Here is a 115,343-nt window from a genome sequence, read left to right as displayed (position 1 = left end):
GCGCCCCCGGCCCCAACGCCTGGACGATCATTCCCGCTGACTTCGTCACCACCGAGGACGGCACCGGCCTGGTCCACATGGCCTCCGCCTTTGGTGAAGATGACATGATCGCCTGTCTGGCCGCCGGCATCCGCACCGTCGTCCCCGTCGACGAGGGCGGCTGCTTCACCTCTGAGGTGCATGACTACGCGGGCATGCAGGTCTTTGAATCCAACCGCTACATTGTCGCTGACCTGCGTGACGGCACGGGCCCCATGGCCCGCCGTGACGAGGCTGTGCGCGCTGTCCTCGTGCGCCAGGCCTCCTACGCCCACTCCTACCCGCACTGCTGGCGCTGCCGTCAGCCCCTTATCTACAAGGCCGTGTCCTCCTGGTTCGTGAAGGTCTCGGAATTCCGCGATCGCATGGTCGAACTCAACCAGCAGATCACCTGGGTGCCCGCCCACACCAAGGACGGCATCTTCGGCAACTGGCTGGCCAACGCCCGCGACTGGTCGATCTCCCGAAACCGCTTCTGGGGCGCACCCATCCCCGTGTGGGTCTCGGATAACCCCGACTACCCGCGCATCGACGTCTACGGCTCCATTGCTGAGCTGGAAGCTGACTTCGGCGTGCCCGTCACCGACCTGCACCGCCCCTTCATCGACACGCTCGTGCGTCCCAACCCCGACGACCCCACCGGCGAGTCGATGATGCGTCGTATTCCCGACGTCCTGGACTGCTGGTTCGAGTCGGGCTCCATGCCTTTCGCTCAGGTGCACTACCCCTTCGAGAACCGCGACTGGTTCGAGAACCACTACCCGGGTGACTTCATCGTCGAATACATTGGTCAGACCCGCGGCTGGTTCTACACCCTGCACGTCCTGGCCACAGCCCTCTTTGACCGTCCCGCCTTCACCAACTGTGTCTCTCACGGCATCGTGCTGGGCGATGACGGGCGCAAGATGTCTAAGTCGCTACGCAACTACCCCGACGTGTCGAAGGTGTTCGCCTCGCATGGCTCGGACGCCATGCGCTGGTTCCTTATGAGTTCCCCGGTGGTGCGCGGCGGTAACCTCGTGGTCGCTGAAGAAGGCATCCGGGACACGGTGCGTCAGACTCTGCTGCCCCTGTGGAACACCTACTACTTCTTCACCCTTTACGCGGGCGCTGCCAATAAGGGCGAGGGCTTCGAGGCCACTCGCGTGCCCCTGAACGATCCGGCCGCCGTGGCGCAGTTGGGTGTCATGGACCGCTACCTGCTGGCCCACACCGCCACCCTGGCTGAGCAGGTCCGTGAGGATCTGGACGCTTACGACATTGTCTCCGCGTCCGAACGCATCCGCGCCTACCTGGATGTGCTGACCAACTGGTATGTGCGCACTCAGCGCCAGCGTTTCTGGGATGAGGACGCCGCTGCCTTCAACACTCTCTACACCGCGCTGGTGACCCTCAGTGAGGTCGCTGCACCCCTGCTGCCCCTGCTCACTGAGGAAATCTGGCGTGGCCTGACCGGTGGCGAGTCCGTGCACCTGGTTGATTGGCCTACCGTTGACCTGGCCGTGGTGGATGCCGAACTGGTGGCCGCCATGGACGAGGTGCGTGACGTGGTCTCTGCCGCTCACGCCCTGCGTAAGACGAACTCCCTGCGCGTGCGCCAGCCGCTGGCCTCCATGCGCGTGGTGTCGGAGCAGGCGGCCGGACTGGCACCCTTTGCTGAGCTGGTGGGCTCTGAGGTGAACGTTAAGGACGTTATCGTGCAGGTCCCGGCTGAGTGCGGCCTGGAGGTCAACACGGTCCTCAACCTCAACCCGCGTGCGTTCTCCCCTGAGATTCGTAAGGTCACCTCCGGCCTCTTTGCCGCCCAGAAGGCGGGCGCGTGGGAGCTCGTTGACGAGGGCGCCGCCGTCGTCTTCCCCGGCGTTGAGGTCGAGGGTGCCCCGGTGCGCCTAGAGGGTGAGCAATTCTCCGTGACCACCTCGGTCAATGCCGCTGAAGGTCAGGTTGCGACGGTCTTGGGTAACGGTACCTTCGTCGTGCTTGACACCGAGCTGACCGATGAACTGGTCGCTGAAGGTTACGCGCGTGACCTCATTCGCGCCATCCAGGATGAGCGTAAGAACGCGGGCCTGCACATCGCCGACCGCATCAACCTCAGCCTCACCGTCCCCGCCGAGCGCGTCGCCGACGTGGAGGCGTGGCGTGACATGATCGCCCATGAGACTCTGGCTGTGTCTGTGGCGGTCAACGCCGGTGAGGGCAAGATCCAGATCACCTGCGAAAAGGCCTGATTGATTCCCTGAATCTAACAATGGGGGCGCTCCCAGTAGGGGAGCGCCCCCATTGCATGACGCGCCTCGATCATTCCCACGCCGCGTGCGTGCAGAATCGTCCACAAGCGAACACACCAGGCGCGCGAGGGCACGGGCGCCCACCCCTTCCTATACTTAAGAGCCGTGGGCGCACGCCCACACCACCCCAAGCGCTCGCGGGCACTGCTTGAATGGCCCGCTGAGATGCTCCCCGTTTTACCTATGGAGGTCACTGTCGTGGGCAACGATCATGCAGCATTCTTCGGTGAAGACACTGAAGAACCGCGCGGTATCCCCGCTGACCTCCTGCCCTACCTTGAAGCTGCCGACGAGGTTGACGCTGACACCCTCACCACCGAGGTCGCCCTCGCCGATGAGGAAGAAGCCGCAGAAGAGGAACGCGCAGCCGCCCTGCGCGCACTCATTGAGAACTCCTTACTGCTGGGCCCTGACCCTGCGGTTCTCGCTGAGCTCGGCCTCGACGAGGACGACGACTACTGGGAGGAAGAGGACACTGCGGGCGAGCCCACATCCTCGGCTGGCTCCCACGAAGAGGCCCTCGATGCCGCAGAACACGATGTGCGCGAACGGAACGCCGTCGAAGCGATCTACCAGAGCATCATCGCCCGCGCCCCCGAACACAAGATTCAGCCCTCCTTGGAGCGTGTGCGGGCCGTCCTCGACATTCTGGGCGACCCGCAGAACACCTACCCCAGCGTGCATATCACCGGCACCAACGGCAAGACCTCAACCGCTCGCATGACTGACGCGCTGCTGACCGCGATGGGCATGAGGGTTGGCCGTTTCACCTCGCCCCACCTGAGCGACGTGCGTGAACGCATCAGCCTCGAAGGTGAGCCCATCTCCCGCGCGGGATTCATCGCCGCGTGGGAAGACATCGCCCCCTACGTGCAGATGGTCGATGAACGCTCAACCAGCGAGGGCGGCCCCGTCCTGTCCTTCTTCGAGGTATTCACCGTGATGGCTCTGGCAGCCTTTGCTGACTACCCCGTCGATGCCGCTGTCGTCGAGGTGGGTCTGGGTGGCCAGTGGGACGCCACCAATGTGCTCAACGGTGACGTTGCCATTATTACCCCCATTGGTATGGACCATACGAAGTGGCTGGGCTCCACGCTGGAGGATATCGCTCGGGAAAAGGCCGGCATTATTAAGCCGCGTCAGACGGTCGTCATTGCCAAGCAACCCACGGCCGAGGTCCTCGACATTCTTGTTGAGCGCGCCCGCGAATGCGACGCCACCGTGCGTGTTGAGGGCCGCGATTGGGAGGTTCTCTCCACGCAATTAGCGGTCGGTGGTCAGATGATCACCGTGCGAACCCCAGCGGCTGTGTATGAGGATCTGTTCATCCCCCTGCACGGTGAACACCAGGCACACAACGCTGCTGCTGCCCTCGTCGCCGCAGAAGCCTTCATTGGTGGGCGCGCTGTGGATGGGCAGATTGTGGAGCGTGGCTTGATGTCTGCCTCGTCGCCGGGGCGCCTGGAGGTCGTGCGCACCTCTCCAACAATCATTGTTGATGCTGCACATAATCCCGCAGGCGCGCGGGTCCTCGCTGACGCTGTCGAAGCCAGCTTCGACTTCACCCGCCTTGTCGGCGTCTTTTCAGCCATGGGCGACAAGGACGTTGAGTCCATCCTCGCCGAGGTCGAACCCCGCATTGAACACCTCGTCATCACCGAGATGGACGGCGAGCGCGCAATGCCCCTTGACCAGCTACAAGAGCTTGCCCACGATGTCTTTGGTGAGGATCGGGTGACGGTTGCCGACACCCTCCCTCAGGCCATCGAAGCAGCCGTTCACGACGCGGAGGCGACACCTGACCCTGCAACCTCCACCGGCGTCATCATCTTCGGATCAGTAGTCCTTGCCGGCATGGCTCGAGAACTCCTACGCCCGACCCCAATGTGACAAAAACTCTCGCAAACATGGGGGAGCAATGGCACCATTGAAGCGGGGATAGATTCCACTCCGGATCACTTCAACTCCCATGATGCAAGGAGGCACCATGAAAAAGCTGGTCAATGACGTCCATTCCGTTGTCCGTGAATCCCTCGAAGGCTTTGCCCTCGCTCACTCTGACCTGATCGAAGTCCATTTCGACCCCGACTACGTCACCCGCCGCACCCCCAAGGCGCACGGCAAGGTCGGCATCATCTCCGGCGGCGGTTCAGGCCACGAGCCCCTCCACGCTGGCTACGTCGGTGAAGGCATGCTCGACGCGGCAGTGCCCGGAGCCGTTTTCACCTCACCTACCCCCGATCCGATCCTTGAAGCCACCAAGGCTGCCGACCACGGCGCGGGCGTTGTGCACATCGTCAAGAACTACACAGGTGACGTGCTCAACTTCGAGACAGCCGCTGAGATGGCCGAAATGGAAGACATTGAGGTCACGACAGTCCTCATCAACGATGACGTTGCTGTGGAAGACTCCCTCTACACCGCAGGCCGACGCGGCGTGGCCGGCACCGTCCTCGTTGAAAAGATTGCTGGCGCAGCGGCAGAACGAGGCGACGACCTGGCCACCGTCACTGCTATCGCCACCAAGGTCAATGAGCAGATGCGTTCCATGGGTCTGGCCCTTGGCCCCTGCACCGTCCCTCACGCCGGAAAGCCCTCCTTCGATCTGGGAGACAATGAGATTGAGCTGGGCATTGGTATTCACGGCGAACCCGGTTACCGACGCGGCGCTATGGAAACGGCAGACGCCCTCGTTGAGGAGCTCTACCTCAAGGTTCGTGATGATCTTGACCTGGCTGCCGGCGAGCGCGTGATCACCCTGGTCAACGGTATGGGAGGCACCCCCTCTGTTGAGCTCTACATCTGCCACCGCCGTCTAGCTCAGCTCCTTGAAGCTGACGGTGTTGACATTGCTCGAAGCATGGTGGGCAACTATGTCACCAGCTTGGAAATGCCTGGCGTTTCCGTGACTCTGCTTCGAGTCGACGACGCACTGCTGGAACTCTTCGACGCCCCAGCGTGCACACCTGCATGGAAGTGAGAGAACACAATGACTTGTGATGTTGCATGGGCACTGGCGTGGATGAAATCGGCGCGCCAGGTCATTGCTGACAACCGCGAACTGCTCATTGATCTGGATCGCCAGATCGGTGACGGTGACCACGGTGAGAATATGGACCGAGGCTTCGCCGCTGTTGTTGATGCCCTTGCAGGTCAAGAGTGTGCCACCGTCGCCGACGTCCTCAAGAGTGTCGCAAAGACCCTCATGTCGACCGTCGGCGGTGCCGCTGGCCCCCTCTATGGCACGGCCTTCCTACGCGCTGCAAAAGCTGCCCCATCGGCAGAACTCAGCAGCACTGAGGTCGTCGCCCTCATTGCCGGGGCGCTGGAGGGAATTCAGGCTCGCGGCAAGGCTGACCGAGGCGAAAAGACCATGGTCGACGCCTGGGGGCCGGCCCTGGATGCCGCCCAGGCGGCCTGCGACGCTGGGGCGGATGCCGCTGCCGTCTACGAGGCCGCTGTCGCCGCCGCCTACGAGGGTGCCCTCGCTACCGAACCGATGCAGGCAACGAAAGGTCGCGCCTCCTACCTGGGGGAGCGTTCCATTGGTCATATTGACCCTGGCGCACTGTCCTCAGCGTTGATTCTCAAGGCTGGCCTTGACGTCATGGGAGAGGAGCGTTAATGCCAGAAGTTGCTTTTGTCATCGTCTCCCATTCCGAAGGCCTGGCTCAAGGGATCTGCGAACTCGCCGCTCAAATGGCGCCGGAGGTGCACTTTGAGGCAGCTGGGGGTTTGGATGTTGTCGCCGGAGAAACCCAGGCGGGCCTGGGCACCTCGTATGACAAGGTCGAGGCCGCCCTGAAACGAGCACTGGAGGTATCCCCTGGGGTCCTGATGCTCAGCGATTTGGGGTCGGCGACAATGACGATCGAATCGGTGCTGGAGTTCGCTGACGAGCCTGAACGGGTGCGTTTCGTGGATGCCCCGCTGGTTGAGGGTGCTGTTGCTGCCGCAGTGAAGGCGCAACTTGGTGAGGGGCTCGATAGTGTTGCACAAGCGGCGATTGAGGCCGGATGCCGCTACGCCCTCATCCACGCTGAATCCAGCTCGGGAGCTCCAAGTACCGTAGAAGAAGCTCTGCCTGAAAAGGCGATTCGTGTGAAGGGGACAGCCACGGTCGCTGACCCGGTTGGTCTCCACGCCCGTCCGGCTGCGGTCTTGGCTCGAATCGCGTCCCGTTTCGAGTCCGAGGTGACGGTGGACGGGGCTGATGCGATTTCTGTCCTTGACCTCATGTCCCTGGGGGTTACTCAGGGTCAGGATGTGACGGTGATTGCTGAAGGGCCCGATGCTGTGGAAGCTCTTGCAGCGGTGATTGCCACCCTGGAGGACCCTCAGCCCACAGCCTGATGCCCGTGAGGGCACAGGAGTGTCGAGGCAGCCAGATATCTTCGTCCTGTTCATAGGGTGAACGGGTGGGAGATCTGGCTGCCTCAACGCCTAATGTGGTGAAATCTAGGCCTTAGGGCCTATTATTGAGATCGCATGTATGAGTCAAATCCGCAACAGCGGATGGTGATGCCAACGAAGGATTACCTATGCCCAGTCCCGAACTGCTCAACCCTAACAAGCAACACACCCTCGTCCTCATTAAGCCTGACGGCTACACCCGCGGCCTCACAGGCGAGGTCCTGCGCCGCATCGAAGCGAAAGGCTACAAGCTGGTTGGCCTGAAGATTAAGAAGGCCTCCCCCGAACTCCTCGCTGAGCATTACGTTGAGCACCAGGGCAAGCACTTCTTCAAGGATCTTGTGGCCGTCATGTCTGCCGCGCCCCTCGTCGCCGTTGTCGTCGAAGGAGACCGCGTCATTGAAGGCGTGCGCACCATGATGGGTGCCACCAACCCCACCCTCGCAGCCCCCGGCACCATCCGCGGTGACCTCGGCCGCGACTGGGATACCCCGGCAGTTCAGAACATCGTCCACGGTTCCGACTCGCCCACCTCCGCCGACCGCGAGATCGCACTCTGGTTCCCTGAACTGGTCTTCCACGACTGAGGAACAACGACCTGAATCAGCGGGTTCTCCCCTGAATCGATAGGTCACAACAGCTCCGACGGGCCGCAGGCGCTACGAAAGCGCCTGCGGCCCGTATATTCTTAAAGCGTGCACCTGAAAACCCTGACTCTCCGAGGCTTCAAGTCTTTCGCGAGCGCAACCACGCTCAGCCTTGAGCCAGGGATCACCTGTGTCGTCGGCCCAAATGGTTCAGGCAAGTCCAACGTTGTTGACGCCCTCGCGTGGGTCATGGGAGAGCAAGGAGCGAAGAACCTACGCGGCGGGCAAATGGCCGACGTCATCTTTGCTGGCACCACCGGCCGCGCAGCCCTTGGGCGCGCTCAAGTGGATCTGACCATTGATAACACTGATGGCGCCCTGCCAATTGACTATTCCGAGGTGACGATCAGCCGCACCCTCTTCCGCGGAGGAGGCTCCGAATACTCCATTAATGGCGCGCCCGCCCGCCTTCTGGACGTTCAAGAACTCCTATCTGACACGGGTATGGGCCGCCAAATGCACGTCATCGTCGGCCAAGGCCAGCTTGACGCCATCCTCTCGTCCACACCAGAAGAACGCCGTGGATTCATCGAAGAAGCAGCTGGCGTGCTCAAACATCGCAGGCGCAAAGAACGGGCCCTGAAGAAACTCTCAGACATGGACGCCAACCTCGTGCGCGTCCTCGACCTGACCAACGAGCTCCACCGCCAACTCAAACCCCTCGCCCGCCAAGCGAAGGCCGCACGAAAAGCAGGCCTCATTCAAGCACGTGTCCGCGACGCCCAGGCGCGGCTCCTCGCAGATGACCTCGTGCGCGCCAAGGAACGCCTGGCCGCACAGAGCGACAATGACGAGGCCCTCACCAGGCGCAAGGCCGCCCTCGAAGAACAGATCGCCCACCTTCGCACCCACATTGCCACGCTGGAAAGCGAACACACAGCGGACTCTCCTCGCGTTGAAGCAGCAGCGCAGGCATGGCGAGAAACCACGGCCATTACCGAACGGCTCCGCGCAACCCTCATGACAGCGCAGGACCGTGCCGCAAGTTACGCCCAGCCTTCCTTGCCTCCCACGGGAGAAGACCCTGATGAGCTGGAACGCCGTGCTCAGGAAGCCACCGCCGAGGACGCGGAACTCCTCAAAGAAGTAGAGGAAGCTCACCGTCGGCTCAATGAACTCATTGAGGTGAAACGTCAGGCAGAGGAAGAGGACACACAGGCGAGTAAAGAACTTGCCCGCGTGAACCGCCTGCTCGCGGATTATCGTGAAAAGACCGCACGCCTCAGCGGCGATGTCGGCTCGGCCCGGTCCCGCCTCGAGGCCGCCCGCAATGAAGAACAGCGCGCCGCCCAAGCAGTTATCGCAGCTGACACCCGCGCCGAAGAAGCCGCCCGCGCCTACAAGCAGGCAGTGGGGGAGAGTGCACTGCCTGAGCGCGCAGAGGAAAACCCCGCCGCAATTGCCCACACCCAGGCGGTGGCCGCCCGCGACGCCGCCCGCGCCACCCTTGATGAACTCCTCCGGGCCGAGAGTGAAGCGCAAGCAGAACGTGCCCGCTGGGAGGCACGCCGCGACACCCTCGCCGAACATCTCACACCCGATGACGCAACCGGTACCCTGGCCGACAAACCCGGTTTCCTCTCTACGGTTCCCGAACTTCTTCACGCCGAGGAGGGCTGGGAGGACGCGCTGGCAGCCCTGCTCACGCCTTTTGCTGACGCGGCAGTCGTTGATTCAGTGGGGGCGGCAGTTGACCTGGTGCGTGAGGCGCGAGCGACGAACGCTGGGCGGATTCGTATGCTCCTAGCGGACTCCAGCGCCGATCTCCACCTCGCTGAGAGGAACACGCCCGAGGGGAACGTCCTGCCCGTCGGCACCCGCTGGGCCCTCGACAGTGTCACCATCGCCCCCGAACTGGAACGCACCGCGCGGGTTGTGCTGCACGGCTGCGTCCTCGCCGACACCCTTGAGGCAGCCACCGATGCCCTGACGCTCCCCGGCGTGCGCCTCGTCGCCACCCGCGAGGGCGATCTACTCAGCCCCGCCGCGCTCATCAGCGCCGGGCACGCCCACTCATCCGTGCTCACCCTGCACGCCCAATATGAGAGGGCTATCGCCGCAGCCCGCAACGCCGAAGAACGCGAAGAGCAGGCACGCGACCAACTCGCCGAAGCGACCGCCGCCCTTGACCTTGCCATCAAATCCGCCAATGAAGCCCTCAAAGCCCTACGTGAACAAGACGCCGAACATGCCCGCATCGCCCAGGAGCACGCTCGCCTGAGTTCAGCAGCTCAGGCCGCTGTCGCTGAAGCAGAACGCACCCGAAGCGTCGCCCAACGCGCTCAGGAGCAGACCGCTTGGGCTAGCGAACATCTGGCTCAAGTCGAAGCCCGGCTCGAGGAAAACAGCGGGGAAGCTCCCGAAGAAAACCTTGAGGCCACGCAGAAAACCGCCGATCAGGCGGCCAGCAATGCCCGCGAGGCCCGCGAAGCCGAAACGGCAGCACGCCTGGAGCTTCGGGCACTGGAAGAACGCGCCCGCCAAGCCCAAGCTCGCGCCCGCACCCTGCGCCAAAATGCTGCGCGTGAGCGTGAGGAACGTCAGCGCTACCTGCGCGCTGAGGAAGGCCGCAAACAGCGCTACGCCATTGCCAGCGCCGTCGTCGTCCAATGCGAACACGCCCTCGAAGCAGCAAGACGCGTCCTTGACAGGGTTGACGCTGAACGCCAGGCCGCTGAGGCAGCTCGCCTGGAACATCTTGAGGCAACCTCCCAGGCACGCAGAAACGTCGATGCCCTCACCCAAGAACTTGGTGAGGTCACCAGCGCTGTTCACCGTGACGAGGTTGCCCGCGCGGAAATGACCCTGCGCTACGAACAGCTGCGTGAGAAGGCCCTAGCGGAGGTCAAACTGGAAGAAGAGCAGCTCATCCAGGAATACGGGCCCCACAATCTTGTTCCTGAACTTCCCACGGAGCTTCCTGCTGATTTCCTTGACGATAACAGTGCAGAAGACGCCGGGCAGGGCAAAGCGGCGGGCACTTCCCAGAGTGATGACGGCGCGGAGGAATCCGTGCAGGCGCGTCCCTACGTGCGATCAGAACAGGAACAGGCTCTTGCCCAAGCCCAGCGTGAACTTGAACGCCTGGGTCGCGTGAACCCTTTGGCGTTGGAAGAACACGCCGCCCTCGCCTCCCGCCACGAATTCTTGGTCACCCAGGTGCAGGACCTGAAGAAGTCTAAGGCGGATCTGCTGACGATTATCGACGATGTTGATGCGCTGGTGGAGGCGGCTTTTACTTCGGCCTTTGAGGACACTGCCGAGCAATTCGCCCACACCTTCGAGGTCCTCTTCCCAGGCGGTGAAGGCAAATTGGTGCTCACTGACCCTGATGACATGCTGACGACCGGCATAGAGATCGAGGCGCGCCCGGCTGGCAAGAAAGTCAAGCGCCTGTCGTTGCTTTCAGGTGGCGAACGGTCGTTGGCGGCGGTGGCATTCCTCGTGGCGATCTTTAAGGCGCGCCCCTCGCCTTTCTATGTCATGGATGAGGTGGAGGCGGCCCTGGATGATGTCAACCTTTCGCGCTTGTTGACGATCTTCTCGGAGCTTCGCGAGTCGAGTCAGCTCATTATCATTACTCATCAGAAGCGGACGATGGAGATTGCGGATGCCCTGTATGGGGTGACGATGCGCGATGGTGTGACGCGAGTAATTTCCCAGCGTCTTCAGGAGTCAAGGAGGGCCTGAAAGGGCCTGTGACGTGCGTGACTGTGCGTTCAGAACGTGGACGTGTCGTGTCTTTCACTGAGCGAAGCTGTGGTGAGAGTGCGACCCTAGAAGCATGGTTTCTGTGCTTGTGACGATGATCCTGACCGGTGTGTTAGTAGTCGCTGTGGCTATTGCGGTAGTCGTGATTCTTGCGGTGAGTCGACGCTCGGCGTCGGACTGGCAGCAGCACATTAAAGAGCAGACTCAGCAGATGACCGAACCCACTCCGGAAGGGCCACGAGAGCAGGCGATTGAGCCTCAGACGGTGTCTTTGCAGACGATTATTGATGAGGGCAGTGAGGCGGGGAATGCCTACTTCGACCCGCAGGTGTTGCCGGGTTATCAGCGGCTCGAAGAGGCCACTGAACGTATTGAGGATCGTTTTAAGGGATGATTGATCCTATGGATGCGATTATGAACTTCTTATCCACCACTGAGGGCATTGTTACTGCCCTGGTGATTGTGGTGGCTGTTATCGCCATGATTGGCGTTGCGATCGGACGCCGTAGCCGCGGTTCCTCTGCTACTCCGACCACTTCGGATGCGGGGATGGAACCCACTGTCCTTGAGGACGATTCGACGATCCCCAGTGTGGAAACGCACCCGCAGGAGGGGGCAGGACCGCCCGCCCTCGCCGACGAGGCCGTCGCTGATGCGAAGGACGTCGAAGAGCCTGCAGGGGAGCTTCTCGCCCCTGTTGACGAGGCTCCCGCCCTCGACGTTCCCGAATCTGTTCCTTCGCGCATGGAGCGTCTGCGTTCGCGCCTGGCTCGGTCGGGCAGTATTGGTGCCGCATTGTTGTCGGTGCTTAGCCGCGGGGATCTTTCAGCAGCTGACTGGGAGGAAATGGAAGACTCCCTGCTGATGGCTGACCTTGGTTTGGAGGCTACGGAAGAGCTCATGGCGGCCCTGCGCACCCGCGTGAAGGTGACGGGCACTCAGGATCCGCAGCAGGTCAAGGGATACCTTGCTGAAGAACTTCTGGCCCTCGTGGGTCCTGATATGGATCGGCGCCTGAATCTTGCGCGACCCGCAGCTGAGGATGGTTCGGCTCTGCCCGCCAGCGTCCTGATGGTTGGCGTGAATGGTACGGGCAAGACCACGACTGTGGGTAAGCTGGCGCGAATTCTTGTTGCCGAGGATAAGAGCGTCCTGCTGGGTGCTGCGGATACCTTCCGTGCGGCCGCAGCTGATCAGTTGGCCACCTGGGGTGAGCGCGTGGGTGTTGACGTTGTCCGCTCTGACCGTGAGGGCGCTGACCCCGCTTCGGTTGCTTTTGACGCTGTTCGCGAGGGCGTGTCTCGTGGGGTTGATGTTGTGCTGGTTGATACTGCTGGCCGCTTGCAGAATAAGTCCACGCTGATGGATGAGCTTGGCAAGGTTAAGCGTGTGATGGAGCGTCAGGCTCCTGTCAATGAGGTCCTCCTCGTGCTTGATGCCACGACCGGGCAAAACGGTATGCGTCAGGCACAGGTTTTTGCCGAGGCCGTCGGGGTGACGGGCATCGTGTTGACTAAGCTTGATGGCTCAGCGAAGGGTGGCATCGTTGTCTCGGTTCAGCGTGAGCTGGGTGTGCCCGTGAAGTTTGTGGGCCTGGGTGAAGGTGTTGATGACCTAGCGCCCTTTGACCCGGCAGCTTTTGTTGACGCCATCGTCAACGCCTGAAGGTTGATACTGCTACGGCAGTGTTCATTCTGATGGTGGAATGACCCCTGAGGGCCCGCACCTCCCACGTGGAGGTGCGGGCCCTTTTCCGCCTGTGCGGGCAGGGTGCGGTAACCTAGAAGCCTGTAGTTTGCCGTCGGTAGTGGCGGCACTGACGGTAAGCACCATTGAGGAAGTGGGCACGCGTGTTCGGTAACCTTTCAGATCGTCTGAGTGAGTCTTTTAAGCAGCTTCGCGGCCGGGGCGTCCTGACCGAGGCCGACGTCGATCAGACTATTGGCGAGATCCGCCGAGCACTCTTGGACGCTGACGTCGCCCTACCTGTCGTTCGTGAGTTCACTTCGAAGGTGCGTGAGAAGGCCTATGGCGCGACCCGCACGAAGGGCCTGAACCCCGGCCAGCAGGTTGTGCGCATCGTTCACGACGAACTGGTGGAGATCCTTGGTGGTGAAACTCGTGAGCTGAACTTCGCTCAGCGCGGCCCCACAGTGTTCATGCTCGCTGGCCTGCAGGGTGCTGGTAAGACCACCCTGGCCGGTAAGCTTGGTCGTTGGCTGCGTGAGGAGGGCAAGTCTGTCCTCCTCGTTGCCTCCGACCTTCAGCGCCCCAACGCCGTTCAGCAGCTTCAGGTTGTCGGTGAGCGAGCTGGCGTGCAGGTATGGGCGCCTGAACCGGGCAATGGTGTGGGCGACCCGGTGCAGGTTGCTCGCTCTGGCCTTGACCACGCGATCACTAACGGCATTAACGTCGTCATCGTTGACACCGCAGGCCGCCTGGGTGTTGACGAGGAGATGATGGATCAGGCGATCGCGATCCGTCAGGCCGTTAACCCCCACGAAGTGATGTTCGTCCTGGACGCCATGATTGGTCAGGATGCGGTCCATACGGCTACCGCGTTCCGTGACGGTGTGGGCTTCACAGGTGTGGTCTTGTCCAAGCTGGACGGCGATGCCCGCGGCGGCGCGGCACTGTCCGTGCGTGGCGTGACTGGCGCGCCGATCCTCTTTGCGTCTACAGGCGAGGGCTTGGACGACTTTGAGCGTTTCCACGCTGACCGTATGGCGGGCCGCATCCTCGATATGGGCGACATCCTCACCCTGATCGAGCAGGCTGAAAAGCGCATGGACCAGGAGGAAGCCGCTAAGGTCGCCCAGCGCGCCATGACGGGCGAGCTGACTCTGGATGACTTCCTTTCCCAACTGCAGCAGATCCGTAAGCTCGGCTCCATGAAGAAGGTTCTGGGCATGATCCCAGGCATGGGCCAGATGAAGGATCAGCTGGCGAACTTCGACGAGCGTGAGGTGAACCGCGTCGAGGCTATTGTGCGCTCGATGACTCCCGCTGAGCGCGCTGATGTGTCCATCCTCAACGGATCGCGCCGCGCGCGTATCGCCAAGGGTTCTGGCACTACTGTCGCCGAGGTGAACTCGCTGGTGAAGCGTTTTGAGGGCGCGAAGGCCATGATGAGTCAGATGGGCCAAATGGGTGGCGGAATGCCGGGCCTTGGCGGCATGCCTGCTATGGGCGGAAAGGCCAAGCAGAAGGCAAACGCCCGCGCTGAGGCGCAACGTAAGGCGCGCATTAAGAAGAAGGCCCGTTCGGGTAACCCCGCGAAGCGTCGCCAGCAGGAACTTGAAGCGATGCTGCCTCGTGAGCAACGCGGTGGCGGCGCGGCGGCAGCCGGCTCAGCTTTTGGCGTGCCCAACGCTGCGGCGGATATGCCTCGCCCGACGATGGATGATCTGCCTGAGGATATTCGTCGGATGCTTTCGGGGATGTGATGACCCATGCTGGTGCGCGGTGACCTTCTGTGGCGGAACGCTCCTGACCAGCCAGCCCGCTGGACGAAGGGGGAGTGGCTGATTGGTGGCGAAAAGATTTATGCCACCGAAGAGACATCCTGCGCACCGCAGTGGGAGGGTTTCATTATTCCCGGCATGGTGGACGTTCACTGTCACCTTGCTATCGGGCCTGAGGGCCCTGTGGACGAGGACGAACAGTTGGGCTTTGCTCAGGCCACCAGGGACAGTGGTGTGCTCCTGGTCCGCGATTGTGGAGCCCCTCGCTCGCAGGAGTGGATCACGCGCCGCTCTGATCTGCCTCGTCTTATTCGCTGTGGTCAGCATATTGCCCGTCCGAAGCGCTACATTCGCGGCCTGCCTGTCGACGTGGAGGACGTGGCTTCGTTGCCTGAGGTTGTTGCCGAGCAGGCGGCTGTCGGGGATGGCTGGGTGAAGCTCGTGGGTGACTGGATTGACCGGTCTAAGGGAGCGGATGCGGACCTGGATCCGTTGTGGCCGCTTGAGGTGCTGGTTGATGCTGTGGCGGCCGCTCATGAGGCGGGTGCGCTCGTTGCCGTCCACGCTTTTTCCCATAAGGTGATTGATGATCTGCTCGAGGCGGGCGTTGACGATATCGAGCATGGTTCAGGTATGGATGCGGATCAGCTTGCTCAGGCTCGCGCTCAGGGTACTGTCGTCACCCCCACCTTCTTGCAGGTGGAGCTCTTCCACGAGTTCGCCGCCCAAGCGGGGGCTAAGTATCCCGTGTATGCGGCAACTATGCAGTCCATGTATGACAAGCGTCGGGAGCACGCCGAACTCATTATTGATTCGGGTGTTCAATTGCTTCCGGGTACTGACGCTGGCGGCTACCAGGAGCATGGCTGCCTGGTGGCTGAACTGGAGCTGTGGGAGCGTGCGGGCATGTCCTTGCCCGACATTATTGACACCGTTACCTGGAAGGCGCGCGCCTTCCTTGGTGCGCCCTCGCTTTACGAGGGCGCCCCGGCAGACTTCGTTGTGTACGAGGAGGACCCGCGCAAGGACTTGTCGGTTCTTGCTCGTCCCAGTGCTGTTGTCCTGGGTGGAGTCGCCGTATAACGCTGTTGGCCTAATCCAGGGCGAATTGCTGGGCTGCTTCCAAGGTAAGGGTGTAGGTGAGGGGCCTCTTTCGGGTGATTTCTAGGAAACCTCGATTGACGAGTTCAGCGCAGTGAGAGGAAAGCGCGCGGCGATTGATCGAGAGTTCTTCGTTTTCTCCGAGTTCGTTAAGAGTCAGTCCGAGTTCGGAGCCGAAGGCGTAGTCTTGCCCGATCTCGAGCAGAATCGCTGTGAGGATGTGGGGTTTGTACCCCTGCGGCTGGGAGTCAAATCCCAGGCCGTTGAGATTCTTTTGCAGATGTTGGATGCGCTGCGATGACTGTTTGAGATCGCTCAGCAGCGCGTTCTGAGCTGAACGGATGAAGGTCATCATCGTGATAATGAAGTGAGTGAGTTCGCCGTGGTTACGACGATCCAGTGCGTCCTTGAGGGCGTTGTAGTAGAGCCGTTTCGATTCCGAGATTGCTTGAGAGAGCGAGAGGATTGATGAAGAGGCCAAGATATCGCGCAGGTGGTAACCCAGAAGAACTCGACCGGTCCTGCCATTTCCGTCATAGAAAGGGTGGACGGTCTCGAACATGAAGTGGCCCAGAATTGCCGCGATAAGCTTGGTAGTTGAGGGAAGCTTCGCTTCGTCGAGCATGTCTTGCAAGCCTCGATGGATCTTGTCCTCCGGTTGGAAACCCGTATGGAGTATCCTTTGCGACTCCGAATACACGTAGACAGGACCCTTACGGAAGAGTTCTCCGTCAAGCTTATCCTCCGCACGTACTTCGCCCCGTGTGACCCGGTCGTACAGTGCGCGGATGTCTTCCACGCGTTCGATAGTGAATGTGCCTCGGTCGAACACATATTCCTTGAGAACAGTCGTGAACTCGGCGAAGCGCTTCTGTCGGGAGCTTTTGGGCGCTTTCAATAGTTCTTCGACTTCTCGGCGAGAGGAGCGGATGCCCTCGATTTCGTGGGTTGCCATGACCTCACGGATGAACAGAGTAGACAGCCCGGCTGCAGCTCACGATGTGGAAGTGCTGCGATGACACTTCCGATCATCCTCTCCGCTTCGTGGATTGCTTCGCCAAGCTTTGCGATCTCAGGGACGAGTACGTAAAAGTACTGTTGATCATCGAAGCGCAGCTGAACAGACGCGGGGCATTGGCGTCGCCGGTTGAGTTCGTCGGCAAGCTCCCGGGGGCGCACCTCAGGCATGTAGGAGAGTTCCCGCAAGGGCATGTACTCCACGTCTTATCTCCTGTCACGCGGGTCTCTTCAGTGCTTCTGGCATAGCGCTAAGTGTCGAAAATGGCCGAAAATGACAATTAGCATGATCCGTGCTGTGCAAATGTGTCGATACTGGCTTATTTTGACACTAATTCCTCTGTGGATGGTGGTGTTATTGCCGCATAGGGCACATGGTGACATTTCTGCGTGCCAGAGCACAGTGTCAGAGGCGCTGATAACGTCGATCCGATTGCTTAATGCTGGAGTAGCGCCTCTGAGCGGGCACCCTCGAAAACCGCGAAATATTGCGGATGCAACCGGCGGTTGCGGGATTATCAAGCACACTTGCTAGCATGCAACTAGCCTCCTGCCTAGCGTCGTAGGTGACATCATCACTACGGAATGGAAGGACAGTGTCATGATCCTCGCCGACAAGATTTTGAACCTACGTAAGAAGAACGGCTGGTCTCAAGAAGAGCTCGCCCAGCAGCTGGGCGTCTCACGCCAGTCCGTCTCCAAGTGGGAGGGCGCTCAAGCTATCCCCGACATTGAGCGCATCATTGACCTGAGCCACCTGTTTGGAGTATCCACAGACTTCCTGATCAGGGATGAGCTGGAGTTTGAGGAGCCCGCCATGACGGATGCAGCGCAGCTACCCGTCGAGACCGGCCGCCCGCTGCGTCACGTCACGATGGAAGAAGCCAATGAGTTTCTTTCCATGAAAGCTCGCGCTGCGGGGCGGGTGGCTGGGGGCGTTTCCCTCTGTATTCTTTCTGCAGCTCTTCTTCTTGTGATTCTCGGACTCAACTCCGCTTTCCCCTCAGCCACCCCTGTGTTCACGGAAGAGGCTGCAATTGCCATTGGTATGACGACACTGCTGCTGATGGTCGCGGCTGGAGTTGCCGCGATCCTCGTGGCGACCATGCCTCTGAAGCGCTTCGAGTTCCTTGAAACGGAGCAGATTGAGACCGAATACGGTGTTCATGGGATGGTACGAGCACGCTCCGAGCAGTACCAAGAGACGCACACGCGCAATATCGTGCTGGGTGTGGGGTTGTGTATCGTCTCCGCAGTGCCAATCATCGTTTTATCAGTGAACTGGGCTGAAAGCGCCGGTGGAGCGATCAGTGTTTTCGCCACGGCATTGACTCTCGTTCTTGTTGCACTTGGCGTGAATCTGCTTGTCCGCACCAGTATCATCAACGGATCCTTCCAGCAGCTTCTCGAGGAGGGGGACTACACGCCTGAGCAGAAGGCAAAAAGGCCGTTCATGTCTCAGATCAGTGGCATCTACTGGCTGCTCGTCGTTGCAGGCTACCTGGCCTACTCCTTCGGGTGGAATTCCTGGGACACGTCGTGGATTATCTGGCCGGTGGCGGCGGTCATCTACGGCGCTTTTGTGGGCTTAGCGTCACTGGTTGTCAGGGGTGGCAAATAGGCTCCGGAGAGTACCAGCATCAGGGCAGCAGGTGTGCGACCCTAGAGTATGGGCAGACCACAGACTCGCAGTGAACTTCTCTCCGCAGCCGCATTCAGTTTCGCGCGACTGAGGGATCTCATTGATGCGATGGACGAGGACGAGCGCCGTGCAACCTTTCCCCATAGCGTTCGACTCACGGGACGGGAGGCCCATTGGGCGCGCGACCTGAACCTGCGCGACGTCCTCGTCCATCTGCATGAATGGCACCAACTCCTACTTGCTTGGGTGGAAGCAAACCAGGCAGGTCAGGATCAGCCCTTCCTACCCGCCCCATATAACTGGCGGAACTACGGCGCTCTCAACGAGGAATTCTGGCGCCGACACCAGCAGACCTCCTACGAGGAGGCATGGAATCTCCTTGATGAGAGTCACCGGCAAGTGCTGGCTCTGATCTACTCCTTCTCAGATGATGAGTTGTCAATCAAGGCCTACTTTCCGTGGACTGGCACGACTTCACTAGGGTCCTACTGCGTGTCCGCAACCTCCAGTCACTATGAGTGGGCCCTGAAGAAGGTCAAGGCGTACTCCAAGGCTTTGGGGAAGGAGTAACCGCAGTTTTGTGCTGTGCAATGGGAAGCTCTACACAAATGAGGGGTGAGGTTTTTAAACTACCAGAAGGAAGAACCGCCAATCGCTTTTATCGGTGTCGAAGGAGCCCCCATGTCAGTCGTGACGCGCGCATACGAGCTCAGTGAGCTCCACGAGGCTTCGCGGGCTTTACAGCTGCTGCGCTCGCGCTCACTGGTCGCCACTGTGGCGATACTTGGGGAGTACTTCTCCACCCAGAAGCGACAGATTCTAGTAGAAGACATGCATTCGCGTCTTGAGGGCGATCTGGAAGATTTAGCAGAACGCGACTTTATTGGAACAACCAATCCCGCCACACAGTGCACGGCTTGGGTCAACAAAGGAATCCTCGCGCGCAGGCAGGACCGCCAGAATCGACAGGAGTACTACGAGCTCACGGCAGCGGGGCAGAATGTGCTTGCTTTCGTATCGGGTCTAGAGTCTCCGCGAGCAAAGGCCATCCAATCCCGCCTATCAGCATTAACACAGATGCTTGCTGAACTTGATGCGCAAACGAATCCAGACCGAAGTGCCCGCCTCGCTCACCTGTACGCTCAACGGGACGCGCTCAACGAACACATCCAAGCCGTTGAGCGCGGTCGCGTAGAGGTTATTCCGCATGTGCGTGCTCTGGAAAGCTTGCGTGACCTAGTCTCCCTCGCTCGCGAGATTCCCGAGGATTTTTACCGTGTGCGCGATGAATTCGACGCAGTCAATCGCCAGCTTCGCAAAGACCTTCTTGAAGGGACAGCCTCCCAAGCCATCACTCTCGAAGAGGTTTTCTTAGGGATCGACAGAGTGGAAGGCTCCGAAGCGGGTCAAAGTTTCTCCGCCTTCTTTGATCTCCTTGTCGACGAGAAACAGCGCCTGCTTTTTGATGAAGCGGTAGCTTCATTGGATGACCGAGGGCTCATCGATCAGCTGGCCAGCCGGGATGCGGATCTCTTACGTACTTACACCTCGTCCCTACGCCGAAGTGCTCTACCTGTGCGTGAAACAATGACAACCTTGTCGCGTAACCTCCGCCAGTTTGTGCAAAGCCGCCAGTTCCAGCAATTCCGTGCCATGTCTGAGAAACTCGACCAGATCCAACGCCTTGGCTTACAAGCAATGGAACATATCGGCCACGACTGGAGGGTTCCCGTTGAGTACGAAGAACGCACCTTTCAGAGCCTGTCGGTGAGTCGCCTCAAAGTGCGTGTTCCCGATGAGGAACGTTTTGACGGGGTGGTAGAAGAGCTTCCCCTCCATGTGTTGGACTTTGAACAGCTGCGGACTAACGTTCGTGAATCCGAGATTGACTTTGAGGAGCTCTGCGAAGCTGTAAATGAGCGTCTTCACGACGGACCCGCCACAATTGGACAGGTCCTTGAAGAACATCCCGCCACCCAAGGCCTTGCTTCCATTGTGGGACTGGTGCTCCTTGGCATGAAACATGGTATTGCTGACGAAGGGCATGAGATTCTGAGCTGGGAGGGGCAATTCGACGGCGTTCAACGGTGCGGCCCCGTACAAAGAATCCGTTTTGAGGAGGAAATCAGTGGACTTTCATGACCGTCACGAGACTCCCGTCCACGTTGGTCCCAGATTTGACGGCCTCCCGGCATGGCCAGGAGACACAGGGGAGCTTGGTTTGGAAGTGCGCAAACTCCTTGTGCGTTTGATGAAAGATGCCTATATTACAGCCACAGAAAAACGCTACCTATGGGCGCTTTTACTTGAACATGAGGAGATAGTGCGGTCTAGGCTTAATGATATCCTGCTGGAGTTGGTCATCGATCGGGAACTGGGGATCGCTTTTGCCCGCAATGCTCATGTGAGTGAGACAGTGGATATTCCCAAGGTCATGAGTGCGAAGGCACTGACCCATGCGGCCACAATGCTCCTTGTCTACCTACGCCAGCAGCATATGCGTGCTCAAGCATCAGGTGACATTGCGTTCATCACCGATGAAGAAATCTTTGACTACCTTCGTTCCTATGTTGAAAACGTTGACAAACAGAATGAAGTAGAGGCACGTAAACGCTCAAAGCGTGCTTCAGAAAACCTTGTTCAACATTCCGTTCTAAAAGTAACTGGGGAAGAAGGACGCTACCAGATTGGTGACATTGTCACCCTCATCGTCGATGTCGACACTGCAACCGAACTGATACGTCAATACGAGGCGCTTATTGAACGCTACCGTCAGCCGTCCTCGGATCGTGATGACACAAGAGATGGAAGCAGGCACACATGAATGACTTCTTGTGGGACATTGAGCCCGACGTCGAGAAATTATGCCCGGGGCAATGGCGCCTGAGCTTCATTCAAATACAAAACTGGGGAACCATTGATGGTCTTGTTCGCTTTAAGGTCCCCCGAAAAGGCCTACTGCTCACAGGCGAATCAGGTTCAGGTAAATCAACAATTCTGGATGCCATATCAGCTGTTCTCAGTCATGATAGTGCCGCTCAATACAACGCAGCAGCTTCGGGAGGAAGCGGCGGCGATCAGGCGCGATCGCGCCTGTCCTACGTCAGGGGCGCAGTCGGACGCTCTGTTGATGATGACACGAATGAGGCGCGCACACGATTCCTCCGCCAAGGACCTGTCGTGTCAGGCATTGCCCTGACATTTACTGACGGTCAGGGGCACGCCTGGACAGGCATACGAGTTTTCTTCGCCCCGCGCGGAGCTACCCAGAGCGGGCAGTTGACTTCCCACTTTTTTGGATTCGATGGGGAGCAAGACCTCAATGAGGTCCTATTAGGGATTCACGAACCGCAATTTGTGCGCTCCCTCAAGCAGGCCTTCCCCAAAGCGAAGCATGCAGACAGCTCAAGCTCTTTCCAAACAATCTTGGCAAAGAAGATTGGCATAGAATCCGCAACCGCTGCGGCACTCTTGCATAAGACTATTGCTGCGAAAAACGTGACGAGTCTTGACCGACTGATGCGTGAGTACATGCTCGACAAACCCGACACTGAACGCAGCGCCGACCTTGCTGTCCAGCAGTTCCAGAACCTGCGTGCGGCACACGATGATGTGGTCAGCGCTCGCGAACAGATTGAGCTGTTAGCACCTCTCCATGAATTGCACAAAGAATATCTTCAGGCCCTCCATGGCAGGGAGGAGACAAATCGCCTAGAAGATCTCCTGCCCAAATTTCGTGCCCTTTTACAAGCAGACCGTGCTCTGCATGCGATTAACGAGGCCGAGGGGGACGCCGTTCGCTTAAAAGCATCGATTCAGGCCCAAGAAGAAGAACTAAATCGACGTACAGGGGAAAGAGATTCCCTCATCGGGCAACGTTTGGCTCAAGGCGGAGCGGAACTGACCGAGCTTGAAACGCGTATCGCTTACGTGGCTGAGCGGATTAAAACGGTCGAAAAAGCTCGGGAACGGTTCACCGCATGCGTGGCCGCGTTGAATACATCTGTGCCGAACAATGCCGAGGCATACGCTGAGGTCATTGAACGAGTGCGAAGTGAACTAACGAATATCGATGATTCTCGTCAAGGCATTAACGCTGATCGTGATGAAAAACTGCGCCACCTCGCTCCCCTCGAAGATGATCGCACTCAGGTACTAGCCGAGCTTAGATCTCTTATGGGTCGAGCTACTTCAGTACCACGTTACCTGGTGGACATTCGGCAAGACCTAGCTGACGGCCTCGGCATCGACAGCTCAGCTTTTCCTTTTGTCGCTGAACTTATTGACGTAACCGATGAGCGCTGGCGCGGCGCCATTGAGAGGCTTTTGAGTAGTTTTGCCAAGACTATGTTGGTACGAAGCGAACACGCTGATGCTGTCGCCAAATGGGTTAACGGTCGGCGCCTCATGGATCACCGAGGGCTGGGGATTCGATTGGAATATCAGCGGATCTCGCTGGGCAAGTCTACGGTGGAAGGACAGCTTCCTGAACACTCAGTAATCCGAAAGATGCGTATAGCTGAGCACGTCTTTAAACCGTGGTTGGCTCAGCGTCTCTTGAATCGCTTTGACTATGTATGCGTCGATGATGTGTCCGAGCTTTCACGACATGATCGTGCAATTACGATTCAAGGCCTTATTCGTGACCGAAGTAGGCACGTCAAGGACGACCGTTATAGCATTACGGATCGTTCGCGGTGGATTTTAGGAACCACCAACGAAGCTCGTGTTGAAGCATTGCGTGAGAAGAAACGAGAAATAGACGATCAGATACGTAGCCTTAACCAGGAAGCCGAGCATCTTCTTCAACAGCTGACGGACCTTAACGAAGCGCAGACTCACCTCAAGCAGGTGACAACCTTTGAATGGCCTGAGCTTGATTTGCCTTCTCATCGTGCCAACCACCAACGTCTGATGGAGCGCAAGAATCAGATTCTGGCAGAGGGCTCATCTTTGGTTGACCTTGAGCGTCAAATCGCCAGTTTGGATGAACTTATTGCTCAGATTCGCAAACAGATCCAGGAATATGCGGGAGACTACCGCTCAGCTCAGGAGAAGGTTGAGCGCAATGGAGTGGTATTGAGCGCTGCTCGCGAAGAATTAGGCGACTACAAGTTTGCGGATTCTGACCAAGAGGCATTGGATGCATTATGTCGAAGACAGAGGCGCTCGATCACTTCTCTAGATCCTCAGGAAGCGATTGATGCTGGTCGTCAAGAACTACGCGAGCGGAGAGAAAAATTTCAAAGAGTTATTAGCTCCTCGCGTGAACGGATCATTACCGTGCAGCAGCGGTACAAGGATCAATGGAGTTCCTATGCCACCAATCTTGTGCCAGAGATTGAGGGAATCAACGATTTCTTGGAGCGTTTGTCGGAGTTGGAAGGACACAATCTTCCTCGATTTGAGCAGCGATTCCGCGAATTGTTGGCGGATCAGACTCAAAAAGAGATCTCTGTGCTCGCTGAGGAGATTCGTTCCTATCCCAACTCGGTGCGTGAGAGAATCCGCCCAGTGAATGCTTCCTTGAGTGAGACTCCTTATGATCGGTCTCGGGGTCATTTCTTGTCAATCCAAGCGATGAATAATCAGAGCTCAACGGTGAAGGACTTTCTTGCCGACCTGAAGGCAATCACTCAGAATCTTGTGAATGTTTCGCATGAGACGACAGAACAAATGGAGAAACGTTTCCTCCTGATTGCGCGAGTGATGGGTCAACTGTCCTCGCAGGAGCGTGAGTGGCAGAACTGGCGTCGTGAGGTGCTTGATACGCGCCGTCATGTCCGTTTCCGCGCGTATGAACGTGATGGGCAGGGCCAGGAGGTGGATGTGTACGAGGGATCGGCAGGGCGTTCTGGCGGTCAGAGCCAAAAGCTGGTGACCTTCGCTTTAGCGGCCGCTTTACGGTATCAGTTGGCCGATCCGGGGAGTTACGTGCCTCGCTACGGCACAGTAATCGTTGATGAAGCCTTCGACAAAACTGATCCACAGTTTACGCGCGACTCCTTGGAGCTTTTCCGCTCCTTCGGATTCCAGATGTTGCTGGCTTCTCCGCTGAAGATGATTCAAGTGGTCGAACCCTACATCGGGGGCGTGGTAGAGGCTGTCCGTGACGGTGATGATCGTACTCGTCTGGCTGCGATATCGATTGAGGAATACCACCGCGAAGGGCGCAGGTAGGAAGATGAAAAGCCCACAGGACGTAAACGTAGCTATTCAACGCCAGCTGCGCGCTGCTGTTGCCAGCGCTTTGCTCGCACCCGATGAGTTCATTTACGAGGTTCCCCTTGGCGTCCCCTCGGAGAAGAAAGCTGGGGAGCATATGGCTGAGGTTTCCGCCTGGGTGAGGCAGTGGCATCAGGCATCCTCTCAGGACGAGTACGAGGTGGAGTGGGTGGATAGGCGCTGGGGAATTCGAGGGAAGCAGACTCTGCCTGCTCGCGTTCGCGTCCAGGGGGCGCAGGCGTGCGCGCAGGTGAGTGGGATGGCGCGCGAGTGGGCCTCTCTGACAAGGTCCTTTGAGGAGGCATGCGTCTTAAGCGACAGTTTATGCTCTACTCAAGGTCTTAGTGCTCGGGCGGACTATGGGGCTGTGGCGGCAGCGGTGGCAAGCATGAAAACGCGCCTTTCCCAGCTTCCGTCTGAACAGTGGCGCAGGGTACTAGCGGTTGTGGAATGGCTGGCGCGCCATCCCGATTCGGGGATGCTCATTCGCTCCTTGCCAATCGCAGGGATGGACACAAAATGGTTGGGCAACCATCAAGGTCTGGTCAAGACCTTCCTTGAGGCGGTTCGTGAACAATGTGGACTAGCAGGGGGATCGGAACTGGGATTGCACTCAGGCCATGATGCAAGCTTCTTGACGTTCTGGGCTGAGCCCGCTGCACGCTGGCAGGGCATTGATCTTCTTGATATTCCAGTCTCACGGCTTTCAAGGATTGACATCCAGTCGTTGGGTATACGCGCAGTTTTGATCTGTGAAAATAAACAGTCGGTTTTGGCGATGCCTGAGATGTTAGGGGCGTTGGTGATTCATGGAGGAGGGGATCGTAGTCGGGAGCTTGCTCGCGTCACATGGCTGCGCTCGCTACCGGTGTTCTACTGGGGAGATCTTGATTCCCATGGTTTTGGCATTTTGTCGCGACTGAGGGCGGCAGGCCTGAACATGACATCCATCATGATGGATGAGGAGACGCTGAGACTTTTTGACGATATGGCGGTCAGTGAGGCAAGAGAGGCGGTGCATGTTCTGGAAGAGTGCCTCACCGACTCTGAGGTTCGGACCTGGAAGAGGCTGTCAGGTAGGCGTATCGAGCAGGAACGGATTGCCTGGGATTATGTGCTTGAGCGTCTGTCGGTTGCGGGTTTTTCATTAGCCCTCTGAAAAATCTCTTCATATACAGGCTATTCACATGAATGAGAGAGCGGTTCATCAGGCATGCTCCTCTACGCGCGCACCGCACAAGAGCTTCAACCTGACTGCGCATTCCAGATGGGTGGAAACAGGATCAGCGTCCAAACCCTTAAACTGAATCAAGAATTTTCGGCAATCGCCGACGCCCTTGACCTAATTGCCTGGAAGCATTTTCAGCAGATCAGAGCCGGAGGCGAGGGCAACGGTAGCACGACTGCATATTGATCCGATCAAGCTCTCAGGAAAAATCAAGGACAGCCTCCTGTGAAACCTCTAGGCTGGTGAGCATGATGAACTACCGTGGTGCTTTTGTCGTCCTGACCCTTGCCGTAGCCACTGTGCTCACAGGCTGCTCGTTCTTTGCGAGCTCTTCCGAATCAGCCAGCGGCCAATCTGAGGCTGCTCCCACCGGCTGGTCCCAAAAGATTAAGGACCAGTTCATGACAACCTGCAGTGCGCAAACCCATGGCCAGGATGCACTGTGCGAGTGCGGTATGGGAATTCTGGAAGAGAAATACACCGCTGAGGAGATCCTCAAAGAGGAAGAGAGCCTCAAGAACGGCACCTCACAGATCTTAACCGAGATTCAGCCCGAGCTCATTCTTAACTGCGCTGACAAACTGAAGTAAAGAGCACTGACGGAATACGGAGCTTAAGATCAGCAGGTTAATGCCTCACCCAAAGCGCTTTCCTTCGATCCAGTAAAACTGGCTGTAGTACTGCGTTTTGGCAAGGCCTAGATCCCCTCGCACAACCTCGCGAATCCTCTTGACGAGGCCTTTTTCGCCAGCCGCCCAGAGAAAAAGATCGGTGCCGCCCGCAACTTTTGATACTGCCTGCGACAAGGCTTGTCCGCGAGAGCCATCTGGGGTGAGCCAGTGCCATTGAGCACCAGGGTGACGCACCTGAGGCAAGAGGTGAATGTCCGAATGCTCATCCTCGAGGAAGATATCAATCGTCATGGAGTCAGGCAGTGCCAGAAGCCAGGAGTTAATCGCCGGTAAGGCAGTGAGATCACCAGCAAGAACAAGGTGGGTAACCTGAGGGGGAAGCTTCACTTCTTTAGGCGTGAGGGAGACTTCGCAGATATCTCCAACTGCAACCTGTCGAACCCAATCCATCGCTGGGCCTTCGGTGTCATGTATAACAAGCTCGAGTGCAAATGTGCCCGCCTCACTGTTGACCCCAGTGAAGGTATAGCCACGTTGGACTAACGCGCCTCCGCGCGCGGCGTCCTCAACCCACAGGCGTAGCCAGTGGGTTGGAAAGAAAGAGGTGCAGGCGATCAGCTCGGGTGCTAAGAAGGTGACTCTTCTGTAGTACGGGGTGATGTCTTCAATGCCGCAGACTGTTACCTTGTGGGAGGGTATGCGAAGTGCGCGCATGATGCCACGTTGCCATTGAGGCATTATTCTTCTCCGATCACTGGTGTTACGGTTTTGAGCGCGAGAATGACGCCAATTCCTGATATGAGGACAGCGACGAGGATGACAGTTTGGAAGCCAAATTGACCGGCTGCCGCCATTGCGCTTCCGGCGGCGATGACCATCATGATGGATGTGACGGTTGTGATGAGCGTGAAGTCACTACCGGGGGTCTCGTGACGTGTCAGGTCCATGGAGAGAGTGAAGATTACTGCTGAGAGTGCGGCGAATCCCGCGTTTCCGACTGCCACAGCCGCAAAGACCACCCATTCTTGGGTGTAGCCCAAAGCCAGGGGAATAATGCAGGCGGTTGCCAATACCTGAAGTATGCCCAGCCACGCGATGGCTCGACGCCGCCCAATCCGACTGATCAGCGCTCCTGCGGCGACTCCGCCGAGGATTCCCAATGCGCTGCCGGCGATGACGACGTAGAGACCAATCTTTGTTTCATCCCACCCCGCCTCTACGAGTAGGGGGCGCACAAGGTTATAGGCGATGGTGAAGCCCAGAGCATAGGAGGGCGTGACGATAAAACACCAGCGGCGTACCTTCGGAGAACGGAAGAGGCCGAAGACCTCTTTGGGGCCGATATGTGCTCGTTGTGCGTCTCCCCCTCGAGGGGGTTCGTTCCAGGCCAGGATGAATGGCAGGGCGATAAGACTGAAGGCTGCAAGTGTGAGTGCGGCCATACTCCAGCCAGCGTAACCGTAAACGATCAGGATGAGTCCACCGCCGACGAGTTGCGATACGGCTGCCCCCGCAGATTGGAAGCCATTGCCGATGCCTCGTTCCTCAGGGGTGAGGATCAGTGTGACCGCAGCGTCCGCAGCCACATCCTGGGTTGCGGCGAGAGTGAAGAGGAGAGCGAAGAACGCCAGCAGAGTGGTGAAATCCTTTGCCGGATCGAAGAGAACGAGTGAGGCTGAAACCAGGGCGAGGCCGCTTTGCGTGACCAGGAGCCAGCCGCGGTAGTGTCCCACGCGGGCGTTGCTGAAGTGATCGACCAGGGGAGCCCACAAGAATTTGAGGGTGAGGATGAGCGCTAAGCCCGCAGCAGCCCCAATAAGCTCCAATGAGACGCCTCGAGCTTGTGCGATGGTGAGGAAAGCAAACATGAAGAAGCCGAGGCTGAGGTTCTGCGTCGAGTACAGAGCCGCGACAAACCCCATTTTGCGCCAGGGCAGAGAACGTGATGCGGAAAGCACACGGTCGCGAGAAACCGCAGTTTGAGGCATGCCATCAGTCAGTGTCATGGGAACCCTTTCAAAGGAGGGGGTGATCTCAGTCGCCGTCAACGGCGAGGCCTTGAGCGACAGCGAGTTGGTGGTAGGTGGGGCTGGAATGAAGGAGCTTGGTATGGATGCCATGATCTTCAATGCGCCCCTGATTGAGAACGATGATCTGATCGGCAGCTGCGATCGTCTTCAGACGGTGGGCGATGACAAAAACGGTCTTTCCTGACGCAAGAGCCGATATCGCCTGTTGGATACGATCTTCCGTGGCGGGATCAACTGCGGCAACGGCCTCATCGAGGATGATGATTGGAGAATTCTTCAACAGTGCGCGTGCAATGGACATTCGTTGTCGTTGACCGCCGGAGAGATTCGTACCGCCGTCATTGATCACGGTGTCAAGCCCGTTGGGAAGGTGGGTGATCACGTCGTCGCATTGAGCGGCTCTCAGGGCTTGCCACATTTCCTCGTCAGAAGCTGTCGGGCAGGCGAGGGCGAGGTTCGCCCGCACCGTGTCATTGAAAAGATAGGCTCCTGGGGAACCACGGTAAGCGCTTCAAAGAGGTTGTCCTGTCCGAGGTCACGGATGTCCTTGCCGCCTATCACAACGGAACCTGCATCAACGTCCCACATGCGTGCACTCAGGTGTGCGAGGGTGCTTTTGCCTGCGCCCGATGCTCCAACGATGGCCGTGACCTGTCCTGGGAGGGCTCTGAAGGACACTTCAGACAGGACTGGATTCTTCTCGTAGGCGAAGCTCACGTGTCTAAATTCAATAGAGGTGCCCTCGGGTATTACCGGCTCACTGGGCTCAGAGAGAGTGGCCACATCCCATACTTGGCTGAGTTTGGCGGCGATCTGCTGTTGGTTTCTGCGGTACGCCGCGAGGGAGCTGAGCTCTTGCATCGGCTGATAGAGGACAAGTGAGAGCAGGAGGAAGAGGAGCAGTGTCGTTGATGACACGCCTCCCTGGTTGTGAAGGATGCTCCCGAGGATGATGATGAGAACGAGGCCCACCTCCACCGCAGTAGCGCCGATAGCTGAGGAAGGAATTGCCCGGGTTGCCATGTCAACACTTGTGCGACGGAGGGCCTCTACTGCTTTTTCGTAGCGTTGAGTGATAGTTGATGGGGGGTGCCCCTATGTTGTTTGTCAAGCGGCGGTGGCGAGTTTTTCTGATGGGTGTGGGTCGTAGAGGGTGGCGTCGCGGAGCATGGCGTACAGGGTGAGGATGTGGCGGTGTGCGAGGGCGAGGATGGCTTGGTTGTGTCGTTTTCCTTGCTCGCGTTTCTTGTCGTAGTAGGCCCGGGAGATGGGGTCTGTGCGTAGTGCGGCGAAGGCTGAGAGGAACATGGCGCGTTTGAGGCGTTTATTGCCTGTTCGTGAAACGTGTTCACCTCGAATAGACGTGCCTGATCTTCGGGTGACTGGTGTGAGGCCAGCATAGGAGGCAAGGTGTGCTCCGGAGGCGAATTCTTTGCCGAGGGTTTCTGCCAAGAAGATCGCTGCTGTCCGAGGCCGATGCCGGGCATTGAGGTCAGGACTGGGTAAAGAGGGTGGGCCTGCACTAGGGCTTCGACTTGTTGGGCTACGTCTTTGCGTTGGGCGTGGAAGGCAAGGAGTTGGCGAGCCAAGTGGGGTAGGACTAAGGCTGCTGCGTCTGTGCCTGCAACAGTGACTGTTTGCTGGCTGAGTGCCTCCATGATGTCGTGAGCCCAGGCAAGGTGGCGGCGTGAGCCGTGTGCTTTGAGTGTGTTGGCAATACGTTTGAGGCCCGCCTTTTTTAGTGCCGCTGGGGTTGGCCATGAGGCGATGACCTCCAAGACGCAGTCATGTTCCAGGCGTGGGCCAAGGACTGCTTCAAGGGCGGGGTGAATCTGGGTGTACAAGCCTTGGATTCGGTTTGCTGTTTGGTTGACTTGGCGTGCTAAATCTAAGTCAAACCCGGTCAGCATGGTTAGTGTTGCTCCGTCCTGGTCAGCAACACTGATGCTGCGGAGTGTGTGAGGCATTGACCGTGCTGCCTGGGCTATGACAACAGCGTCGCGTTGATCAGTTTTGGCATTCCCCGGGGTTAGGTCTGCAATGCGGCGCATCGACAGGCCTGGCAGGTAAGCCACGCGCAGTCCCATGTCTTGAGCGACAGCGACACCAAGAGCTCCGATGGTTGCTGGTTGGTCAACAACGATCAGGACTTGTCCGCGTGTGCCAAGCTCTTGGTAGAGGGAGTGGATCTTGGCTTCGTTGTTGGGCAAGGCTTTATTCCATAAGACCTGCCCAGTAGTTGATAGTGCGTGAGCCCAGTGCTCAGTTTTGCCCACATCAATGCCGACAAAGACACCGATGTCATCGACTGTGATCATGATGGTGGTCCCTTCCGAGCAGGAAATCTGTTGAACCAGTCCCACGGCAGCTGATCCCACACCCACGTTACGAAAGACCTCACCAGGTGGGTCATTCCCCTCATCAGCGGTCACCAACTACCAACAGTCCCCGGTGACAACACCCCCCGGATCATTCAAAGACAGGGGCAAGACATCACGCCGGGAACTACTGGCCCACTCCCAGAAAAACACAACCGGAAGTCAATAAACAAGGTAACGGGGGAGGCCTCGTAGGACGGCTGCTCCTCGTGCCTGCTCAACGAGGGCGGACGCGGCTTCTTGCCTAGCCGCATGAACGTCAGAGAAGACCCGGCTGTAGATACGATCGCTCAGTGCAGTCATTGCCCAAAAGAAGGGGATCCCACTGAGTGCTGCGATCCCTAAACGCCAGTCGAGAATGAGGAGCACAACGGATGCGTATAGGGGTTGAATGAGGGAGCCGACTACCTGCTGGGGGATGTTCTGGAAATCGATGAGCGGGATGTCATTGCAAATGAGTGTTCCTGTGCGGCCCATATCGTTGCGAGTAAAGAACCCGAGAGGAACACGGCGGAGCCTTTCAAGGACTGATAGCTGTAGGGCTTTCTTTGACTCCGAGGCTAGGCGCCACACGAGGGCATTACTCCATGTAGCGGCGGCGAGACGCAATAGGAGGGAGATTAGCAGGAGCACTGACATGGCCATGACAAGCGAGGGAGAAAGGGAACCCCAAGGCGCGCGGCCTATGGCAGAGAGAAGAAGGGCGAAGATGACGAAGAGAGGCAGGCCGCGCAGCGCCCCTTCCAGGCAAAGGCGTATCAGGCCATGGCGTATGAGAACGGGGAAACTTTCGCCATAGAGATAACGCCACTGTCGAAGGAATCGCATGTGGCTGATACCGCGAGGAAAGGAATCGCTTAAAGCGACTGGTGATGGTGCATCCGCTTCACAGGGGGGAGACGTGGGGTGTTGTATTGGCCTGTGCGAGGTGCTGGGGGAGGTCGAGGGGCGGAGAGTCCAGCCTTCGGCATTGTGGTAGGCATTCCACAGAGTTTGATACTCGGGGCTGTTTGCTACAAGTGATGAATGCGTACCAAGGGCAGTGATCCTTCCGTGCGCCATCACCGCAATCTGATCAGATTGTTCTATGGTTGCTAGGCGATGGGCGATAGCAATTACTGTCCGGCCATGGGTTAGGGTCGTGATCGCGTCGAGTGTAGCTTTTTCTGTCAGCGCATCAAGGGAAGCTGTTGCCTCATCAAGGATGATGATTGGAGCATTTTTAAGTAGGGCGCGAGCAATGGCAATCCTTTGGCGTTGACCTCCTGAAAGGTTGCTTCCTCCAGCGGCTAGGAGAGCGTCCCACCCGTACTCAAGGCCGTCGACAACGTCTTCAAGCTGAGCCTGAGAGCCTGCCTGGCGGACTTCGTCGTCTGTTGCTTCCGGGCGCGCTAGGCGGATGTTTTCCAGCAGAGAGGCTTCAAAGATGTACTCATCCTGCTGGATAAAAGCGACTATCCGCTGAAGATCCTGTGGGGAGATTTGGCGACAATCGATGCCGCCGATCCTCACACTGCCCTGAGATGGGTCGTGGAAACGCGCGATAAGACGCGCAAGAGTGGTCTTGCCGCTGCCGGTTTCACCAACGATGGCCAAGGTCTGCCCTTCAGGGAGGTGCACATTGATGTCACTGAGGACATTGCTCTGGTTGTCGTAGGAGAAGGAGAGGTTGTCAAAAGTGATGTCAAAGGCGGTTGGTGTGCGTGGAGTAGAGGCGATCGGCAGGCGCTCCTCGTTGAGAATGGCTGTGATTGATTGTGCGGCTACTTGGAATCGAGCGGCGATTAAAGCAAGTGTGCCGACAAGTGAGATGACTGGGCCGAGGTAAGCCAGCGAAATAATAAGGAAGAGCGTGAGCGTTCCAAGACCAATACTTCCATCGATGGCGAGGAGTCCTGCTGCTGGCACCATTAATGCGACAGTGAGGCTTGTGGCGACAGTTAATCCAGAGGCTAACCAGCGTTTAGCTCCTGAAGTTGCCTCCTGTTCTAGGCGGGTTTGTTCCTCGATTGCAGCATGAGCCTGGCTGCGAGTAGATCGCGGATGAAGGAAGGCACGGATGACAGCGATGCCCCGCAGATATCCCATTACTGATTGGTTCACGATGGTGCTGTGTTCAGCGAGGGCTTGGTTGTTCTTCTGCGCGATGAACATTGCTGCGATGGAGAATCCAAGGAAAAGAATCAACGACAGTAGGGCAACAAGGGCTAGGCGCCAGTCGATGGCGAAGAGGATGATTGTTGTGGCCAGTGGAACTGTTGTCGCCGCGGCAGCATCAGGAATGCCGTGTGCAAGTGCCTCTTCGATCTGTTCTACGTCGTCATGGAGAATCTTTTTGATCTCGCCAGTTGAACGTGTCTGAGCACGACCCAAAGGCATGGACTGGAATGCTTCAACGAGGGAAAGACGGAGCTGAGCGAGGACCGCGTATGCGGCGATATGCCCTTGATGGTTTGCGATGGAGGCAAAGAGAGCTTTTCCTACGAGGGCGAGCGCTGCCCACGTTGCAATCCAGATAATTGGGTATCCGCTGCCGTGATTGCCGTCAAAGAGAGTGGAGATTGTTGCGTAGACGGCAACATAGGGGGCCAGCGAGCAAGCTGCAGATAGGGCGGCGAATATTGCCGAGAGAATGATGCGGCCTCGATGGTGGGAGATGATCACGCCAAAGAGGGCGTTGACTCCATCGGCTTTGTTAGGCTCATCTAATTTACCTTAGGGAGAGCCTCTTTTGTGGGCAATGAGTGTCAGTAAATGGAATCTATGAACGCTTGCTCCTCGCGCAATACGGCCTCAATCGTCACCGCTTCAAAAGAGCCTGCGGAGGCAGCAACACCTGGCGCATAGCCATCAGCAAGGTCAGTGCGTAGCGGAAGGTTGAGCACCGTGCCTCCAGCAACACGCACCATGTGGATGCCAGCAGCCACATCCCAAGGCTTAAACGCAGTGCCAATCATGGCGCCCAGCCAGCCTGCAGCAATGTGAGCCAGATCGAGAGCACACGCTCCAGAGCGTCTAGTAGCCATATAGGCCTCAACGAGTCGGCGTTCACGCTCGGCAGCAACAAGCGGTTCTTGATGCAAGAGCTTGCGGGTGGGGTAGTAGCTAATGAGAACCGCCTCCGCTTCAGAGTGCGGGCCGCGCGAACGCAGGTCAACGATTCCCTCGGGACCTTCGTGCCAGGCGCGTGTCGCATCAGCGACAAAGACCTCGTGCAGCATGGGCACACTCACCGCCCCAGCAACCACCTGCCCATCCAACTCCGCAGCAATAGAGGTGCCAAAATAGGCCATGCCGCAGGCAAAATTTGCCGTCCCATCAATGGGATCAACGATCCATCTCAGACGCTCACCCAACTCACTCACCCCGCTGGCCTCACCCAACTGGGCGAGGGCGTTGGCCTCGTCAAAGGAAACGCTGCTGGGGGGAGTTGACGTAAGGGTCACCTCGCCACGTTCCTCGCCCAACACGCGAGAACCCGGCGCAAAGAATCCAAGAATCTCATGAAGCACGCCCTCGACGTGACGATCGTGCACAGTCACAGGATCATGACTATCCATCTTCGTATCGAAAGAGGTCACGGTACGCGCTACGGAACGCAAATAGGGGGCAACAGACAGGGCTGCGGCGCGAGCAACGCGAGCGCACTGGTAGTCGATAGAGTGAGGACTCATAATCTCATTGTTTCGCGCACGCACTCCAACCACAAGGGAAGAACCCTCAATACAGATCAGGTCGCATATACGCAGCGAGCATCCCTGAAGGCGCGTGCTGATGTGAAAGTGACCGATTCCACCCTGAAAGTAAGGGAGGAATGTCAATGAGACTATGGGAATTGGCGCAAAACATGGCAGAATATCCGAGTACCCGACTGCCGAGGGCCCTCTCACCGAGGACAGTCGTGTCCCGGAAAGACCACTCAACCGTGTTCCCACCGGAGCGGTGCATCTTTCCAAACCAATCTGAAACAGGAGTGACCACACAAGTGGCAGTTCGCATTCGACTCAAGCGCATGGGCAAGATCCATGCACCCTTCTACCGTGTCGTCGTCGTGGATTCGCGCAAGAAGCGCGATGGCCGCGTCATCGAAGAGGTCGGCATCTACGATCCCACCTGCAACCCCTCGGTCATCAAGATTGACTCCGAGCGTGCGCAGTACTGGCTCGGCGTTGGCGCTCAGCCCACCGACCAGGTTCGTAACCTGCTCGTCCTCACCGGCGACATCGCTAAGTTCAAGGGCAAGGCTGACGCCGTGTCCCGCGTTCAGGTCGCCGAGAGCGACAAGGCCGCCGAAGCTGTTGAGGCTGTGAAGGCTGCTGAGTCCGCCGCTGAAAAGCGCAAGGCTGACGCTTCCGCTAAGAAGGCTGAAGAAGCCGCTGCTAAGGCCGCTGAAGAGGCCGCCGCAGCCGCTGAAGAAGCTGCTGAGGAGCCCGCCGAGGCTGCCGAGGCAACTGAGGAAGCCTGATCATGCTCGCTGACGCGTTGGAACACCTGGTAAGCGGCATCGTTGACAATCCTGATGACGTGCGCGTCTCGAAGCGCTCCATGCGCAAGGGACAGCTCCTTGAGGTTCGGGTCAACCCCGACGATCTCGGACGCGTTATCGGGCGCAACGGCCGCACGGCACGCGCCCTGCGCACTGTCATGGGTGCGCTTTCAACGCGCGGACCGATCCGCGTCGACGTCGTCGATACCGATCGCGAGTAACACGATCACCTCAGACTGATTGTTATCAGACTGCGACTGTGGGCTGGAGGATTCCCTCCAGCCCACAGTCATGTCTTGGGAAGGTGAAGGCCAGGCCATCTCTCACACTCCAGCTTGGAGAGGCTTTCTTCACTGAACATATCGCCTGCGCCCCCAGCGCGCCCAAGTACACTAGACACCGATAACAACGCCAGCGCCGCACAACCTCTGTCAGGCACATTGGTCAGCGTCGCGACAACTAGGGGAGTCCCACATGAATCTGACCGCCGCCATTATTGGTCCTGCTCATGGACTGCGCGGAGAGGTCCTACTCGACATTCGCACTGATGACGCTGAACGCGTCGTTCCCAGTGCCTCTTTCGAGACCGATTCTTCTGACTTCCCAGTGCTCACTGTCGTGGGCTTACGCCAGCACAAAGGCCGAACCCTCGCGATCTTTGATGAGATCGCCTCGCGTGAGGACGCTGAAGCTGCCCGTGGTATCGCCCTGCTCACCGAAGAGCATGACGAGGACAATGCCTGGTATCCCCATCAGCTTGTGGGACTTGCTGCGCGCTCTCCTGAGGGTGAGTCCCTCGGTGAAGTGACCGGTCTGCAGCCGGGCGCCGCGCAGGATCTGCTTCTTGTCCGCTACGAGGGGAGGACAGTGATGGTGCCTTTCGTTCACCAGCTTGTCCCTGTCGTTGATGTTGAGGCTGGCGTGGTGATTATTGACGCCCCTGGTGGCCTCTTCGATGATGACTTTGTCAGCACCCGCGACTGACAGGAACACCTGCCATGCGTTTTGATCTCCTGACGATCTTCCCTGATTTCTTCGCGCCCCTCGAACTGTCGTTGATGGGCAAAGCGCGAGATGCTGGACTCATTGACGTACATGTGCACGATCTGCGCGAGTGGACTGAAGACAAGCACCGCAGCGTCGATGACACCCCCTACGGTGGTGGGGCGGGTATGGTGATGCGCCCCGATGTGTGGGGGCGGGCCCTTGATGAGATCCTTTCAGCATCCCTTCCTCACGCGGACGCCTTTGCGGCTCATGAGGCTGATTTCCTTGACGAGGACGCTCTCAATCACGCGCGCAGCCTGCACCACGAGCGCCGCGTTCTGGCTATCCCTACCCCTTCCGGTGTGCCGGTGACGCAGAAGATGGCAGAAGATCTGGCGCGAGCTGATCAGATTGTTTTTGCCTGTGGCCGCTATGAGGGTATCGATCAGCGTGTTGCGGACCACTACCGCGCTGAAGAGTACGAGGTTTACGAGTTCTCCTTGGGCGACTACGTCCTCAACGGTGGTGAGGCGGCCGCGATGGTCCTCATTGAGGCCGTTGGCCGTTTGATCGATGGGTTCATGGGAAACCAAGAGTCGATCGTGGAGGAATCCCATTCCGACTCCGGCCTGCTCGAATACCCTGCCTACACTCGGCCCAAGAAGTGGCGTGGATACGAGGTGCCTGAGGTTCTCCTCGGCGGGGATCATGCTGCTATTGACCGCTGGCGGCGAGATCGTGCCCTTATTCGCACGGCTAGCCGCCGCCCCGACATGGTTCGTGCTCTGGACCCGGACTCACTGTCCATCGTCGACCGCGAGGTTCTAGCTGGGGCTGGGACCGTTCTTTACCCGCGTTACGCGCAGATCCGTATGCGTTTGGCTCGGGCCACTGAAGCCGAAGAACTGTCAAGGTTTGCTGCGCGAACCTTCCCCCTGGCCTGCCCTGAGCACCTGGGGCAAGAGGCTATTGATGCGTTCATTGCCGAGAAGCTCAGCGTCGCCGAGTTCACTCGGATGCTCGATAATCCGACGGAGTATCGCATCTGGGTCGCTCGATCCAAAGAAGATAACCAGCTGCTGGGCTACACGCTGACCGTCCTCGGTGGGCCTGATGGAACGCCCAATGACATGGTGCGTCCAGGAAAGATTGAGCGGGGGGCCGCCTACCTGTCCAAGTGTTACGTCGCCCCCGAATGGCACGGCTCAGGCATTGCTGGAGCGCTCCTTGAACGTGCAGTGGCTGACGTTGCCGCGTGCGCGCGCAACTCTCAGGTGGTGTTGGGGACGAATATTGCCAATAAGCGGGCGCGAGCGTTCTACAAGCGGCATGGCTTTAAGGTTGTGGGCCGCAGGACCTTCATGGTGGGCGAGGTCGCCAATATTGACGATGTCTTCGTGCGTAATATCACGCTGGCGAAACCCTGAAATTCCTCCCAGCTCTTGGGGCCAATAGGACTCATGTGGCAGACTGGGAAATCGGTGTGACGTGGCGTCACCTGCCGCAGGGGGCCGCCATAGCGCCACACCATGAGTACACCGCAGGCATAGACCTGCCGTATTTTGACGTAACTGACCTGCGGCAGGTGCGTTAAGGAGTAGACATGCAGAAGCTGGATGCCGTCGATGCAGCGTCGCTGCGCGAGGACCTCCCGTCTTTCCGCGCCGGTGACACCGTTAAGGTGCACGTGAAGGTTATTGAAGGTACCCGTTCCCGTATTCAGGTGTTCCAGGGCGTTGTTCTGGCTCGCCGCGGTCACGGCGTGTCCGAGACCTTCACCGTTCGTAAGATCTCCTTCGGCGTTGGCGTTGAGCGTACTTTCCCGCTGCACGCCCCCACCATTGATCACATCGAGATCGTCACCCGTGGTGACGTTCGCCGCGCGAAGCTGTACTACCTGCGTGATCGTCACGGCAAGGCAGCCAAGATCAAGGAGCGTCGCTTCAACTGAGCTGCGTAGTGGCAATCTGCGTATAGCGGCAAGGCCCGGTGTCCTTTCGGGATGCCGGGCCTTCACCCTGCACGCCTCCACTGACAGCCAGTTGATGAAGGGAATCCACTATGAGCGCACACCTTCCTGGACGAGCACCGATGCACCTGCCTTCACGACGGGAAGCAATCGCACGCGAGCGCGCCGCCCGACGCAGCCCCCTGGCGTGGCTGCGTGAAATCGGCATTATTTTGCTTGTCGCTTTCTGTGTCTCTGCTTTGCTGCGGGCCTTCATCGTTCAGGTGTTCTGGATTCCCTCTCCTTCAATGGCCGACACTCTTAGTGTCAACGACCGCATTTCTGTCTCGCGCATTTCTGCATGGGTGGGGGATGTCCAGCGCGGTGACGTGGTGGTCTTTGATGATGCGAACGGCTGGCTTCAACCCGATGAGTCCGAGGGTTTTGCCGCATTTATCCGCAAGATTGGCGAGTTCTCTGGTTTCGTGCCAGCTGATGGCAAGCAGATTCTCGTCAAGCGTGTGATTGGCCTGCCCGGGGACCGTGTGGAGTGCTGTTCGGCCTCGAATAAGGTGTCGGTCAACGGTGTAGAGATCACCGAACCGTACCTGCCTCCGGGCACGATTCCCTCGACGATTTCCTTTGACGTGGTCGTCCCCGAAGGTCACGTGTGGGTGATGGGGGATAACCGCTCGAATTCCTCCGATTCGCGCTACCACATGCCCGATGACCCCAATGTCATCACATCGACAGGCAGCCAGAATCCCTTTATTCCTCTGAGTGCAATCGTTGGCCGCGCAAACGCCGTCATCTGGCCCTCTGACCACTGGCGTGGCCTGGGTGACCGCGAGGTTTTCGCCAGCGTTCCCGATCCCCAATGACGGCTGTTGCCACGCGTGAACTTGAACTGTCCCTCCTGGGTGGGCGGCGTCTGCTTGCCGGGATGGACGAGGTCGGACGAGGCGCCCTCGCCGGGCCGGTCACGGTTGGGGTTGCGTGGGTGGACGCTGAAGTGGGGGAACCTCCTTCAGGTTTGACTGATTCGAAGCTTTTGACCCCTGCTAAGCGTGCGGCTTTGTGTGAACCGATTCGCCAGTGGGTGCGCGCCTGGGGGGTGGGTCATGCCTCCCCAGATGAGATTGACGCCCATGGGATCGTGGTGGCTCTTCGTCTGGCGGGTCAGCGTGCACTCATGCAGGCTGCAGCAATGTCTGGACTTTCTTTTCCTGAGCTGGTCATTCTTGATGGTGTTCATGATTGGTTGACTGAACCGCAGGATGATCTTTTTGTTGCAATGCGTGAGTCTGCGGCTGACCTTCAGTGGAGTGCTGGTGGGTATGTGGTGCCGCCGGTCCATATGCAAGTAAAAGCCGACATGAGTTGCGCGGTGGTGGCGGCAGCCTCTGTTCTCGCTAAGGTGGACAGAGACACGCTGATGATCACCCACGAGGATCCCGGTTACGGGTGGGCATCAAATAAGGGATACGCTTCTGCTGCTCATGTTGAGGGTTTACGCCGCTTGGGGGCGAGCTCTTTTCATCGACGTTCGTGGAAACTTCCCGGCGTTGACACCCCATGACAGTGCTGCAAGCTTCTAGCCATACCTCCGCATGCGGACAGCCCACAGAAAGGACTGAACAGCCGTGAGTAGCGAAGATATCGAGAACTACGAAAATACTCTTGAGCTCGACCTTTTCCGCGAGTACCGCGATGTCATTGGTCTGTTCAGCTACGTGGTGGAAACTGAACGCCGTTTCTACCTGTGCAATAAGGTCGACATCCAAGCCCGTCCTATGGGGACGGATGTGTTCTATGAGCTGACCTTGACTGACGCGTGGGTGTGGGACATCTACCGCTCGTCACGTTTTGTGAAGTCTGTGCGGGTGATTACCTACAAGGACGTCAATGTGGAGGAGCTGTCTAAGCCCGATTACGATGCCCTGTAATCACAGGGGATCTTACTGGCCGTAGAAGTTATCCACAGGCACTTCACCACCTGAGCCTCTATCCACAGGTAGAGGCTCAGGTGTTTTGTTCTTCCTTTCCGACTTGGAACAGTAGAAGCGGGAGGAACACATGAACGAACATTACAACACCCGACAAACCGCTTCACAGTCTCATAAGCCCGCCCTGGGCGCCGTGGGTGAGGCCATCGCAGCTGAACTCCTGAGCGCTCAAGGCTTGCACATTCTTGACAGAAACTGGCGTGACGGCAGACGCGGCGAGCTTGACATTATTGCCGCTGATCCGGCGGCAGGATGCTACGTCGTGGTTGAGGTCCGCACGCGCATTGGCAGCTCTCACGGCTCGGCCTTTGCGTCGATTGATGGCAGAAAATATTCTCGCTTGCGCCGCCTTGCCGTCACATGGCTCTCCACCCAGGAGCATAAGCGGCACGTCCGCATTGACGTTATCGCCCTCACTTTCCCTGAGGGCGTGCGCGATCTCTTCGCCGCTGGCCTGCAGGCCCAGGATCTTCTCGCGTCCCAAGCCAGTATCCATTGGGAGAAGGCGGTGGCAGCATGAGCTCACATATCGCCAAGACCCTTGCGATTGCCCTGGTTGGTATTGAAGGTCACCTAGTCGAGGTTGAATCCCATGTGGGTCGAGGCCTGGTGTCTTACACCCTGGTTGGCTTGCCTGACGCTTCCTTGCGTGAATCAAAGGAGCGCGTGCGATCAGCATTGCAGTCGTGCAACCTTGACGTCCCCGACAGGAAGGTGACGGTGAATCTGTCCCCGGCGGGACTGCCCAAGTCAGGCTCGGCTTTTGACGTGGCGATCGCCCTGTCCGTCTTGATTGCGAATCGTCAGGTGCGTGCCCGTCCTTTTGAAGGGTGCGTCCTCTTGGGTGAGCTTGCCCTTGACGGGTCGCTGCGTCCCGTGACGGGTATTTTGCCTGCGCTCATGGCGGCGGCAGATCGCGGTATCGAACGAGCAATAGTGCCAGCAGGCAATGAGCAGGAGGCCGCCCTCGTTCCCGGTATTGAGGTTCGCGGTTTTGCTCATGTTGCCGAGATCATCCGTTGGGCGGGTGGGAAGGCGGACATGCCTCTGTCGGAGAGTTCTGCCGCCGTGCCCATACGTGATGGCGGCTCGACCTCTCTTGCGGACACGCGCCCTTTGGATTTGGCTGATGTGCGCGGTCAAGGACGAGGGCGACGCGCTCTGGAAGTTGCGGCAGCCGGTGGCCACCACATTCACTTCGTTGGGGAACCGGGGGCTGGCAAAACCATGCTGGGCTTGCGCCTGCCGAGCATTCTGCCAGACCTGGATGACCGCACGGCCTTAACAACGACTGCGATCCATTCGGTGGCGGGGCTTCTCGGGGCCGATGGGGGATTGGTGCGCCGTCCTCCCATTTGCACACCGCATCATTCGATGACGATGCCTGCGATGATTGGCGGCGGCTCTCAGCTGCCGCGTCCGGGAGCGGTGTCCCTGGCCCATGGGGGAGTGCTCCTTCTTGATGAGGCTCCTGAGTTTGCGCCCTCCGTGCTTGACGCCCTCCGTCAACCTCTCGAGGAAGGTCACGTGTCCATCCATAGGGCACGCGGCCATACCTCTTACCCGGCGCGATTCCAACTCGTCCTTGCGTCCAATCCGTGTCCGTGTGGACACAGTGGAGCGCGCGTCAAGCAATGCACCTGTTCTTCCATTGAACGGCGCCGCTACCAGGCGCGCCTCTCGGGGCCGCTGCGCGACAGGATTGATATCACCGTGCCTATGCGGACGCCAACACGCGCTGATCTGGCAGAAGGCAGTGTCGAAGAATCCGCAGTGGTGAAAGAACGGGTGGCCCAGGCACGAGAGCGGATGCGAGCGCGCCTTGAAGGGACACCCTGGCGTTTAAACACGGAGCTGCCCGGTACATGGATTCGGCGCAATACGCCGTTACCTGCAGATCTTTTACGGAGCTTGGATGACTCCATTGAGAGGGGGATCTTGTCGATGCGCGGCGCCGATCGGGTACTGAGGCTCATGTGGACCCTCGCCGATCTTGATGGACGAGACCAACCCGATATGGCAGACATGGGTGAAGCCCTTGCCCTGCGCAGCGGAGGAGGTCACGAATATGCCTGAACACACTTCCCCTTTAGCTCGGAAGTCCCTCCAGCACCCTACGTGGTGGTATGCCGCCTGGTGGAGTGCCATCATCGAACCGGGGGACGCCCACGCGGCGGCCCTTCGACACGGCCTGGGTGATGACGACGCCTACCGGTGGGTGATGGCAGATCAGCCGGGACCTCTCCCTGACGATATTGCCGGCGACCAGCTCCGGCGAGCCTCGTGGCATCAGGCATGGGAACGATGGCGGCCTCGTGCCTTGCAGGCAGCGCCCGATGAAGATTTGGGAGTCCTCGAAGGTCTCGGAGGCTATCTCCTTACTCCCGACATGCCTGAGTGGCCAGCAGGACTCAAACGTCTGGGCGCAGAAGAACCCGTCGCACTGTGGGTTCTTGGCCGCTCGCCCTCAAACTCGCAGCCGAGCGTCGCCATCGTTGGTGCTCGCGCCTCCACCCACTATGGCACGCGTATCGCCTCAGATCTTGCCTGCGACCTTGGACAAGAGGGCATCACTGTCGTTTCAGGTGGCGCCTACGGTATTGACATCGCGGCCCACTGCGGCGCCCTCGCCGGACAAGCTCCAACCGTTGCCATCATGGCTGGGGGAGTGGCAGAGCTCTACCCCAAAGCCCACGAACAGATCTTTGGACGGATCCTCGCCGCAGGAGGGGGTATTATTTCCGAATCCCCACCCAACTGGAGGCCTGCGAAATGGCGTTTCCTCGCACGCAACCGCATTATCGCCGCCTTCAGCGATGCCACCATCGTCGTTGAAGCAGGGCGCCGCTCCGGTGCTCTCGCCACCGCGCGTCGAGCGATGGAACTCGGCCTCCCTGTCGGGGCCATCCCGGGGCCAGTGGGGGTCGAAATGGCTGCAGGTAGTAACGACCTCATTCGCAATGGGGCCACTCTCATTCGTCATGCGCAGGACGTCCGAGAACTCATCGGCCCCCTTGCTCCCACACTGAGTGAGGACCTCTTCGGCGCGCCCATCGCCAAGGACGAGGGCGTGAGTGCGCTGCCGCCCACGCAGCGCCGGGTGTGGGAAGCCCTGCCCAAACGTTCCGCTGCGCCTCTTGAACGCCTCACCCGCGCTAGCGGACTGTCCGAACGAGAAGTGCTTGCAGCGCTCGCGGGCTTGGAACTCACCGGGTGGGTGTCCTCCTCTGCTTCAGGGTGGAGCCGGGCGACAGGTCACTAAGGTGACGGGGCGTGGCTAAACTGGCGGTATGTCAGCGAACGCCACCCCCGCCACGCCTCGGAGGGCTGGCCGCCCTCAGGCTCCCCCCTCCACGCATACGCAGCAAGTGCCTCTAGCGGGTGACGATGAACGCCTTCTTCACCAGTGGCTGAGTTTCCTCAGTGACACGAAGGGGCTGTCCTCCCAGACGATTCGCGCCTACGAGACAGACCTACGCCTGTGCGTGGGCTTCATTCGTGAAAGAAGCGGCTCTGACCTGCCTCTGGAGGATCTTCTGACGACGCGCGCTCTGCGCTCTTGGCTCTCTTCGACACTCGCTGAGGGGGCAACGCGTTCAACTGCCGCCCGCAAGACCTCGTCCTTGCGTTCCTTCTGCGCCTGGGCTCACCATCGCGGGTTCCTCCCGACAGACCCTTCCGCACTGCTCGTTTCAGCCCGTCCCGACCAGCGCCTTCCAGAAGTGGTGGACGTTGAAGGCGCTGCTCGCTTACTCAACTACGCGGCAAGCATGGTCCGCCAGGCGCAGGAGCATGCGAGAGACTGTGATGATCCGCAGGAAGTCGCAGCAGAAGAAAATGTTCTTGCCTGTGCGCTGAGAGACTGGGCGATGCTTGAACTCATCTACAGTGCTGGCTTGCGCGTCAGTGAACTGTGTGATCTTGATACGACCTCACTGGACACTTCAGCCGGAACGATCCGCGTGATCGGTAAAGGAAATAAAGAACGTGTGGTGCCCGTTGGGGATGTGGCCCTGCGTGCGGTTGAGGCCTGGAGAGAAGGCGGTCGACCCCTCTTCTTGGCAGCCCACTCAGGCCAGGCCCTTTTCCTTGGCAAACAAGGTGGCCGCATCGACCCTCGTGCCGTCCGCGCTGTCGTTCATAACATGAGTGCGCAGGCAGGAGTGAAAGACCTGGCGCCCCACGCTCTGCGCCATACCGCAGCGACGCACCTCCTTCAAGGAGGCGCTGACCTCAGAGCAGTCCAAGAGATCCTTGGGCACGCTTCCTTGGCGACCACTCAGCGCTACACCCACGTTGATGCGCAGCGCCTCTCAGCGATCTATCTGCAGGCTCATCCGCGAGCGTAGTCCCCTTCTCACCAGGGTTTTAACACGATGGGGGCGAGAAGTTGACGGAGGGGATTGAGGTATTGTTTGGCGCCGACCTTGACGCCCCAATGCAAGGGGCCGGGGGAGTGGCCCGCCTCGACAATGCCGATGGCCTGGCCTTCCTCGACGTGATCTCCCAAAGAGACAAGGGGCGCGACAGGCTCGAAGGTTGAGCGCCGATGGTCATGTTCGATGACGAGAACCTGCCGGTCAACCAGGCGCCCGGCGAAAGTGACCGTTCCTGCCGCTGGAGCATAGATGGTCGCACCCACGGGGATGTTCAGATCTACCCCGCGATGCCCTGACAGCCAATCCTGCGAGGGCGGGTCGAACGCTTGAGTAATGGCTACGGGCTCGCCACTGGGCCAGCGCCAGGCTTCCAGCGAGGGGGAGGCGGCCTCGCCCTCGTCAAAGGGGAAAAGGGCGGCGGCAGCGGGTGAAAGGAGGAAGGAAGCGAGGACCGCCATCAGGACGGCAAGCCAGCGTGCATGAAAGAACTGAGGAGGATGAATTCGGTGTTTCATCTCTTTACTCTTGCGCGCACAGAGCTTTGCTCCAAAAGACATGGGGGTCGCCTGTGGATAACGACGAGTGGACTCACGGTCTGTGGAAAACCCGTAAGAGTGGGAGCCGTGTCACAAGAAGCATGCTCGAAGGCGGGTGTGCCATCGACTAAACTAGATCGAGCGTCTGGACTGTCTGAATCGTACTGATAGGGCGGAACAGGCGACTTCGCGTGTCATTACCGCGCCTACACCACCGGCACCGTGCCGACTGGCTTGAGTAGGGCGGAGCGCGACTGCCTCAGGTCCCTTCGGGGTGGTGGTCGGCTGTGGCACCAGGGCTCACACCGGGACTTCCGGAACGAGCGAAAAACCGAAAATGGGCTTCAAAGCCCCCATGACCTGCGCACAGCGCAGGGGAAAGGACGATTCATGGCAGTCGTCACTATGCGCCAGCTCCTGGACTCTGGCGTCCACTTCGGTCACCAGACCCGTCGTTGGAACCCCAAGATGAAGCGCTTCATCCTCACCGAGCGCAACGGCATCTACATCATCGACCTGCAGCAGACCATCGCTGACATCGACATCGCGTTCGACTTCGTCAAGCAGACCGTCGCTCACGGTGGCACCATCCTCTTCGTTGGCACCAAGAAGCAGGCCCAGGAAACTGTCGCCGAGCAGGCTTCCCGCGTTGGTATGCCCTACGTCAACCACCGCTGGCTGGGCGGCATGCTCACCAACTTCTCCACCGTTGCCAAGCGCCTCCAGCGCCTCAAGGAACTCGAGCAGATCGACTTCGAAGATGTTGCCTCCTCCGGCCACACCAAGAAGGAACTGCTCATGATGAGCCGCGAGAAGGAAAAGCTCGCTCGCACCCTCGGTGGCATCCGCGACATGGCCAAGGTTCCCTCGGCCGTGTGGATCGTTGACCCCAAGAAGGAACACCTCGCTGTTTCTGAAGCTCGCAAGCTCAACATCCCCATCGTCGCCATCCTCGACACCAACGCTGATCCCGATGAGGTCGACTACCGTATCCCCGGCAATGACGACGCCATCCGCGCCGTTGCCCTGCTGACCCGCGTGATCGCCGACGCCGTTGCTGAGGGCCTCCTGGCTCGCTCCGCAACCCGCAAGCCCACCGGTGAAGAAGCTGCCCCCGCAGCTGAGCCCCTGGCTGAGTGGGAGCGCGAGCTCCTCGAAGGCGAGACCACCGAAGCTCCCGCTGCTGAAGAAGCAGCCGAAGCACCCCAGGCCTGACCAGAACTTTCCTGAAAGGATCGACACCAATGGCGAATTTCACCGCTGCTGATGTCAAGGCGCTGCGCGAGCAGACCGGCGCCGGCATGATGGACGTCAAGAACGCTCTCACCGAGGCTGACGGCGACGCCGAGAAGGCGCTCGAAATCATCCGCCTCAAGGGCCTCAAGTCCCTCTCCAAGCGCGAAGGCCGCGTCGCCTCCGCAGGCCTGCTGGCCGCCACCGTCGTTGACGGCAAGGTTGGCTACATGGTCGAGCTCAACTCTGAGACCGACTTCGTTGCCAAGAACCAGAAGTTCATCGACTTCGCTCAGAGCGTCCTCGAAGCCGCTGTCGCCGCTGAGGCCGCAGACCTCGAGGCTCTCCTGGCTGCTCCCCTGAACGGCGAGACCGTTCAGGACGGCATCAACGGCATGGCCGCCGTCATCGGCGAAAAGATCGAGGCTCGTCGCCTCGTGCGCGTTGAGGGCGACAACGTTGACCTCTACCTGCACCAGACCAGCCCCGACCTGCCCCCGCAGGTTGGCGTGTTCGTCGTGACCGATGCCAACGGTGCTTCCGTCGCCCACGACATCGCCATGCACGTGGCCGCCTACATGCCTGCGTACCTTGACCGCGACGCCGTCCCTGCTGACGTCCTCGACAAGGAACGCGCCACCCTCGAGAAGATCACCCTCGAAGAAGGCAAGCCCGAGGCTATCGTTCCTAAGATCGTTGAGGGTCGCCTCAACGCCTACTTCAAGGACAACTGCCTGGTGGACCAGGACTACGCTCGCGATCCTTCCAAGACCGTTGGCAAGGTTCTCGCTGAGGTGAACGGCACCGTTACCGAATTCGTTCGCGTACACGTCGGCGCCTGATAGCTCCAGATGAAGGCCCCGCCATTTCGGCGGGGCCTTCATTGGCATCCAGGAAATTCACACAGTATTTTTATCCCTAAGGGTTCTTGCTTACCGGCTGAAGGATCCCCCCGGCCACGCCACAGAGTATTCGGAAAGTGGCTACTCTCCAACCAGCGTCGACCATGCACAAAGGAGTACATATGTCCGCCCCCACGCCGCGTCGCGTGCTGCTGAAGGTCTCTGGCGAGGCTTTCGGCGGTGGCTCCATCGGCCTTGACCCCTCCGTCGTTCGTAATATTGCCCAGCAGATTGCTGAGGCCGTCCGCCAAGGCGTTCAGGTCGCTGTGGTTGTGGGTGGAGGCAACTTCTTCCGCGGCGCTGAACTGTCCCGCTCAGGCCTGGATCGCTCCCGTGCCGACTACATGGGCATGCTCGGCACCGTCATGAACGCCCTCGCCCTCCAAGACTTTATTGAGCAATCCGGTGTGCCCTGCCGCGTGCAAAGCGCGATCAGCATGCAGCAGGTTGCTGAACCCTACATTCCGTTGCGAGCAATTCGTCACATGGAAAAGGGGCGCGTCGTCGTTTTTGGCGCCGGCGCAGGCATGCCCTTCTTCTCCACTGATACCGTTTCTGCCCAGCGAGCCTTGGAAACGCACTGCACCGAGCTGCTCGTGGCCAAGAACGGGGTGGATGGCGTTTACACGGATGATCCCCGCACAAACCCTGATGCTCGTAAACTCAGCTACGTCTCTTACGGTGACGCGCTGGCCCAAGGCCTTAAAGTAGTTGATGCCGCTGCATTCGCTCTGAGTCAGGAAAACGGCCTCAACATGCGAATCTTTGGTATGAATGAACCAGGAAACGTGACCGCAGCCCTTCTGGGCGAAGAAATCGGTACCCTTGTTTCCGTCGCACCTGACAAACAGAAGGAGCAGCAGTGATCGACGATATTCTGCTTGAAGCAGAGGACAAGATGGATCGAGCCGTTGAGGTGGCTCGTAACGACTTTGGCAACATCCGCACCGGCCGCGCAAACCCGGGCATGTTCCAGCAGATCATGGTCGACTACTACGGCGCTCCCACGCCGATGCAGCAGCTTGCCTCCTTCCAAATCCCCGAGGCTCGCACCGTCCTGATCTCCCCCTTCGATCGTGGCGCGGTCGCTGAAATCATCCGCGCCCTGCGCGAGTCCGACCTCGGTGTCAACCCCACTGATGACGGTAACGTCGTGCGCGTGGTCCTGCCCGCCCTCACCGAAGAGCGCCGCCGTGACTACGTCAAGCAGGCCAAGTCCAAGGCTGAAGATGCCCGCGTGTCCGTGCGTGGCGTGCGTCGTAAGGCCAAGGAACAGCTCGACCGCCTCAAGAAGGACGGCGAAGCAGGCGAGGACGAGGTCGAGCGCGCTGAAAAGGCCCTCGAATCCCTCACCAAGGCTCGCGTGGAGCAGATCGATGAGCTGCTCTCCGCCAAGGAGACTGAGCTCCTCACCATCTGATGAGTGATTCTTCTATTGCTCGTGTCGTAGGGAAGGTTCTCTCCCCGGCTCCGACCGTGGAGAGACCTCCCCTACCCGCGACGGGCCGCGCAGGACGTAATCTTCCCGCTGCTGTTGGTACAGCAGCGGTGTTGATTGTTGCCCTCGCTAGCTCCCTGATCTTCTTTACCCCGCTCTTCGTCGTTTTTGCTGCGGTCATGTGCGTAGCTGCCGTGTGGGAACTGGCCGGCGCCTTTGCCCGGGTTGGCATTCACCTGTCGATGCCTCCTATCTACCTGGGCACGATCGGTATCCTCACCTGCGCGTGGATGCTGGGCGTGGAGGCAACACTGGTTGCCACCTACCTGACGGTCTTTGCCGCGATCGCGTGGCGGCTGGTGGATTCGACGCAGCAGACCCGCATGCATGACATCGTGGCATCTGTGTTCACGATCGTTTACGTGCCTTTCTTCGCCGCCTTCTTGCTGCTCATGCTGCGTGAGTTTAATTCGGCGTGGATCGTGGGGCTGCTGGTCCTCCTGGCCGTCATGAATGACCTAGGTGGCTGGGCTGCGGGCATCATGTTCGGTAAGCACCCGATGGCGCCCCGCTTGTCACCGAAGAAGTCTTGGGAGGGCTTTGCGGGCTCCCTCGCGGCTTCCATCATTGCTGGCGTCATCTGCTTGAGCCTGCTTGGTGCCCACTGGTGGTGGGGCGTTATCGCAGGCATTGCTGGAGCTTTTATCGGTACCTTGGGTGACCTGCTCGAGTCGTTGATTAAACGCGAAGTGGGCCTTAAGGACATGTCTGCGCTCTTGCCGGGCCACGGGGGCGTCCTCGATCGCATCGACGCCCTGCTGATGTATGCCCCTGTCTTCTACTTCATCGTGCGAAACGCGCTGGGAGCCTGACATGAAAACCGCTCTGCCGACTCCCGAACTTCCCCGTAAGCGCCGCGAGGTACGTCCAACGGATCAGCCGCCCGAGGGCGCGCTGACGCCTGACGCGAAGCCTATCTTGTCCTTCACCGCGAAGCGGCGAGGAAAGGCGCCCTCGCATATCGCTGATCTCACGCAGGCTGAACGCCGTGCCCTCGTCAAGGACGCAGGTTTCCCGGCCTTCCGCGCCGACCAGCTGTCGCGCCACTATTTTGAGCATTACACCGCTGACCCGGCGCTCATGAGTGACATTCCTGCGTCCATGCACGAGGCGATCCGTTCCACATTTATGCCCGAACTCGTGACCGAGGTTGTTGCCCAACGCGCTGATGGTGGCCTGACCATCAAACACCTGTGGGAGCTCTATGACGGTGCCCGCGTGGAGTCGGTTCTTATGCGCTACACGGAGCGCACAACGCTGTGTATCTCTTCCCAAGCAGGGTGTGGCATGGCCTGCCCCTTCTGCGCTACCGGCCAGATGGGGCTGACCCGTAATCTGTCGACGGCTGAGATTATCGACCAGGTTCGTATGGCACAAAAGGCCTGCGAGGACGGGGTTCTTGAGGGTGGTCCGACACGCCTGTCGAATATTGTCTTTATGGGTATGGGTGAGCCGATGGCGAACTATCGGGCGGTGGTCAATGCGCTGCACCGTCTGATTGATCCCAGCCCTGAAGGCTTTGGTATGTCGGCACGCAATGTCACCGTCTCGACGGTGGGCCTGGTTCCAGCCATCGATAAGCTCGCGGCCGAGGGATTGCCGGTCACTTTGGCGGTCTCGCTGCACGCACCCGATGATGATCTGCGTGACGATCTCATCCCGATTAACTCGCGGTGGAAGGTGGGGGAGCTGCTTGATGCTGCCCGCCGCTACTTCGTGGCGACGGGACGTCGTGTCTCCATTGAGTACGCGCTGATTAAGGACATGAACGATCAGCCGTATCGTGCGCAGCTGCTCGCTGATGAGCTGAATAAGCGCGGTAAGGGATGGGTGCATGTCAACCCCATTCCTTTGAATCCCACACCGGGATCAATCTGGACGGCATCAACACGGCGAGCACAAGACGAATTTGTCGCCATTTTGCGTAACAATGGAATCTCGACAACGATCCGCGATACCCGCGGATCAGATATTGATGGTGCATGTGGTCAGTTGGCCACGGCAGTAAAAGAAGGCGGGCGCAAAGGATCCTCCTCCGATGCCCCCGCAGGAAAGCCCCAACCCGCAGCATCCCAGCAACAGGGCGCCAACACACAGGAGAATCGATGAGCGACTCTTTCCCTCGGGTAAGCATTTTCAACTACGGTTACGACCCCGCTTCGGTCGATTCATTCTTTGAGGACGCCCGCCGCGCCTACGAGGGCGGCGTTCCCGCCGAGCACTTCAGCGCCGAGCAGGTCCGCCAGGCTACCTTCCTGCTCAAACGCCGCGGCTACAGCATTCAGGCCATTGACGCTGCTTTGAATCGCCTTGAGGCGGCTTTTGTGCAGCGTGACCGCGCTGACCACATTGCTGTCAATGGCGAGGCCGCCTGGTATCAGCGTGTCGCTGACCGTGCGACCACGCTCTATCCTCGCCTGCTGCGCCCTCGTGGTGAGCGCTTTGCCCGCCCTGGCCGTGAGCCTGGCTACAACGCTGAAGAGGTGGACGCTCTGCTGGACCGTCTGGAGGGCTTCTTCAACGACAATGCTGATCTGACCGCTGACGATATCCGCCAGGCTGTTTTCAAGCCTGCACGCGGGAAGAAGGCATATGCTGAGGGCCCGGTTGACGCCTACCTGGGGCGCGCCATTGAGATTCTCCTTGCAGTGAACTGATATGCCCCTGCACTCCTCCGCCCCCGCATGTGATCCAGTCGGCGTTATTGACGTTGTCATCCTGGGATCGACCGGTTCGATCGGCACTCAGGCCTGCGAGGTCATTGACGCGAACCCCGGTCGTTTCCGGGTGCGCGCGTTAGCTGCGGGCGGAGCGAATGTGGACATCCTCGCCCGTCAGGTCATGGCCTATGGCGTCGAGGTTGTCGCTGTCGCACGCGACTGCGTGACCGAACTCCGTGAGGCCCTCAGTGCGCAGGCGCTATCTCACCCGTTGCCACAAATCCTCGTTGGCCCTGATGCGGCGACGCAGATTGCGGGTGCTTTCCCCGGGGCTGTTGTCCTCAACGGTATTACGGGAGGCGTGGGCCTTGGGCCGACCCTTGCAGCTTTGCGAGCGGGATGCACGCTGGCGCTGGCCAATAAGGAATCCCTGGTTGTGGGCGGTGCGCTGGTGAAGCAGGCAATGACACGCCCTGGCCAGATCGTGCCCGTGGACTCGGAGCATTCGGCTATCGCTCAGGCATTGGCTTCCGGCGTCCACGAAAAGGGGCTGACGGCTCCGGTTGTGACTGGCCGCAGTGAGGTTGCTGATCTGATTTTGACCGCATCGGGTGGGCCTTTCCGTGGGAAGACCCGGGCGGACTTGGCTGAGGTGACCCCTGAGCAAGCTTTTGCTCATCCCACCTGGGATATGGGCCCGGTAGTGACGATTAATTCCTCCACCTTGATGAATAAGGGATTGGAGCTCATTGAGGCGCACCTGCTGTTTGATGTGGCGCCCGAGCATATTGTTACCGTCGTTCACCGCCAGTCGATCGTTCATTCGGGTGTGACCTGGATGGATGGGGCAACGACCTTGCAGGCCTCCCCGCCGGATATGCGCCTGCCTATTGCCCTGGGGATGACCTGGCCTGAACGCCTGGTGGATGTTGAAGAGCCCCTGCGGTGGAATACGGCGCAGGCGTGGACATTCGAGCCTGTTGATGATGAGACATTCCCGGCGATTATGCTTGCCCGTCATGCGGTGTCGGCTTCTGCCACCCACCCGGCGGTTTTGAATGCCGCCAACGAAGTGTGTGTGGATGCCTTCATTCATGGTCGCTTGAACTACCTGGGGATCGTTGATACTGTGCGCGAGGTCGTAGAGGAACACCAGGGCATCGCGGCTCCGACCCTGGAGGATGTCCTGGGTGCGGAGGAATGGGCGCGTGCGCGCGCTGCGGAGCGGATCGCCTCGTAGTTTCTAGCGCTGATGGTGCGTGAAGCGGACGGGGCAGAGGGCCTCCTTGGTGGAGGTTGCTCCCGATGATCCGTCTGAATGAGTCAGTGGTTTTTGAGGGGGAGTGACGTGTTGTCGTATGTGATTGGCATTGTTGTCATCGTGGTGGGGCTGCTGATTTCAGTGGCGATTCACGAGGTGGGACACATGCTGCCAGCAAAACGTTTTGGCGTGCCCGTGCCCGTGTTTTCGGTGGGCTTTGGCCCCCTGCTGTGGGAGAAGGAATGGCGTGGCACTCGCTATGGTGTTCGCGCGATCCCGCTGGGCGGCTATGTGCGCATTGTCGGCATGTACGCCCCCGCCCGCCCTGGCACGCCGATTCGTAATCGGAAGGGCGAGCTGACCCTTGCCGAGGAAGCGCGGCGTGAAAGCGCCGCAGAGGTCCCTGAGGGTATGGAGGAGCGGGCGTTTTATCGGCTGAGTGCTCCGAAGAAGTTTGCCGTGATGTTTGGCGGGCCGATCACGAATCTCATCTTGTCGGTTGTGCTATTTGCTGTCGTGCTTATGGGCATTGGCGTGCCAACGGCGTCGCCAACGCTGGCTGCTGTGGTCCCAACTGTGACGACGCCCTCTGGTGCAGTCCCCGGCCCTGCCGCAGCGGCTGGCATTGAGGCGGGGGATCGCATTACTGCGGTTGGTGAAACACCCGTTAAGCGTTGGGGCGACCTGACTGCCGCTTTGGATAAGTCTGCTGGTGAGCCCCTGTCCGTGACCATCGACCGCAATGGCGTGCCCCAGACTGTCACTGTCACTCCGGTCAAGCTTGAGGACGGGCGCTGGGTGATGGGTGTTGGCGCGGGCATTGAGTACGTGTCTGCCTCGCCTTCCGTGGTTGCTCAGGTGAGCTGGGGTGCTTTCACTGGCACTGTGGGCGTGGTTGCTCGACTTCCTCTTGCCGTGTGGGATGTTCTTGTCTCCTTGGTAACCGGCGCGGAGCGTGATCCTGCGGGCGTTATGTCAGTGGTGGGGGTCAGCCGTATTGCAGGCGAGGTCGCCTCGGGGGAGGGAACCTTCGCCACCAGCGACTACCGGGCGACCGTCGCCACCTTGCTGTCTTTGTTGGCCTCGCTCAATATGGCGCTCTTCGTCTTTAACCTGCTGCCTGTGCCACCCCTGGATGGTGGGCACATTGTTGGCGCGATTTACGAGGGCGCCCGCCGCAGCGTGGCCCGCCTGCGTCGCCGTCCTGACCCGGGCCCCGCCGACACGGCCCGCCTGGTGGTTGTCACCTACGTGATGGGTGCGCTGCTTATTGGCATGTCCGTGATCCTCATGGTGGCTGACATTATTAAGCCGGTGACGGTGGGGTAGGTGCAGGCACATCGTCCCTGTTTGAGCTGTTCAAGACATGCGGGTGCCCTCGCTCGAAGGAGCGAGGGCACCCGTGGTTCAGGCAGGGATGGGGTTTTACCAGCGGCCGTGGACGTGTTCGCGGATCATGCGGTTGTAAAGCTCCTCCAACGCAGTGTTGAGGTCATTCGACAGTGCCGGAAGGGAAGCTGCGGCAGCGTTCGCTGCAGCCTGGTCGGCGTTGCGAGCTCCAGGAATGACAGTCGTCACTCCAACCTGTTCCGTCACCCACTTGAGGGCAACCTGAGCGGGCGTTGCGCCCTCGGGCCCATAGGTGGAACACAGACGCGTGAACTCAGCAGCGGCAGCGACACCGACCTCGTAAGGGACACCAGCAAAGGTTTCTCCAATGTCGAAGGCGGCGCCCTCGCGGTTGTAATTGCGGTGATCATTCGCGGCAAAGACCGTGTCCATCGTGTACTTGCCCGACAGAAGGCCTGAAGCGAGCGGCACGCGTACGATCACACCCACACCGCGTTCGGCAGCCTCAGGCAGGACTTCCTCAAGGGGCTTGCGACGGAACACGTTGAGGATGATCTGCAAGGTCTGGGCCCCGCCATCCATTGCCAGACGAGCCTGCTCGCAGGTTTCCACCGACGCACCAAAGTTGGCGATTACCCCGGCATCCACCATCCGACGTAATTCATCCCAGGTTGCAGAATCGGCCAGGACTTCTGTGGGCGGGCAGTGAAGCTGGACCAAATCCAGGCGCTCCATGCCAAGGTTGCGGCGAGAACGCTCGTTCCAAACGGCGAAGGCCTCAGGCGTGTAGTTCTCTGGGCGCTGCTCAACGCGGCGGCCCATCTTCGTCGCAACGAAAAGGCCTCGGTCAGGATTGTCTGCGCGGAAGGCGCCCACAAAACGTTCTGAGCGTCCATCCCCATAGACGTCGGCGGTGTCAATGAAGGTCACGCCAGAGGACAGGGACGTGTCGAGGGTGGCGCGGGCGGCGGCCTCGTCAACCTCACCCCAGTCAGCGCCAAGCTGCCAGGTTCCTAAACCGATGACGGAGGCTTTGGCTCCGGTTGATCCCAGGGGGCGAGTTTCCATAGTGGCACCTTGTCTTTCACGTCGATGTGATGCGCTTTCCCCTCAATCATAGGGGCTATGCGCCTGACGCCCCGTGGGGAAGCCGTTCCTCCTGGGAAAGGAAGCAACGCGTGATCTACTCCCTATCTCAAGTGCGCGATGCCGCAAATGCCCCCACCATGGGCGATAATGGAACGGTGACTGAAATTGCTTTAGGCATGCCCACCGTGAAGGACACGCCATTCCCGCGTAAGAACACCCGTCGACTCATGGTCGGAAGCGTGCCCGTTGGCGGCGGCGCCCCCATCTCGGTGCAGTCCATGACGACCACCAAAACCCACGACATTGGCTCAACCCTGCAGCAGATCGCCGAACTGACGGCATCGGGCTGCGATATTGTGCGCGTGGCTTGCCCCACCGATAAGGACGCAGAGGCGCTGCCCATCATCGCCCGCAAGTCCAATATCCCGGTGATCGCCGACATCCACTTCCAACCCAAGTATGTCTTCGCGGCCATCGAAGCTGGCTGCGGTGCTGTGCGCGTCAACCCGGGCAATATCCGCAAGTTCGATGACCAGATCGCCGAGATCACCCGGGCAGCACGCGACCACGGCACGTCCCTGCGCATCGGCGTCAACGCCGGCTCCCTCGATAAGCGCATGTACTCCAAGTACGGTGGCCCCACGCCCGAGGCCCTCGCCGAGTCCGCCATGTGGGAAGCCTCCCTCTTTGAAGAGCACGACTTCCACGACTTCAAGATCTCCGTCAAGCACCACGACCCGGTAACGATGATCCGCGCATACGAGATCCTCGCAGAGAGCGGCAATTGGCCCCTGCACCTGGGTGTTACCGAGGCTGGCCCCGCCTTCCAAGGCACCATTAAGTCCGCCACTGCTTTTGGGGCCCTCCTGCGTCAAGGCATCGGCGACACCATTCGCGTTTCCCTCTCCGCTCCGCCGGTGGAGGAAGTCAAGGTCGGCATCCAGATCCTTCAGTCCATGGGCCTGCGTGAACGCACCCTTGAGATCGTCTCGTGCCCTTCGTGTGGCCGCGCCCAGGTAGACGTGTACACCCTGGCTGAAGAAGTCACCGAAGGACTCAAGGACCTGACCGTTCCCCTGCGTGTGGCTGTCATGGGCTGTGTCGTCAACGGCCCCGGCGAAGCCCGCGAAGCTGACCTTGGGGTTGCCTCGGGTAACGGCAAGGGGCAGATCTTTATCCGCGGCGAGGTCGTCGACACCGTGCCTGAAGATCAGATCGTCGAGACGCTGATCCGCCGAGCCAATATGCTTGCAGAAGAGATGGGACTCGAAGCAGGCGAAGGCAGCGTTGAAGTTATCGCCGCCAAGTAGTCCCACCCCACGTCCATACCCGGTACAACTAAAGGAGTTCCCATGGGACTGCGCACTATTTTGACTCTGGCTGGCGTAGCTGGCGCTGCCGCTATCGTCGCCACCGGCTTCCCCAAGCGCATTGGCGTCACCCGGAACGAAGCTGAGATCGTCCTGCCCGGTGACGACATCCTTCCGGCAGCGTCTTTCGTGACCGACCGTGCTGTCTCCATCGAGGCTACCCCCGAGGTCGTCTGGTCGGTGCTGAAGAATGTCGTTCAGGAAGACGACGACATGAGCGTTGTCATTGATGATGAGAACGCTGCCCTGGTTCTGGCTTCCGCTGAGGTCGCCGTTGATGAGCACGGTACTGCCAAGGACGTGGATGCCACCTGGGCGTTCGTGCTTATCCCTGAGGATGTGAACCGCACCCGCCTGCATCTGCGTGAGCGCCACCAGCCGCACTGCATGACCGCCCAGGCAGCTTGCTGGGCAGATGCGACCTTCATGTCGCTGATGACCATGAATATTCTGCGCGACATTAAGCTTCTGGCCGAGTCTGGTGGCAACGCTGAAGAGTGACCTTTCGACAATCCATGAGCTAGTGGGCCTGAATGGCTGTGTCTGTCGTCGCCACTGGTGAACCGATAAACCCCAAAGCCTGTGGGCGCAGCACGTGCTGCGCCCACAGGCTTTATTCTTTCCCACCGCCCACCGCCCACCGTCTAAAAATTGCTGTGCAACACAATGCGGCCAGGTCCGCCTAGCAGGCTCGAAAACGAGTGGGGGAGTGGACTACGCTAGAGGGCGTGCTGAGAAACGTATCTTCTTTCTTCCTGCGCACTTTGCGCGAAGACCCCGCCGACGCGGAGGTCATGTCCCATAAGCTTCTGGTCCGTGCTGGCTACATCCGCCGCACGGCCCCTGGCATCTACACCTGGATGCCCCTTGGTTTGCGCGTGTTGCGTAAGGTTGAGGACATTGTCCGCGAGGAAATGGACCGCATGGGCGCCCAGGAAGTTCACTTCCCTGCCCTCATCCCTGCCGAGCCCTACAAGGCGACAAACCGCTGGGACGAGTACGGGCCGACCCTCTTCAAGCTGCGTGACCGTAAGGAAGGCGACTACCTGCTCGCCCCCACGCACGAAGAGATGTTCACCCTGCTGGTCAAGGACCTGTACTCCTCCTACAAGGATCTTCCTCTGGCTCTGTACCAGATCCAGACTAAGTACCGCGATGAGGCTCGCCCCCGCGCCGGTCTGATCCGTGGCCGCGAGTTCGTCATGAAGGACGCCTACTCCTTCGACATTGACGAAGAGGGCTTGGAAGCCTCCTACATGGCAGAACGCAAGGCCTACCAGGCGATCTTTGACCGCCTGGGCTTGGAGTATGTCATTGTCTCGGCGATGTCGGGTGCCATGGGCGGCTCTCGCTCGGAGGAATTCCTCCACCCCAGTCCCATCGGTGAGGATACCTTCGTGCGTTCTCCCGGCGGCTACGCTGCCAACGCTGAGGCTGTCACGACGCCCGTGCCTGAGGCGCTGCCGATTGACGGCCTGCCTGAGCCTGCTGTGCTGCCCACCCCCGATGCCACCACCATTGAGGCACTGGTCGACTACGCCAACGCCAACTACCCGCGTGAGGATCGCCCCTGGGAAGCCTCCGACACTTTGAAGAACGTTGTTGTGGCGTTGACCCATCCCACCGGCGAACGTGAATTGCTCGTGATCGGCCTTCCTGGCGACCGCGAAGTCGACATGAAGCGCGTCGAGGCGTCCGTCTCGCCCGCCGAGGTTGAAATGGCCACCCCCGCCGACCTTGAGAAGCACCCTGAGTTGGTCGTTGGCTACATTGGCCCACAGGTGATCGGCCCCAACGCCCCCACCCGTGTCACCGACGAGGACGGCAACCCCTCGGGTTCGATCCGCTACCTCCTTGACCCGCGCGTCGTGGATGGCACGATGTGGATCACCGGCGCTAACGCAGTCGATACCCACGTCTTCTCCTTCGTCAAGGGCCGCGACTTCGACGGCGATGGCACCATTGAGGCCGCTGAGGTCCGGGAGGGCGATCCTGCCCCCGACGGTTCGGGTCCGCTTCACCTGGAGCGTGGCATCGAAATTGGCCACATCTTCCAGCTTGGCCGCAAGTACGCCAAGGCTCTTGGCCTGACGGTCTTGGATGAGAACGGCAAGAGCCAGATTGTGACTATGGGCTCTTACGGCATTGGTATCTCGCGTGTGCTCGCAGCCCTGGCGGAATCCAACTGCGATGAGCGTGGCTTGGCCTGGCCGGCGCAGATCGCGCCTTTCGACGTGCATGTTCTGGCCACCGGCAAGGGAGAAGAAATCTTCGGCACTGCCGAGCAGCTGTGCGCTGAGCTTGATGCTGCTGGCCTGGATGTCCTTTACGATGACCGTGCGAAGGTGTCGGCTGGCGTGAAGTTTGCTGACTCTGAACTGGTCGGTATTCCGATCACTTTGGTCGTTGGTCGAGGCCTGGCTGAGGGTAAGGTCGAAATTCGTGACCGCGCCAGCGGTGAGCGTGTCGAGGTCGCAGTGGGCGAGGCCGTTGGCGCTGTCCGCGACCTGCATGCGCGCCTGCTGGGTCAGGAAGGAAAGTAAGATGGCGATCCGCGAGATCCGCATTATCGGTGACCCGATCCTGCGCACCCCCTGCGAGTGGATTACGGACATTGACGATAAGGTCAAGTCCCTGGTCGAAGACCTGCTTGAGGGTGTGGCTTTGGAGGGACGCGCCGGTTTGGCTGCTAACCAGATTGGCGTGGGGCTGCGTGCCTTCTCCTACAACGTGGATGGTGAAATCGGTTATGTCCTGAACCCCAAGCTGGTTGAGGTCTCCGAGGACGAGTACCAGGACGGTGACGAAGGCTGCCTGTCGGTGCCTGAGCTGTGGTACCCGACCGAACGCGCTTGGTATGCCCGCGTTGAGGGTATTGACCTTGATGGCAAGCCAGTGGTGCTTGAGGGTGAGGAGCTGATGGCTCGCGCACTCCAGCACGAGTGCGACCACCTGGAGGGCATGATCTACATTGATCGTCTGGATCGCGCGACCCGGAAGAAGGCTCTGCGCGACATCCGTAACAAGAACTACTGAGTCTTCCTCTTTCCTCCGGTGAGGATGGAGCGCGATCAGTTCTGAGGCTGGGCGGCACTGCGGTGAGCGGTGCCGCCCAGCCTTTGCTTGTGCAGGGTGGGGTTGGACGGCGCTGGCCTCGTGCACGGGGCTCGGAAACTGTAGTGTGGAGCTGGCAGGGCGGCCAGCAGTTTAGTGCTCACCTTGTTGCTCCTGCGGTTGAGAAGCGCCATCCCAACGAGGGGAAAGGAGGTGCCATGATCCACCGAGGCGAAGGCATGCGCGGTGTGGGTCGCCTGTGGACGCTCCTGTGTGCGGTGGGGCTTTTCCTGACGGCATGTTCTTCCCTGCCATCGTTGACCCAGCCTCACCTCCGTTCTGCCCGCCACATTCCTCTTGATGACACGATTGCCGCCTTCGTGATGAATCCGTGGAGTACGAGCGATCCTTTTGTCCGCGCTAGCTATCTGGTTCTTGTTGAGCGCGGGGGAGGGACCCGCGTGTATCGGACGGGCTTTTCTGAAGCTGCCCATCTTCTGTGGGGGAGTGCTGGTCTTGTCGTTGCCGATTCAGAACATGACTACGTCATAGACCGTGAGGGCGAAGTGAGTGTCTTTGACGCCCCGAAAGGGAGTATCGCCAATGGGGCTGCTTTCCTTGGTGGCAGCGCCGTTGTTGCCTCGCTCACGAATGAGGGTTTCGTTGAGGGGCGCTATCGGCAGCAGGTGGGTATCACGACGCCCAGCGGGAGCCGCCAGCGGAGTGTGGGCGTCTATACCGATGTCTTTGGAGCGTGCGGGGAGAGCGCGTACATCCTTGGTGGGGAAGTGATGGACTCTGGCGAGGGCGCCGGGCGTGAGCGCGTTTTCTTCCAGCAGGTCGTGGCACAGGGCGACTTTGACTACCGGGAGCTGAGGAGTGCAACCTCTGAATTTGATGAAGTGAGCTACGCCGGCCCTACCGCTCCTTGTCAGGAGGACACGATGGTCGTCCTGGCCGAGCAGGTGGAGTATTTGCCGGGTGAAGGCAAGAGAATCGGAAATCCTGCTCATTATCCGATCTTTGAGGAGGGTAGTCCTCTGACGCAGTTCCAGCCCGGTAGTCGCAGCTATGCGTCAATCGAGCGCTGGGATGTGACCACGGGGCGCAGGAGGATCGTGGCATTGAAGGATCCGCAGGGCGAGTTTTTACGCCTGCCCTCCGAGGAGATCCTCAACGCTTCCTACGGGCCGGGAGCCTATGTGGATGGGCAGCTGCGGTGGATTTCGGGTGGGGGCGAGGTCTATTCCACGGATGTTGAATCGGGCGTGACGGAAAGCCTCCATGGTCTGACGCTCTCAGGCGGATATGACAGTCGTCGTTTTGCCGTTTTTTCTGGGCAGCGCCTGGATGTTCTCAGCCACACGACGGGCACTCAGGGGGCCATCGAACTGTACAGCTACGACTTGAGGACAGGCCGGGAGCTGGCACGACAGCGGATTGATGACCTGTGGAGTTCTATCGATCCTGATACCCAGATTCTTCGCGGTTTTGCTGTCAATCCGGTGTTCCTGGGGCCCGAGGGGCTCTGAGATGGGCAGAGAATGAGCGCTAAAGCGTAGATTGCTCTGGTCAGGGCTGGCCTTGGGGGTTATGATGGGCGTGTACACCGCGAAAAATCGTTGTGAGACCGCCGAAAGGGTTGTCACGAGGGCGTAGGGGAAGACGATCCTCACCACACAACCTGGAGGTCACAATGAGAGGGACATACACCCGTGGTGTACTTTTCGTACACTCTGTCCCCCCTGCGCTCTGCCCGCATATCCAGTGGGCTGTGGGCAACGCCCTCGAACAGGACATTAAACTGCAGTGGAGCGACCAGCCAGCTGCACCCGGCATGATGCGGTGCGAATTCGCGTGGGTGGGCACGGCAGGATCCGGCGTGAGGATTGCCTCTGCTCTGCGCGGTTGGGAACACCTGCGCTACGAAGTTACCGAAGAACCCACGGGTCAGACTGACGGCGGCCGGTGGTTCCACACCCCCTCCCTGGGGATCTTCCACGCCCAGATTGACACCGCCGGTAATGTCGTCGTTCCCGAGGACCGTATTCGAGCCGCCATGGAGCAAGCCACCGATATGCTCAGCCTCCGTGAGGGCCTGGACCTGGCTTTGGGGCAGGCTTGGGATGATGAGCTTGAGCCTTTCCGCTACGCCGGTGCTGGCGCCCCCGTGCGCTGGCTCAACCAGGTGGTCGGCTGAGCACAAACATGTAAAAGCCAGGGGCGAGCTGCCATGCCAGCTCGCCCCTGAGCTGTCTCTACGCGCGGGTTCACGAGGCCCCGTCATCGACCTGCCGCCTCGGAGGGAGCTACTCTAGTGCTATGGGCACTATTGGCGACCTCCTTGGTATTGATCTGGCTGCGGCGTTCGCGCAGGACACTTCTGATGCGGCCGACAGCGTAGAAACGCAGGACGAGGCGCTCGTTGCCTCCCCCTCCTTGGGGGAAGAACCAGATGCGCAACAAGAGTCGGCGCACGGGGCGGACTCTACTGACGGTGATAGCGTCAACCCGCGCCACGAGGCCGTCCTCGCCGCTATCGTTGCTGAGACCGCGCTTGACCCGTCCCGCGCGCGCCTTGACCTCACCTTGCGTGAGGACCTTGACCTGGATGACCTTGGACTCTACGCCGTTGTTGCCGCTGTCGAGCACGAATTGCGCTGCACCTTCACTGACGAAGCTGTGCGTTCCTGGCAGACCTTGGGCGACATTCTTGACGCTGTCGACGAGACGAAGAAGTCCTCGCGGGCATAACGCGGAAGCAACAGCTGCGGCCCTTCCTTCCAGCGCGCCCCCGGTTCTTCTTATGGGGATGAGCAGCTTCATCTCCCGCGCCCACCATTCTTTCTCGCGCTAAACTGGACAAAAGGGGGTGTTGCAATGGCGCACATTCACGGACGACGCGATGTTCAACGGCGTCGCGTCCTGCTGCCTACCTGGCTCCTTAAGACGGCCACAGCCGTCACGGGTCTAGCAATGGCAGCCTTCGTTCTCATCCACATGCTCGGCAATCTCAAGGTTTTCCTCGATCCGCCGGGCGTTGATCTCTATGCCGCGTGGCTTCGTGAGGTCGGCGCCCCCGCGCTTCCGCACGGCTTTGTCTTGTGGGTTTTCCGCATCGTCATGGGCATGTGCCTGATTATCCATCTGCTCTCAGTACTCATCCTGTGGCAGCGCTCAGCAAGCACCCGCACTCGCGGGGCGCGCCACATGGGATGGCGCGGATACGGGGCTAAAGCCATGATGCCGACGGGCCTCATCATGCTCCTGTTCATCACTGCCCATATCCTTGACCTCACCGCAGGGGTTCTCATCGCCCCCGAGAGCTTCCAACACCCCACCCCCAGCCCAGATGGGGGCAGTGTGTTCTACGCGGTGGCAAACCTCAGCGCCTCCCTGGCACGCCCCATAGCGGCCGTCGGCTACGGCATTGCGCTCATTGCCTTGGGGATACACCTTGCTCATGGTATCGGGCTGGCTTGGCAAGATCTTGGGGGAGTCCGAGAAAGAGGTCGCAGCATCGCACGCCTTGTCGGCTACGCCCTTGCTCTGCTCATTGTTGTCGGTAATGGCGCGGTGGTGGCCGCAGCATGGATGGGAGCCTTCCAATGAGCGATTTCCCTCAGCACCAACCTGACCCTCAGGAAGCAACTCGCCGCTGGCAAGACTACGTGCCTCTGGGGGACCCACGCACGGAGGAAACCCAGGACATGTCGCGTGACTCGGCAACTATTCGTGTGCGCGAAGGACAGTCACTCAACCCCCACCAACCCGATGCTCCTCCACGTCACATGTGGCAGACCTTCGTCGCCAACGCCCGCCTCGTCAGCCCCGGCAACCGGCGCCGCTTCCGTATCGTTGTTGTCGGAACTGGCTTGGCTGGTGCTGGCGCAGCTGCGGCGCTGGCAGAAATGGGCTACCCCGTTGATGTCATCACCGCCCACGACACTCCCCGCCGCGCGCACTCCGTCGCAGCACAAGGCGGTATTAACGCTGCTAGGGCTCGCCGAGTTGACGGCGACGCCCTGGCGCGCTTTGTCCGCGACACCGTCAAAGGCGGAGACTTCCGCGCCCGAGAATCTGAAGCCTGGAGGCTCGGGGTCGAATCCACCCGAGTCATCGACCACCTCAATGCCCTGGGCGTGCCCTTCGCCCGAGAATACGGCGGCTCGCTGTCGACCCGCAGTTTTGGTGGCGTCCAAGTCTCACGCACCTACTACTCGCGCGGGCAAACCGGCCAGCAGCTGCAGGTAGCGGCCTCCAGCGCACTCATGCGCCAGGTCGCACGAGGCCAAGCAACCCTCTGGGTTCGCCACGAAATGCTCGACATCGTCGTCGAGGACGGGCGCGCCCGCGGCGTCATCACCCGCGACCTGACCACAGGTGAACTCCGCTTTCACCCGGCCCACGCCGTAATCCTTGCCACCGGAGGTTACGGCAACGCCTACTTCCACTCCACATTGGCGAAAAACTCCTCAGCCACCGCGATCTGGCGGGCTCACCGGGCCGGAGCAGCGCTCGCCTCGCCCAGCTTCATCCAATTCCACCCCACAGCCTTGCCCGTCTCATCCCAGTGGCAGTCCAAGACGACGCTCATGTCTGAGTCCCTGCGCAACGACGGGCGGATCTGGGTCCCACGGGCCAAAGAAGATGCGCGCCCGCCCTCGCAAATCCCCGAGGAGGAACGCGACTACTACCTGGAACGCCAATACCCGGCCTTTGGTAACCTCACGCCCCGCGACATCGCTTCCCGCGCGGCCCGGGCCCAAATCGACGCAGGACGAGGCGTTGGCCCCCTGCGCAACTCCGTCTACCTGGACTTCCGCGACGCCCTCGAACGCCTCGGACGAGACGTCATTGCCGAACGCTACGGCAACCTCTTTGACATGTACCGCGACGCCACCGGCGAAGACCCCTACACTCAGCCCATGCGTATCGCACCCGGCGCCCACTTCACCATGGGTGGACTGTGGGTGGACTACCGGCTCATGAGCACCATCCCCGGCCTCTTCGTCGCAGGCGAAGCCAACGCCGCATACCACGGGGCCAATAGGCTGGGTGCAAACTCTCTGCTGGCCGCCTGCGTGGACGGCTCCTTTGTCATCCCCCGCACCGTCCCCGACTACCTGGCCGGACACCTGGGAGAAGCACTACTCGACGTGACTTCCCCGGCTGTGACCGCAGCCTACGCGCGGGTCACGGAGCGCATCAACGCCCTCCTGGATAGTCCAGGAAGCGTGCCAGCGCAGCGATTCCACCGCGAACTTGGCGCAATCCTCTACCGCGACTGTGGAGTCGTTCGTGACAAGGCGGGGTTAGAGCGCGCAATTCGCGATATCCGTGAACTCAGAACCTCCTTCGCGCGTGAGGTTCGCGTCAGCGGCGGAGTGCATGAATACAACCAGGATCTTGTTGAGGCCGCACGAGTGAGCGACTACCTCGAAATGGCCGAGCTGATCTGCGTTGATGCCTGGCACAGGGAAGAATCCTGCGGTGCGCACTTCCGCAGTGAATACTCCCGTGATGGCGAGGCCGCCCGCAATGACGAACAGTGGATGAGCGTGTCGGCGTGGACGTCTTCGACGTGGGACAGCACCCCTCAATTCACGCACCATCGTGAGGCCCTGGAATTTGTGGATGTGACAGTTCAGCAAAGGAGCTACCAATGAGGCTGAGGCTGAAAATCTGGCGCCAAGGCAGCCCACAGGACAGGGGAGCCTTCCACACCTACGAGCTTGACGGCTGCGATCCGGCAATGTCAGTGCTTGAACTCCTCGATCATCTCAACGCCCAACTTCGCGTGCGTGGCGAGACTCCCGTGGCCTTCGAGTCGGACTGCCGTGAGGGCATCTGTGGAGCCTGCGGGCTCACTGTGGACGGACGCCCCCACGGGTGGAGGGACAATCTCCCCGCCTGTCACCAGCGGGTCGGGGAGAGGCGAGAAGGGGCAACCATCACCCTTGAGCCCCTACGAACAGGTGTCTTTCCTGTTCTGCGAGACCTTGTCGTTGATCGGGGCGTCCTCGACGAGGTCACCATGGCGGGTGGCTTTGCCTCTGTCGATACGGGGCTTGCTGCTGACGCCGATGCCCTTCCTGTCGCTCATGACATCGCCGAATACGCCTTGGACATGGCGGCCTGCATTGGGTGTGGCGCCTGCGTGGCAGCCTGCCCTAATGGTTCGGCTGCCCTATATGCGGGGGCGCGCGTCGCCCACCTGGCTGCACTGCCCGTGCCTGCTCTTGAACGAGGCCGACGTGCGCGGGCAATGTCGGTGAGCGTGGATGAGTTCTTCGGTTCGTGCTCTGGATACGGTGAGTGTGCGAAGGTGTGCCCAGCGGGTATTCCCTTAGGCGTCGTTGGTGCATTAGGACGCGAACGGTGGGGCGCGTTCTTCCACCCGACCCGCAGCTGAAGGCAGGCCACGCGTGCCATTCAACGCAGGGGCCATGAAGCACTAGGATCGTTAGCAGACATACACAGGCGAAGAGGCCGACCGTACTCTGCGAAAGGACGGCGCACATGGACGTGCGAACCGAACATGACCTATTGGGTGACCGTGAGGTTCCCGCAGGCGCCTACTGGGGGATCCACACCCTTCGAGCGTTAGAGAACTATCAGATCTCGGGACACACCATCAACGAAGTGCCCGACCTGATTCGCGCCATCGTCCACGTGAAGAAGGCCGCAGCCCTAGCCAACAAGGAGCTGCGCGTCATGACGCCCAGCACCGCAGACGCGATCGTGGCAGCCTGCGATGCGATACTGCGCGATGGGCGCTGCATGGACCAGTTCCCCATCGACCAGTTCCAGGGAGGTGCGGGAACCTCGTTAAATATGAACGCCAACGAGGTTATCGCCAACCTCGCCCTCGAACTCATGGGGGAGGAACGCGGGCGCTACGACATTATTCACCCCAACGATGACGTCAACCGCTCCCAATCCACTAACGACGCCTACCCGACGGCCTTCCGTCTTGCCGTCCACGTGCGTACTCTCGCCCTGCAACGCGCCATTGATGAGCTTGCTGATGCTTTTGCGCGTAAGGGAGAAGAGTTCGCTGACGTGCTCACCATGGGGCGCACGCAGCTTCAAGACGCCGTCCCCATGACGCTGGGGCAAGAGATGATGGCCTTTGCCGTCACCTTGCGTGAAGAGGACGCCCGCCTGGTAAACAATGCGGACCTGCTGCTTGAAACCAACCTGGGAGCAACAGCCATCGGTACGGGTTTGAATACTCCTCCCGGTTACCAGGAGGCGGTAGTCCGTCATCTGCGGCGGATTACCGGCCTGCCGGTGCGCGGAGCGGAGCACCTCATTGAGGCAACCTCGGATACGGGCGCCTACGTGTCCATGCACGCCACCATCAAGCGCACTGCCGTGAAACTGTCCAAGATCTGCAATGATCTGCGTCTGCTTGCCTCCGGGCCGAGAGCTGGCCTCAATGAGATCAACCTGCCGGAAATGGCGGCAGGATCCTCAATTATGCCCGCCAAGGTCAACCCGGTCATCCCTGAGGTCGTCAACCAGGTGTGCTTCAAGGTCATCGGCAATGACCAGACCGTGACGATGGCAGCAGAAGCTGGCCAGTTACAGCTCAATGTGATGGAACCGGTCATCGCCCAAGCGCTCTTTGAGTCCATTCACCTGCTCATCAATGCCTGCGATACTCTGCGTGAGCGTTGCGTGGTGGGGCTGACCGCGAATGAAGAGGTGTGTCGTTCCTACGTCATGAACTCTATTGGCATCGTCACCTACTTTAATGACGTGATCGGCCACCATCTGGGTGATGTCGTTGGGAAGAAAGCCGCACTGGGAGGACGCAGTGTCCGGGATATCATCATTGAGATGGGTCTATTGTCGGAGGAAGAAGTTGAACTGATTCTTTCGCCTGAGAACTTAGCCAATCCTTCGTATAGAGGACCGGTCGTTGAGACTTGATCTGCTCCTGCCCTCCTCATCTCAATAATCCCCCCGGAAAGCGAGAGCCGCCATGAACGCACTAAAAATCATTCCGAATGACCAGAGCCTTGCCTTTATTCAAACGCTGGTGAATACCACGTGGCCGCTCACGGTCGAGCAAGTCTATGGCTATGCCGAGCAGGTGGGCTGGACCGCCGAAAAGATCGACACCGAGGAGGACTATGCTCCGCCGGGTTCATTCTGGATCGCCCCCGAGGTCCGCTGCCTCCTGACCGTCCATTCCTACGGCGTTCCTGATCTGTTCTTCCACGCGTCGAATCTTGTCGAACGGGAGGAACGAGGACGCGCCACTGAAATCCTCACTGCCCATATGCGTGAACTCGAGAAAGAACTCACGAACCTCTATGGGCAGCCCTTCCGTCTCTCCAATGACGTCAATGGGCGGGAGTTCTGCTGGTGGAAGACACCCACTGGCGTGTGGGTACGCATCACTTACGGGACCGCGCGCCCCACGGTGTCCATCACTGGGCCCCGCCACGAGAGCGAGCCAGAAGACCAGATTATCGTTCCTGATACCACGTCTTGCCTCCAGACGATTCAAACCTGGCTCAACGCCCCGTGGCCAATGAACGTTGCCGCCGTCCACGACTGCGCCGACACAGTGGGATGGACTGCCGAGGAATCGTCCTCGACAGCGTTCTTCTCCACCCTGATGCACGTCATGTACGACGGAAACCTGCGCATCTTCTCGGAGGATTACTTCGCCGAACCCGATGTCGGGGTCACCTATGGGCGCCGCGGAGCGACACGGGTGACCTTCAATCTGGCGGACCACTGGTCAGAACGGACCGAGGCCGAGGCCTGGCCTTTAATGAAAGAACGCATGCTGGAGGTCGAGGCTGCCCTCACGGAGATCTACGGCCAACCCGAAAGGAACACCCGAGGCGTCGATAATCCCCACTTCGCGCAGTGGAATATCACCCCGCACCTGTCTCTGGCTCTTTTCCACGGGCCAGGAAAGAGCAACGTTATCATCGATTATCACGGTCCCGAGGACGATCGTGTCACCGGTATTCCGATCAACTACGAGGTTGATGACGCGCTGAGAATCATTGACGAGTGGACGCAGTCAATGGACTCCATTGATCTTTTTGACGCATCCGAAATCGCTAGCGGTATTGGATGGTTCCCGGAAGACAGTAGCTGGCCCGACGTCTACTACACGCAGGTTTCCCCACCTGCTGAACCACGAGCAGCCATTCGGGATGAGGATCAGCGTGTGTGGCTGGTGACCTTCGACGTCTCCATGGGGATGAAGGATCGTACTCCCGGACGCACGAACGCAGATATCGAACGCGTCATGAAGAACCTGGAAACAGCTCTGAATAGTCGCTATGGTCAGGCAGAAGAAAGCTCTCACTACGGCGGCGAGTATCGAGATTGGAACACCTCCACGGGGCTGCGCGTCCGTATCGGTTACGGCCTGGGAATGAGTTCCGTGTGGATCTACGATCCGGCGAAGAAGGCCACGGTGGAGAGCTTCATCACGCGTCCCCCAGCTACGTATGGCAAGGAAAAACTTGTCGCTTCACCTGAGGGTGGCCAAGCGTCCACTGGTGTGGGCAATGCAGCATCTGGCGAGCCGGAGACCGGCTCTCCCATATCGCTTCTGGCGTTCATTACCTCTGCAATTGCCGCAATAGGCATGATCGTGAAGTATTTCTTCTTCTAGTGCCCGTGCGCCCAGAAATCCTTAAGGACTGCGAGGAAATCGGGCGGAAGGTATGCGAGGCCGCCTGCGCGAATCTCTGCGGGGATTCCGTAGGCGGCCTCTGCGATACCGCCGATAATCGCCCCAACGGTGTCAGTGTCTCCACCAATCGAGACCCCCAGCCGAAGAGCGCTCTCAAAATCTTGGGATTCAATAAAACACGTCAAGGCCTCAGGGACAGTTTCTTGGCAGGACTCGACGTGGCGATAGTGAGGACGAATCTCATCGACGCTGCGTGACAGGTTATAGCCAAAACGGGTGGTGATCTCGTCATACAGCGCGTCTTTTCCTGCAGCGATTCCTTCAGGCGTGCGCTGCCAATGCCGCGCCCTGTAGATGGCGAGGGCGACGGCCTGCGCACCTTTTATCCCCTCAGGATGGTTGTGGGTCACCTCGGCGCTGATCGCCGCCCAACGGAGGACATCCTCGGGGGTAGTGAAGAGCCATCCGACGCTAGAGACCCGCATTGCTGAGCCATTGCCCCAACTGTTGTAGGGTTCAGGCTTGGGGGAGGTCAGCCATTGAAGGAAACGGCCTCCATAGCTGCCCTTCGGGTGAGGGTAGGCGCGGTAGAACTCTTGCATGCGCGCCACGAGGAGGGCGGGCGCGGCGGCCTCGTCCCCCGCAGCGTCCATGAGCGCGCGGGCGACGGCAATGGTCATCACCGTATCGTCGGTGAAGTCCCCGTCAGCGTGGAAGAAGGGAAAGACAGTGGTCTTGTCTCCCTGGTCGAACTCGTAGGGGGAACCAACGATATCGCCAATGATTGCGCCAAGCATGGGGCCTCCTTCGCCGCCGTCACCTTCATCAGGGGATCTGACCTGAGCATAGCGCTCAACCTCGGGTGGCGCGGTGCTGAGCGGCGCACCTGAGTGAATGGCAGGCGGGTAAAAAGCGGGGGAGGCCGCACCCAGTGGGTGCAGCCTCCCCGTGTGAGCTGTCAGCCTGAAGTGGGACTGGGATCAGTCGCCAACAGGGCCAGCAGCCTCAATGGAGTTGTTGAACAGGTCGTAACGTTGGATTGCCTGAGCAACCACGGAGCGATCCATCACGCCACGGTCAGCCAGCGCCTTGAGGGTGCGGACAACCACGGATTCGGCGTCAACCTTGAAGTAGCGGCGGGCAGCGCGGCGAGTGTCAGACACACCGAAGCCGTCGGTACCAAGGGTGATGTACTCGCCGGGAACCCACGGACGAATCTGGTCAGAAACCAGGGTGTCGTAGTCGGAGGTGGCGATGAAGGGGCCCTCGCTGCCAGCAAGCTTAGCGGTCACGTAGGGCACGCGCTGCTCAGCTTCGGGGTTGAGGAAGTTGTACTCGTCAGCTTCGCGGCCGTCACGACGCAGCTCATTCCACGAGGTCACAGACCACACGGCAGCGTCCACACCCCACTCTTCGGCGAGCATGCGGCGAGCCTCGCGGGCCCACGGCACACCAACACCGGAAGCAAGCAGCTGGACCTTATGGCCGTTGCCGGAGTGATCCTCAACCTTGTACAGGCCCTTGAGCAGGCCGTCAACGTCAAGGTTCTCAGGCTCGGCAGGCTGCACGATCGGCTCGTTGTAGACGGTGATGTAGTACAGGACGTTGGGATCGCGAGGATCGTTCTCGCCGTACATACGCTGCAGGCCGTCCCAAATGATATGGCGGATTTCGTAGGCGTAGGCCGGGTCGTAGGTGACGAAGCCGTGGTTGGTGGCCGAGATGATGGGGGAGTGCCCATCAAGGTGCTGCAGGCCCTCACCGGTCAGGGTGGTGCGGCCAGCGGTCGCGCCGATCACGAAGCCACGGGCCAGCTGGTCGGCGGCCGCCCAGAACTGGTCGCCGGTGCGCTGGAAGCCAAACATCGAGTAGAAGATGTAGAAGGGCACCATCGGCAGGTTGTGGGTGGTGTAAGCAGTACCCACAGCCTGCAAAGCGGCGGCCGAACCGGCTTCGGTAATACCGGTGTGGAGCACCTGACCCTGCTGGGACTCCTTGTAGGAGAGCATAAGGTCAGCATCCACAGCGGTGTAGTTCTGGCCGTGAGTGTGGAAGATCTTCGCCGTGGGGAAGATAGCGTCCAAACCGAAGGTACGGGCCTCATCGGGGATGATGGGCACGAGGTAGCGGCCGATGTTCTTGTCCTTGAGCAGGTCCTTGAGCAGGCGCACGAAAGCCATGGTGGTGGCAACCTCAAGGGTGCCCGAGCCCTTAGCGATCGCCTCGAAGGGGCGAACAGGTAGCTCAGGGAGCTTGGGATCGTAGTCGTCGCGACGCTCAGGCAGGAAGCCGCCGAGCTTTTCGCGACGCTCCTTCATGTACTGCAGTGCCGGGTGATCTGCCGGGGGCATGTAGTACGGCGGGCAGTAGGGATCACGCTCAAGCTGCTCATCAGTGATCGGAATCTGCAGGCGGTCACGCAGCTGCTTGGCATCCTCAACGGTGAGCTTCTTCATCTGGTGGGTTGAGTTACGACCAGCGAAGGAGGAGCCCAGGGCGTAGCCCTTAATGGTGTGGGCAAGGATGACGGTGGGCTGACCGGTGTGTTCCATCGCAGCCTTGTATGCGGCGTAGACCTTACGGTAGTCGTGGCCACCACGCTGCAGCGCCCAGATCTGGTCGTCGGTCCAGTTCTGAACCATGGCCTTGGTACGAGGATCACGGCCGAAGAAGTGCTCACGCACGTAGGCGCCGTCGTTAGCCTTAAAGGTCTGGTAGTCACCGTCAAGGGTGTCGTTCATCAGGTTGACGAGGGCGTTGTCCTTGTCGGCAGCCAGGAGCTGATCCCAGCCGCGGCCCCAGATGACCTTGATGACGTTCCAGCCAGCGCCCTTGAAGAAGGCTTCGAGTTCCTGAATGATCTTGCCGTTACCGCGAACCGGGCCGTCAAGGCGCTGCAGGTTGCAGTTAATGACGAAGGTCAGGTTGTCCAGGCCCTGCTGGGCGGCGAGCTGGAGCATGCCGCGCGATTCGGGCTCGTCCATTTCGCCGTCGCCGATGAAGGCCCAGGTGTGCTGCTGGGAGGTGTCCTTCAGGCCGCGCATGTGCAGGTAGCGGTCAAACCATGCCTGGTAGATGGCCGCAGCGGGGGCGATACCCAAGGAGACGCTGGGGAATTCCCAGAAGTCGGGCATCTGGCGGGGGTGAGGGTAGGAGGGCAGGCCATGCTCGGTGGACACCTGCTGGCGGAAGCCGTCCATTTGCTCTTCGGTGAGGCGGCCTTCAAGGAAGGCGCGCGCGTAGGGGCCGGGGGAGGCGTGACCCTGGAAGAAGATGTGGTCGCCGCCGCCGGGGTGGTGCTTCCCGCGGAAGAAGTGGTTGAGGCCGACCTCGTAGAGCGTCGAAACTGACGCGTAGGAGGAGATGTGGCCGCCGACCTTCACGCCGGGGCGCTGGGCGCGCGTCACCTGGACGGCTGCGTTCCAGCGGATCCAGCGGCGGTACTGGCGTTCCATGGCCTCGTCGCCGGGGAAGTAGGGTTCCTGGTCAACGGGGATGGTGTTGACGTAGGGGGTGGTGTATTCCTGCGGGAGCTGCACGTCGCGCTTGCGGGCCTCGGCCAGCATGTGCAGCAGAATGTAGCGGGCGCGGGGCCCGCCCTTTTCGTCGATAAGCCCCGACAGTGACTCCACCCATTCGGCGGTTTCTGCCGGATCGTTGTCAGGAACCTGGCTCAGCAGGCCGTTGACGACGGGATGACTATCGCTCATGTGGCTCATTCCCTCATTCCTTATGGCGACACGATTTGGGCCCGTGCCGCACAGCGTCGTGCAGTACTGTTGCTCCTATTGTCTCTTGTTCTGCGGGGTTTGGCGAGCGCCGTCAGGACTTTCAGCCCATGTGAAAAGTCTCAGTTTGGAGCCTGTACTTTCACTTCTGGCCAGATTAGGGGCGGCTTTGCTTCACCTTGCCCCGATATGCGCTGGGGTGGGGGAGACGCATACCACGTTGGTGTCGAGGTGGAGAAAACTCTGCGCAGTGCTGACCAAAACGGCGTTTCTGCCCTACGATTAGGAGCGTGATTGCAATTCATGTGCTGTGTGCGCATAGTTCGGAAGGTGGTCGAAAGTCGTGGCGATGAGCCTTGGTTTCACAAAAGGACAAGTGATCCAGGAGTTCTACGTCGATGACGACGCCGACGAAGCGCTCCGCGAAGCAGTAGAAGCCGAAACCGGTAACGAACTCGTTGATGGTGATTACGGCGATGTTGTTGATGGCACCATCATCTGGTGGCGAGAAGAGGACGCTGAAGAAGAGGATCTGACAGATCTTCTTGTTGACGCCATGTCCAACCTTGATGACGGCGGCTTGATCTGGGTTCTCATCCCCAAGCCTGGCCGCGCGGGTGCGATTCCCGTGGCAGACGTGGAGGAGTCAGCAAAGACCGCTGGCTTGAACACCACCTCGGCTGCTTCGGTGGGCGCTGATTGGGCGGGTATTCGCCTGACGGCCCGTTCGCGCAACCGCTGATAGTCCCCCTGACGTTGCCGCGTTCGCCTCGTCCTTCGTGATTGACGAGGTGAACGCGGCCTTAGTTTGCCCCAAGGCGCGGCGCCCTGCCTGCCAACGGGAGCACGAGGTGTTCGCTGGGCGCAGTCTCGCAGCTGGCCTGGGTGTTTTACTCGGGTGGGACTGGCGGCGTGGAAGGTGAAGCAGCCTGTGACTCAGCCTGATGAGCTTTGATGGCGTTGGTAATGGCGACGGGGCAGACGATAAGGGCTGCGATGCTCAATATGCTGTAGAGAGGGAGCAGTTGCGTCCAGATGAGGTCCGGGTCGACTCTGAGGGTAAGAGCCTGCTGGTAGAGAGCTCCGACGAGGGCTGTGGCGACAAAGTATGCGATATACAGCCATGCGTTCCTCTCGCGCAGGGTGAGGAACGCGCCGACTGCTGCGAGGAGGAGAGGTATCCATCCAAAATGTGCCCACAAGTCGACGGCAAAGATGAGGGTGAGCCAGAGGTCGAGGAGGGTGATCTCTCTCAAGAAGAGAACTAATCCGGAGAGCCCCAATGTCAGAAGAAGCCCGAACAATGGCATGCGGAGCAGAAGGATGCCAGTTCGGTGCTTCCCATGTGGGAGGAGTAGGTTCACGGTAATCTCCTTTTGCTCCTCAGAGCGCATCTTGTAGCGAGATACTGTTTGAGAAGACAGCTGATATGGTCCCGCACGGTTAAGACAGTTTTTATGATAGAGGGCAGGGTCGCACTGACTTACGCGAGAGACCTAAAAGAGTCGGCAATTTCCCAGAGCAGCCGATTGTCCGCTATGCTTGCTCACTGTGCGCATGAGCGCGACGGGCCTATAGCTCAGTTGGCTAGAGCAACTGGTTTACACCCAGTAGGTCGGGGGTTCAAGTCCCTCTGGGCCCACCACGATATCCTTATACGAACCATCGGCAAAGTGAATACTGGACGGAGCTCCTTCGGCTGAAGCCGGGGGAGTTTTTGCGTATGGGATTGTTTCTCGGAGGTCGGCAGTTTTGAGTGGCTCGGAGATCAACTGACGCTCCAGAGTGTGCTCTGTGCTCGGTATGCCCCTTTGGGGCATCAGAGGAATCTATGACGCATTCATCGCTGACCAACATGTGTCGATGCAGGTCAACCCCGCGGTGGCCTCGCGACGAGAAGAAGGACGAGGGCGGCAAGGAAAGCCAGGGGCGCTGCTATGGCCGCCACTGTAATGCCTCCAGTCCATGCTGGATCGGCTAGTGCGTGATCGCGGCTTCGACGAGTGCCGTGAATGCCGTCAGGACATACATCATCAGGCCCAACCCCAGGACCCACAGGCAGGCCACCGTGCCTTTAATGAGGGCGCTCATCCTGCGGTTCGCCACAAGGAGAAAGAGACCAGCACAGAACGCCGCGATCGTGAACATCCAACCAAGGGGCATAAAGAACAGCAGGCCGGCAGCAATTAGAGGACAGAGAATCAAGAAGATCTGCTGCCGTGATGCAGGTGAATCAACGCGCACGGGGCATCCTCTTTAGTGACTAGGGGCTGCGGGGTGAGCTTTCAGCCGCATTAAGCAGCCTATGGGGAACTCAACGAACACACAACGCTCAGGCGATAACTGATAGTCGTCGCAGCCGTAGCGAGGGGCCTTGTCACTGCATAGAAGAGGAGGCTGTCGTTTCTGCCTCTGCCGTGGACGGTTCTTCGCCATCAGAAACACTCTCTGCGGCGGACGCCTTGGGATAACACGTGAAAGCTTTATATATCGCTACCAGACACAGTGGCGCTGTCAAGACGGTCACTGCAAGGAAAAGGCCTTCGTTTTCGGCGAGGAAAAGCGAGCTTGGAACCAATACGGTGCACACGGCAAAGGCAAGAATGAAGAAAGCGCGCAGGCCTCTGCGCAGCGCCAATAGGCTGCCGAGCATTGCAAGCGGGTAGAGGACGAAGGCTCCGAAGATCCAGTACATGAGGAACACGAATCCCGCAGCGCCAGTCATTTGAGTATTCGATTCCGTCGCTGCATAGATATAGACAAGTGCAAGGAAAACGGGGCCAAGCAAAGGCGCCGACAGCAAAATGATGCCGAGAGTTCGTTGAAACCATCCGGGGGTGGTTTCCGGGAATTGATTCATTCGTCGTCCTTACTGCGAGAGTTTCAGTGCCATTGTCCAATATTTTGACAGCTGTGAGGTGTTTTCGCTCTTGCAGCGTACTTTTCTGCTCCGAGGTAGGGAAGAGAAGAGAATGGACGAACAAGTCCCCACCGGACAACGACGCATGTTCTAGGCTGAATCTATCAACACATCTTTGTGCTGATGCGAGTGCGACTTCCTCAAGGGGGAGGGGCCGCTCGAAGGTGTGAAGTGCATTGGTGCGCGCCACGCACATCATAGGAAACGACGCAGGGAGCAACAGTGAGTCTCTTAATTGGCTTGGGCGTATTCCTGGGCATTGTCCTCTTGATCCTTTATATGCGGTTCATGCTGTGGATCATCCTCTCGCCCGACCAGGCGCTCGTCTTCGGCCTTGCTTTGCTTGGTGGAACCCGCTGGCTGGGGGAGTCCCTCACAAGCTCCTACAATGGTCAGCTGGTCTGGGGACTTGTTGTGGCCATGGTCTGCTGCGCAATCTACATCGCCCTGCTTATCAATCTTCACAAGGCTTACCGCAGAATTTCCCGCGTCGTCAACTTTCTACTCGTTGTGCCGCTAGCAGGAATGGGAGCGTACTACACCGCGACCGAACTCCTCGCCGACTACCTACCAACCCTCGCAGACAATCCCAGCATCAACGGTGGGATCTACACCGCGATCACCGTCATCCTCGGTATCCTCGTCTGGCGTCGCCGCGTTGCGAAACTTGACGAGGCTGTCGCGCGTTTCGCCAACGCTGGAGGCGGCATGATCTCTCAGGAACAGTATGCGGGTGCTACTCTCAACACACATCTGCCTTCAAACACCACGCGAAAGTGATACCGGTTATGCCCATCCGTAACTTCGTCAGCACCCTGCCTGTCCTCAACGTGCCCGACCTCGCCGCTGTGCGCGAGTGGTATGTCGCCCTCCTGGGCGAGGCAAGCGTCGTGCCAGATGAAGGCGTCCTCGAATGGGAAGTCGCACCGGGGCATTGGATTCAGCTCGCTGAAGAAGCCGAGCACCCCTGCGCCGGGAGCGTGATTGTCGAAACCGCCGATCTCACCCAGCTGCATAGTTCCCTTCTTGGTGAGGGCTTTGATATTGGTGACATCGTTGACTACGAGGTCGTGAAGTTCGCTGAGCTTGCTGATCCGGCTGGCAATGTCTTGCAATTCGTCGAGGTCGTCGACAACGACTGAGTGAGGGCTGTTACTATGCACAAGGTGTTTTCGATGAGTGTCGCCTCGGTTTACCCCCACTATCTCGCCAAGGTCACTAAGAAAGGCCGCAGCGAAGAGGAACTCATGGCGGTCATCACCTGGCTGACCGGATTCACCGAGGACGAAGTCCGCGATTACCTCGCGAAAGAAACAACCTTCGCGGACTTCTTCCAGGCGGCCCGCCTCAACCCCCATGCCTCGCTCATCACCGGGGTAGTGTGTGGTGTGCGGGTTGAGAACCTTGAGGACCCTCTCATGCAAAAGATCCGCTACCTCGACAAACTCGTTGACGAGCTCGCCCGAGGCAAAGCCCTCAATAAGGTCTTGAGGTCCTGAGGCAAAGTTCTGCGGGAAGGGTTCTCTAGATAAGTCGCGCTGCCCACTGCGCGGCGCGTTCACTTTCTCCCACGCGCAGGGGGCCTTTCGTGCTTTCGACGAGGAAGTGCTCAAGGGGAAGATCGCTCTGACGGTAGCGTCGCGCCAAGAGCTTTCGCCCCTCCTTCGCCGCCGATCCAGCAAACCAGCTTGTACTGGTGACCGTTGTGAAGAAAGCGATGTGGAGGTGCTCCGAGAAGGTGAGCGAGCTCAGCCATTCGCGCACACCTCGCTCAGCATCACTGGCACCGGCCTGGCGACGAGTGTTGGTGCGCGATAGGCCGCGGCTGTGGGTCGGGGTTCCGATGATCAATAGGTCGATCTCCGGAGGAATCTGGTCAGGTGCCTCTGTCGCAGAACACTGGTCAACATGGTGGCCGAGTGTGGACAACGCTTCGTTCATGCTGTCTGCGATCTGGCGTGTGTTGCCAAACCATGACTCAACAACAATGAGTGTCTGCATCGCTTTCTCCCATCTTCGTCCCATTGGTACTAATAGTACCATATATAGGACTAAGAGTGTCATTACGGGGTGATCTTGCTACCCTGGACGCATGCCCCGACAACGAATCAACGACCGCGAAACAGAGCGGCGCATGCTTGACGCCGCCCTCGAAATCACCCAAGAAACGGGTGTTCAGTTCAGCCTCAACGGCCTCGTTTTCGACGAGGTAGTGCGCCGCGCCGGAGTTTCCCGAACATCGGCCTACCGGCGCTGGCCAACACGCGATCTTTTCTACGGGGACGTCCTCGTTGAACTGGCCAAAGGCACCATACTTGTTGGCAGTGACGACGTCGTGCTCCTCCAACTCATTCCCATCATCCGCGAGCGCGCGGACTCAATGGCAACAGCTCAGGATCACAGAAACCTCGTTATTGAACTCCTCAGAGTCTCACTCCAGGCTGACTACGGCCATATTAGTACCTCGCTACAGTGGAAGACCTTTCACGCCCTGCTCGCCAGTCACACAGGTATAGCAGACACTGAGCTTCGCGAACGCGTCGCTTCTTCACTCGCAGCGACCCTCAACGGATTCAACGAGCGTAGAGCACGCCTCTACGCTCAAATGAGCGCACTCATCGGATATCGTCTCATTCCTCCGCTTGTTGGCCCAGAAGGATTCGATCTCATGAGCAGGGCCCAAGGAGCACTCTTCCTTGGTGCCCTTCGCGATGAGGCCACGCTGCGCCAGGTTGAAGTTCCGCGGATCATGCGAGCTTTCGGTAGCACCGAGCTAAGGGAGTGGACGCCGACGATCTACATGCTCGCTGCATCAATCCTGGCCTACGTCGAACCGGATCCTCATGTGCGCTGGGATGAGAATCGTATCGGAGACCTCATTACCGCGCTTGAAGCCTACGTGAGCCTGTAAGAAACACAGACGCTTGGAGCCTGAACGCTTCGAGCTTTCAACGGACAAACTCTGGGGTGCTCGGGGTCAACCGCGCACCCCAGAGTTCCAACCGGCGACTCACAGCGCCACAAGGTGCAAACTCGGACGGTACCATCCCCAGCCAGAAATGGTCACTCCCACTCGGCAGCGGCCGGATCAATGCCCTGCGCGCGAGCATTGGCATGAATGATCTCCACCAGCCATGCGGCCAAACCAGGAGCCAGCTTCTCGTAATGAGCCTCAAAACGTGGATCCGCCGTGTACCCACGTGCAATCAACACCTGCTTGGACACGCTGACGTCAAACCAGCGCGACAGGTCCTGACGGTGCGCCTCAGCCAAGGCGTTGGCCTCGTCAGACCCTGGCGCCACACCGCGCCCCATCGCATCCGCCAGGCGAGACTCCAACTCCGCCAATTCCTTCTTCGCCCGCCTCCAATCCGCAGCCGACATGCCCGCCTGGCGACGCTGGCTCTCCGCCCAATCAGGGGTGTCACCCCAACGCTCCTGGGCTTCAGCCTCGTACTCGGGCGACCAATCCTCGCCGAAAAGCGCAGCCTTTTCCTCAGTGGTCAAAGGGGTCTCATTCATCGTCATCTCCTCTAAGAGTGTCTCAACAGAATCCATGAGCGAATGCAGATGCGTTGCCTTTTCACGCAAGAGTTCCAGCTGTGCGCGCACATGCGAGAGAGCATCCCCCGGCGAATCCAACACCTGACGGATCACCTCCAAGCTCATGCCGGTCTCGCGATACACCAGGGCATTTTGAACGCGCTCAACGTCAGCATCGGTGTAGATCCTGTGCCCCGCCCAAGTTCGTTCTGAAGGACAGGCCAAACCAATCGCATCCCAATGATGCAGGGTGCGCACCGTAATCCCGTACAGGCGGGCGACCTCGCCAATGGTGTATTCGCCAGAATGCTCCATATCGCTCATAAATACCACCTTCAACCATGACGCTACGTCAGGTGCAAGTCTGCCACCTCGCCAGAAAATCCCACCAAACGCAGGTACAACGTTCAATAGGAGCCTGCGGCGGGTCTACACTGACAACGGCACCCCATCACCTTGAGCTACCCCAGGAAGCCACCAGTGAACACCACTCCGGCCACCCAAACCCACACGCGCCTACGCGGACACGCACTCCCTGTCTATCGCGCAAATATGGCAGCCTCATGGCGCTCCCTCCTCTTCTGGAGCGCACTCATGCTCACCTCAGTGATGGTCATCCTGCCCCTCTACCCGACCCTCACCTCCCCCTCCTGGCTCGCCGCCATCAACCGACTGCCGCGCCTCCTCTACGGAACCCTACGATTCGATCAGATCCACACCGGCCCCGGCTACACGCAGGCACTCATCTTCGCCCTCGTCGGCTACCTCGTGATCGTGTCCGCCGCCATCCAATGGGGGAGCGCCGCAACCGTCGGAACGGAAGACAACATCTCCCTCCACGCTGTTCCAACACGCGGCATAGGCCCTGCCCGCTACTGCCTCGAGGTCAGCGCCGCCGTCCTCACGCGCCTAAGCATCATCGCCCTCGCCACCTACCTCGCCATACGCTGGCTCAATAAACCCCTTGAGATTGAGTTGAAAGTCCGCCTACTCCGCCAAACCACCATCGTCTGGCTGGGCCTGGGCGCCCTCGTCGCAGCAAGCGTCATCCTCGTCGGCGCCTACGTCGGCAACAAAGTGTGGGCCCGCGCTGCAGGAGTGCTCATCGCCGTATCAAGCTACATTGTGGACGCAATCGCGCGCCTTAACCCCGACTGGCACTGGATCGCCGACCTTTCCCCCGTAGACTGGGCCTTCGGTGATAACCCCTTGTGGAAAGGCCTGGATGGCTGGGGAGAGATCAGCCTATGGGTCCTCTCCCTCGCCCTGATCGTCCTATCGGTGCTCGTGTCCCGCCACGGGGAAGAGGGCACATGAAAGAAGCAGAAAACAACCGCTGGCCGACTGGGAGAATCGTCTCCTCCGCAACGCTGCGCAACCTCATCATCCGCACCGAAGACCACGCGCCCATCTCCCGCGTCATCATCGGAAGCCTTGGCGCGGCCCTGACCATCGCCCTCATCGCCCTGCTGGACACCAGCTCCCACTACCCGCTGCTGGCCACCGCTTTCGGCTCCTCCTGCGTGCTCGTATTCACCCTGCCAGAATCAACTGTCTCCCAACCCATCAACGTCGCGGGCGGACACATCGTCACCACCATCTGCGGCCTCGTCGCCGGGCATTTCCTGCCGATACGTTGGTGGACCATTGGCATGACCCTCGCCGTGTCAATCATCCTCATGGCCCTCCTGCGCGTCACCCACCCACCAGCAGGAGCAAACCCACTGGTCGTCATGAGCGCAGCCACACCATGGAGCTACCTGCTATGGCCTATGTGCGTAGGCATCGCCATCGTACTTGTGATGGGAATCGTGTACCACCGCCTGACAGGCACGGTGTATCCGGTGCCCGTGGAAAACAGCCCATAGGACGAGGGCGCCGCAGCTTCCCCTCGAGCCGTTATCGCCCTCGGAGCTCTTCAGCAGTGTCCGTCAGATAACCCTTCGCCTTGCGGACCTCGAAAGGAGCCGAGCGCTCGCGGGTAATCATCACGCCTGGGACAGAAAGGACCTCGCCGGTGACGGGGTGAGTAATGGTGGCCGTCCACGTAGTCTCTAAGGTAACTGTTTGCGAGGGGAATGGTTCCTGGTAGACGTGGCGTAGGGTCGTGATCGGATAGGGGCCCGATGGATCTGTCGTGACCAGAGGCGGGTAACCATCGCCGAAGTCGTACTTGTAGGAACTGGCGGAGAAGTTTACAGTGACGTCGTAGCCCAGGATGTGGAGTGTCTCCGAGCGGGTGGGTTGGGTGGCATGAACCAGAGTGGGGACGCCAACGTAGGCGCGCAGGTGGGGTTGGACTTGTAGTCCTGCGCCTTCGATTCTTGCTTGTGACAGGGCGTGGTAGAGAAGGTCGATGGGTGGGATTTCTTCTGGTGGTGATTCGTCGGGGAAGTTAATGGGGCAGATGTCGCCACCGCCCCATAGGCCGCCTTGGATCTGGCCGCTACAGCCTACATTGACGTTCTTGGGCAGTGCGCGTCGGCCAAGCTCGGCCTGAACTTCACCGGGAACAAGATCAGGGGCAGAGTAAGCTCCATCGCGGAGTTCCTCTCTTCTCAAGGCGACATCAACGAAGCCGTGAGTGCCACTGTTTCTGGTAGAGCCTTGGAGAGAAAATCCTGATTCGTTGCTGGAGTTATCGTTATCAAGAGGGAAGAGTAGCGGAACATCCGCAAGCAGAATCGGAGCGAATAAGCATGTGGCTAAAGACAAAGTGATGGACAGCGTCATCAATTTCACTCCTTTTCCTCCGCTTCCCCAGCGGCGGCTGTGATCTTCCACATTCCGTCGAACTGGCGCATCTGGATGTGGAATTGAGTTTTCTCACCCGGATATTTCTTCAATGTTGTACCGTCGTAATGGTTGTGCCTATCACTCTCGATATGCAAGACCGTGTCCCATAGCCCTGGATGACTGGGGGCTTCGAAGGCTGGTTCGATGCTGAGGACCCGATTGTTCACATGTTCTCCCCACCCTCCTGCCGCAGTGAGTTTGTCTGTCTCATCAGCCACGTAGGCGCACCACGTGCACGACTCAGCACTTATCGAACGTAAAAGGCTGGAATCTCCGCTCATCCACGTGTAATCGATGACGTCAACAAAGTATTCCGCGAAAGCTTCAGCTCCGTTTTGGTCGTACACCATAGCCACTTCCGGGAGCTCAGGAGGGGTGAGCTCGTAGATACTTTCCGGTCGGAGGAGCTTGCCTTCAGGGCTCACTTTGTAGTGACCAGACATAACCGTGTCAGTCGATGCGGCGTCTTCTGATTGTGCGCTGCTTCCGGATTGTTCTGGCTTGAAGAAGGGGATTTCCGATATAGGCCGGTCATCTTGGGCGCAGCCACCGATGAAGGCTGTAGAGCTAATCATGATGAGTGCGCAGAACGCTGCAGTTTTTCGTGAAGCGTGAAACCTAGTCATGCTGCCACGCTACAACGTTCAAGCGTTTCTTTGATGTGAAATGGAAAATCTGTGGATAACTCAGAGGGAACTCATAGAAAAGCCGGGCCCGCATTGCCACATCATTTCCTTCGTGACGTTGCGAGCCCGGCATTTCCTCACGTCGAGGAATTCGACAGGGTTATTCCGCTTCGCGGTCGCGAGTTTCCTCATCAGCCTCGGAAGCGGCTTCCTCGTCCTCGGATGCGTTGATCACTTCCTCACCCGCAACCAGGCGACCCGAGGATCCCGTGCCAAGCTGCTCGAGGGCCAGGCGACCAACCATCTGCTGGTTGGTGGTGGTGCGCTCTGAACGCGCGTTGGACACGAAGCTGATGAACCAGTGCAGCAGGGTGCCGACCTGCGCCTTGAAGCCCACGATGTAGAGCAGGTGCAAGAAACACCAGGCGACCCAGGCTGGGAATCCCGTGAGCTTGAATTTGCCCATGCTCACCACGGCCTTGAAGCGGGCGATGGTGGCCATGGAGCCCTTGTCCTTGTATGCAAATGTGGTGGCCTTGGGTGCACGGCCGTTGATGCGGGCAACGATCTGGTCGGCCACAAAATCTGCGGCCTGGATAGCGCCCTGGGCGACGCCGGGAACGCCGGGCACCGACATGAGGTCACCAATGACGAAGATCTCGGGGTGGCCGGGGACGGTCAAGTCGGGGGCGACGACCACGCGGCCAGCGCGGTCAAGTTCAACGCCGGTGCGTTCGGATAGGACCTTGCCCAGTTCGGAGCCCTGCACGCCGGCAGCCCACACCTTACACACGGTGTCAATGCGGGTTTCCTCGCCAGAATCGAGGGACTTAATGGTCACCGAATCGCCGTCAACATTGGTAACGATTGAGCGCGGGCGAACCTCGACCCCCAGTTTTTCGAGGGCATCGCGCGTGGCATCGCCCAGCTTTTCACCAAAGACGGGCAGCGGGCGATCCGCACCGTCCACGAGGATGACACGAGCCTTTGCAGGATCGAAATTGCGGAACTCTCCGTGCAGAGTATGGGAGGCGAGCTCTCGGATCTGACCTGCCATCTCCACACCCGTGGGGCCAGCGCCAACGACGACGAAGGTCAGGAGTTTTTCGATCTCTCCCGGATCGGTTTCCAGTTCGGCCAGTTCGAACGCGCCAAAGATGCGGGCACGTAGCTCCAGGGCATCGTCAATGCTCTTCATGCCGGGGGCAAAGACTGCGAAGTGGTCGTTGCCGAAGTAGGACTGTCCGGCACCCGCGGCGACGATGAGAATGTCGTATGGGGTTTGCTCGGGGCGGTTGTGGTTACGCCAGTGGACGATGCGGTTTTCGGTATCAATGTCGACAACCAGGCCCAGGATTACCTGGACGTTCTTCTGCTTGCGTAGGATTTCGCGGGTGGAGGGGGCGATCTCGCCGGCGGAGAGGATGCCGGTGGCCACCTGGTAGAGCAGGGGCTGGAAAAGGTGGTGGCTGGTCTTTGCGATCAGCGTGACATCCACATTGGCCTTGCGGAGCTTACGGGTGGCAAAGAGGCCGCCAAAGCCTGAGCCAATGACCACGATGCGCGGGGTAGACATGATTCCTCCTGAATTAGAACATACCCATTTTATCTATTTTGTGCCTGAGGGAGCAGGGGGTAGCGGTGAGGAGCGGGGCACACTTGGAGTCGCTTGAGGAGTGCCTGAGACAGCTCAAGGAATCCCTCGGAGTTAGCAAACGGCAGCTATGCGAGGGCGGAATCGGTCAGGCAAAATTGTCACATGAATGTATCGCAGGGGCATGACAGCGGAACATGGGTTTCTCATCAACTGAATGCTGATAAGCCCAGAGAGCAGAAAAAGCAGTCAAGACAGGCGTCATTCTGGCGAACGTGGCCCCTGCTGTGGGTGATTGCTACGTGGGTAGCTATCGCCTTTGCGTTGTTCATTACCGTCGGACTGCTTATCTGGTGGTTTTTCATCAATGATCCGCAGACTCCCGGAGCTGGCCTATTCGTTGGCGAAAAAGGAGCGGATCCACTGAAGTTTGTCCAGACCATTCTGGCGATTGTCGGTGGCGTTGGCGCAGTGGGCTACCTCGTCATCAAGTATCGTGAGCGTTCCGACGCTGAATCCTCAAAGGCAGACCATCGACTCCTAGAAGCAGTGACCCAACTAGGTTCGGACTCTCCACAAGTGCGTATTGCCGGAGTGTATGCCTTGGCTGATATTGCCGACACTTTCCAAGGGTCGTACAAGCAACGCGTCGTCGACATTCTGTGCGGTTATCTGCGTACAGATCGTTCCGACGGCGGCGTACAGCAGTCAGATACTTCCTCGCCTATCCGTTTCCGTGACGCGGCAGTAGAGTCAACGGTCCTCAGCGTCATTGCATCCCATGTGCGCAAGGATGCTGATTCCGCGAAAAGTTGGAGTGAGTGCAACTTTGATATTCACGGTGCTGTGATACATGAGCACGTGCCTTTCACAGAAACGATCTGGAAGGGAGTAATCCAAGCGGAGAGTATCCAATTCTTGGGAAATGCCGTCTTCACCCGGGCGTCATTTAGTGTGGGGGCGATATTTGGTGGGGCATCGTTTAGTGGTGCGGCGTCTTTTAATGGGGCATTGTTTGATGGCGTGGCCGTCTTCAGTGAGGCGTCGTTCGGTGGTGGGGCAGACTTTAGCGGGGCGTCTTTTGGTGATTGGGCGGTCTTTAGAGGGGCGTCTTTTGGTGATTGGGTGGACTTTAGCAGGGTGTCTTTTGGTGATTGGACGCGTTTTGATGAGGTGGCGTTTGGTGCCGGTGTGTCCTTCAGCGAGGCGCGGTTTGGCATTAGGGCGTTCTTTAGTGAGGCATCGTTTGCTGGAGAGGCGGGCTTTAGCAGCGTATCCTTTGGTGATTGGGCACAATTTAACGAGGTGTCGTTCGGTGGCGGGGTGGACTTTAATAAGGCATCCTTTGCTGATTGGGCGTTCTTTAGAGGGGCGTCTTTTGGTGATTGGGTGGACTTTAGCCGGGCATCGTTTGGCGAGAATGCCTTCTTTGCTGGGGTTACGTTTGGTTGTGGTGTGAATTTTGAAGGCACGCGGTACGGCCGTGGCAGCTTATTAACTCCGATACAGCAGGAATGGCTTCGACGTGAGAACGCTGAAGAACAACAAGACGTCCAAGGTGAAGGTGCGACTTCTTCAGAACCAAGAAATGAATTCGGTGTTGACAATGCTGAAGAGAATGACAATGCCGGTCCCGTTGCTGACAACACTCCTGGGGAAACTGGTGCCGCCGACGAAAAATCGACGGATAACAACTGAGTGGATCAGAAGCGCTGGGCTGGAAGTAGACAGAGCCTAAAAGAAACAGTCAGCGCCTAGAAAATCGAATTCACGGCCTTACCTGGATTGGCTAAGAACTCCTCCCAGGTGCCTAGCTCGTGCAGTTCATGGTGCTCGGTATCCCAGATGAAAAGCTGCCGCGTTTTCCCATGCCAGAGTACCTGGTACATGTCGTCGTAGTGTTCGAAGCTGTCACACAGCAGGAGGTACTTCTTCCGGCGGATCGTCAGGGGCCGCAGATTCAAGAAATCCAGGAACTCAATCCAGGTGACTGTCTCTTCCTCTGGGAAAGACAGACGCCGATCTTCAGATCTCACCATCTCCACAAGCTCCTGAGGGAGTTTAAAGGCCTTCAGCTCGCGTTCCTTCTCGGCCTGGTTATGCCACTCCTCCGGCTCCAGGGATCGCAGGTACTCCGCCAACTCCACATCCTTCACCTTCAAAGCCGCAGTGTATGGCCGCTCGCCTGTGCGATCTGCAATCGTCACATCAGCCCCATGCTCGACCAAGAAGTGCACAACCTCCGGCTGCCCATGACGTGTAGCACTCAACACAGCCGTCGGCGCATAGGGTTCGACCATGTCGGGCTCGTGATAATTCACGTCGACGCCGCGCTCCAGCAGTGTTGCCAGTACTTCGCGGTTATCCGGCTCTTCCGATTTAAGGGTGTAGGTGGGGTTTGAAGCCGCCTGTTTCTAGTAGGCTGCGGATGATGTAGTTGGTCAGGTTGCGAAAGCCCAGAGCGGTGCCGCATAGGTGTTCGAGGCGACCGTTGATGGCTTCGGTGGGACTGTTACTGGTCTTGGGGTGGTCGAAGTAGGCCAGGATGTCAGTGGCGCGTTTCTTTAGTGTTCGTCCCAGGGTTTTGATTTCTTTAAGGACCTCGGGCACGTCTTTGCAGATCGCGGTGATGAGGTCTTGCATGAGTTGCTTGCCTTTGGCCCTGTCGGGATGGCGGTAGGCGGCCACCATTTTTTGGTACACACCCCAGGTCACCTCAACTTGGGCATGGTCATCGTTGGCAAACAGCGTCTCTAGACGCTTGTGCTGGACAGGGGTGAGCAGGTCGATGCCGGTGTGTAGGGTGCGGCGGGCCTTATACAAGGGATCAGTTGATCGCCCACGGCGTGCGTGGAGTTCTTGTTGAACACGCCGCCGACACTGGTCAAGCGCATCTCCTGCTAGTTTGACGACATGGAAGGGATCTAGCACGGCCCTGGCCTGGGGTAATTCCTCACTCGCGGCAGTTTTGAACCCGGTGAAACCGTCCATGGCCACCACTTCAACGCCCCGACGCCAGGCTTGATCGCGTTCGCTTAGCCAATTCTTGAAAGCTTGTTTGGAACGCCCCTGGATCATGTCCAGCAGCCGGGCCGGGCCAGTACCGTCCCTGACCGGGGTCAAATCGATGATGACAGTAACGTACTTGTCTCCTTTGCGTGTATGACGCCAGACATGCTCATCCACGCCAATAACTCTCACACCGTCAAACCGGGCCGGGTTATTGATCAAGACCTCCAGGCCCTCAGCCACTACAGCGTCGTTAGCGGTATCCCAAGCCACCCCTAGCCCCTGGGCGAGGCTAGCTATGCTCAAGTGCTTGCACACAACCGCTTCCAACGCCCATCGCGCCGCCCGTCTGGACAGGAGTGCTTTGGGGGCTGCTGCTGACTCCATATTCTGTCGCCACACATGCCCACACTCCCGACAGCGGTACCTACGCAGCCGTACCAACAAACTGGTAGGACGCCACCCAAAAGGCACATGCACAAGCCTTCGCGTCACACTGTCGCGTACTAGTCCTTGGCAGCCACACCTCCTGCACCAGTTATCCGGCTCTACCACGCGGCATTCGAGCACTGCTCGCTCAGGCTCAATACACTGGCCGGTAACAATGAGCCCAAGGCCGTCCAAACCAGCAAAAGTAGTCAAATCAGGCTCAATGAAGGTAGCGTTGGACATGTTGAGGTCTTCCCGTTGGAGGCTGTGTTAACTCCCATCATCGGAAGACCTCAACGCCTATCCACACACCAACACCCCCGCACTAGCTCACACCCACCCACACCCTCATTTGGGAAGAGCCCAATATCCTCCAACACAGCGATATTCTCAAAGCGCCCCTCAAATCCAACAGCGGAATACAAATCCTTCTTCTGCTCAGCACTCAACGCCTCAACCTGATCGCGGAATAACTCAATGACCTCATGACCGGCATAACGCACCGCCAACTCTAGCGACGCAACGCCATCAACTCCGGAAACATCCTGTTCACGCAGCCACCGGCAGACGTCAGGCTGATCCAGGATGACCGCCACCTGCAGCAGACTCAGGTCCGTGCCATCCGTCGTCCGAACAGGCGCCAACGCCTCGCTATCGGCGGCAACCGCAGACTGCAGCGCGGGCAGGTCGCCCTCGACAATCTGGCGAACAACCTCCGGCACAGGACGCAAGCGATAAATCCCCAGCCGCAGCGCCTCGCCCTCGTCAGACGCCCGAGACAAGGGGAATCCGGAGTTCATGAACAACCCTCGCTCCAACGCGGGCCTCCTCCATACTGGTCGCAGCGGCGTCGGCGACCTCGCGCAACGCCCCGAAGAAATCGTCGTTAATGACCCACTCCAGCGAATCGAGGGCGTCCTCGCCGCCGCTGCTGGCGTCAACATGCTCAGGATCCACCCGGCGCAAAGCCGCGCCGCCAATCCACAACTCGCCATCGTGGGCGGTGTAGCGCTCGCTGAGCAACCTCCACGCGGCATTCAACGCCGCCGAGTCGGCGACATGAAAGCGCACCTCGTACACCAGGTCAGAAGTCGTGTGGTTCTCCCACCAAAACAGGGGGATCTGCCAGTGGGTAATGAGCTCGTCAGGTAGGTAGTTGCGTGTCCGCAGTTTCATACCTACTCCTAACGTCAGTCCTGCAGTAGCTCGCGCGCCCGAGTCGGGTCAGGTTTGCCCGTCGAGGTGACAGGCAGCGCGTCCACCCAGCGTACACAGCGAACCTGCTCCCAGGGAGCCAATTCACCCGCCAGAGCCTCGCGCAAGGCCCGCGCATTCGGCAGTGCAGCAGGATGCTCGGCAGCAGCGCCAGGCAGCGCAGCACCATCAGTCAGCGCAGCAGCGCCAACCGCAGGCACCAACAGCGCCCCCACAATCTGGCCCCAACGCTCATCATCCACGCCCACCACCAGAGCGTCAGCAACGCTGTTCAAACGCCGCAGAGCCTCCTCCACGCGGCGCGGCGGCACCATCTCAGCAGCGGTGTGAATCATGCGCGACGCACGCCCAACAATATGAACAAAACCCTGCGCATCCAAGGTCCCCAAGTCGCCGGTACGCAGCCAGTCTCCATCGCGCGATGCTTCCGTATCACCAGGGCGACGATAGTAGGCATCACTCACGCCAGGACCACTGACCTCAATCTCGCCAATGACATCCGGCGTAATGATCTCGCGGCCATCAGCATCCACCAGACGCAAATCCAGATAGGGGAAAGGCCGCCCAATCGCCCCCGGATGCTCAGCAAAAACATCGGCAGCCAACATCGTGCCAGCCCCAGCCGTCTCCGTCATACCCCACACGTGGATCGGCGCCAGGCCAATCCCGCGCAGCTTCGCCTCCAGGTCGGCACTCATCGCATCCCCGCCAATCAACGGATTGCGATAAGAGGACAAATCCGCATCCACGCGCGCCTGAGCCTCCACAAGCAGGTGGCACATAATCGGCACCAGGAACATCTGGCTAATGCGATAACGCTCAATAGAACGCAACACCAGCTCAGGATCAAAACCCGGGAAGACCACCAGCGTGCCGCCGTGGCTAAAAGCATCCAGCGTCGTGCCGTTAAAGCCGCCGATATGCGACAGCGGCGCGCACACAGCCACCACGTCCGTCCCCGGGCAATACTCGAAACCATCACGGAAGGAGGCCGACCCCCACCACAGATTCGCATGCGTCAACTCCACGCCGCGCGGAGTCCCAGACGAGCCGGAGGTGTAGACAACGGCAGCTAACTCCTCCGAGCACGCCGGCGGCAACCCCTCCACAGGCGTGGCGGCGGCGACCTCGTCAGCGAATTCATCGAAGGTCAGAACCGGGCAGGGCAGGGACATTCCACCCCAGGCACGCGAGGTCTGCGCCGCAGGTGCAGCAGCATGCTCCACCAGAGGATCAACGGGCGGCCGCTGCGCAGAGGACAGCAGCGCACGAACCTCGTCAGTCGTAATGACCAGCGCAGGCGCACAATCCTCCAGTAACTCCAGCAATTGCCCGGCGGGCAGGCGCGGCGAGAGCGGCACCGTCACACTGTGGTTCCACGAACCCGCCACGTGAACGACGAAATGCCATGGCGAATTGGGGCCGCACACGACCACGCGCTCACCAACGCCGACCCCGCGCGCAGCCAAGGCTGCGGCGGCCTGTCGCACGCGCTCCGCGCTGGTTGCCACATCCCAGGTCAGGCCACTCTCAGCCCAAATCAGCGAAGGGCGGCGCGGATGCTGGGCAGCAGCACGTAAAAGAACTCGGGCGGGGGAGAGGTCCGGTGTTGGGCTCACTGTCCGGCTGCCTCGCGCTGCAACAGGCGCTCCAGCACCGAACCAGCCTCCTGCAGGGTCGAGCCTGAGGATCCAAGATGAGCCAGGTGCTCGGGGATCTCAAAGCCGCGCGCACGCATACCCTTGGCCCACAGCGTGCCCGCGCGGTAGGAAGAACGCACCAGCGGCCCAGCCATCACGCCAGCAAAGCCCATTTCCTCAGCAAGCTTGGACAGCTCAACGAACTCCTGGGGGTGCACCCAGCGATCCACCGGGTGATGCAGTGGAGAGGGGCGCAGGTACTGGGTAAGGGTGAGCAGATCGCAGCCTGAATCATGCAGGTCTTGCATGGTCGTCTCGATCTCTTCACGGGTTTCACCCATGCCCAGGATCAGGTTGGACTTGGTGACCATGCCGCCATCGTGAGCGCGTTGGATCATGGCCAAGGAGCGCTCGTAACGGAAGGCGGGGCGGATCTTGGAAAAGATGCGCGGCACGGTTTCCAGATTGTGGGCGAAGACCTCGGGGCGGGCGGCAACAACCTGGTCAATGGCGTCGGGGCCACCGCGGAAGTCATCGACCAGCAGTTCAACGCCGGTGCCGGGGCTGAGTTCGTGGATCAGACGGCAGGTTTCGGCATACAACCACGAGGCGCCATCAGGCAGGTCATCGCGGGCCACGCCGGTGATCGTCGCGTAGCGCAGGCCCAGTTCGGCAACGGACTCGGCAATACGACGAGGCTCATCCTTGTCGTATTCGGTGGGCTTACCGGTAGCAATATCGCAAAAATCGCAGCGGCGTGTACATAGTGCCCCGCCGAGGAGGAAGGTCGCTTCGCGGTCCTCCCAGCATTCGTAGATATTGGGGCAGCCCGCTTCGGCGCACACGGTGTGGAGGCTGCGCGAGCGGGAGAGTTCGCGCATGTCCGAGTAGTTTTGGTTGACGCGCGCGGTGGTCTTAATCCACTTGGGTTTGTCTTCGATGGGGGTTTGAGAGTTGCGCACCTCCACGCGCAAGAGCTTGCGTCCCTCGGGATCGGGCAGGGTGCTCATTCGTTCCCTCCAAAGAAGTGATGTAGCGTGTCGGAATCCACGGTGTGCACGCTCTCAATGGGGCGGGCCAGGCATGGGGTGATGGACGTGATCATGTGGCCTACCAGGGCATCGGCTGCGGCGCGCACGCTGGTGGTGATGCCTTCTGTTGATAGTGACGCTACATCAGCATCATCGAGGCCGCAGGGAATGATGCCGGTGAAGGCGGAGCCAAAATCAATGTGGATATTCAGGGCGATGCCGTGCAAAGTCGCACCTCGGGCGACTTTCAGGCCGATGGCGCAGATCTTGCGGTCGGGGGTGCCGGGTGTGCGAAGCCACACGCCTGCGCGACCGTCAATGCGGCACACGTCCAGGTTCCATTCCTTCTGAAGGGTGGTGAGGACGCCATTTTCGACAGCTCGAATCCAGGCCACAGTATCAACGGGGTCACCCGCGAGTTTGACCACGGGGTAGCACACGAGCTGGCCGGGGCCGTGCCAGGTGACTGAGCCTGCGCGGTCAACGGGGATGACGGGCAGGGTGGAGTCGGGAATGTGGTGGTCTTTGGTGTGTCGTCCGGCCGTGTAGGTGGGGGTGAATTCACCGAGGATGAGGGCGTCTTCGCCGCCGTTGAGGACGTCGGCGTGGAGCTTGCGCTGAAGCTGGTCTACTTCTGTGTAGTCCGTCAGCCCAAGGGGAAGGAGATCGAAAATGCGCACGCCCCCATGGTAGCCCCGAGGTGTGTTTGCGTTCCATTTGCGTAAGGGTGAGAAACGATAAGTTTCCGAATGTTTGACGAGGGTGTCGCTGCGGTTTGGGGTGGGGGAAGTGTGTCGAGTTTCGCGGAGCGACGCGGCGTAGACCCGGCTATTGTGACTACATGTCAGAAAACTCTTGTGATGTTGCAACCCGCACCTGCCGCCCCTGCGTTCTGAAGACCCTGGCCATCATTGCCCTGTCCTGGGCAATCCTTGGGCTTCTTGCAGGCGTTGGTTTCCGTGAGCTCACCCGCCACGCAACCACCGATCCAGGCAGCCTTGGCTTGGTCCATAGCCACACCCTGGTGCTCGGCATGTTTATGTCCCTCATGCTCCTCGTCCTTGAAAAGCTCTTCCTCCTCTCGGACTGGAAGTTCTTCAAGCCGTGCCTGGCTGTGTGGAACATTGGCCTGCTGGTCACCGTTGTCATGCTCTTTGTGCAAGGCCTGCGTTCCCTGTGGGAGATGGAGCACTCGGCAGCGCTTGCTGGCGTGGCGGGGCTGGGGCACATTGCCTTGACCGTCGGCCTCTTCATGCTTTTCCGTGCGCTCTTTGTGGCCCTGAAGAAGGAAAAGTAAACCTTTTGTGGAGGGGTGTCTTGGTAGTGTGAACCCCGTTTTCCATAAGGATTGCCTCAGTGTGTCGTTTTTCTTTCGCTAATGTGATGGGGAAGTGACATGCTGGGGCAATCTGACTATTAAGACCATTTAGTGTTGAGGAAGTAGTCAACTCGCAATATTCTGACACCATGTCAGAAAAGAATGGTGGGACACAGGTGACAACACGCCGCGACTTTACTCACGAAGCAGCCGACATCGTCGACGCCGTCCTCGAACACCCCAACGCCCACCTTGCAGCACCCACCGACGTCACCCACCTTGACCTCACCCTTCAAGACGACAGCGGCACCTCGAAGGCGACCACGACCCGCACCCCCGAAAATCCAGTGAACACGCACCGATGGTGGACCCTGGGTATCCTCGCGCTCAGCGTCTCCCTCATCGTCATTGACGGCACCATTATCAACGTCGCCCTGCCCGTCATCATCGCAGCCCTGTCCCTCAGCGCCGCACAAGCAGCATGGGTCACCACGATCTACGCCCTCGTCTTTTCTGCCCTCCTCATCATCTCCGGACGCCTCGGCGACCGCTACGGCCGTAAAACCACGCTGATCGTCGGCATCGTCATCTTCGTCATTGCCTCACTCATGGCCTCAGCCTCCCAAGGCGCGACAGACATGCTCGCCGCACGCGCCCTCCAAGGCGTCGGCGGCGCCCTCGTCCTTCCCAGCACCCTCTCCACCGTCAACGCCACCTTCTTCGGGCGCGACCGGCGAATCGCCTTCGCCGTCTGGGGAGCCGTCATCGCCGGAATGGCCGCAGTGGGCCCGCTCCTGGGCGGATGGATCACCACCAGCTTCCACTGGAGCTGGATCTTCACCATCAACCTGCCCATTGGCATCCTCCTCATCGCAGGCGCACTCGCCTTCGTCCCCCAAACTAAAGGTCACGGCCCAACGGGCGCCGACATCCCCGGCTTCCTCACCTCCAGCCTGGGCCTGGCCGCCCTCGTCTTTGGCCTCATCCAAGGCCGCGACTACGGCTGGTTCGTCGGCAAGAATGACGCCTCCGGATGGGCCCTCTCTCCTGCCTTCCTCGCCCTCATCCTCGGCGCAGGCCTGCTCTCACTCTTCCTGCGCACCGAACAGCAACGAGGCCACGACGGCAAACCCGTCCTCTTCGACCTCACTCTCTTCCACTACCGGTCCTTCAGCTGGGGAAATATCGCCGCAATGGTCGTCGCCATGGGCGAATTTGGCCTCCTCTTCGTCCTGCCCCTCCACCTGCAAAACGTCATGGGCCTGAGCGCCATGCAAGCCGGGTGGATCCTCACCGCAATGGCAGCCGGCGCTTTCCTCTCCGGTGGAATGGCCGCGCCCCTCGCACAAAAAATCGGCCCCTCCCGCGTGGCAACCCTTGGCCTTGGCCTCGAAGCCCTGGGGCTGGCACTCACAGCGCTCCTCCTCAGCCCAGAATCCGCGCCCTGGCACATCGCTGCCCTCCTAGCGATCTACGGTCTGGGCCTCGGGCTTGCCTCCGCACAGCTCACATCCGTGATCCTTGCAGACGTACCCCTCGCCCAATCTGGGGTGGCCTCGGCTGCCCAATCCACCGTCCGACAAGTCGGCACCGCCATGGGTATCGCCCTCGCTTCAACGCTCTTCGTCGCCACCCTCGATGCGGGAGCTCAAGGCAGCCTCAGCGATATTGACACCCTGCCCCGCGAGGCAACCGTCGCCATCGAGCAAAGCATCGCCCCCAGCCTGGGTAATGTCCTGCGCGCCGTCGAAAGTCCGGAAGCAGCCTCCGCAGCTGGAGCGCCCGCGCAGGCAGCAGAAGCGATGACCCGCATGGACGAGGCCGCCCGCGAGGCCATCGCCACCCAGATCCGCGCGGTCTCCACCACCGCCGCACGCCAAACCATCGGTGTTGCGGCGGGAATCATCCTCATTGGCGTGCTCGCCACGCTGCGCCTGCCTCGCCAGACCGGGCGGCACTAAGCCCTTCCAGCACGCCTCGCGGGCGATATCCTTAGACCCATGGCAGAAAAATGGACAGTCGCAGACGTCATGACGCTCATGGAACACTGGTACCCGGCATCAACCGCTGAAAGTTGGGACAAGGTCGGTCTGATCCTGGGCGACCCCACCCGCATCGTGGAACGCATCCACCTGGCCGTTGACCCCGTCAGCGCCGTCGTTGACGAGGCCGTGAATGACGGTGCGGATATGCTCATCACCCACCACCCGCTCTACCTACGTGGAGCCTCCTTCCTGCCCGAAAGCGACCCCAAGGGCTCCATAGTCGCCCGCCTCATCCGTGCCGACATCGCCCTGTTCAATGCCCACACCAACGCTGACGTCGCCCACGACGGCGTTGCCTACGCCCTGGCCGACCTCGTTGGACTGCAAGACGCCGAACCCCTTGACCACGCTGGATTTGACGAGGAAGGCCGCCCCATCGGCCTGGGCCGCATCGGTAGCGTCACCCCCACGACCTTCGGAGAATTCGCTGACCTCGTCGCCGAAGTCCTTCCCGCAGGACCCACCGGGCTGCTGGTTGGCGGCGACGAAAAGGCGCGCATTGAGACAGTGGCAGTCTCCGGAGGGGCTGGCGACCACTTCCTCGACACTGCGCGCGCCAAAGGCGCAGACGTCTACCTGACCGCTGACCTGCGCCACCATCCGGCCTCTGAACACCTTGAAGGCGGCGCCCCCTACCTGCTGTGCGCCAGCCACTGGGCCAGCGAATGGCCGTGGCTGCCGCGCCTGGCGAGCAAACTCAGGCAAGCCGCAGAAGAGGCGAATGTGGAGATCAGCGTCGAAGTCTCTACCATTGTCACCGAACCCTGGACGAGCCACCGCCAGATCATTCCCAGCCGTACAACCACCAGCGCACCCCATGGAGGACTCTCATGACATTCGCACCCAAGGACCAGCTGCTCCTTCTGGAACTGGCGACACTGGACAAGCGAGCCTCCGCACTGAGCCACACCCGCGAGTCTCACCCCACGCATGAGATCCTGCGCGAACTCGCCGGCCGCGCCGACGATCTGCGCCGCGCTGCCGTCGGCCAGAGCGCTGCCATCGCCGACTGCGAGCGTGAAGTCGCCCAGATTGAGGCCGACGTTGAAAAGGTTACCTCTCGGCGAGCCCTCCAGCAGGGTCGTATCGAACGTAACGAGGTGCCCCTGCGTGACGTTACTCCCATGCAGCATGAGATTGCGCGCATGACCGAACGCCTCTCTGACCTCGAAGAAGACCAGCTCGCCGCCGAAGAACGCCTCGAAGCCGCGCGCGCTGCCCTTACCGCCATGCACAACGAGGCCACCGCCATCGCCGCCGACGTGGAAGCAGCGAAGGCTCGCTTCACCGAGGACATGGGCGAGGTTGAGCAGGAAATGCGTCAGCTGCAGACCGAGCGCGAAGCGCTGGTCGCCACCTTCCCCGCCGGATTGATCGGCGAATACGACTACGCCGTTCAACGCAACGGCGCGCTGGCCATTATTGAAGTCCGCGACGGTGTGGTGGTCAGTCCCGGCGCACACCTGTCACCAGCAGAACTTGAAGCCGTGCGGCTTGCGCCCGCTGATGAACTGTACTGGACGGAAGACACCTACCAGATTGTGGTGCGCACGAGCTGACCAGGCCGCACTACCGGGCCACGCTGGCTATCCGATCGGCACGCTATCGGCATATGAAAAGGTGGTGTGGTGACTCAAAGGATTGAGTCACCACACCACCTTTTCAGCGAAAGGCACCGCAGGCAGGAGCTCTACCCCTTGACGCACACCAGGGTGGTCAAGCGGGCGACGACCTCGACAAGAGGGGAGTCGGGCTGCGTCTGGGCGGCAATGACATCCTCCAGGTTCTTATAGGCCTCGGGGATCTCATCGACCACACCAGCATCCTTCCGACACTCCACGCCCTGCGTCTGGGCGACAAGGTCGCGAGTGCTGAAACGGCGGCGTGCCTCGCTTCGCGACATGCGGCGCCCCGCGCCGTGCGACGCCGACGACAAGGACAACTCATTGCCCAGGCCACGCACGACGTAAGATCCCGTGCCCATCGAGCCGGGAATCAAACCCAAATCGCCGCTACCCGCGCGGATCGCGCCCTTGCGGGTGACAATCAGTTCCTCGCCGGCATGCTCCTCTTGCGCGACATAGTTGTGGTGGCACTGGATGTCTTGATCGTAGGCAACCTGAGGGAGGATTCCGCGAAGGGCATCCTTAATGGAAGCCATCATGATCGCACGGTTCACACGCGCATACTCCTGGGCCCAATGCAGGTCGTGCATATAGTCATCCATCTCGGGCGTGCCCGCAATGAAGACCGAAAAGGACAGGTCTTCAAGGTGCAGATTGTGCTCCAGATGACGCGCGCGACGCATGTGGGACTCGGCCAACACCTTGCCCACATTACGTGAGCCCGAGTGCAACATCAGCCAGATCTCTCCCGCCTCGTCACAGCACAGCTCAATAAAGTGGTTGCCTCCGCCCAAAGAGCCGCATTGAGCGATCATCTTGGCCTCTACGGAGTCAACGCCTTCAGCGCGCAGGTCACGAAAACCAGCAAAGAGTGCGGCAGCGTGATTGCGCAGGGCAAGGTTGTGGCGCAAGACGGGGGCCTGACGTGAGTGACCGCGTGGCCCCAGAGGAACCACCGCCTCGAAAGCACTGCGGATGCCGTGCAGGTCATCGGGTAGGTCCTCAAGGCGCAGATTGGTGTGCACAGCCGCCATGCCGCAGCCAATATCAACCCCCACAGCCGAGGGGGCCACGGCTGACTTCATGGCGATCACCGATCCGACCGTAGCGCCGTGGCCCAGGTGAACGTCAGGCATGATGCGCAGGTGCGCCACCCATGGCGATCGGCTCATCATGCGGATCTGGGCGCGGGTGGCCTCGTCCATGTCATAGGGGTCCGCCCACAACAAAGTGTCGGCCCTCGTGCCGGGAAGAGGCATGGGAAAATGCGTGGACATGTCGGTCCTTTCATCGAAAAAATGGAGCTCAACACCTGGGGGAGTGTGCTGCGCCTTGCGAGGCGAGCAGCGCAACCTTCCGCAGGCGAGCGGGGAACTATGCGTTCCTGAGCAACGCGCACATGACGTGTAAGAAGTGGACAAACCTGGCGCGGACATGATGGTGTCCGGGCTTTTCTTCCTCAATGGTGTACGCACTCCGATCCCCTCAACAACGACAAGGGATCAGCGCGGTGGAAACGCGTCAGTCAGCGCATGCAACGGGCACAAGGCCGTGCGCCGACGTGGAAGATTGAGGAAAAGGAAGCCACTGTGGTGAGGCTAAAAGAGCATGCGAGGCTGTCACAATACTCAGCACTCAGTGTTCGGTTTTCAACGGGCACCAATCACCAACGGGCGGGTGCGGTCGCGGTTCTCAACGCTTATCGAGCGTTACTACTATTCTGCGGCAATGTCATCACTCCTCGGCCAGAAAGATTGCCACAGCAAAGCCCAAGCCGACAAGCCCCGTCGCCTCTCCCAACGGGGTTTGTCATTAAATCGTTACCTGTGAGCTGTGGCCACTACGACGAACGAGGGGGCCGCCCGACCTAATTGGTCACCAGCGTGACCGTGCGCGTGACGCCACCCTTCTTCGTTACCGCAGGCTCAGAGAACTCCACGGCTGTCACGCGATGCTCCACGCCTTTTGCGTCGCGCACCGGCGCCATCGAGGTCGCCGCTGAAAGCGCAGTCTCGGCGCCGGCCTCGTCAGCGGGCAGGGATCCCATGCGCACAAGGAAGCCGGTGAGCAAACCGCGCCACTGCTTGGCCTCGTGGGACACGACCGATCGCTTCCCACCAGCCTCACGCACCACGCCCACCTGCCAGATGGTAGCCCAGGGCGCGGGGCAGGCATTGCGGTAAGGGCCAGATCGCATATCGAGGATGACGCCACCGTCATAGTCCCCCTGCAAGGCAGCATCCAGATGAGCACGCCACGAGGCGGCAAGCCCGCCAATGCCGGGCAGCTTCACGCCCATACTCAGGCGGTGGTCGGGAATGAGATCACCCACCTGCAGCACACCAAAGAGCCCAGAAAAAATACGGATCGCGCTCCGCGTAGCCGCAGCAGTATCAGCATCTTGAGCGAGTGCAGGAAGGTCCGCAGCGTTGAACAGCACGCCGGTAAATACCTCTTCACTCACCGCACACGGGTTGGTGAGCAGCGCGGCGTTGAGCTCCAGATCCGCACGCGATTTTGCTCCCAAGCCAAGGATGTCCGCGGCATCCTCGCCAGTACCTAGGGCCATCAAGGCTTCTGCCACACGCTGGCGGTGGGCGGTCAATTCCGGGTATGACAGGGCAGCCCAGTCGAGGGGCGGGCCGGATAGGGGAGTGCGCTTACCTTCTGACGGGGGGAGCCAAATCTGCATGACCTCAACAGTAGAGGAAAAGTGCGGCAAGGTCAGCCGCACCTCGCAGGCTAGAATAGGTGGGCGGATGAGTCAGCCAGGCGGCCGCGGGCGTGAAAACGCGCGAGGAACGTCCGGGCTCCGCAGGGCAAGGTGGTGGCTAACGGCCACCCGGGGTGACCCGCGGGCAAGTGCAACAGAAAGTAGACCGCCGCCAGCTTCGGCTGGAGGTAAGGGTGAAAGGGTGGTGTAAGAGACCACCAGTGGTGCAGGTGACTGTGCCAGCTAGGTAAACCCCACCTGGAGCAAAACCGAGCAGCAGGCGTTTAAGGGCGGCCCGCCCGATGCCTGCGGGTAGGTTGCTTGAGGCCTACGGCAACGTAGGTCCTAGATAGATGGTCGCCGCCCGGCTGCTGGCAACGGCGAAGGGAACAGAACCCGGCGTATCGGCTGACTCATCCGCCCACAAAAAGGTGGCACCCCACGCGGGGCGCCACCTTTTCAATGAGGCTTTAGCAGGAGAGCATGGCCTTAGCCCTGCGCCTTGCGCGCCGCATGGTAGGCGGCTCCCACAATCCCAGCCGTGTTGAACAAGATAGCCGGAACCATCGGGGTCTTGAGCTCAAGCAGCGGCATGAACTTCTCATGCTTCTTCGACACGCCGCCACCAACAACGAAAAGGTCTGGGGAGAAGAGCATTTCCACATGCGAATAGTAGCGCTGCAGGCGCTTGGCCCACTTCTTCCACGACAGGTCCTGCAGGGTCTTTTGACCGGCAGAAGCGCGCTTTTCGGCGTCGTGGCCGTCGATTTCGAGGTGACCAAGCTCAGTGTTGGGAACCAAGACGCCGTCAACGATGATGGCCGAGCCGATACCCGTGCCCTGCGTGGTCACAATAACGGTGCCCGCAACGTCCTTGGCAGCGCCGTAGGCGACCTCGGCAATGCCTGCCGCGTCAGCGTCATTGAGGGTGACAACCGGGCGGCCCAGGTGCTTTTCCATGAGCTCATCAACGTTGATACCCGCCCACGCCGGATCAAGGTTGGCCATGAAGGGGACAACGCCGTGGATGACGGGCGCAGGGACGGCCACGCCGACGGGGATGTCAGAGCCGACTTCGAGCTGCTCAAGCAGGGTGCGGCAGACTTCAGCAACGGCTTCAGGGGTTGCGGGCTTGGGGGTTTCAATCCGGATGCGTTCGGTGGTGAACTCGCCGGTTTCGAGGTCGACAACAGCGGCCTTGACGCCGGAGCCACCAATATCAATTCCACATGCGGTGGAGGCCATGAGCGCTTCTCCTTTGCACACTCAAGTGACGTATCAGAAACAGATTAGCCCAGATCGCTGCCCTGTGGTGAGGAGGAGGTCCGAACAACGGGAGGAGCATGTCTCAAGTTGTCCGTGACCGCTGTGCGTTCTGAGCGCCGCTATGACTAACAAGCCCGCATAATCTCCTTCGGGCGTTAGACTTTGTGTGAATCCTGACAAGGCGCTGTTGAACTTGCTTCACATTGGAGGGGGAAATGGGGAAGGGTGAATCGGCCGATGTGCTTCATAGAGGCGTCTACATCATGCAGCCGAAAAGCGAAGTGAAAACGCTCCCTCGAACCGATCTAAATGACAATATTCTCCATGTTGAGAGGCTGTCGGCACGGATAGAGTACGAAGAATTCTCGCCACCCGAAGAGGTGAAGAAGCTTCCCTCGCTCTATGTTTATGTGGATGAAACTGGCGATCGCGGGCAATATCGCGAGGGGAGCCAAACAAGTCCGATTTTCGGTATGGCTGCAGTTGTTGTTGAAGCCGAGAATGAAGCTGAAGCTCAATGTGTTGTTGAATCCCTACGGTCAGAGTTTCGGGTACCTGATCGGAAGCCGATGTCGTGGAAGGAACATCTCAAGTCGCATGAGCGGCGTGTTCATGCGGCTTTAAAGCTTTCAGGGATTACCGGAATGAGAGTCATCTATGGCGTGGTCGACAAGCGGTGTCTTAAACCCGGCGGGTTGGATGCGGATCGTGTTGCATTCTATAACTACTTAGCCTACCGCCTGTTAAGGAAAGTGCTTTTTGCAGCACATCACTGGGAAGGTGGTCCTCGACAGGTCATTATTCATTTCGGTTCAGTTCGTGGCCATGACGATACAGACACTCATCGGTACTTTCAGATTAAAAGAGCTCAATGTCCTGAGATTCCCTTTGACTTGCTTTCAAAGATTGATTGGGTGTCAGCGGACCGATATAAATTGAGTCAGGCTGCCGATCTGTACGGAGGCTTTTTGAAAGCAGCGCTGTGGCCGAGCGGAGAATTTAAGATCCTTGAACCGCGCTTCATCCTCGAAGTATGGCACCAGATATACAGCACGGAACATTGCCCTTCGGGCGATGGTCCAAGAAGTTGTTGCCCAGCATGCCGAGGGCTCATGATGATCCCTAGAGGCCACGGATTCTCTCGAGAATGGTGGCCGTGTGAATGTATAAAACTTCAGAACAATAAAGCTACTAAAGAAAAGAGCCTCTAGGGCTCCCAGGGGCTGATCCAAAAAGGAGGCGATGGCAGCACCGCAAGCTGATCCTGGCGAACCCTACAGGCTCTTTAATAGCTATGGTATCAACGGTTTGCTGGATAAGTAAAGTTGGACCAGAGGATGCAGATTCAGGACTGGGTCAGAATCCGTGCCCCAGTTTCAGTGACAACCACGGTGTGCTCGAACTGGGCGGTGCGTGCACGGTCTGCGGTGACCACTGTCCAGCCGTCATCCCACTGCTCCCAGTCGATGGTACCCAGGGTGAGCATGGGTTCAACAGTGAAGACCATACCCACTTCCATGATCGTGTTGTGGGCGGGGGCAGCGTCATAGTGGGGAACGATCAGCCCGGAGTGGAAGGCTTCGCCGACGCCGTGGCCGGTGTAGTCGCGCACGACGCCGTAGTCGAAGCGCTTGGCGTAGGCCTCGATGACGCGGCCGATGACGTTGATTTCACGCCCGGGTGCGATGGCTTTGATGCCGCGCATCATGGCGTTCTTTGTGCGGTCAATGAGGAGTTGGGATTCTTCGTCGACCTCGCCGACAGTGAACATGGTGCAGGTGTCGCCGTGTACGCCGTCGATGTAGGCGGTGATATCGACGTTGAGGATGTCGCCTTCTTCGAGGGGGCGATTGTCAGGGATGCCGTGGCAGATGACTTCGTTGATGGAAGTGCACAGGGATTTGGGGAAGCCCATGTAGCCCAGGCATGAGGGGTATGCTCCCTGAGAGATGAGGTATTCGTGACCGATGCGGTCGAGCTCATCGGTGGTGACGCCGGGTTTGACGGCCTCTCCGACGAGGGCGAGGGCGTCGGCGGCGATCTTGCCTGCGCGGGCGATCTTCTCGATCACTTCGGGGGACTTGACGTCTCCTGCGGTGACAACCTCAGGCCCGTCGTGGAACATGTACTCGGGGCGTTCGATATGTGCCGGAACCTCCCGCATGGGGGAGAGAACGCCAGGAGTGAGGGTTCCCAGGGGTGCGCGTCGTGCAAGAGTGTCCAAAGAAGTCATGCCCCTAGCCTAAACCTGTGAGGATCAAGGAACACTCTTCGAAAGGCGTTTGTCACGGTGGTATGCCACACCCCGGGTAGGGGATCTTGATGTGTAGCACCCTGCGCTTTTAATGCGCGTGGTAGTGGTCTTCGGAGGGAAACGACCCATCTTCAACGCTGGCAATGTAGTCTGCAGCAGCCTCCTTCAAGGCCTGCCCCAGTTCAGCGAAACGGCGAACGAAACGCGGTGTCCACTCGGTCATCCCCGCCATATCCGACCATACGAGTACTTGCCCATCGGTGTGAGGGCCAGCGCCAATACCAATCGTGGGAATGTCAAGGGCCTGCGTGATCTCGGCGGCAATATCTGCTGGCACCATCTCTAGGACCAAGGCAAAAACGCCAGCCTCTTGAAGGGCGAGGGCGTCTGCCAACATCCGGGCGCGCTGGTCACCGCGTCCCTGCATCCGAGGGCCCCCCAAGGCATGCTCAGACTGGGGAGTGTAGCCCAGGTGACCCATGACAGGAATAGCTCCGGCAGTGAGCACACGAATGGCTTCCACGCGGGCAGCGCCACCTTCAAGTTTGACCGCGTGAGCCCCAGCCTTCATCAGACGCACGGCATTGGCGTAACCCTCGCGCGCGTCAGCCTCGTAGGACCCAAAGGGCATGTCGCCAACGATCAGCGCCCGCGAGGTGCCTCGCGATACGGCCGCAACGTGGTGAACCATGTCCTCCACGGTGACCGGCAGAGTCGAGGGGTAGCCGAGCATAACATTGCCCACCGAGTCACCCACGAGCAGCATGTCTACGCCAGCCTCATCAAAAATGTGAGCGGTCAGAGCGTCATAGGCCGTCAACATGGTGAGCTTCCTGCCCTCCGCCTTCGCCGCCGCCAGATGGTGTAGGCGAACGCGCTTCGGACGAGGCGCTGCTGCAGCCTGAGTGGACGCGTCAGGCTGAAGATACTGCGCTGAGGACATGAAAGGCTCCTTCACATGAGGCCGGGATTTCCACACATCAGAAAGACATGGTGTACGCCGGCCGCTCATAGACAGTTTAACCGTGACACCACAGGTCACGGAGCGTAGCGACAATCGGGTACTCCCCGCTACCAACGTCACGGCAAGACAAGGATTACATGCTCAACGCAGGGCACTATCATGGGAAGCTGTGCATGCGCTCGCCGCTCCGCCCGGAACGGCACAGGAGCGCATACCTGTCATCTATATCCCCGATCGAGGAAGCAGGACATGGCCGACACCGCCACTGACCTCAACCCGCTCGACGAAGCCGCAGTAGGCTCCCTCGTCGAACACGCACTGGCTGACATCGCTGCAGCCGACAGCATGGACGCCCTCAAGGCCGTCCGCAGTGCCGTCCTGGGCGACAATGCTCCGCTGGTCGCGGCCAACCGCACCATCGGCTCTCTCGCCCCGCAAGATCGCGGCGCAGCGGGCAAGAACCTCGGCGGCGCTCGCGGCCGCATTAACGAGGCTCTCGCCGCCCGTGGTGAGGTCTTGCAGGCGGCCCATGACGCCCAGGTGCTTATTGACGAGGCAATCGACGTCACCATCCCCACCCGCCGTGAGGCGCTGGGCGCGCGCCACCCCCTTGAAACTCTCATGGATGAGGTTGCTGACTTCTTTGTCGCCATGGGTTGGGAGATCGCCGAGGGCCCCGAGGTCGAACACGAGTGGTTCAACTTTGACTCCCTCAACTTCGACATCGACCACCCCGCCCGCCAGATGCAGGACACCTTCTACGTCGACGGCACCTCGATCGGCGCCGATGCGCAGGACGGTGGCTGCTTGGTAATGCGCACGCACACCTCGCCCGTCCAATCCCACGCCATGCTGGAACGTGGCGTGCCCCTCTACATCGCCTGCCCCGGCAAGGTGTTCCGCTCGGATGCACTCGACGCCACCCACACCCCGGTCTTCCACCAGATCGAAGGTCTGGCAGTGGATAAGGGCCTGACCATGGCTCACCTCAAGGGTGTCCTCGACCACTTCGCTAAGGCGATGTTCGGCCCCGAAGCGAAGACTCGTCTGCGCCCCTCCTTCTTCCCCTTCACCGAGCCCAGCGCTGAAATGGATCTGTGGTTCCCGCAGAAGAAGGGCGGCCCTGGTTGGATCGAATGGGGCGGCTGCGGCATGGTCAACCCCAATGTTTTGCGCGCCAACGGTATCGACCCCGAGGAATACACGGGCTTCGCCTTCGGTATGGGCATTGAGCGTACGCTCATGCTGCGCCATGGCATTGCTGACATGCATGACATTGTCGAGGGCGACGTGCGTTTCTCCACGCAGTTCGGCCTGAATGGAAAGGGAGCCTGATATGCCGATGATTCCCCTGAGCTGGCTGGCCGACCACGTTGACGTCGTCCCCGGCACTGATGCTGAAGCCTTGGCTGCCGCCCTCGTGCGCGTGGGCCTGGAAGAAGAGACCATTCACCCTGCTCGCGTCACCGGCCCCCTCGTGGTGGGCAAGGTGTTGACCTTGGTGAAGGAAGAACAATCCAACGGCAAGCTCATTAACTACTGCCGCGTGGATGTTGGTGAGCACAACGACGCTCCCGGCACCGGTAAGGAACCCTCCGACCTGCCAAGCCGCGGCATTATCTGCGGTGCGCATAACTTCGTCGAGGGTGACCTCGTTGTCGTCTCTTTGCCCGGCGCCGTTCTACCGGGCCCTTTCCCGATTGCCGCGCGTAAGACCTACGGTCATGTGTCTGACGGCATGATCTGCTCTCAGCGTGAGTTGGGCCTGGGTGAGGACCACGATGGCATTATCGTCTTGACAAAGATGTTCCCTGACCGTGAGATTCCCGCCCCCGGCACGGATGTTATTTCCTTCCTTGGCCTGGGTGAAGAGGTCCTGGAAATCAACGTCACGCCCGACCGCGGCTACTGCTTCTCGATGCGTGGGGTTGCCCGCGAATACTCTCACTCCACGGGTGCTGCTTTCCGCGATCCGGGCCTGCGTTCGGACCTGCCTGCCGCCAATGCTGCGGGCTTCCCTGTCACCGTGAAGGACGAGGCCCCCATCCGTGGCCGCGTCGGCTGCGATCGTTTCGTCACACGTATTGTGCGCGGCATTAACCCCACAGCTCCCACCCCGCGGTGGATGGTGGAACGCCTAGAGATGGCGGGTATGCGTTCGGTGTCCCTGGCTGTGGACATCACGAATTACGTGATGCTTGACCTCGGCCAGCCCATGCACGCCTACGATTTGGCGGCCGTTGCGGCCCCGATTGTTGTGCGGCGCGCGAGGACGGGGGAGACCCTGACGACCCTGGATGAGGCTGAGCGCGTGCTTGATGAGCAGGATCTGCTCATCACGGACTCGCCTGATGGTGAGGGCAGCCGCATTATCGGTATCGCTGGCGTCATGGGTGGGCGCTACTCGGAGGTGGAGGACTCCACCGTTGACGTGCTCCTGGAGGCCGCTCACTTTGATTCGGTGTCGATCGCGCGTTCCTCACGTCGTCACCGTCTGCATTCTGAAGCCGCGAAGCGTTTTGAGCGCGGCACCGATCCGCTGCTGCCTACGGTTGCCGCCCAGCGCGCCGTGGAGCTGCTGGTTGAGTACGGCGGTGGCACTGCTGACGAAGCCATCTTTGACTACAACGAACTGCCTGCCGCAACGGTCATCACCTACCCCTTGGGTGAGGCTGAGCGTTTGACCGGTGTTGCGCACGAGCCTGCACGTCAGCGTGAACTGCTGGAGACGATTGGCTGCGTTGTCGAGGGGGCCGATTCGGACGCCTCCTGGCAGGTGCGCGTGCCGAGCTGGCGTCCTGACCTGGTTGGCCCTGCTCACCTTGTTGAGGAGATCGCCCGCCTGGACGGTTACGACAATATTCCCTCGCTCCTGCCGATGGCTCCTGCGGGTCGCGGCCTGACCTTGGTTCAGAAGGCTCGCCGCTGGGCAGCTGAGACGCTGGTGCAGGCGGGCATGGTTGAGGTCGAGTGCTACCCCTTCGTGTCGGATTCCTTCGATCGTCAGGGCATGGGCGAGGCCGACCCGCGCCGCCAGGCTCTGCGCCTTCGTAACCCCCTGGCTGATGATGCACCTTTGCTGCGCACCTCGGTTCTTGACACCTTGCTTGATGTTGCGGGGCGTAATGTGGCGCGTGGTATGCCTGCCGTGTCGGTCTTTGAGGTGGCGAAGGTGGCTCGCCCTGCGGGTACGGTTGCCGCTGAACTGCCCTCAGCCGAGCAGCGTCCGTCTGTCGAGGTCATCTCTGCTTTGAGTGCGGGCACTCCCGCTCAGCCTTGGCATGTGGGTGGTGTCATGGCTGGCGCCGCGACTCTGCCGGGTGTTCTTGGCGCCCAGCGACAGGTGGACTGGGCCGACGCTGTCGAGGCAGTGCGTCGTATCGCCTCTGCCCTGGGGGTTCGCGTTGAGGTCACTCGCGCGTGGGATCCGGCTCCTCCGGCCGTGAAGGGTGCTCCGGTGCCCAGCCCTGCGACCGAGCCTGCTGAGGTTGCTCCCTGGCATCCTGGCCGTGTTGCCCGTATTTTTGTGCGCGCGGGTCGTGACCTGATCGACGTTGCGATGGCTGGTGAGCTGCTGCCCGCAGCGTGCAAGGCCTTTGGTCTTCCTGCACGTTCAGTGGCCTTTGAATGTGATCTCGATGCCCTGATCGCTGCGATGGCGACCTCAGCTCTGCAGGTCAAGCCTGTGTCCACCTATCCGGTGGCGAAGGAAGATGTTGCCCTGGTGGTGCCCTCGGATATTCCGGTGGCCCGCGTGGAGCAGGTCGTGCGTCAGGCTGCTGGCGCCTTGGCTGAGGATGTGTCACTCTTCGATATCTACGAAGGCGACCAGGTCGAGGGGGGCTTCCGTTCCCTGGCTTTTGCATTGCGTTTGCGGGGCGATCACACGCTGACCGCTGAGGAAACGGCAAAGGTCCGCGAGGACATTGTCGCCAAGGCATCCAAGCTCCTGGGCGCATCTTTGCGCGGCTAAGTGCTCAACTCATCACCCCAGCAAGGTGTGAAGCTCCTGACTGTTCAGGGCTTTTGACCCCTTGCTGGGGTGAAACACATGGGAGGATATATCCATGCGAATCCTGGTTACTGCTGCATCGAAGCATGGTGCAACTGGAGAAATTGCTGACCGCATTGCTCAGCGTATCGGTGATGCCGGACATGATGTCGTCCGTCAGGCCCCGGAAGACGTGACATCCATTGATGATTTTGATGCTGTCGTCTGTGGGTCGGCCGTGTACATGACGCAGTGGATGTCATCGGCTCAGGACTTTGTCGCCCGCTTTGAAAGTGAGCTGACGGATCGTCCCTTCTGGGCCTTCTCTGTCGGTATGGCAGGTGTGCCCAAGCATGCCCCTCAGGATCCTTCCCGTATTGGTCCTGTGCTGCTGCGTGTACGCGCTGAAGACCATCGTGCTTTCCCGGGGCGGTACAAGCCTGAGCTTCTGAATCTGCGTGAGCGTTCTATTGGCCGTCTGGCTGGCGCTGTTGAGGGCGATTTTCGTGATTGGGATGCCGTTAATGCGTGGGCTGATGGCATCGTTTCTTCGCTGAGTGCTTAAGTCGGCGCGCTCTGGTGAGCGCCTAAGCCTCTGAAGGTGCCCTCATGTCGGTGACATGAGGGCACCTTTTCGCTGTGGAAGTGACTTTCGCCAACTGATTCGCCTTATGCGAACTAGCGTATTATTATTCATTCTGTTCTTGCTGACTCTGCGACCGCAGCATTCTCATAGCCCGGGAGCAGCCACATAAAGGAGTGCTTGATGGTGGATCCCGTCATCCCCACTACCCGCGCAGCGCGCCACGGTCTGATCCGTGAACTCCTTGCAGAGCACACCATTAGTTCCCAAGAACAGCTCAAGAGCCTCCTCGCTAAACGAGGAATAGAGACCACGCAGGCAACACTCTCACGCGACCTCATGGACCTACGCGCAACGAAGGTCCGCAGCAAAGACGGGCACCAAATCTACTCCGTCCCCGACATTGACGGCAGCGCCACCCACGAAGTCGAAGCATCACACACCAAGCTCGCCCGCTGGTGCCAAGAACTTCTCATCGCCAGCGACAGGGTAGGCAACCAGCTCGTCCTTCGTACACCGGTAGGGGCGGCAAACCTCCTCGGCTCAGCGATTGACGCTTCCCGTATGGAACAGGTTGCCGGCACGATTGCTGGCGACGACACCCTGCTCATCATCTGCCGAAGCGACGAAGGCGCCGCGCAGACCCAAAACCACCTGATGGCGCTTGCAGCTGCAGGCGACTGATACGCACACAACACAAAGGACACAACATGGGGCTCCATAAAGATCGCATCGTCCTGGCCTACTCCGGTGGCCTTGACACCTCCGTGGCCATTGGCTGGATCCAAGAACAGACTGGCCGTGAAGTTGTTGCGGTGGCGGTTGACGTTGGCCAGGGAGGCGAAGACCTCGAAGTCATCCGCCAACGCGCCCTCGATTGCGGCGCCGTGGAGGCCTACATTGCGGACGCTCGCGACGAATTCGCCGAGGAATACTGCATGCCCGCACTGAAGGCGAACGCCCTCTACGAAGGCAAGTACCCCCTCGTGTCCGCACTCTCTCGCCCCGTCATTACCAAGCATCTCGTTCGCGCAGCCCGCCAATTCGGCGCCACCACGGTTGCTCACGGCTGCACCGGCAAGGGCAATGATCAGGTGCGCTTCGAAGTCTCCATCACCTCAATGGCCCCTGACCTTGACTGCATCGCCCCCGTGCGCGACCTCGCGCTGACCCGCGACGTCGCCATCGACTACGCCGAACGCCATAGCCTGCCTATTGAAACCACGAAGCACAACCCCTTCTCCATTGATCAGAACGTGTGGGGACGTGCCATCGAAACGGGCTACCTTGAAGACATCTGGAACGCCCCCACTAAGGACGTCTACACCTACACCGACGACCCCACCTATCCGCCGTTGCCTGACGAGGTCGTTATCTCCTTCAAGGAAGGCCTCCCTGTTGCTATTGATGGCCGCCCCGTCACGCCCCTGGAAGCCATCCAAGAGCTCAACCGACGCGCTGGCGCTCAGGGGATCGGCCGCATCGACATGGTCGAGGACCGCCTCGTTGGCATCAAATCCCGTGAAATCTACGAAGCACCCGGCGCTATTGCCCTGATCACTGCGCATGCGGAACTGGAAAGCGTCACCTTGGAGCGTGAGCTGCACCGCTACAAGCGGACCATGGAACAGCGATGGAGCGAGCTCGTCTACGAAGCACAGTGGTTCTCACCCCTGAAGAAGGGCATGGACACCTTCATCGACTACACCCAGCAGTACGTCACCGGTGATATCCGCATGACCCTGCATGGAGGACGTGCCGTCGTCACCGGGCGCCGCTCCGAGACCTCCCTGTACGACTTCAACCTCGCCACCTATGAAAGTGGCGACACCTTTGATCAGTCCCACTCCCGTGGCTTCATCGAAATCTACGGCCTGACGTCCAAGCTCGCAGCAGCACGGGATGTGCGCTTCGGCCGCGGCATTGACTTCGGCACTGGAGATTTGAGCCTCGAGAACTGACACTTTCGACTTGCAGCTGCACCACGCACTCAAGCTCTGATATGCGCTGTCTCCGTCATGCTCGGTGGCCTCCCCTCAATGGTGGAGGCCACCGAGCTTTTATCATGTCGCGGACCTCATGTGTGTCCTACTTCGCCTTCCTCCGTCCTGTGCGCTCTAGTGTATTGCCGCTACGGTGTAACCCGGCATGGCAATGCAGCTTCCGTCGGCTGCTGGCCATACTCCTGCGCCTCAGACCTCGGAAGCACCGACGTTTGAGTGTAAGGAGAAGACGTGAATATGCCCTCGTCGCTTCGTTCTGTAGCGGAGGTCCACGTACCCGCGCGAGGTTTGAGCACCCAGCGTGGTACCGTGCGTCAGTCCTTCCACACCTTGGGTGAAATCGTTACCCTCCTGACCTCCAGCGAATGGCACCGTATTTGGCAGAGCCTCAGCGCGAAGGCCTCGTCCATTGCCAATCGAACGCTTCCAGCCATGGGCGTGTGGGTCTTCTACATCACCTTTGCAGGCCAGGGCGTCCGCAATGTCATCGGCTGGAAGCCCTTCGGTATTCTTGCCGCCCTGTCCTGCCTTATCTTTGCTTTCCAATTCGCTGCGGCTGGCCGTGTGCTGACCCTTCGGCGCATTCCCACGACTATCGCCGCCTTCCTCCTGTGGTCCTCCCTGAGTGTGCTGTGGTCCTTTTACCCGCTTGAAACGGTGATGGCCAGCGCCTTGATGAGCGCGACCAGCCTCGCGGGGGTGCTTGTGGCCATCGCGTTCCCGCCGCGCCAACTGCTCGACATCCTCACGCGCTCTTTACAATGGATGATCGGCCTGAGCCTCCTTTTGGAGGTCTATGTCGCTGTCATCCTCCAGGAACGCCTCGCACCCCTGTACATGCGCAACTGGGAGCACATCCCTGACTCCTACTATTGGATCCACGGCCTGCTCCTCGAAGGCGGCCCCATTCAAGGGGTTTTCGCCAACCGAAATCCCCTGGCTTTCGGCGCTGCACTCTTGCTGCTCTGCATCCTCTTCCAGCAGCTTCAGCAGCGCTCCTCCTGGCAGCGCACTGCCCTGTGGGTGGGCTTGAGCGTCGGGACGCTGGCCTTGACTCGTTCGGCAACGGTCATGGTCTGCCTAGTTGCATGTCTCATCGTTGTCGCTGTTGGCCTGTCTTTGCGTTCGGTCCCCAGCGCTCAGCGGCGCCACGTGCTACGGGGCGTCGGGGTCGTTGCCCTAGCGTTCATGTTGCTTGCAGTGATCTATGCTGATGCCATTTTTGCCCTGCTGGGCCGCAGCTCGGATCTGACAGGGCGCGGCGTCATCTGGGAACGCCTGCTGGCCCTGTGGTCGGAGCGACCGATCCTGGGGTGGGGGTGGATCATGTACTGGGCACCGTGGATTCCTATGTTCCGCACCCTTGTGATTCGTCCTGATGGCACTCCGACGATGCAGGCGCATAACGCCTACATTGAAGCCCTCTTTCAAACAGGCATTATTGGTGCTCTTCTGGTGATTCTCGCCGTCGTGTGGGTGCTCTACGGTGTCGGCAAGGCGGCGGTGCGTGCAATTGCCGGCGATCTGACGGGCTTGTGGGCATTCACCGTGGCGGTGGCGTTGATTGTCCAGTCGCTGACGGAGTCGCGTCTGCTGTCGGAGGGCAATTGGGTGCTTTTCGTTGCGTTGGCAACGTGGCTGAGCCTGTATCGCACAGTGCCGTCCCCCGCGTGGGGTGCAGCTGATCGTGATATCCGTGGCGTGGAAGCCAGTGGCACGAAGCTGCGCGCCCTTGAGCGCGAGTTGTCTCCGAGCGTCTGAGGCAATAAGTCTGGATGGGGGGAGGCATCGCCCCCATCTGAGCTGCAGGTCGCCCACGGGTTCATATTGCGGACGAGGCCGCCGCCCAACTAACCCCTTGCGCGCCGAAAAAGGCATGATGGTGGCATGACTGAATCAGCCTCTGCATCTCCAGCCACTGTTCCCGCCGCTTCAGGACTGTGGGGTGGCCGTTTCACCGGTGGCCCTTCGGCCGCCCTTGCCGCGCTGTCGGTATCGACCCATTTTGACTGGCGTCTCGCCCAGGCTGATATTCGGGGGTCACGGGCCCACGCTCGTGCCCTCCATGTGGCGGGACTGCTGAGCGACGAGGAATTGGCCACCATGCTCTCCGGCCTCGACAGTCTGTCGGCCGATATTGCCAGTGGCACCTTCCAGCCAGCTCCGGATGACGAGGATGTTCACTCCGCCCTTGAGCGCGGACTTATTGAGCGTGTGGGCACGCAGGTCGGCGGTAAGCTGCGCGCGGGGCGCTCCCGCAATGACCAGATTGCGACCCTGATCCGCATCTATCTGCGTGACGAGGCGCGTTATCTGAGCGGCCTTGTCGCTGATGTGATCGATGCGCTGTTGGAGCAGGCCCGCGCTGCGGGGACCCGTGTGATGCCGGGGCGTACTCATCTGCAGCATGCTCAGCCCGTGCTCATCGCTCACCATCTGGCTGCCCATGCGTGGCCGCTGCTGCGAGACCTGGATCGTCTACGTGACTGGGATCGCCGCGCCAGCGAGTCTCCTTATGGTTCGGGGGCCTTGGCGGGCAACACCCTGGGCATGAACCCGCAGGCTATTGCCGAGGAATTGGGCTTTAGTTCTTCGGTGGCAAATTCTATTGATGGTACGGCCTCGCGTGATATTGCGGCCGAGTTCGCCTTCATTATGGCGATGATTGGTGTGGATATCTCTCGCCTGTGCGAAGAGATCGTCATTTGGAACACCAAGGAGTTCGACTACATCACCCTTGATGACGCTTTCTCGACGGGATCGTCGATTATGCCTCAGAAGAAGAACCCTGATGTGGCTGAGCTGGGGCGCGGTAAGGCTGGGCGTCTGGTGGGTGACCTTATGTCCCTGCTGACCATGCTCAAGGGCATCCCTTTGGCTTATGACCGCGACCTTCAAGAGGACAAGGAACCTGTTTTCGATCAGATCGATACTCTCGGTGTTCTGCTTCCGGCGGTGTCGGGCATGATTGCGACGATGCGTGTCAATTACGAACGGATGGAGGCGTTGGCGCCGCAGGGATTCTCTTTGGCGACTGACATTGCTGAATGGCTGGTACGTCGGGGCGTGCCTTTCCGTGAGGCGCACGAGATCTCTGGCGCTTGCGTGCGCATTGCCGAAGGTAGGGGAGTGGAACTGTGGGATCTGAGCGATGAGGAGTTCGCGCAGGCCTCGTCTGCCCTGACCCCCGCTGTGCGTGAGGTGCTGAGCGTGGAGGGCTCTGTCAACGCCCGCAATGCTCGTGGTGGTACTGCGCCGGTGCGTGTTGCCGAACAGTTGGACGAGGCTAGCGCGCAGCTTGCTCGCGCTCGGGAGTGGGCTCAGCGCTAGTTCCAGGGTGCTGCGGTTTTTGGCGCGCTACGTGACGCTTCGCCTCGTGCCTGGCTAGACTGGACGAGGCCTACGCTGGTAGGCATGAGAGAAACCCGCCCTGTATGAAGGGCATGACTGTGAAGGACCGTATCGTGACGGACATTCTGGACGAACTCCAGTGGCGCGGCCTGTTGGCCCAGCACACCGACCTTGAGGCGCTGCGCGCCCACCTGGCTTCGGGGCCCGTCACCTTCTATTGCGGTTTCGATCCGACAGCGGCTTCTTTGCATCATGGTCACCTTGTGCAGGTCCTTGTCATGCGTCACCTGCAGCTGGCTGGCCACCGTCCTTTGGCGCTGGTGGGTGGGGCTACCGGTCAGATTGGCGATCCCCGTCAGTCGGGCGAGCGCGTCCTCAACTCCACTGAGGTCGTCGCCGAATGGAGTCAGCGTCTTAAGGATCAGATTGCTCGTTTCCTCAGCTTCGAGGGTGAGAACGCGGCTGTCATGGTGAATAACCTGGACTGGACCGGTCCCATGTCCGCTATTGACTTGCTGCGTACCGTCGGCAAGTACTTCCGTGTGGGCACCATGCTCAATAAGGACATCGTTGCACGCCGCCTGGCTTCCGATGAGGGTATCTCCTACACGGAGTTCAGCTACCAGGTGCTGCAAGCGAATGACTACCTGGAGCTTTTCCGACGCTACGGCTGCACCCTGGAAACGGGTGGCAATGACCAGTGGGGCAATATGGTCGGCGGCGTTGACCTGATCCATAAGGTTGAGGGCGCTTCCACTCACGTGATGACGACCCCGATCATCACGAAGGCTGATGGCACCAAGTTCGGCAAGTCTGAGGGCGGCGCTATTTGGCTTGATCCTGAGCTGATGACTCCCTACGCCTTCTACCAGTTCTGGCTGCAGGTCGCTGACGAGGATGTTATCCGCTTCCTCAAGATCTTCACCTTCCTGGATCGGGCTCGTATTGAGGAGCTTGAGGTTGAGGTCGCTGAGCGTCCCCATCAGCGTGCTGCGCAGAAGGAGCTGGCTGCTCGCGTGACCGAGCTTGTTCATGGGGCTGATGAACTGGCCCGTGTGCAGGCTGCTACCCAGGCCCTGTGGGGTGGCGCTGATCTGCGTGAGGTTGATGGCGCGACCCTTGTATCGGCAACCGCCGATCTTCCTCGCGCAACCCTGACCTTGGGGGAGTCCACCATTGTTGACGCTCTTGAGGCGACTGGCCTTGAGAAGGGGCGTGGCGCTGCGCGCCGCACGGTGGCATCGGGCGGCGCCTACCTCAATAACGTCAAGGTTGAGGATGAGGATGCCCCAATTTCTGAGGCAGATCTGCTGCCTGGTGGCCTGGTGTTGATCCGCAAGGGACGCAAGAATCTTGCCGTCGTGAACTTCGAATGATGCCGTAGGACACATTTTCATCTGAGAGCCTGTCAAAGTGGCGGGAAAGAAGGTGAGAGGCTCTTTCCCC

At 59.8% G+C, this 115,343-nt stretch carries 103 protein-coding genes, 1 tRNA gene, 1 other RNA gene and 2 pseudogenes (1 of these 107 running past the window's edge); 74 read left to right on the top strand and 33 right to left on the bottom strand.

The annotated features are described in order from the left end of the window. The 11 genes from ileS to HWX48_RS06680 all read left to right on the top strand — a co-directional run. A protein-coding gene (gene ileS, locus HWX48_RS06730) for an isoleucine--tRNA ligase (RefSeq protein ID WP_175955907.1) crosses the window boundary here: on the top strand, positions 1-2,270 show its 3' portion. 982 nt of this gene lie to the left of the window's left edge; only the last 2,270 of its 3,252 coding nucleotides appear in the window; its start codon lies beyond the left edge, outside the window; the stop codon is at positions 2,268-2,270. A gap of 243 nt (positions 2,271-2,513) precedes the next feature. Then, positions 2,514-4,220 carry a folylpolyglutamate synthase/dihydrofolate synthase family protein gene (locus HWX48_RS06725; protein WP_175956251.1) on the top strand — a complete coding sequence of 569 codons (1,707 nt, stop codon included), beginning with the start codon at positions 2,514-2,516 and terminating at the stop codon, positions 4,218-4,220. Between the two features lie 97 nt (positions 4,221-4,317). Further along, complete coding sequence (gene dhaK, locus HWX48_RS06720) at positions 4,318-5,310, top strand: dihydroxyacetone kinase subunit DhaK (protein ID WP_175955905.1); 993 nt, start codon at positions 4,318-4,320, stop codon at positions 5,308-5,310. A 9-nt stretch (positions 5,311-5,319) separates the two neighbouring features. Continuing rightward, positions 5,320-5,955: a dihydroxyacetone kinase subunit DhaL gene (dhaL, locus tag HWX48_RS06715; protein ID WP_175955904.1), complete on the top strand. Its 636-nt coding sequence runs from the start codon at positions 5,320-5,322 to the stop codon at positions 5,953-5,955. Then, positions 5,955-6,683, top strand: coding sequence for a dihydroxyacetone kinase phosphoryl donor subunit DhaM (gene dhaM, locus HWX48_RS06710; protein ID WP_175955902.1), 729 nt, complete (start codon positions 5,955-5,957; stop codon positions 6,681-6,683). Before dhaL ends, dhaM begins: the two co-directional genes overlap by 1 nt. A gap of 188 nt (positions 6,684-6,871) precedes the next feature. Next, positions 6,872-7,330: a nucleoside-diphosphate kinase gene (gene ndk, locus HWX48_RS06705; protein WP_175955899.1), complete on the top strand. Its 459-nt coding sequence runs from the start codon at positions 6,872-6,874 to the stop codon at positions 7,328-7,330. A gap of 108 nt (positions 7,331-7,438) precedes the next feature. Further along, positions 7,439-11,080, top strand: a complete 3,642-nt coding sequence (smc, locus tag HWX48_RS06700; RefSeq protein ID WP_175955897.1) for a chromosome segregation protein SMC — start codon at positions 7,439-7,441, stop codon at positions 11,078-11,080. A 94-nt stretch (positions 11,081-11,174) separates the two neighbouring features. Further along, a complete protein-coding gene (locus HWX48_RS06695) occupies positions 11,175-11,495 on the top strand; it encodes a hypothetical protein (RefSeq protein ID WP_175955895.1) in 321 nt (106 codons plus the stop codon). 8 nt (positions 11,496-11,503) lie between these two features. Then, positions 11,504-12,766: a signal recognition particle-docking protein FtsY gene (gene ftsY / locus HWX48_RS06690; protein WP_175956249.1), complete on the top strand. Its 1,263-nt coding sequence runs from the start codon at positions 11,504-11,506 to the stop codon at positions 12,764-12,766. 185 nt (positions 12,767-12,951) lie between these two features. After that, on the top strand, positions 12,952-14,547 hold the full coding sequence (gene ffh / locus HWX48_RS06685; RefSeq protein WP_175955893.1) for a signal recognition particle protein: 1,596 nt from the start codon (positions 12,952-12,954) through the stop codon (positions 14,545-14,547). Positions 14,548-14,553: 6 nt separating this feature from the next. Then, on the top strand, positions 14,554-15,648 hold the full coding sequence (locus tag HWX48_RS06680; RefSeq protein WP_175955890.1) for an amidohydrolase family protein: 1,095 nt from the start codon (positions 14,554-14,556) through the stop codon (positions 15,646-15,648). A 10-nt stretch (positions 15,649-15,658) separates the two neighbouring features. Here the strand turns inward: HWX48_RS06680 and HWX48_RS06675 are convergent, their stop codons facing one another. After that, a complete protein-coding gene (locus tag HWX48_RS06675) occupies positions 15,659-16,621 on the bottom strand; it encodes a Fic family protein (protein WP_175955881.1) in 963 nt (320 codons plus the stop codon). 663 nt (positions 16,622-17,284) lie between these two features. Between HWX48_RS06675 and HWX48_RS11415 the strand changes: the two are divergent. Continuing rightward, positions 17,285-17,470, top strand: a pseudogene (locus tag HWX48_RS11415) (helix-turn-helix domain-containing protein); the annotation flags it as partial. 377 nt (positions 17,471-17,847) lie between these two features. On the opposite strand, the gene HWX48_RS11410 reads toward HWX48_RS11415, so the two are convergent. Beyond that, positions 17,848-17,949, bottom strand: coding sequence for a hypothetical protein (locus tag HWX48_RS11410; protein ID WP_368483987.1), 102 nt, complete (start codon positions 17,947-17,949; stop codon positions 17,848-17,850). A gap of 403 nt (positions 17,950-18,352) precedes the next feature. Between HWX48_RS11410 and HWX48_RS06665 the strand changes: the two genes are divergently transcribed. From HWX48_RS06665 to HWX48_RS06640, 6 genes are all read left to right on the top strand, one after another. Continuing rightward, on the top strand, positions 18,353-18,895 hold the full coding sequence (locus HWX48_RS06665) for a ClbS/DfsB family four-helix bundle protein (RefSeq protein ID WP_175955877.1): 543 nt from the start codon (positions 18,353-18,355) through the stop codon (positions 18,893-18,895). A gap of 111 nt (positions 18,896-19,006) precedes the next feature. Next, complete coding sequence (locus HWX48_RS06660) at positions 19,007-20,467, top strand: DUF3375 domain-containing protein (protein ID WP_175955876.1); 1,461 nt, start codon at positions 19,007-19,009, stop codon at positions 20,465-20,467. Further along, on the top strand, positions 20,454-21,149 hold the full coding sequence (locus tag HWX48_RS06655) for a DUF4194 domain-containing protein (RefSeq protein WP_175955874.1): 696 nt from the start codon (positions 20,454-20,456) through the stop codon (positions 21,147-21,149). The genes HWX48_RS06660 and HWX48_RS06655 overlap by 14 nt, the downstream gene beginning before the upstream one ends. Then, entirely contained in the window at positions 21,146-24,505 is a 3,360-nt protein-coding gene (locus tag HWX48_RS06650) for an ATP-binding protein (RefSeq protein ID WP_175955872.1), read from the top strand. The genes HWX48_RS06655 and HWX48_RS06650 overlap by 4 nt, the downstream gene beginning before the upstream one ends. Further along, positions 24,444-25,709 (top strand): Wadjet anti-phage system protein JetD domain-containing protein, encoded by a 1,266-nt coding sequence (locus tag HWX48_RS06645; protein ID WP_368483986.1) that lies wholly within the window; start codon positions 24,444-24,446, stop codon positions 25,707-25,709. The genes HWX48_RS06650 and HWX48_RS06645 overlap by 62 nt, the downstream gene beginning before the upstream one ends. A 317-nt stretch (positions 25,710-26,026) precedes the next feature. Continuing rightward, a complete protein-coding gene (locus HWX48_RS06640) occupies positions 26,027-26,368 on the top strand; it encodes a hypothetical protein (protein ID WP_175955868.1) in 342 nt (113 codons plus the stop codon). 45 nt (positions 26,369-26,413) lie between these two features. Here HWX48_RS06640 and HWX48_RS06635 read toward each other — a convergent pair whose 3' ends face one another. The 7 genes and pseudogenes from HWX48_RS06635 to HWX48_RS06605 all read right to left on the bottom strand — a co-directional run bounded on the left by HWX48_RS06635 (position 26,414) and on the right by HWX48_RS06605 (position 34,492). Next, positions 26,414-27,124, bottom strand: coding sequence for a siderophore-interacting protein (locus HWX48_RS06635; RefSeq protein ID WP_175955866.1), 711 nt, complete (start codon positions 27,122-27,124; stop codon positions 26,414-26,416). Positions 27,125-27,147: 23 nt separating this feature from the next. Beyond that, on the bottom strand, positions 27,148-28,416 hold the full coding sequence (locus HWX48_RS06630) for an MFS transporter (protein WP_175955864.1): 1,269 nt from the start codon (positions 28,414-28,416) through the stop codon (positions 27,148-27,150). A 28-nt stretch (positions 28,417-28,444) separates the two neighbouring features. Next, positions 28,445-28,822: an ATP-binding cassette domain-containing protein gene (locus HWX48_RS06625; RefSeq protein WP_368483983.1), complete on the bottom strand. Its 378-nt coding sequence runs from the start codon at positions 28,820-28,822 to the stop codon at positions 28,445-28,447. 20 nt (positions 28,823-28,842) lie between these two features. Continuing rightward, positions 28,843-29,463, bottom strand: coding sequence for an ABC transporter ATP-binding protein/permease (locus HWX48_RS06620; protein ID WP_175955861.1), 621 nt, complete (start codon positions 29,461-29,463; stop codon positions 28,843-28,845). A gap of 84 nt (positions 29,464-29,547) precedes the next feature. Beyond that, positions 29,548-30,758: pseudogene (locus HWX48_RS06615) on the bottom strand (IS110 family transposase). A gap of 222 nt (positions 30,759-30,980) precedes the next feature. Next, positions 30,981-33,482 carry an ABC transporter transmembrane domain-containing protein gene (locus tag HWX48_RS06610; RefSeq protein WP_175955859.1) on the bottom strand — a complete coding sequence of 834 codons (2,502 nt, stop codon included), beginning with the start codon at positions 33,480-33,482 and terminating at the stop codon, positions 30,981-30,983. A gap of 83 nt (positions 33,483-33,565) precedes the next feature. Next, a complete protein-coding gene (locus HWX48_RS06605) occupies positions 33,566-34,492 on the bottom strand; it encodes an inositol monophosphatase (RefSeq protein ID WP_175955857.1) in 927 nt (308 codons plus the stop codon). A 311-nt stretch (positions 34,493-34,803) separates the two neighbouring features. Here HWX48_RS06605 and rpsP point away from each other — a divergent pair, with 311 nt between their 5' ends. The 12 genes from rpsP (at position 34,804) to HWX48_RS06545 (ending at position 44,594) form a co-directional block, all read left to right on the top strand. Next, positions 34,804-35,283 (top strand): 30S ribosomal protein S16, encoded by a 480-nt coding sequence (gene rpsP / locus HWX48_RS06600; protein ID WP_175955855.1) that lies wholly within the window; start codon positions 34,804-34,806, stop codon positions 35,281-35,283. Between the two features lie 2 nt (positions 35,284-35,285). Further along, positions 35,286-35,525, top strand: coding sequence for an RNA-binding protein (locus tag HWX48_RS06595; RefSeq protein WP_124870720.1), 240 nt, complete (start codon positions 35,286-35,288; stop codon positions 35,523-35,525). Between the two features lie 253 nt (positions 35,526-35,778). Beyond that, entirely contained in the window at positions 35,779-36,288 is a 510-nt protein-coding gene (gene rimM, locus HWX48_RS06590) for a ribosome maturation factor RimM (RefSeq protein ID WP_175955853.1), read from the top strand. A gap of 14 nt (positions 36,289-36,302) precedes the next feature. Then, positions 36,303-37,718, top strand: a complete 1,416-nt coding sequence (gene trmD, locus HWX48_RS06585) for a tRNA (guanosine(37)-N1)-methyltransferase TrmD (RefSeq protein ID WP_175955850.1) — start codon at positions 36,303-36,305, stop codon at positions 37,716-37,718. 176 nt (positions 37,719-37,894) lie between these two features. Further along, positions 37,895-38,242: a 50S ribosomal protein L19 gene (gene rplS, locus HWX48_RS06580; protein WP_175955848.1), complete on the top strand. Its 348-nt coding sequence runs from the start codon at positions 37,895-37,897 to the stop codon at positions 38,240-38,242. A gap of 110 nt (positions 38,243-38,352) precedes the next feature. Next, positions 38,353-39,120: a signal peptidase I gene (lepB, locus tag HWX48_RS06575; RefSeq protein WP_175955846.1), complete on the top strand. Its 768-nt coding sequence runs from the start codon at positions 38,353-38,355 to the stop codon at positions 39,118-39,120. Next, positions 39,117-39,818: a ribonuclease HII gene (locus tag HWX48_RS06570; RefSeq protein WP_175955844.1), complete on the top strand. Its 702-nt coding sequence runs from the start codon at positions 39,117-39,119 to the stop codon at positions 39,816-39,818. The genes lepB and HWX48_RS06570 overlap by 4 nt, the downstream gene beginning before the upstream one ends. A gap of 64 nt (positions 39,819-39,882) precedes the next feature. Beyond that, a complete protein-coding gene (locus HWX48_RS06565; RefSeq protein ID WP_175955843.1) occupies positions 39,883-40,185 on the top strand; it encodes a DUF2469 domain-containing protein in 303 nt (100 codons plus the stop codon). A 130-nt stretch (positions 40,186-40,315) separates the two neighbouring features. Next, positions 40,316-40,765, top strand: coding sequence for a YraN family protein (locus HWX48_RS06560; protein ID WP_175955841.1), 450 nt, complete (start codon positions 40,316-40,318; stop codon positions 40,763-40,765). Beyond that, positions 40,762-42,321, top strand: coding sequence for a YifB family Mg chelatase-like AAA ATPase (locus HWX48_RS06555; RefSeq protein WP_175955839.1), 1,560 nt, complete (start codon positions 40,762-40,764; stop codon positions 42,319-42,321). The genes HWX48_RS06560 and HWX48_RS06555 overlap by 4 nt, the downstream gene beginning before the upstream one ends. Then, positions 42,314-43,507, top strand: coding sequence for a DNA-processing protein DprA (dprA, locus tag HWX48_RS06550; protein WP_175955837.1), 1,194 nt, complete (start codon positions 42,314-42,316; stop codon positions 43,505-43,507). The genes HWX48_RS06555 and dprA overlap by 8 nt, the downstream gene beginning before the upstream one ends. Positions 43,508-43,535: 28 nt before the next feature. After that, complete coding sequence (locus HWX48_RS06545; RefSeq protein WP_175955827.1) at positions 43,536-44,594, top strand: tyrosine recombinase XerC; 1,059 nt, start codon at positions 43,536-43,538, stop codon at positions 44,592-44,594. A gap of 8 nt (positions 44,595-44,602) precedes the next feature. On the opposite strand, the gene HWX48_RS06540 is transcribed toward HWX48_RS06545, so the two are convergent. Beyond that, positions 44,603-45,139 carry a M23 family metallopeptidase gene (locus HWX48_RS06540; RefSeq protein ID WP_175955825.1) on the bottom strand — a complete coding sequence of 179 codons (537 nt, stop codon included), beginning with the start codon at positions 45,137-45,139 and terminating at the stop codon, positions 44,603-44,605. A gap of 411 nt (positions 45,140-45,550) precedes the next feature. Here HWX48_RS06540 and rpsB point away from each other — a divergent pair, with 411 nt between their 5' ends. The 9 genes from rpsB (at position 45,551) to HWX48_RS06495 (ending at position 54,043) form a co-directional block, all read left to right on the top strand. After that, positions 45,551-46,375 (top strand): 30S ribosomal protein S2, encoded by an 825-nt coding sequence (rpsB, locus tag HWX48_RS06535; RefSeq protein ID WP_175955822.1) that lies wholly within the window; start codon positions 45,551-45,553, stop codon positions 46,373-46,375. Between the two features lie 29 nt (positions 46,376-46,404). Beyond that, a complete protein-coding gene (gene tsf / locus HWX48_RS06530) occupies positions 46,405-47,235 on the top strand; it encodes a translation elongation factor Ts (protein ID WP_175955820.1) in 831 nt (276 codons plus the stop codon). A 182-nt stretch (positions 47,236-47,417) separates the two neighbouring features. Continuing rightward, positions 47,418-48,161: a UMP kinase gene (pyrH, locus tag HWX48_RS06525; protein ID WP_175955818.1), complete on the top strand. Its 744-nt coding sequence runs from the start codon at positions 47,418-47,420 to the stop codon at positions 48,159-48,161. Beyond that, positions 48,158-48,715, top strand: a complete 558-nt coding sequence (gene frr, locus HWX48_RS06520) for a ribosome recycling factor (RefSeq protein WP_175955816.1) — start codon at positions 48,158-48,160, stop codon at positions 48,713-48,715. The genes pyrH and frr overlap by 4 nt, the downstream gene beginning before the upstream one ends. Continuing rightward, positions 48,715-49,605, top strand: a complete 891-nt coding sequence (locus tag HWX48_RS06515; RefSeq protein ID WP_175955814.1) for a phosphatidate cytidylyltransferase — start codon at positions 48,715-48,717, stop codon at positions 49,603-49,605. Before frr ends, HWX48_RS06515 begins: the two co-directional genes overlap by 1 nt. Before the next feature lies 1 nt (position 49,606). Continuing rightward, positions 49,607-50,902, top strand: coding sequence for a 23S rRNA (adenine(2503)-C(2))-methyltransferase RlmN (gene rlmN / locus HWX48_RS06510; RefSeq protein WP_175955812.1), 1,296 nt, complete (start codon positions 49,607-49,609; stop codon positions 50,900-50,902). Next, positions 50,899-51,450 carry a DivIVA domain-containing protein gene (locus tag HWX48_RS06505; protein WP_175955810.1) on the top strand — a complete coding sequence of 184 codons (552 nt, stop codon included), beginning with the start codon at positions 50,899-50,901 and terminating at the stop codon, positions 51,448-51,450. The genes rlmN and HWX48_RS06505 overlap by 4 nt, the downstream gene beginning before the upstream one ends. Before the next feature lies 1 nt (position 51,451). Further along, on the top strand, positions 51,452-52,693 hold the full coding sequence (gene dxr / locus HWX48_RS06500) for a 1-deoxy-D-xylulose-5-phosphate reductoisomerase (protein WP_175955808.1): 1,242 nt from the start codon (positions 51,452-51,454) through the stop codon (positions 52,691-52,693). A 78-nt stretch (positions 52,694-52,771) separates the two neighbouring features. Beyond that, a complete protein-coding gene (locus HWX48_RS06495; protein ID WP_254873000.1) occupies positions 52,772-54,043 on the top strand; it encodes an RIP metalloprotease in 1,272 nt (423 codons plus the stop codon). A gap of 96 nt (positions 54,044-54,139) precedes the next feature. Here the strand turns inward: HWX48_RS06495 and HWX48_RS06490 are convergent, their stop codons facing one another. Beyond that, on the bottom strand, positions 54,140-55,132 hold the full coding sequence (locus HWX48_RS06490) for an aldo/keto reductase (protein ID WP_175955806.1): 993 nt from the start codon (positions 55,130-55,132) through the stop codon (positions 54,140-54,142). 158 nt (positions 55,133-55,290) lie between these two features. Here HWX48_RS06490 and ispG point away from each other — a divergent pair, with 158 nt between their 5' ends. The 12 genes from ispG (at position 55,291) to HWX48_RS06430 (ending at position 69,232) form a co-directional block, all read left to right on the top strand. Then, complete coding sequence (ispG, locus tag HWX48_RS06485; protein ID WP_175956245.1) at positions 55,291-56,463, top strand: flavodoxin-dependent (E)-4-hydroxy-3-methylbut-2-enyl-diphosphate synthase; 1,173 nt, start codon at positions 55,291-55,293, stop codon at positions 56,461-56,463. Positions 56,464-56,505: 42 nt separating this feature from the next. Beyond that, the gene (locus tag HWX48_RS06480) at positions 56,506-57,024 is read left to right on the top strand and encodes a hypothetical protein (protein WP_175955804.1); all 519 of its coding nucleotides are present in this window, start codon (positions 56,506-56,508) and stop codon (positions 57,022-57,024) included. A gap of 227 nt (positions 57,025-57,251) precedes the next feature. Continuing rightward, positions 57,252-59,066, top strand: coding sequence for a proline--tRNA ligase (locus HWX48_RS06475; RefSeq protein WP_175955801.1), 1,815 nt, complete (start codon positions 57,252-57,254; stop codon positions 59,064-59,066). A 1-nt stretch (position 59,067) separates the two neighbouring features. Then, positions 59,068-59,559 carry a peptide deformylase gene (gene def, locus HWX48_RS06470; RefSeq protein ID WP_175955800.1) on the top strand — a complete coding sequence of 164 codons (492 nt, stop codon included), beginning with the start codon at positions 59,068-59,070 and terminating at the stop codon, positions 59,557-59,559. Between the two features lie 236 nt (positions 59,560-59,795). Then, positions 59,796-61,109 (top strand): hypothetical protein, encoded by a 1,314-nt coding sequence (locus HWX48_RS06465; protein ID WP_175955798.1) that lies wholly within the window; start codon positions 59,796-59,798, stop codon positions 61,107-61,109. Positions 61,110-61,273: 164 nt separating this feature from the next. Continuing rightward, the gene (locus tag HWX48_RS06460) at positions 61,274-61,777 is read left to right on the top strand and encodes a DUF3145 domain-containing protein (RefSeq protein ID WP_175955795.1); all 504 of its coding nucleotides are present in this window, start codon (positions 61,274-61,276) and stop codon (positions 61,775-61,777) included. A 122-nt stretch (positions 61,778-61,899) separates the two neighbouring features. Beyond that, entirely contained in the window at positions 61,900-62,331 is a 432-nt protein-coding gene (locus tag HWX48_RS06455; RefSeq protein WP_175955794.1) for a phosphopantetheine-binding protein, read from the top strand. A 126-nt stretch (positions 62,332-62,457) separates the two neighbouring features. Continuing rightward, on the top strand, positions 62,458-63,189 hold the full coding sequence (locus HWX48_RS06450) for a succinate dehydrogenase cytochrome b subunit (RefSeq protein WP_175955792.1): 732 nt from the start codon (positions 62,458-62,460) through the stop codon (positions 63,187-63,189). A gap of 98 nt (positions 63,190-63,287) precedes the next feature. Beyond that, on the top strand, positions 63,288-65,246 hold the full coding sequence (locus HWX48_RS06445) for a fumarate reductase/succinate dehydrogenase flavoprotein subunit (protein WP_175956243.1): 1,959 nt from the start codon (positions 63,288-63,290) through the stop codon (positions 65,244-65,246). Further along, positions 65,243-65,992 (top strand): succinate dehydrogenase/fumarate reductase iron-sulfur subunit, encoded by a 750-nt coding sequence (locus HWX48_RS06440; protein ID WP_175955790.1) that lies wholly within the window; start codon positions 65,243-65,245, stop codon positions 65,990-65,992. Before HWX48_RS06445 ends, HWX48_RS06440 begins: the two co-directional genes overlap by 4 nt. A gap of 107 nt (positions 65,993-66,099) precedes the next feature. Beyond that, entirely contained in the window at positions 66,100-67,518 is a 1,419-nt protein-coding gene (gene aspA, locus HWX48_RS06435) for an aspartate ammonia-lyase (protein WP_175955788.1), read from the top strand. 52 nt (positions 67,519-67,570) lie between these two features. Further along, complete coding sequence (locus HWX48_RS06430; protein WP_175955786.1) at positions 67,571-69,232, top strand: DUF6301 family protein; 1,662 nt, start codon at positions 67,571-67,573, stop codon at positions 69,230-69,232. Here the strand turns inward: HWX48_RS06430 and HWX48_RS06425 are convergent. Both HWX48_RS06425 and aceE read right to left on the bottom strand, forming a co-directional pair. Beyond that, a complete protein-coding gene (locus HWX48_RS06425) occupies positions 69,229-70,050 on the bottom strand; it encodes an ADP-ribosylglycohydrolase family protein (RefSeq protein ID WP_175955784.1) in 822 nt (273 codons plus the stop codon). The two genes, HWX48_RS06430 and HWX48_RS06425, sit on opposite strands and share 4 nt — an antisense overlap. Before the next feature lie 183 nt (positions 70,051-70,233). Then, positions 70,234-72,972 carry a pyruvate dehydrogenase (acetyl-transferring), homodimeric type gene (gene aceE, locus HWX48_RS06420; protein WP_175955782.1) on the bottom strand — a complete coding sequence of 913 codons (2,739 nt, stop codon included), beginning with the start codon at positions 72,970-72,972 and terminating at the stop codon, positions 70,234-70,236. 352 nt (positions 72,973-73,324) lie between these two features. Between aceE and HWX48_RS06415 the strand changes: the two genes are divergently transcribed. Next, a complete protein-coding gene (locus HWX48_RS06415; protein WP_254872999.1) occupies positions 73,325-73,723 on the top strand; it encodes a DUF3052 domain-containing protein in 399 nt (132 codons plus the stop codon). 148 nt (positions 73,724-73,871) lie between these two features. On the opposite strand, the gene HWX48_RS06410 is transcribed toward HWX48_RS06415, so the two are convergent. Further along, positions 73,872-74,345: a hypothetical protein gene (locus HWX48_RS06410; protein ID WP_175955778.1), complete on the bottom strand. Its 474-nt coding sequence runs from the start codon at positions 74,343-74,345 to the stop codon at positions 73,872-73,874. A gap of 204 nt (positions 74,346-74,549) precedes the next feature. Here HWX48_RS06410 and HWX48_RS06405 point away from each other — a divergent pair. Further along, positions 74,550-74,626 (top strand) — tRNA-Val (locus HWX48_RS06405). Positions 74,627-74,958: 332 nt separating this feature from the next. On the opposite strand, the gene HWX48_RS06400 is transcribed toward HWX48_RS06405, so the two are convergent. After that, a complete protein-coding gene (locus HWX48_RS06400; RefSeq protein ID WP_175955776.1) occupies positions 74,959-75,225 on the bottom strand; it encodes a hypothetical protein in 267 nt (88 codons plus the stop codon). Positions 75,226-75,358: 133 nt separating this feature from the next. After that, positions 75,359-75,841, bottom strand: a complete 483-nt coding sequence (locus HWX48_RS06395; RefSeq protein ID WP_175955774.1) for a hypothetical protein — start codon at positions 75,839-75,841, stop codon at positions 75,359-75,361. 282 nt (positions 75,842-76,123) lie between these two features. Between HWX48_RS06395 and HWX48_RS06390 the strand changes: the two genes are divergently transcribed. Genes HWX48_RS06390 through HWX48_RS06380 form a run of 3 tightly spaced genes read left to right on the top strand, consistent with a single transcriptional unit; the run spans position 76,124 to position 77,400 of the window. After that, a complete protein-coding gene (locus tag HWX48_RS06390) occupies positions 76,124-76,681 on the top strand; it encodes a hypothetical protein (RefSeq protein WP_175955772.1) in 558 nt (185 codons plus the stop codon). Between the two features lie 8 nt (positions 76,682-76,689). Next, the gene (locus HWX48_RS06385; protein ID WP_175955770.1) at positions 76,690-77,043 is read left to right on the top strand and encodes a VOC family protein; all 354 of its coding nucleotides are present in this window, start codon (positions 76,690-76,692) and stop codon (positions 77,041-77,043) included. Between the two features lie 33 nt (positions 77,044-77,076). Beyond that, positions 77,077-77,400 carry a DUF2200 domain-containing protein gene (locus HWX48_RS06380; RefSeq protein ID WP_217701603.1) on the top strand — a complete coding sequence of 108 codons (324 nt, stop codon included), beginning with the start codon at positions 77,077-77,079 and terminating at the stop codon, positions 77,398-77,400. Positions 77,401-77,425: 25 nt separating this feature from the next. Here the strand turns inward: HWX48_RS06380 and HWX48_RS06375 are convergent, their stop codons facing one another. After that, on the bottom strand, positions 77,426-77,902 hold the full coding sequence (locus HWX48_RS06375) for a flavodoxin family protein (RefSeq protein ID WP_175955766.1): 477 nt from the start codon (positions 77,900-77,902) through the stop codon (positions 77,426-77,428). Positions 77,903-77,993: 91 nt separating this feature from the next. Here HWX48_RS06375 and HWX48_RS06370 point away from each other — a divergent pair, with 91 nt between their 5' ends. Then, positions 77,994-78,812, top strand: a complete 819-nt coding sequence (locus HWX48_RS06370) for a TetR/AcrR family transcriptional regulator (protein ID WP_175955764.1) — start codon at positions 77,994-77,996, stop codon at positions 78,810-78,812. A gap of 152 nt (positions 78,813-78,964) precedes the next feature. Here HWX48_RS06370 and HWX48_RS06365 read toward each other — a convergent pair whose 3' ends face one another. After that, positions 78,965-79,768 carry a MerR family transcriptional regulator gene (locus tag HWX48_RS06365; protein WP_254872998.1) on the bottom strand — a complete coding sequence of 268 codons (804 nt, stop codon included), beginning with the start codon at positions 79,766-79,768 and terminating at the stop codon, positions 78,965-78,967. Positions 79,769-79,924: 156 nt separating this feature from the next. Here HWX48_RS06365 and HWX48_RS06360 point away from each other — a divergent pair, with 156 nt between their 5' ends. After that, positions 79,925-80,761, top strand: a complete 837-nt coding sequence (locus tag HWX48_RS06360; protein WP_175955762.1) for a hypothetical protein — start codon at positions 79,925-79,927, stop codon at positions 80,759-80,761. Next, on the top strand, positions 80,758-81,312 hold the full coding sequence (locus tag HWX48_RS06355; protein WP_175955760.1) for an HPP family protein: 555 nt from the start codon (positions 80,758-80,760) through the stop codon (positions 81,310-81,312). Before HWX48_RS06360 ends, HWX48_RS06355 begins: the two co-directional genes overlap by 4 nt. A 31-nt stretch (positions 81,313-81,343) precedes the next feature. Here the strand turns inward: HWX48_RS06355 and HWX48_RS06350 are convergent, their stop codons facing one another. From HWX48_RS06350 to HWX48_RS06340, 3 genes are all read right to left on the bottom strand, one after another. Then, positions 81,344-82,177 (bottom strand): hypothetical protein, encoded by an 834-nt coding sequence (locus HWX48_RS06350; RefSeq protein ID WP_175955758.1) that lies wholly within the window; start codon positions 82,175-82,177, stop codon positions 81,344-81,346. Positions 82,178-82,182: 5 nt separating this feature from the next. Beyond that, the gene (locus tag HWX48_RS06345) at positions 82,183-82,866 is read right to left on the bottom strand and encodes a DUF6318 family protein (RefSeq protein WP_175955756.1); all 684 of its coding nucleotides are present in this window, start codon (positions 82,864-82,866) and stop codon (positions 82,183-82,185) included. A gap of 160 nt (positions 82,867-83,026) precedes the next feature. Continuing rightward, complete coding sequence (locus tag HWX48_RS06340) at positions 83,027-84,442, bottom strand: NAD(P)/FAD-dependent oxidoreductase (protein WP_175955755.1); 1,416 nt, start codon at positions 84,440-84,442, stop codon at positions 83,027-83,029. A gap of 183 nt (positions 84,443-84,625) precedes the next feature. Here HWX48_RS06340 and HWX48_RS06335 point away from each other — a divergent pair, with 183 nt between their 5' ends. Beyond that, positions 84,626-86,158, top strand: a complete 1,533-nt coding sequence (locus tag HWX48_RS06335; protein WP_175955754.1) for a pentapeptide repeat-containing protein — start codon at positions 84,626-84,628, stop codon at positions 86,156-86,158. Between the two features lie 56 nt (positions 86,159-86,214). Here the strand turns inward: HWX48_RS06335 and HWX48_RS06330 are convergent, their stop codons facing one another. The 7 genes from HWX48_RS06330 to lipB are packed head-to-tail and all read right to left on the bottom strand — an operon-like array spanning position 86,215 to position 92,464. After that, a complete protein-coding gene (locus HWX48_RS06330; protein ID WP_368483985.1) occupies positions 86,215-86,811 on the bottom strand; it encodes an ankyrin repeat domain-containing protein in 597 nt (198 codons plus the stop codon). A gap of 28 nt (positions 86,812-86,839) precedes the next feature. Then, positions 86,840-88,141, bottom strand: coding sequence for an ISL3 family transposase (locus HWX48_RS06325; protein WP_175955752.1), 1,302 nt, complete (start codon positions 88,139-88,141; stop codon positions 86,840-86,842). A gap of 50 nt (positions 88,142-88,191) precedes the next feature. Continuing rightward, positions 88,192-88,698, bottom strand: a complete 507-nt coding sequence (locus tag HWX48_RS06320) for a hypothetical protein (protein WP_175955751.1) — start codon at positions 88,696-88,698, stop codon at positions 88,192-88,194. Next, the gene (locus tag HWX48_RS06315; protein WP_175955750.1) at positions 88,664-89,074 is read right to left on the bottom strand and encodes an XRE family transcriptional regulator; all 411 of its coding nucleotides are present in this window, start codon (positions 89,072-89,074) and stop codon (positions 88,664-88,666) included. The genes HWX48_RS06320 and HWX48_RS06315 overlap by 35 nt, the downstream gene beginning before the upstream one ends. Positions 89,075-89,088: 14 nt before the next feature. After that, the gene (locus tag HWX48_RS06310; protein ID WP_175955749.1) at positions 89,089-90,732 is read right to left on the bottom strand and encodes a class I adenylate-forming enzyme family protein; all 1,644 of its coding nucleotides are present in this window, start codon (positions 90,730-90,732) and stop codon (positions 89,089-89,091) included. Beyond that, the gene (gene lipA, locus HWX48_RS06305) at positions 90,729-91,763 is read right to left on the bottom strand and encodes a lipoyl synthase (protein WP_175955747.1); all 1,035 of its coding nucleotides are present in this window, start codon (positions 91,761-91,763) and stop codon (positions 90,729-90,731) included. The genes HWX48_RS06310 and lipA overlap by 4 nt, the downstream gene beginning before the upstream one ends. Next, positions 91,760-92,464: a lipoyl(octanoyl) transferase LipB gene (gene lipB / locus HWX48_RS06300; protein ID WP_175955746.1), complete on the bottom strand. Its 705-nt coding sequence runs from the start codon at positions 92,462-92,464 to the stop codon at positions 91,760-91,762. The genes lipA and lipB overlap by 4 nt, the downstream gene beginning before the upstream one ends. Positions 92,465-92,625: 161 nt before the next feature. Between lipB and HWX48_RS06295 the strand changes: the two genes are divergently transcribed. The 4 genes from HWX48_RS06295 (at position 92,626) to HWX48_RS06280 (ending at position 96,706) form a co-directional block, all read left to right on the top strand. Further along, positions 92,626-93,081 carry a DUF2871 family protein gene (locus HWX48_RS06295; protein ID WP_175955744.1) on the top strand — a complete coding sequence of 152 codons (456 nt, stop codon included), beginning with the start codon at positions 92,626-92,628 and terminating at the stop codon, positions 93,079-93,081. Between the two features lie 197 nt (positions 93,082-93,278). Further along, positions 93,279-95,063, top strand: coding sequence for an MFS transporter (locus HWX48_RS06290; protein WP_217701602.1), 1,785 nt, complete (start codon positions 93,279-93,281; stop codon positions 95,061-95,063). A 39-nt stretch (positions 95,064-95,102) separates the two neighbouring features. Continuing rightward, positions 95,103-95,981: a Nif3-like dinuclear metal center hexameric protein gene (locus tag HWX48_RS06285; protein ID WP_254872997.1), complete on the top strand. Its 879-nt coding sequence runs from the start codon at positions 95,103-95,105 to the stop codon at positions 95,979-95,981. Further along, the gene (locus HWX48_RS06280; protein WP_175955740.1) at positions 95,978-96,706 is read left to right on the top strand and encodes a zinc ribbon domain-containing protein; all 729 of its coding nucleotides are present in this window, start codon (positions 95,978-95,980) and stop codon (positions 96,704-96,706) included. The genes HWX48_RS06285 and HWX48_RS06280 overlap by 4 nt, the downstream gene beginning before the upstream one ends. A 131-nt stretch (positions 96,707-96,837) precedes the next feature. Here the strand turns inward: HWX48_RS06280 and HWX48_RS06275 are convergent, their stop codons facing one another. Beyond that, on the bottom strand, positions 96,838-98,049 hold the full coding sequence (locus HWX48_RS06275) for an RtcB family protein (protein WP_175955738.1): 1,212 nt from the start codon (positions 98,047-98,049) through the stop codon (positions 96,838-96,840). Positions 98,050-98,639: 590 nt separating this feature from the next. Then, positions 98,640-99,494 carry a YaaA family protein gene (locus HWX48_RS06270; protein WP_254872996.1) on the bottom strand — a complete coding sequence of 285 codons (855 nt, stop codon included), beginning with the start codon at positions 99,492-99,494 and terminating at the stop codon, positions 98,640-98,642. A gap of 38 nt (positions 99,495-99,532) precedes the next feature. Here HWX48_RS06270 and rnpB point away from each other — a divergent pair. Then, positions 99,533-99,905: RNase P RNA component class A (gene rnpB, locus HWX48_RS06265), an RNA gene on the top strand. Positions 99,906-99,974: 69 nt separating this feature from the next. Here rnpB and ppgK read toward each other — a convergent pair. Next, positions 99,975-100,730 (bottom strand): polyphosphate--glucose phosphotransferase, encoded by a 756-nt coding sequence (gene ppgK / locus HWX48_RS06260; RefSeq protein WP_175955736.1) that lies wholly within the window; start codon positions 100,728-100,730, stop codon positions 99,975-99,977. Positions 100,731-100,966: 236 nt separating this feature from the next. Between ppgK and HWX48_RS06255 the strand changes: the two genes are divergently transcribed. Further along, positions 100,967-101,962 (top strand): DUF3800 domain-containing protein, encoded by a 996-nt coding sequence (locus HWX48_RS06255; RefSeq protein ID WP_175955734.1) that lies wholly within the window; start codon positions 100,967-100,969, stop codon positions 101,960-101,962. Between the two features lie 134 nt (positions 101,963-102,096). On the opposite strand, the gene map is transcribed toward HWX48_RS06255, so the two are convergent. Both map and panB read right to left on the bottom strand, forming a co-directional pair. Beyond that, complete coding sequence (map, locus tag HWX48_RS06250; protein ID WP_175955732.1) at positions 102,097-102,984, bottom strand: type I methionyl aminopeptidase; 888 nt, start codon at positions 102,982-102,984, stop codon at positions 102,097-102,099. A 109-nt stretch (positions 102,985-103,093) separates the two neighbouring features. Further along, positions 103,094-103,948, bottom strand: a complete 855-nt coding sequence (gene panB, locus HWX48_RS06245; protein WP_175955730.1) for a 3-methyl-2-oxobutanoate hydroxymethyltransferase — start codon at positions 103,946-103,948, stop codon at positions 103,094-103,096. A 270-nt stretch (positions 103,949-104,218) separates the two neighbouring features. Between panB and pheS the strand changes: the two genes are divergently transcribed. From pheS to tyrS, 8 genes are all read left to right on the top strand, one after another. Beyond that, positions 104,219-105,304 (top strand): phenylalanine--tRNA ligase subunit alpha, encoded by a 1,086-nt coding sequence (pheS, locus tag HWX48_RS06240; protein ID WP_175955728.1) that lies wholly within the window; start codon positions 104,219-104,221, stop codon positions 105,302-105,304. A gap of 1 nt (position 105,305) precedes the next feature. After that, a complete protein-coding gene (pheT, locus tag HWX48_RS06235) occupies positions 105,306-107,942 on the top strand; it encodes a phenylalanine--tRNA ligase subunit beta (RefSeq protein WP_175955726.1) in 2,637 nt (878 codons plus the stop codon). Between the two features lie 94 nt (positions 107,943-108,036). Beyond that, a complete protein-coding gene (locus tag HWX48_RS06230; RefSeq protein ID WP_175955724.1) occupies positions 108,037-108,525 on the top strand; it encodes a flavodoxin domain-containing protein in 489 nt (162 codons plus the stop codon). A 201-nt stretch (positions 108,526-108,726) separates the two neighbouring features. Beyond that, the gene (gene argR / locus HWX48_RS06225) at positions 108,727-109,227 is read left to right on the top strand and encodes an arginine repressor (protein ID WP_175955721.1); all 501 of its coding nucleotides are present in this window, start codon (positions 108,727-108,729) and stop codon (positions 109,225-109,227) included. A gap of 26 nt (positions 109,228-109,253) precedes the next feature. Then, on the top strand, positions 109,254-110,504 hold the full coding sequence (locus HWX48_RS06220; protein ID WP_175955719.1) for an argininosuccinate synthase: 1,251 nt from the start codon (positions 109,254-109,256) through the stop codon (positions 110,502-110,504). Between the two features lie 279 nt (positions 110,505-110,783). After that, on the top strand, positions 110,784-112,307 hold the full coding sequence (locus HWX48_RS06215) for an O-antigen ligase (RefSeq protein ID WP_254873015.1): 1,524 nt from the start codon (positions 110,784-110,786) through the stop codon (positions 112,305-112,307). Positions 112,308-112,433: 126 nt separating this feature from the next. Then, positions 112,434-113,876, top strand: a complete 1,443-nt coding sequence (gene argH, locus HWX48_RS06210) for an argininosuccinate lyase (protein WP_175955715.1) — start codon at positions 112,434-112,436, stop codon at positions 113,874-113,876. A gap of 134 nt (positions 113,877-114,010) precedes the next feature. Next, positions 114,011-115,273, top strand: coding sequence for a tyrosine--tRNA ligase (gene tyrS, locus HWX48_RS06205; protein ID WP_175955713.1), 1,263 nt, complete (start codon positions 114,011-114,013; stop codon positions 115,271-115,273). The last annotated feature ends 70 nt before the right edge of the window (positions 115,274-115,343 follow it).

The organism is Schaalia sp. Marseille-Q2122, from assembly GCF_903645355.1.
GTDB lineage: Bacteria > Actinomycetota > Actinomycetes > Actinomycetales > Actinomycetaceae > Pauljensenia.
The sequence above is the reverse complement of the archived record's forward strand: the minus strand, read 5'-3'. Positions and strand labels throughout refer to the sequence as shown.

What these genes read in the sequence shown, in the direction of transcription:
- HWX48_RS06505 (WP_175955810.1), top strand. Translation starts at nt 50,899, where the DNA reads ATGAGCGACTCTTTCCCTCGGGTAAGCATTTTCAACTACGGTTACGAC.
- aceE (WP_175955782.1), bottom strand. Translation starts at nt 72,972, where the DNA reads ATGAGCCACATGAGCGATAGTCATCCCGTCGTCAACGGCCTGCTGAGC.
- HWX48_RS06490 (WP_175955806.1), bottom strand. Translation starts at nt 55,132, where the DNA reads ATGGAAACTCGCCCCCTGGGATCAACCGGAGCCAAAGCCTCCGTCATC.
- def (WP_175955800.1), top strand. Translation starts at nt 59,068, where the DNA reads ATGGCGATCCGCGAGATCCGCATTATCGGTGACCCGATCCTGCGCACC.
- dhaM (WP_175955902.1), top strand. Translation starts at nt 5,955, where the DNA reads ATGCCAGAAGTTGCTTTTGTCATCGTCTCCCATTCCGAAGGCCTGGCT.
- aspA (WP_175955788.1), top strand. Translation starts at nt 66,100, where the DNA reads ATGGACGTGCGAACCGAACATGACCTATTGGGTGACCGTGAGGTTCCC.
- HWX48_RS06660 (WP_175955876.1), top strand. Translation starts at nt 19,007, where the DNA reads ATGTCAGTCGTGACGCGCGCATACGAGCTCAGTGAGCTCCACGAGGCT.
- HWX48_RS06460 (WP_175955795.1), top strand. Translation starts at nt 61,274, where the DNA reads ATGAGAGGGACATACACCCGTGGTGTACTTTTCGTACACTCTGTCCCC.
- HWX48_RS06630 (WP_175955864.1), bottom strand. Translation starts at nt 28,416, where the DNA reads ATGACACTGACTGATGGCATGCCTCAAACTGCGGTTTCTCGCGACCGT.
- HWX48_RS06340 (WP_175955755.1), bottom strand. Translation starts at nt 84,442, where the DNA reads ATGTCTACCCCGCGCATCGTGGTCATTGGCTCAGGCTTTGGCGGCCTC.
- HWX48_RS06335 (WP_175955754.1), top strand. Translation starts at nt 84,626, where the DNA reads ATGAATGTATCGCAGGGGCATGACAGCGGAACATGGGTTTCTCATCAA.
- ispG (WP_175956245.1), top strand. Translation starts at nt 55,291, where the DNA reads ATGGGCGATAATGGAACGGTGACTGAAATTGCTTTAGGCATGCCCACC.
- HWX48_RS06620 (WP_175955861.1), bottom strand. Translation starts at nt 29,463, where the DNA reads ATGGCAACCCGGGCAATTCCTTCCTCAGCTATCGGCGCTACTGCGGTG.
- HWX48_RS06480 (WP_175955804.1), top strand. Translation starts at nt 56,506, where the DNA reads ATGGGACTGCGCACTATTTTGACTCTGGCTGGCGTAGCTGGCGCTGCC.
- HWX48_RS06220 (WP_175955719.1), top strand. Translation starts at nt 109,254, where the DNA reads ATGGGGCTCCATAAAGATCGCATCGTCCTGGCCTACTCCGGTGGCCTT.
- HWX48_RS06605 (WP_175955857.1), bottom strand. Translation starts at nt 34,492, where the DNA reads ATGAGTCCTCACTCTATCGACTACCAGTGCGCTCGCGTTGCTCGCGCC.
- HWX48_RS06380 (WP_217701603.1), top strand. Translation starts at nt 77,077, where the DNA reads ATGAGTGTCGCCTCGGTTTACCCCCACTATCTCGCCAAGGTCACTAAG.
- HWX48_RS06635 (WP_175955866.1), bottom strand. Translation starts at nt 27,124, where the DNA reads ATGCGCGCACTTCGCATACCCTCCCACAAGGTAACAGTCTGCGGCATT.
- HWX48_RS06440 (WP_175955790.1), top strand. Translation starts at nt 65,243, where the DNA reads ATGAGGCTGAGGCTGAAAATCTGGCGCCAAGGCAGCCCACAGGACAGG.
- HWX48_RS06465 (WP_175955798.1), top strand. Translation starts at nt 59,796, where the DNA reads ATGATCCACCGAGGCGAAGGCATGCGCGGTGTGGGTCGCCTGTGGACG.
- HWX48_RS06275 (WP_175955738.1), bottom strand. Translation starts at nt 98,049, where the DNA reads ATGTCCACGCATTTTCCCATGCCTCTTCCCGGCACGAGGGCCGACACT.
- HWX48_RS06355 (WP_175955760.1), top strand. Translation starts at nt 80,758, where the DNA reads ATGAAAGAAGCAGAAAACAACCGCTGGCCGACTGGGAGAATCGTCTCC.
- HWX48_RS06345 (WP_175955756.1), bottom strand. Translation starts at nt 82,866, where the DNA reads ATGACTAGGTTTCACGCTTCACGAAAAACTGCAGCGTTCTGCGCACTC.
- HWX48_RS06675 (WP_175955881.1), bottom strand. Translation starts at nt 16,621, where the DNA reads ATGGCAACCCACGAAATCGAGGGCATCCGCTCCTCTCGCCGAGAAGTC.
- argR (WP_175955721.1), top strand. Translation starts at nt 108,727, where the DNA reads ATGGTGGATCCCGTCATCCCCACTACCCGCGCAGCGCGCCACGGTCTG.
- map (WP_175955732.1), bottom strand. Translation starts at nt 102,984, where the DNA reads ATGACTTCTTTGGACACTCTTGCACGACGCGCACCCCTGGGAACCCTC.
- HWX48_RS06650 (WP_175955872.1), top strand. Translation starts at nt 21,146, where the DNA reads ATGAATGACTTCTTGTGGGACATTGAGCCCGACGTCGAGAAATTATGC.
- HWX48_RS06255 (WP_175955734.1), top strand. Translation starts at nt 100,967, where the DNA reads ATGGGGAAGGGTGAATCGGCCGATGTGCTTCATAGAGGCGTCTACATC.
- HWX48_RS06315 (WP_175955750.1), bottom strand. Translation starts at nt 89,074, where the DNA reads ATGAAACTGCGGACACGCAACTACCTACCTGACGAGCTCATTACCCAC.
- ftsY (WP_175956249.1), top strand. Translation starts at nt 11,504, where the DNA reads ATGGATGCGATTATGAACTTCTTATCCACCACTGAGGGCATTGTTACT.
- pyrH (WP_175955818.1), top strand. Translation starts at nt 47,418, where the DNA reads ATGTCCGCCCCCACGCCGCGTCGCGTGCTGCTGAAGGTCTCTGGCGAG.
- HWX48_RS06425 (WP_175955784.1), bottom strand. Translation starts at nt 70,050, where the DNA reads ATGCTTGGCGCAATCATTGGCGATATCGTTGGTTCCCCCTACGAGTTC.
- dprA (WP_175955837.1), top strand. Translation starts at nt 42,314, where the DNA reads ATGCCTGAACACACTTCCCCTTTAGCTCGGAAGTCCCTCCAGCACCCT.
- dhaL (WP_175955904.1), top strand. Translation starts at nt 5,320, where the DNA reads ATGACTTGTGATGTTGCATGGGCACTGGCGTGGATGAAATCGGCGCGC.
- HWX48_RS06665 (WP_175955877.1), top strand. Translation starts at nt 18,353, where the DNA reads ATGGGCAGACCACAGACTCGCAGTGAACTTCTCTCCGCAGCCGCATTC.
- HWX48_RS06230 (WP_175955724.1), top strand. Translation starts at nt 108,037, where the DNA reads ATGCGAATCCTGGTTACTGCTGCATCGAAGCATGGTGCAACTGGAGAA.
- HWX48_RS06495 (WP_254873000.1), top strand. Translation starts at nt 52,772, where the DNA reads ATGAGTCAGTGGTTTTTGAGGGGGAGTGACGTGTTGTCGTATGTGATT.
- dhaK (WP_175955905.1), top strand. Translation starts at nt 4,318, where the DNA reads ATGAAAAAGCTGGTCAATGACGTCCATTCCGTTGTCCGTGAATCCCTC.
- pheS (WP_175955728.1), top strand. Translation starts at nt 104,219, where the DNA reads ATGGCCGACACCGCCACTGACCTCAACCCGCTCGACGAAGCCGCAGTA.
- rplS (WP_175955848.1), top strand. Translation starts at nt 37,895, where the DNA reads ATGCAGAAGCTGGATGCCGTCGATGCAGCGTCGCTGCGCGAGGACCTC.
- HWX48_RS06350 (WP_175955758.1), bottom strand. Translation starts at nt 82,177, where the DNA reads ATGACGCTGTCCATCACTTTGTCTTTAGCCACATGCTTATTCGCTCCG.
- HWX48_RS06570 (WP_175955844.1), top strand. Translation starts at nt 39,117, where the DNA reads ATGACGGCTGTTGCCACGCGTGAACTTGAACTGTCCCTCCTGGGTGGG.
- HWX48_RS06280 (WP_175955740.1), top strand. Translation starts at nt 95,978, where the DNA reads ATGACATTCGCACCCAAGGACCAGCTGCTCCTTCTGGAACTGGCGACA.
- HWX48_RS06325 (WP_175955752.1), bottom strand. Translation starts at nt 88,141, where the DNA reads ATGTCCAACGCTACCTTCATTGAGCCTGATTTGACTACTTTTGCTGGT.
- HWX48_RS06555 (WP_175955839.1), top strand. Translation starts at nt 40,762, where the DNA reads ATGAGCTCACATATCGCCAAGACCCTTGCGATTGCCCTGGTTGGTATT.
- rimM (WP_175955853.1), top strand. Translation starts at nt 35,779, where the DNA reads ATGAATCTGACCGCCGCCATTATTGGTCCTGCTCATGGACTGCGCGGA.
- HWX48_RS06515 (WP_175955814.1), top strand. Translation starts at nt 48,715, where the DNA reads ATGAGTGATTCTTCTATTGCTCGTGTCGTAGGGAAGGTTCTCTCCCCG.
- HWX48_RS06295 (WP_175955744.1), top strand. Translation starts at nt 92,626, where the DNA reads ATGTCAGAAAACTCTTGTGATGTTGCAACCCGCACCTGCCGCCCCTGC.
- HWX48_RS06595 (WP_124870720.1), top strand. Translation starts at nt 35,286, where the DNA reads ATGCTCGCTGACGCGTTGGAACACCTGGTAAGCGGCATCGTTGACAAT.
- tsf (WP_175955820.1), top strand. Translation starts at nt 46,405, where the DNA reads ATGGCGAATTTCACCGCTGCTGATGTCAAGGCGCTGCGCGAGCAGACC.
- lepB (WP_175955846.1), top strand. Translation starts at nt 38,353, where the DNA reads ATGAGCGCACACCTTCCTGGACGAGCACCGATGCACCTGCCTTCACGA.
- HWX48_RS06445 (WP_175956243.1), top strand. Translation starts at nt 63,288, where the DNA reads ATGTCGCGTGACTCGGCAACTATTCGTGTGCGCGAAGGACAGTCACTC.
- HWX48_RS06385 (WP_175955770.1), top strand. Translation starts at nt 76,690, where the DNA reads ATGCCCATCCGTAACTTCGTCAGCACCCTGCCTGTCCTCAACGTGCCC.
- lipA (WP_175955747.1), bottom strand. Translation starts at nt 91,763, where the DNA reads ATGAGCACCCTGCCCGATCCCGAGGGACGCAAGCTCTTGCGCGTGGAG.
- HWX48_RS06545 (WP_175955827.1), top strand. Translation starts at nt 43,536, where the DNA reads ATGTCAGCGAACGCCACCCCCGCCACGCCTCGGAGGGCTGGCCGCCCT.
- HWX48_RS06680 (WP_175955890.1), top strand. Translation starts at nt 14,554, where the DNA reads ATGCTGGTGCGCGGTGACCTTCTGTGGCGGAACGCTCCTGACCAGCCA.
- HWX48_RS06645 (WP_368483986.1), top strand. Translation starts at nt 24,444, where the DNA reads ATGATCGTACTCGTCTGGCTGCGATATCGATTGAGGAATACCACCGCG.
- ppgK (WP_175955736.1), bottom strand. Translation starts at nt 100,730, where the DNA reads ATGGCCTCCACCGCATGTGGAATTGATATTGGTGGCTCCGGCGTCAAG.
- HWX48_RS06540 (WP_175955825.1), bottom strand. Translation starts at nt 45,139, where the DNA reads ATGAAACACCGAATTCATCCTCCTCAGTTCTTTCATGCACGCTGGCTT.
- HWX48_RS06560 (WP_175955841.1), top strand. Translation starts at nt 40,316, where the DNA reads ATGAACGAACATTACAACACCCGACAAACCGCTTCACAGTCTCATAAG.
- argH (WP_175955715.1), top strand. Translation starts at nt 112,434, where the DNA reads ATGACTGAATCAGCCTCTGCATCTCCAGCCACTGTTCCCGCCGCTTCA.
- HWX48_RS06215 (WP_254873015.1), top strand. Translation starts at nt 110,784, where the DNA reads ATGCCCTCGTCGCTTCGTTCTGTAGCGGAGGTCCACGTACCCGCGCGA.
- HWX48_RS06450 (WP_175955792.1), top strand. Translation starts at nt 62,458, where the DNA reads ATGGCGCACATTCACGGACGACGCGATGTTCAACGGCGTCGCGTCCTG.
- HWX48_RS06725 (WP_175956251.1), top strand. Translation starts at nt 2,514, where the DNA reads ATGGAGGTCACTGTCGTGGGCAACGATCATGCAGCATTCTTCGGTGAA.
- rlmN (WP_175955812.1), top strand. Translation starts at nt 49,607, where the DNA reads ATGAAAACCGCTCTGCCGACTCCCGAACTTCCCCGTAAGCGCCGCGAG.
- HWX48_RS06395 (WP_175955774.1), bottom strand. Translation starts at nt 75,841, where the DNA reads ATGAATCAATTCCCGGAAACCACCCCCGGATGGTTTCAACGAACTCTC.
- HWX48_RS06695 (WP_175955895.1), top strand. Translation starts at nt 11,175, where the DNA reads ATGGTTTCTGTGCTTGTGACGATGATCCTGACCGGTGTGTTAGTAGTC.
- pheT (WP_175955726.1), top strand. Translation starts at nt 105,306, where the DNA reads ATGCCGATGATTCCCCTGAGCTGGCTGGCCGACCACGTTGACGTCGTC.
- HWX48_RS06455 (WP_175955794.1), top strand. Translation starts at nt 61,900, where the DNA reads ATGGGCACTATTGGCGACCTCCTTGGTATTGATCTGGCTGCGGCGTTC.
- panB (WP_175955730.1), bottom strand. Translation starts at nt 103,948, where the DNA reads ATGTCCTCAGCGCAGTATCTTCAGCCTGACGCGTCCACTCAGGCTGCA.
- rpsB (WP_175955822.1), top strand. Translation starts at nt 45,551, where the DNA reads ATGGCAGTCGTCACTATGCGCCAGCTCCTGGACTCTGGCGTCCACTTC.
- dxr (WP_175955808.1), top strand. Translation starts at nt 51,452, where the DNA reads ATGCCCCTGCACTCCTCCGCCCCCGCATGTGATCCAGTCGGCGTTATT.
- trmD (WP_175955850.1), top strand. Translation starts at nt 36,303, where the DNA reads ATGCGTTTTGATCTCCTGACGATCTTCCCTGATTTCTTCGCGCCCCTC.
- HWX48_RS06375 (WP_175955766.1), bottom strand. Translation starts at nt 77,902, where the DNA reads ATGCAGACACTCATTGTTGTTGAGTCATGGTTTGGCAACACACGCCAG.
- HWX48_RS06320 (WP_175955751.1), bottom strand. Translation starts at nt 88,698, where the DNA reads ATGAACTCCGGATTCCCCTTGTCTCGGGCGTCTGACGAGGGCGAGGCG.
- HWX48_RS06430 (WP_175955786.1), top strand. Translation starts at nt 67,571, where the DNA reads ATGAACGCACTAAAAATCATTCCGAATGACCAGAGCCTTGCCTTTATT.
- HWX48_RS06640 (WP_175955868.1), top strand. Translation starts at nt 26,027, where the DNA reads ATGATGAACTACCGTGGTGCTTTTGTCGTCCTGACCCTTGCCGTAGCC.
- HWX48_RS06285 (WP_254872997.1), top strand. Translation starts at nt 95,103, where the DNA reads ATGGCAGAAAAATGGACAGTCGCAGACGTCATGACGCTCATGGAACAC.
- HWX48_RS06365 (WP_254872998.1), bottom strand. Translation starts at nt 79,768, where the DNA reads ATGAGCGATATGGAGCATTCTGGCGAATACACCATTGGCGAGGTCGCC.
- ndk (WP_175955899.1), top strand. Translation starts at nt 6,872, where the DNA reads ATGCCCAGTCCCGAACTGCTCAACCCTAACAAGCAACACACCCTCGTC.
- HWX48_RS06370 (WP_175955764.1), top strand. Translation starts at nt 77,994, where the DNA reads ATGCCCCGACAACGAATCAACGACCGCGAAACAGAGCGGCGCATGCTT.
- HWX48_RS11410 (WP_368483987.1), bottom strand. Translation starts at nt 17,949, where the DNA reads ATGATTGGCACTGCGGAGACGATACACAACCCCACACCCAGCACGATA.